The following is a 112,541-nucleotide window of genomic DNA, read 5'->3' as shown; positions in this document are numbered from 1 at the left end:
ATGGCCGAGACCGGCGTCCCGGGCGCGATGGTGCACGTGTCGGCACCCGGCAAGGGCACCTACGTCAAGACCTTCGGCGTCTCCGACAAGGAGACGAAGGCGCCCATGGACACCGGCATGTACTCGCGGATCGGCAGCGAGACGAAGACCTTCACCGTCACCGCCCTGCTCCAGCTCGTGGACGACAAGGAGGTCGCGCTCGACGACCCGATCTCCAAGTACATCGACGGGGTCCCGAACGGCGACACCATCACCCTCCGCAACCTCGCCGGAATGCGCAGCGGCCTCTACAACTACTCCCTGGACCCCGGCTTCCAGAAGGACTTCTTCTCCGACCCCGAGCGGAACTACGAACCGCAGGAGCTGCTGGACTTCGCCTTCAAGCACCCGGTGCAGTTCCAGCCCGGAGAGAAGTTCGACTACTCCAACACCAACCTGATCCTGCTGGGCCTGGTCATCGAGCAGGTCACCGGCCGCCCGCTCGACCAGGTCATCGAGGAGGACGTGGCCGGTGCCGCGGGCCTGACCAGCACCGTCTTCCCCACCGACGCCGCCTTCCCCTCCCCGCACGCGCAGGGCTACACGAACCAGACCGCGAGCGGGAAGGTCGAGGTCGCCACCGACTGGAACCCGTCCTGGGGCTGGGCCGCCGGCGCCATGATCTCCACCCTGGACGACCTGACCCGCTGGGCGAAGGTCCTCGCCACCGGCGAGCTCCTGACCCCCGCCACCCAGGCCCAGCGGCTGATCACCCCGCCCACCGGCATCCCCGGCGCGGGCTACGGCCTCGGCATCTTCAACGTGCAGGGCTGGATCGGCCACAACGGCTCCCTGCCCGGGTACGAGTCCCTGACCCTGTACCTGCCCCAGCACAAGGCCACCCTGGTCGTCCTCCTCAACACGGACATCACCCACGAGGGCCACGAGCCGACCACCCTCTTCGGACAGGCCATCACCGAGATCGTCAGCCCGGAGCACGTGTACTTCCTCTCCGCGGGCAACCGCCCGGCCTCCCCGAGCGGCAGCACCACGCCGAGCGGGAGCACCTCACCTTCGGGCAGGTGAGCGGGCCGACCTAATGATCCTTTTGCCTCACACGCCGCACATGGGGTAATGATGGCCGTTGCTTTACATTCTCTTTAGATGCGTCGAAGAAATACGGATGGGTGCGGTCGTGCGTGGGTTCAAGCGGGGGATCAGCGGTCTGGCGGTGGCCGGCCTGGCCGTAGCGCTGGTCGGCGGTTGCGGTGCGGGCGAAGAGGTCAAGGAGCTCAACGAGCAGACCAAGCAGCTCGAGGCCGAGACCAAGAAGATGGAGAAGGAGACCGACGAGCTGCTGAACGGCAAGCACGAGGTCGTTTACAAGATCACCGGCACCGGCAAGGTCTCCGAGATCACCTACTTCGAGGGCTCCGCGGGCTCGATGGCCACGAAGACCCTCAAGGACCAGACCGTCCCGTGGGAGCAGAAGCTCACCATGAAGGGCGTCGCCTCCGTCCCCGCCCTGACCGTCATGCTCGGCGAGAAGGGCGGCACCGCCGACTGCGTCATCGTGGTCGACGGCAAGGAACTGAAGCGCGCGACGGCCAAGGGCGAGTTCGGCGTGGCCAGCTGCATCGCGGAGCAGGGCCTGACGGCCACCGCGAAGAAGTAGCAGCGGACACGGAGAACGGCCGGCCGAGGGCACCCAAAAAGCCACCCCCGCCACCGCGGGCGCGGGCTTCGCCCTGCTACGCCCCCTCAGGCAGCGGCATGGGCGAGGAAGAGAGTCCAAGCAGCGGGCGAAAGCTCAAGCACCGGGCCCGCGGTGACCTTGGAGTCACGGACGTGGACGGTGCGGCAGGAGCAGGTGGCCACTTCTACGCAGTCGTCGCCCTGGCTGCCGCTGTAGGTGGACTTGTGCCAGGGGAGGGCGACCTCGACGCAGCTGTCGCCTTCGCTGCCGCTGTAAGTGGACTTCCGCCAGGACAGCGCGACCTCAACGCAGCTGTCTCCTTGGCTGCTGCTGTAGCTGCTCTTGAACCAGTGCAACTGAGAGTTGCTCATGGAGTTCCTCGCATTCGCTTCAACAGGCTCGCGGTCTCCGCGGTGTTGAGAGCCTGTGAGCGCAGTTTGGCATAGCGCTGCTGAAGCACACTGACCGCTTTCGGGTCCGCGATCAGCTGACCAGTCTTCTGGCCTTCGCTGTAGCCCAGCCACCGGTGGTCGTCTGTCTCAAGGAGCTGAAGAGGGCCATCGGTACCAGCGTGGTCGGGCTGGACGGTAGGCACGATCTGCAACTCCACGTTGGTCAGATCGATCACGTCCAACAGCCGGTCGAGCTGCCCGCGCGTGACCTCCGGCCCGCCGGTCTGCCGTTCTAGCACCGACTGCTCCACGATGAAGCTGAACGCCGTCAGTGGCGTCCGGTGCAGCAGCTTCTGCCTGTCCAGCCGTCCCGCCACCCGCGCTTCCACCTGCTCGGCCGTGGGCGGCGGAGGCACGTTGAGGATCAGCGCCCGGGCGTAGGACTCCGTCTGAAGCAGCCCCGGAACCACCCGGCACTCGTACGTGTTCAGCGCAACGGCCTGGTCCTCCAGCTTCGCCCACTTCTTGGACCACGAAGCGAACCCGCGCTGCCTGATCAGATGCCGGGACACGGCCTCCAAGGCACCGAACGCGTCCAGGACCATCTCGGCCCGCTGGACGAATTCGGCGCTCGGGAAGCGCCGGCCCTGCTCGATGGATCCGACGGACTGGACGGAGTAGCCGATCTCCTCGGCGAACGCCTCTTGGGTCAGCCGGGCGCGTTTCCGGAAGGTCTTCACCAGCTCTCCGAACCCGCGCAGGTCGCCGTTGGGGTCCACCTCGTCACCGTCACCGCTGCTCGCCATGCAGGTCACCTCCCGGCACACCATGCTCACGGAGCGTGACCCGTACTGTCCATAGAGGGGGCTCGTACAGCGAGCCTTGTACGAGTGGCGGTGCTACAGAAGTGGCCTCGAACAGCGGGAACTTGAGGCTATGAACCCCTCCGCGGCCCTCGCCGCCCCACCCGTACACACGTTCACTCAGCGTTTCTCCCCCACCCGCAGGGGCGCCCGGCTGGCCCGCCGGCTGGCGGTGCTGTACCTGCACGACGCGGGGGTGCCGCTGGACAGCGAGCGGTCGTTCGCGGCGGCCCTGGTGATCGGCGAGCTCGCGGCCAATGCCGCGCTGCACGGGCGGGTGGCGGGGCGGGACTTCGAGCTGCGCCTGCACTTCCCGGTGCCGGGGATCCTGCGGGTGGAGGTGGCCGACCCGCGTCGCGACCGGCGCCCCGAGGCGGGTGGCGGTGGCGGGTACGGGATCCAGCTCGTGGCCGCCGTTTCCGACGCGTGGGGCGTCACGGACCGCTGCATCGGCAAGACCGTATGGGCAGAACTCAAGCTGCACCACCGCCCCACGAGCCGCACCCCCTGCCCCGTTCCGGGCACCCCCTCCTCCCCCTAGCAAGGCCGGTCGGAATCCGGCAGACCCGAGCCCTGCCCCCAACGGTGTTGTGGAGGTGGCCGGTTGGGGGCACCCCGCCATGCGTGACGGTGTTTCCGGGCCGGGGCGCCCTGTCAAGGGCGCTCCCTGCGGTCGCGTCGCTGCGCGATTCCGCTCCGCTCCACCCTGGACAGACCACCCCGCCCCGGACGGCATGACTGCCTGTCGGGACGCCCCCCGAAAGGAAACGCCCAGGGGGACCGGGACCGTCCCCGGTCGGTGTCGGCCCAGCTGATCCCGTCCCCCTGCACCCCCGCCCTCCGGGCGGAAAGACCACAGGCCGCGACGGATCGCTACAGCCGCGGCCGTCTCAGCGACCTCCGGGCCGTCCGGGGCCGGGCATAGACCGCCACCGACCACTACGCGCTCCACCCGGCCCGGCGGCCTGCCGCCCGTCGGGGGCTGGGGCACGCGGGAGTTCGCTACGCGCTTCGGCCCGGCATCGGCCTGCGGCCCTGCCGCTTCGCGGCGGCGGCCGACCGGTCGTTCTCCACGTCGCGCCCGGCGGATCGCCGAGCCCGGGGGCGGCCTGCGGCCCTGCCGCTGCGCGGTCGTGGCTGGCCTGCCGTGCTGCGAGTACCGTCCAGCGGATCGCAGAGTCCGGGAGGCGGCCTTGGGGTCTGCGGCGGTGCGGGGGTGGGCGGGCTGCCGTGCTTTGAGTCCCGCTGGGCGGGTCGTGGGGCACAAGATGGCCCGGCTGCCGCCGGGACGGCCGGAGCGCGTAGCGAACTGCCGCGCGCCCAGCCCCGGGCGGTCCGCAGGCCGCTTGGCCGGGCGGAGCGCGTAGTGGTCGGTGGCGGCTTCTGCCCAGCCGCGGCCGGTCCGGCTGCCGCTGAGACGGCCGCGGCTGTGTAGCGATCCGTCGCGGCTTGTGTCGGTTGTCTTTCCGCCCGGAGGGCGGGGGTCCGGCGGGCTCCGGGCACCCTGGAGATTCCGACCGGCTGGGGTCCTGGTCCCCCTGCTGCTTTTTCTCCTGTGGCTGCTGGCAAGTCTGGGACTTGACGTCCCGTGGTGGCCTGTCAAGGGTGGCCCGCAGGGCCATCGCGCAGCGACGCGACCGCAGGGAGCGCCCTTGACAGGGTGCCGCGGGACGGCCGCACCCTCAGACATGCGAGCAGACACCGGAGAACCTCTCCGACCCGGGTAAGGGGCGACACGGTGGGCCGGGGGTAGGGGGCCGCTGCGCGGTGCTGGTTCCCCTACCCGCCCCTTCCCGAAACTGGGGCTCCGCCCCAGACCCCGCGCCTCAATCGCCGGCGAGGCTGGAGGGTCAGGGTCAGGTGGGACCCCCGCCGGGGTGGATAGCCGGGCTCGAGACGGGACTCGGAGTTGCGCCGACCCCGCACCGCGACAGCGCCCGCCCACCAACCCCGCACGACCTGAGCGCCGTACCCCGACCCGCCCCGGGGGCGGTGGGCAAAGACCGGCCCGCCGAGGCGTACAGGCGGGGGACGAGACCCCGCCCGACTGGAGCCCGTACCCCGACCCGCCCCGGGAACGTCGGGGGACGAGACCCCGCCCGGACTGGAGCCCGTACCCCGACCCGCCCCGGGAACGTCGGGGGACGAGACCCCGCCCGGACTGGAGCCCGTACCCCAACCCGCCCCGGGAACGTCGGGGGACGAGACCCCGCCCGGACTGGACCCCGTACCCCAACCCGCCCCGGGGACGCCGCGCGGGCCCTCCCCGGTGGGAGGAGACTGGGAGGAGAGGGAGGGTAGGGGGGCGGAGGGGACCAGGAGGGCTGCGTTTATCCACCTGGAGGAGCCATGACGGCAGCATCACGGGACCGGACCCCCGTGGCCTTCGCCACCGACGAGGCCGAAGTGCGCACCGCGGAGATCGGGGGCGGCTACACCGTCGCCTGGATCTCGTTCGCCAAGGGAACCGACATGACCCCGGCGTTCAAGGGCCTGCCCGGCGACCTGTGCCCCTGCCCGCACTGGGGCTGCGTGACCAAGGGGACCGTCCGCATGCACCTTGCGGACGGGCACGAGGACTACACCGCGGGTGAGGCCTTCTACTGGGCTCCCGGGCACGCCCCGGAGGCTCTGGAGGACTGCGAGTTCATCGACTTCTCGCCCACCGAGGAGTTCGAGAAGGTCGTGGCCCATCTGGCGGAGGCCACGGCCGCGGCCGGGAAGGAGTAGGGCCGACGGGGGGCGGGAGGGCGCGGCGGGTGGCGGGTTCGCCCGGGGCCGCCGCGCCCTTCCCTGTGTTCGCTTGCGTGAGGGGGCTGGGGCGGTCAGCCGTTGAGGGAGCCCGGGGCGGCGAGGCCGGCGGCTCCGCCGAGGGCGCCGAGGGGGCCGTTCACGGCGGGGGCCGGGCCGGCGAGGCCGGTGCCGAGGGCCTCGTCGGCGGCGACGGTGGCGGTCTCGGCCTGCTCCAGGCTCTCCTGCGGGTCCTGGGCCACGTCGAGGACCTGGGAGACGACGTCCTCGCCGGGGAGGGCGCCTCCCTTGCCCTCGTCGGCCTGGGCGGCTGCGGGGGCCAGGGCGAGGGCCGCGCCGGCGAGGGTGAGGGCGGCGAGGGCGCGCTTGACGTGCTGCTTGGGGGTGCTGGTCATGCCGGGATCAACGAGAGTGCGGGGATGCGGTCACCGCGGCGCGCGGGAAGAGGCTCGCGGGCCTGGACAGCCGGCCCCGTCGGCCACCCCGCCCCCGGCCCCGCCTCCGGCCCCGCCCCCGGCTGCGTACCCGCCCCCGCCCCGACTGCGTACCCGCCCGCGCCCCCACACGCCCCCGTACGCACCTGTGCCCGGTGCCGTCCGGAGGAACGGACGGCACCGGGCGCAGGGAGCCGGTGACGGTGACAGCTGGGGTTCGGGGGTCGGATTCCGCGGTGCGGGAGGGGTCCGGGGTCCGGTCAGTCCTCCACGATCAGGGACGGGGTCTCCTTCGTGAGGACCTCGCCGCGGAAGAAGGCCGGGCTGCGGCGCTCGGTGATGATCATGATGACCAGGCCGAGGAGGAGCAGGCCGACGCCGATGACGAAGACGCTGCCGACGCCGAGGACGGTGGAGCCGGAGCCGTAGGCCGGGTCCCACATGTCGTACAGGGTCTTGAAGAAGACGGCCGCGAGCAGGATGCCGCCGAGCACCGGGGCGATGCCCTTGAAGAGCAGGTCCCGGCCGGAGCGGGTGAGCTCCTTGCGGAAGTACCAGGCGCAGGCGAAGGCCGTCAGCGAGTAGTAGAAGCAGATCATCAGGCCGAGGGCGAAGATCGTGTCCGTGAGGACGTTCTCGCTGACCAGGGTCATGACCGTGTAGAACACGCCGGTGGCGACGCCCGCCATGACCGTGGCGCGGCCCGGGGTCTTGAACTTCGGGTGGACCTTGGCGTAGCTCGGCGGCAGGGCCTCGTACGTGGACATGGCCAGGACCGTGCGGGCCACCGGGATGAAGGTGGTCTGCAGGGAGGCGGAGGCGGAGGCGAGCACCGCGACGAAGAGGGCGACGCCGAGGACGGGGCCCATGACGGGGCCGGCGAGGGCGGCGAAGACGTTGTCGGAGGTGTCCGGGTTGGCGAGCCCGAGGCCCTTGTCTCCGGAGCCGACGGCCATCTGGGCGGCGACGCCGGTGGCGAGGTAGGAGCCGACCAGGACGACCATGGCGACGAGCGCGGCGCGGCCGGGGGTCTTCTCCGAGCCGGTGGTCTCCTCGTTGGTGGCCAGGCAGGCGTCCCAGCCCCAGTACATGAAGATCGAGAGGGAGAGGCCCGCGGTGAAGGCGGCCATCGACTCGACGGCGAAGGGGTTCATCCAGGACCAGGAGAAGTCCAGGCCGGTGTCGAAGGTGCCCGCGGAGGCCTTCTGGAAGGCCATGGCGACGAAGATGCCGAGGACGAGGAGCTGGAGGCCGACGAGGGCGTACTGGACGCCCTTGGTGGCGGTCATGCCGCGGTAGCTGATCGCGGTGGCCAGGGCGACGAGGGTGAGGCACGTGGCGATGTGCACGGCCTTGTTGTCGTCGAGGGCGGCGATCGAGGGGCTGTTCGTGATCTCGCCGGCGAGGAGCCAGAAGTACGAGGTGGCCACGCCCGCGAGGTTGGAGAGGACGATGATCGTGGCGATCACCAGGCCCCAGCCGCACATCCAGCCGACGCGGGGGCCGAAGGCCTTGACCGTCCAGGTGAAGGAGGTGCCGCAGTCCGGCATGGCCTTGTTGAGCTCGCGGTACGCGAAGGCGACCAGCAGCATCGGGATGAAGCCGGCGAGGAAGATCGCGGGCATCTGCAGGCCGACTTCGCCCGCGGTGGACCCGAGGGTCGAGGTGAGGCAGTACACGGGGGCGACGGTCGAGATGCCGATCACGGCACTCCCGAGGAGGCCCACGGATCCCTTGCCGAGGCCCTTGCCGCGGTAGTCGCCGCCCTCGGCGACGCCGCTTACCGTGTCTCCGGCCTGCTGCCGAACGTCCAGCTGTGTCATGGGAGAGGACGTTAGATCCTGCGGTTTCCTTATCCGGAAGAACTAGGTCCGGTTCCCGGCGGGCCAAGGCCCCTTGGAATCCCGAGATCGGAAGACTTCACACTCCCGCAATGAAAGGTTCACCGGCACATCCATCCAGCCATCGGCAGGATCCGGACACGGGGTTCCGGAATGCGGAAACCGCAGCCGTGCCCGTTTTGCCCCATTCAAAACTTTCCCGAGGCAATATTCCAAGGCCGACAAACAGGGACGCGGGCCGCCGGACCGCCCCCGCACGGGCGGCCCGACGGCCCGCGGGCGCGGATACCGTCAGCACGTCGGGCGTCCCCGCCGGCCGGCAGGGCGGCCGCCCTACGTCGTCCAGACGATCGACTGCACCTCGCTGTACGCGTGCAGCGCGTACGAGCCCACGTCCCGGCCCACGCCCGAGCGCTTGAACCCGCCGAACGGCGCCTCCATGTTCCGCCCGATCGTGTTCACGCCCACACCCCCCGACCGCAGCCGCCGCGCCACCCGGAACGCCCGCGAGACGTCCCCCGACCACACGTAGCTGATCAGCCCGTACTCGGAGTCGTTGGCCAGGGCCACCGCCTCCTCCTCCGTGTCGAAGGGCACCACGACCACCACCGGGCCGAAGATCTCCTCCCGCACCACCCGCATGTCGTTCGTGCAGTCCACCAGCAGCGTCGGCGCCACGTAGAAGCCCCGGCCCGCGGCCGCACCCTCCCCGACCACCGGGCGCTCCCCGCCGAAGGCGATCCGCGCCCCCTCCTTGCGCCCCAGCTCCACGTACGACTCCACCCGGTCCCGGTGCGCCGCCGAGATCACCGGCCCGACCACCGTGCCCCGCACGGCCGGGTCCCCCACCTTCATGAAGGCCAGGTAGCCCGTCAGCTTCTCCACCAGCGCGTCGTGCACCGCCCGCTGCACCAGCACCCGCGTCGGCGCCGTGCAGATCTGCCCGCTGTAGAAGGAGAAGGTGGTGCCGATGCCCATCACCGCCGCGTCCAGGTCGGCGTCCTCGAAGACCACCGCCGCGCCCTTGCCGCCCAGCTCCATCAGCTGCCGCTTCATCGACCGCCCGCACACCTCGGCGATCCGCTGGCCGACCGCCGTCGAACCGGTGAAGGACACCATGTCCACGTCCGGGGACTCGACCGCCGCCTCACCGACGCCGGTCTCCTGCCCGCCGACCACGTTCACGACCCCCGCCGGGACCCCCGCCTCGTGGAGCGCGTACGCCATCCTGAACACCGACAGCGGGTCCTGCGGGGCCGGCTTGACCACCACCGTGTTCCCCATCGCCAGCGCCGGGGCCACCTTGCCCGCCGGATTCGCCCACGGGTTGTTGTACGAGGTGATGCACGTGACCACCCCGACCGGCTGGCGCACCTCCAGCGCGCCCAGCACGCTCGCCCGCCCCATCGGGCCGGCCTCCGTCACCTGCGGCGGGAGCCCCCGCTCCACCGGCTCCAGGGCCCCCTTCGCGTACCGCCGGAACCGGCCCACGCCCACCCCGACCTGCATCCCCCGCGCGATCCCCGTCGGCGCCCCGGTCTCCGCCTGCGCCAGCCGCGACCACGGCTCGAACTCCCGCTGCATGACGTCCGCGGCCCGGTCCAGGATCGCCGCCCGCTCCTCCGGGGAGGTCCGCGACCAGCCCTCGAAGGCCTCCCGGGCCGCCCGCGCCGCCTCCAGCACCTGCCCGCGCGAGGCCTCCGGGGCCAGCCCGACCACCGACTCGTCGGCCGGGTTGACCACCTCGTAGTACCCGCCCTCCGGCTCCACCCAGTCCCCGCCGACGTACAGCCGCTGCGGGCCGCTCCCGGACGCGTCCGCCGTAGCACCACCGCTCATCGCGTGCTCACCGTCCTCGTGTCCCGCCCGGACCGGAGCACGATCCCCGGCACCGCGCCCGTCACCTCGTCGTCGCGGATGGTCTCCACGCCGTTGACCCGCACCGACACGATCCCGATGGCCCGCGAGTCCAGCCGCGGGCTGTCCCCCGGCAGGTCGTGCACCAGCGTCGCCGGACCCGCCTCGATCCGCTCCGGGTCGAAGAGCACCAGGTCCGCGTGCCAGCCCTCCGCGACCCGGCCGCGCTCCCGCAGCCCGAACAGCCGCGCCGGATCGTCCGTCAGCATCCGCACCGCCTGCTCCAGCGGCACCAGCTTCCGGCCCCGCAGGCAGTCCCCCAGGAAGCGGGTCGTGTACGGCGCCCCGCACATCCGGTCCAGGTGCGCGCCCGCGTCCGAGCCGCCCAGCAGCACGTCCTCGTGCTGCCAGGTCTCGGCGCGCAGCGCCCAGCTGCCGGGGTCGTTGTCGGTGGGCATCGGCCACAGGACGGTCCGCAGGTCGTCGTTGGCGCAGATCTCCACCAGGCACTGGAAGGCGTCCTGCCCCCGCTCGGCCGCGATGTCCTTCACGACCCGGCCCGACAGGCCCTCGTTCTCCCTGCTGTACGTGTCCCCGACGACGTACCGCCCGAAGTCGGCCAGTCGCCGGAACACCCCCGCCTCCCTGCTCTCGGCGCGCCGCAGCATCTCCGCCCGCACGTCCGGGTCGCGGAGCTTCGCGATCCGCTCGGCGAGGGGCAGGCCGAGGACCTCGCCCCAGCCGGGGATGAGGTTCAGGGCGCAGAAGGTCCCGAGGGACATGTTCATGGGGGTGAGGATCGGCATGGTGAGCGCGACGATCCGGCCCCCGGCCTTGCGGGCGCGCTCACTGGGTACCAGCTGGCGCGGCACCCGCTCGGGGACGGCGGCGTCGATGGTCAGGACGTTCCAGTTGAGGGGCCGGCCGGCGGCCGCGCTCATCTCCACGAAGAGGTCGATCTCCTCGTCGGAGAACTGGTCCAGGCAGCCGGCGACGATGGCCTCCAGCTGGGTGCCCTCGTGGTCGGCGACGGCGCGGGAGAGCGCGAGCAGCTCCTCGGGCTTGGCGTGCCGGGAGGCGACGGGGGCGCCGTCGCCGTCGGAGTGGGTCGCGGACTGGGTGGTGGACAGCCCCCAGGCGCCGGCCGCCATGGCCTCGTGGAGGAGGTCCAGCATCTGCTGGAGCTCCTCGGGGGTCGGGTCCCCGCCCACCGCCCGCTCCCCCATCACGTACCGGCGCAGGGCGCAGTGCCCGACCATGAAGCCGGCGTTGACGGCTATCCGGCCCTCCAGCGCGTCCAGGTACTCGCCGAAGGTCTGCCAGCTCCAGTCGACGCCCTCCTCCAGGGCCTTGAGGGCCATGCCCTCGACCTTGCTCATCATGCGGCGGGTGTAGTCGGCGTCCCCGGGGCGGGCGGGGTTGAGGGGGGCCAGGGTGAAACCGCAGTTGCCGCCGGCGACGGTGGTGACGCCGTGGTTCATGGAGGGGGTGGCGTACGGGTCCCAGAACAGCTGGGCGTCGTAGTGGGTGTGCGGGTCCACGAATCCGGGGCAGAGCACCAGCCCGGTCGCGTCCTCACTGGTCCGGGCCTCCTCGGTGACCGGTCCGTCCTCCGCGAGCACGGAGACCACGGCGATCCGGCCGTCCCGGATCCCGACATCCGCAACGAACGCGGCTGCGCCGGTGCCGTCCACGACGGTGGCGCCCTTGATGAGGTGCTCGAGCATGGCGTCCTTCCTGGGGGCTGGGGGGGTGCGGTGCGGCCTGTGCGGCCGGGTGTGCGGGGGGTGTGCGGGGGCCGGTGCGGCCGGGCGAGCGGGGTGGGTGCGGGGCCGGTGCGGCTGGGTGGCTGGGCAGCCGGGTGGCTGTGCGGCTGTGTGGCCGGGTCGCCTGGTGGCTGGGTGGCTGTGCGGCCGGGTGGCCGCGTCCGTGCGTGGCCGGTGCGGCTGGGTGGCCGGTACGTGCGTGGGCCCCGGCGGAGGGTGCCGGGCCGGCCGCGGCCTCGGTACCGCTCCGGCCGGGGCCGGTGGGGGACGGCGGTCCGGGAAGACGCCGGCCCCCAGCCCTTGGGGCGGACGGGGTGGCTGCTCCCTCCCCGGTCCGCTGCGCGGGGCCTGTTCCCCACCCCGCCCCTTCCCGTTCCTGGGGCTCCGCCCCAGACCCCGCGCCTCAAACTCCCCCAGACTTCGTCCGGGGGGACCCCCTGGCGAGGCTGGATTTGCTGCGGCGAGGCTGGAAATTGCCGCTGAGCGGGACATTGCAGCGAACCGCAGCACAATCCAGCCCGCGCGGCGATTGAGCGCACCGGGCGCGGAGCGCACGGTCCGGGGGTCCGGGGGCCTGCCCCCGGTTTCGGGAAGGGGCGGGGTGGGGAACAGGCCCCGCGCAGCGGAGGCAGGGGTCGGACGGGGCCCGGGTCAGGAGGGGGATGACTCGCGGAAGCGGGTGGTGCGGTGGACCGGGTCCGTGTCGATCTTCGGGATCACGTGCTCCCCGATCAGCCTGATCGTGTTCATCGTGTCCTCGTACGACACCCCCGTCGGCAGTCCGAAGGACAACTGGTCCGCCCCCGCCTGCTCCCACCTCTTGCACTGCGCCAGCACCTCAGACGGATCACCGCAGATCAACAGCTCCTCCTGGATGAGGAGTTCGATGATCTCCGCGTTGTACTCCGGCAGGATCTCCGGCCACTGCGGAATCGCCTCCGGCCGCGGAAACGTGTCGTGGTAGCGGAACACCAGCGACTGGAAGCGGTTCATGTTCGCGTTGACCGCGATCTCGACCGCCTTGTCGTGCGTCTCCGCACAGATCGCCGTGGACGTGACCATCACGTTGTCGTTCACGAAGGCACCGATCGCCTTCGCCTCCTGGATCGCCGTCTTGTACTGCTCCAGCACCCACTCCATGTCGGAGACCTTCTGGACGCTGAAGCCGAGCACGCCCAGCCCCTTCTTCGCGGCCATGGCGTACGAGGACGGGGACCCGGCCGCGTACCACATCGCCGGGTGCGCCTTCCCGTACGGCTTGGGGAAGATCTTCCGCGGCGGCAGCGACCAGTGCTTGCCCTGGAACCCCTCGTACTCCTCCTGGAGGAACATCTTGGGGAACTCCGCGATGGTCTCCTCCCAGATCTCCTTCGTGTGGTTCATGTCGGTGATGCCCGGCAGGAAGCCGAGGATCTCGTGGCTGCCGGCCCCGCGGCCGGTGCCGAACTCGAAGCGCCCCTTGGAGAGGTGGTCCAGCATGGTGACCTTCTCGGCCACCTTGACGGGGTGGTTGACCTGGGCGAGCGGGTTGAAGATGCCCGAGCCGAGGTGGATGCGCTCGGTGGCGTGGGCGAGGTAGGCGAGGAAGACCTCGTTCGCCGAGAGGTGCGAGTACTCCTCCAGGAAGTGGTGCTCGGAGGCCCAGGCGTACTTGAAGCCGGACTTGTCGGCCTGGATGACGTACTCGGTCTCCTCCAGCAGCGCCTTGTGCTCCGCCGCGGGGTCGACCTCGGAACGCGCCTGCGGCACGTATCCCTGCACGAAGAGCCCGAATTCCAAGGGGGTTCACCGTCCTTAGTTTTCTGACGTTCCGTCAGATTTGATGCGTCCGACTGTTCCACCGCGCGGCGGGGGCGTCAATACCTGACACCCCATCAGAAACCTCCCGGGCCGCCGCAGGCCGCCGCCCGCCCGGCTCAGAGCACGCTCACCCCCGCCATCCAGCCCCCGTCGATCACGAACGGCTGCCCGGTGATGTACGAGGAGTCCTCGCTGGTCAGGAAGAGCGCCAGCCGGGCCACCTCCGCCGGCAGCCCCGCCCGCCCCAGCGGCACCACCCGCCCGTACAGCTCCGCCATCGCCTGCGCCGCCTCAGGGGTGGGCCCCTCGGGGTCGAGGAGGGCCGGGTTCGCCATGGGGGTGTCCACCGCCCCGGGGCACATGGCGTTCACCCGGATGTTCTTCGCGGCCAGCTCCAGCGCCGCCACCCTGGTCAGCCCGACGATCGCCGCCTTCGTCGCCGCGTACGAGCCCACGAAGGCCATGCCGGTCAGGCCGGTGTACGAGGAGGTGTTGACGATCGTGCCGCCGCCGGCCGCGGCGATCTCCGGGGCCACCGCCTTGATCCCGAGGAAGGCACCGACCTGGTTCACCCGCACCAGCAGCTCGAACTCCTCCAGCGGGGTCGAGACCAGCTCGTTGAAGCGCAGGATCCCGGCGTTGTTGACCAGCCCGTCGATCCGGCCGCCGAAGGACTCCTTCGCGGCCGCCACCGCCGCCGCCCAGTCCGCCTCGCAGCCCACGTCGAGGTGGACGTACCGCACCCGGTCCCCGCCGGCCTCCTTCGCGATGTCCCGGGCCACCGCCTCGCCCTGCTCGTCCAGTACGTCGCCCAGCAGCACCTGCGCGCCCTCGGCGGCGAAAAGCCGGGCCTCCTGCTCCCCCTGCCCGCGCGCCGCACCGGTGATGACGATGACGCGGCCGTCCAGCTTGCCCACGGTTACCTCCGTTGTCGCACCGGGAACGAAAGGGGTCAGTCGTTCAGGAGCGGGCCGACCTCCGACCCGAACGCCGTTATCTGGTCGACCAGTTCGGCGCGGTCCCGGCTGCGGAAGCGGACCTGGATCTGGTCCACGCCGATCTCCGCGTACGCGCGCAGCGAGGCGGCGAGCGCCTCGGGCTTGCCGGTCAGGGTGCGGCGGCCGGTGTCCCAGGCGGGCTCGCCCACGTACAGGGCCTCGGTGATGGCCCCGATCTCCACCGGGTCCGCCACCCCCGCCTCGGCGCGCAGCTCCCGGATCCGGGCGATCTGGGCGGGCAGCCGGTCGCGCGGGTCGCCCTGCGGCAGCCAGCCGTCACCGCGCACGGCGGCCCGGCGGACCGCGGCGGGCGAGGACCCGCCGACCCAGACGGGGATCCGCTCCTGGGCGGGCCGCGGCAGCTGCCCGAGGTCCTTGAACGCGAACCGCGCGCCCTCGAACTCGGGGAACTCCTCCGGTCCGAGCGCGGCGCGCAGCGCGTCGAGGCACTCGTCGAGCACGGCCCCGCGGCGCTCGAAGTCCACGCCGAGCACCTCGAACTCCTCCTGCACATGACCCGCCCCGACCCCGAGGATCAGGCGGCCGGAGGAGAGGTGGTCGAGGGTCGCGTACTGCTTGGCGCTGATGAGGGGGTGGCGCAGGGCGACGATCGCGACGTGGCTGAGGAGGCGGACGCGGGTGGTGGCGGCGGCGAGGTAGGCGAGGGTGGCGACCGGGTCGTACCAGACCGTGCTCATCGCCTGGGCGAGGCGGCGGGGGATCGCCACGTGGTCGCACGTGGCGAGGTAGCCGAAGCCGGTGGCGTCGGCGGCCCCCGCGATGGCGAGGAGGTCGGCGGGGGTCGCCGTCGCCTCCCACTCCTCGGCGTAGATGGAGCTCTGCGACTGCACGGGCATCTGCATCCCGTACACGAGCCGGCCTTCCGGAAACACCCGCACCATGGCTGTGACCGCCTTTACCTGACGATTCGTCATACCGACCGGACGGACCCCATCGTGATACCTGACGACCCATCAGACAAGGCCCTTGCCGCCCCCGCGGACCGGACGGATCCCGCTGCGCGGGCCCTGTTCCCCTACCCGCCCCTTCCCGAACCGGGGCTCCGCCCCAGACCCCGCGCCTCAAACGCCGGCGGGGCTGGAATGTGGCTGATGCCGCCCCGCAGGGCTGATGATTTTGCGCAGCAAAATCCAGCCCGCGCGGCGATTGAGCGCACCGGGCGCGGAGCGCACGGAACCGGGGTCCGGGGCTTGCCCCGGTTTCGGGAAGGGGCGGGGTGGGGAACAGGCCCCGCGCAGCGGGGGCGGGGTCACGGTTGGAGGGGACGGTTCCGGACCGGAGGTCAGTGGTTGCGGGGGCCCATGACGATGACCGGCCGCCGCGCCGGGTCCAGGGTCTCCAGGAGCTCCCTCATCGCCGCCTTCGGAATCCCCACGCACCCCTGCGAAGGCCCGTCGTGGTCCACGTGCAGCCAGATGTTGCCCCCCTTCGCCTCGCCCTCCGGCTTCGTGGGGTCCAGCGGCGAGGTCCCGGCCAGCCGGTTGTAGTTGATCGCCACGACGTAGTCGAAGGACCCGGCCAGCGACTCCCCGTCCACCCCCCGCCCGGTCGCCGTGAACGCCCCCTCCTGGTGGTCGTACGGCAGCCGCACCCCCGCCGGCTCCGGCAGCATCCCGCCCGCGTCGGTCAGCGAGAACACCCCGATGGGCGACTGGAGTCCCCCGTACGAGCGGTCCGCGGACCAGCCCTTCGCCCCGTTGCGCGCCGGCCAGCTCGCCCCAGGCACCCAGTCCTGGGAGCCCTCCTCGCGGGAGTAGAGCGTGACGGTGGAGTACGAGGACTCCGCGGACCGGCCGGTCACGAGCACGACCTGCCGCGAGTCGGCGGGGATCCGCTTGCGGGTGGCCTCGCTGATATCGGGCAGGGCCCGGGGCCGGTGCGCACCCCGCCCGCTGCGGCCGGCCGCCGACAGCCCGTCAGGACCGGTGGCGGAGTGCGTCCGCGGACCCGCCTTCCCGTCCCGGCCGTCCCACCCGTCCCGCCCGCCGGAACCCCCGGCCCCGCCGCCCAGCTGCGCGGACAGCTCCGGTCTGCCGTCCGTCTCGTAGGCGTCGTAGGCCTCGTGGGCCACGAAGGCCAGGGAGCCCGCGACCACGAGGGCCGCACCCGCGGCGGCCGTGCAGACGAGGCGTCCGCGGCGGGCGAGGGACGTGCGCATCCGGTGCTGGGCGTGCTTGCTCATCGAGACAAACCGTACACACACGACCATCTCGTCGATTTACCGTTGAACCACCCCGGCACTCCTGCCTAAGCTTCCCCATGAGGACTCCACGAGCAGCAGCGCGCATCGTCATCGTCTCTCCCGACGACTCCGTCTTCCTCTTCCGCTCGTACAACGTCGAGGTCGGCCTGCACTGGCTGCCGCCGGGCGGCGGACTCGACCCCGGCGAGAGCCCCGAGCAGGGCGTCCTGCGCGAGCTCCGCGAGGAGACAGGCTGGACCGACCTCGTACCCGAACGGCTCCTGTGCACCTGGGAGCACGACTTCACCCACCAGGGCGTCCCGGTGCGCCAGCGCGAGCACGTCTTCGTCACCTCCGGCCCGCACCGCGAGCCGGTGCCGGAGTCCGAGGACACCCACTGGCGCTGGTGGCCCAGGCACCGCCTCGCCCGTACGAGCCAGCCCCTGTGGCCCCCGCAGCTGCCGGCCCTCCTCGCCGCCGAGGTCCGGGCCCCGGTCCACCTGGGCCTGGTGAGCTGACCTCCGGGGCGCGTCCGGGCAGCCCCCGGACGCGCAGGCCCCGCAGACCCTGCCGGTCAGGCCCCCGGCGCCGGCCCTCCGGTCAGGCTCCCGGCCCCGCCCACAGCCCGTCCTCCGTGAGGCCGAGCAGTTCGATGGCGTTGCGGCGCACGATCCGGTCCACGACGTCGGGGGCGAGGTGGCCCATCTGGGCCTCCCCGACCTCCCGGGACTTGGGCCAGGTCGAGTCCGAGTGCGGGTAGTCGGTCTCGTACAGGACGTTGCCGACGCCGATCGAGTCGAGGTTCTTCAGGCCGAAGGCGTCGTCGAAGAAGCAGCCGTAGACGTGCTCGGCGAAGAGTTCGGAGGGCGGGCGCAGCACCTTGTCCGCGACCCCGCCCCAGCCGCGGTTCTCCTCCCAGACCACGTCGGCGCGTTCGAGGATGTACGGGATCCAGCCGATCTGGCCCTCCGCGTACATGATCTTCAGGTGGGGGAACCGCTCGAACTTGCCGCTCATGAGCCAGTCGGTCATGGAGAAGCAGCAGTTGGCGAAGGTGATGGTGGAGCCGACGGCCGGCGGGGCGTCCGCGGAGGTGGACGGCATCTTCGAGGAGGAGCCGATGTGCATGGCGATGACCGTGCCGGTCTCGTTGCACGCCTCCAGGAAGGGATCCCACTCGTCGGTGTGGATCGAGGGCAGCCCCAGGTGCGGCGGGATCTCCGAGAAGGCCACGGCGCGCACCCCGCGGGCGGCGTTGCGGCGGACCTCGGCGGCGGCGAGGCGGGCGTCCCAGAGGGGGACGAGGGTGAGCGGGATGAGGCGGCCGCGCGCGTCGGGGCCGCACCACTCCTCCACCATCCAGTCGTTGTACGCCCGGACGCCGAGGAGCCCGAGCTCGCGGTCCCTGGCCTCGGTGAAGGTCTGGCCGCAGAAGCGGGGGAAGGTCGGGAAGCACAGGGCGGACTGGACGTGGTTGACGTCCATGTCGGCGAGGCGCTCGGGAACCGAGAAGGAGCCGGGGCGCATCTGGTCGTACGTGATGACTTCCAGCTTGATCTCGTCGCGGTCGTACCCGACGGCCGTGTCGAGGCGGGTGAGCGGCCGGTGCAGGTCCTCGTACACCCACCAGTCGCCGATCGGCCCCTCGTCGCCCTGCGCGCCCATGACGGGAGCGAACTTCCCGCCCAGGAAGGTCATTTCCTTCAGGGGTGCGCGCACGATGCGCGGGGCGACGTCCGCGTACTTGGACGGGAGCCGGTCCCGCCAGACGTGGGGAGGCTCAACCGTGTGGTCGTCCACCGAGATTATCTTCGGGAAGGTCTCCATGGGCCCCACGGTAGCGCTGATCTGACGAACCGTCAGCTACTCTGCGCGTCCCGGAACGGCCGCCGGTACGGCCCCAGCACACGGGCGGGCGTCCCGTGCGCCCGTACGCCCCGCCGTTACCGGGCTGACGCGCCCGCCCAAGACAAGGCAGACTGACCGTGCGCAAGCCGTAACGGAAGGCAAGGGGGGATTCGGATGGACGGCGTCCCGCCCATTCCGCGACAGCGGAAAAACCCCGCGACCCGAGCGGGGACAGCAGGAGCGGCAGCAGCCGCAAACCCGGCCGGCCCGTATCCGGAAGCCGCCGGGACGCTCCCGGACGGGGGGACGGGGACGGGGTCCCCTGCGGGGACGGGTGCGGGTACGAGTACGGGTACGGGTACGGGTGTGGATACGTGCACGGACACCCATGCCGCTGCCGGGCCCCAGGCCGCCGCGCCCCACCCCACCCGCTTCGCCGTCCTCGGCCCCGTCCGCGCCTGGCACGGCGACGCCCTCCTGCCCTCCGGCTCGCCCCAGCAGCGCGCCCTGCTCGCCGCGCTGCTGCTGCGCGACGGCCGGACCGCCACCGCACCCGAGCTGATCGACGCCATCTGGGGCGAGGACCCGCCCTCCCAGGCGCTCGCCGCCATCCGCACGTACGCCTCCCGCCTGCGCAAGGTGCTCGCGCCCGGGGTCCTGGTCAGCGAGTCCGGCGGGTACGCCATCCGCACCGCGCCCGCCGCCCTCGACCTCGGCACCGCCCGCCGCCTGGCCGCGGAGGCCGAGGCCGCCCGCACCGGCGGGGACCGCACCCGCGCCCGTACGCTCCTCAACCGCGCCCTCGACCTGTGGGACGGCGAACCCCTCGCCGGGGTGCCCGGCCCCTACGCCGAGACCGAGCGGACCCGGCTGTCCGAATGGCAGCTCCAGCTCCGCGAGACCCGCCTCGACCTGGACCTGGAAGCCGGCAGCCACGCCGAGGCCGTCTCCGAGCTGACCGCCCTCACGGCCGCCCACCCGCTGCGCGAACGCCTCCGCGAGCTCCAGATGCTCGCCCTCTACCGCAGCGGGCGGCAGGCCGAGGCCCTCGCCGTGTACGCCGACACCCGCCGGCTGCTGTCCGAGGAGCTCGGCGTGGACCCCCGCCCCGAGCTCGCCGAACTCCAGCAGCGGATCCTGCGCGCAGACGCCGAACTCGCCCGGGCCGCCGACCCGGCCCCCGCGGCCGCCACGGGCGGACACGTCCGGCCCGCCCAACTCCCCGCCACCGTGCCCGACTTCACTGGCAGGTCCGCCTTCGTCGACGAGCTCGGCAAGGTGCTGTCCGCGGCCAGCGAGGGCGGCACCGTCATGGCCGTATCCGCCCTCGCCGGCATCGGCGGGGTGGGCAAGACCACCCTGGCCGTCCACGTCGCCCACGCGGCCCGCCCCCACTTCCCCGACGGGCAGCTGTACGTCGACCTCCAGGGCACCGACGACCGCGCCGCCGAACCCGAGGCCGTACTCGGCTCCTTCCTGCGCGCCCTCGGCACCCCCGACACCGCCATCCCCGACTCGCCCGCCGAGCGCGCCGCCCTCTACCGCTCCACCCTCGACGGCCGCCGCGTCCTCGTCCTCCTCGACAACGCCCGTGACGCCGCCCAGGTCAGGCCCCTGCTGCCCGGTACGGCCGGATGCGCCGCCCTGGTCACCAGCCGGGTCCGGATGGCCGGCCTCGCCGGTGCGCACCTCGTGGACCTCGACGTCATGAGCCCCGAGGAAGCCCTCCAGCTCTTCACCCGCATCGTCGGCGAGGAGCGCGTGCGCGCCGAGCGGCAGGCCGCCCTCGACGTGGTCGGCGCCTGCGGGTTCCTGCCCCTCGCCATCCGCATCGCCGCCTCCCGGCTCGCCGCCCGGCGCACCTGGACCGTCTCCGTACTCGCCGCCAAACTCGGCGACGAGCGGCGGCGGCTGGACGAGCTCCAGGCCGGAGACCTGGCCGTCAAGGCCACCTTCGAGCTCGGGTACGGGCAGCTCGAACCCGCCCAGGCCCGCACCTTCCGGCTGCTCGGCCTCGCCGACGGCCCCGATATCTCCCTCGCCGCCGCGGCCGCCGTGCTCGACCTCCCCGAGCACACCACCGAGGACCTCCTCGAAGCCCTCGTCGACTGCTCCCTGCTCGAATCCGCCGCACCCGGCCGCTACCGCTTCCACGACCTCGTACGGCTCTACGCGCGTGCCTGCGCCGAACGCGACGAGCAGCCCCCCGCCGAACGGGACGCGGCCCTCTCCCGCCTCCTCGACTTCTACCTCGCCACCGCCGCCCAGGTGTACGCCCTGGAACGCCCCGGCGACCGCCTCGTCGCCCACCTCTCCCCCACCCGCTACCCCGGCCTGCGCTTCGCCGACCGCAACACCGCCCTCGACTGGCTGCACGCCGAGTCGAACGCCCTGCTGGCGTGCGTCCAGCAGGTCGCGGTCTGCGGGGGCGGGGGCAGCGGCAGGGGCGCGGAGGGTGAAGGGAACGGGCACGGGCACGGGGACCTCCGCCGGGCCGTGGACCTCCTCTGGGCCGCGAAGGACCTCGCCGAATCCGGTGCGAACAGCAAGCAGTACGAATCCGCAGCCCGCGCCGTCCGCGACTCCGCCCAGTCCGCGGGCGACCCCTGGGCCGAAGGCCGCGCCCGCACCACCCTCACCAACGTCCTGCTCATCACCGGCCGTTCGAACGAGGCCGACGAAGAGGCCCGCCGCGCCATGGACCTCGCCAAGGCCGCCGGAGACCCCCTGCCCAGCTGCTGGGCCCCCAACGACCGCGGGATCATCGCCCTCTACCAGGCCCGCTACACCGACGGCGAGCGCTACCTGCGCGAAGCCATCGACAACTTCCGCGCCGACGGCAACCACGTCGGCGAGGCCAGCGCCCTGTGCAACCTCTCCCGCATCCACGTGGAACTCGGCCGACTCCCCAGCGCCGTGGAACTGGCCCGCCAGGGCATAGCCATCTACGACCGCATGGGCCTCACCCTGCGCCTCGCCAACGGCCGCTACGCCCTCGGCATCGCCCTCACCCAGGCCGGCCGCCACCCGCAGGCGCTGGAGGAACTCACCACCGCACTCTCCCTCTTCCGCGACAACCGCCAGCCCCTCTGGGAGGGCACCACCCACTACCGGCTCGCCGAGGTCCACCTCGCCGCGGACCGCCCCGCCGAAGCCGCCGCCCACTCCGAACAGGCCATCGCCCGCGGCGGCATCGGCGGCGACTGGCGCCGCGCCCTGATGCTGACCGTCCTCGGCCGCGCCCTCAGCCGCCTCGGCCAGACCGACCGCGCCATGGCCTGCTGGCGCGAGGCCGAAGCGATCCACCTGCGGCTGGGCACCCCCGAACTGGCCGTCGTACAGGCCCTGTTGTGCGTCGGCTGATCCGGGCGACACCGCACTGCCGGGAGGCCTGAACAAGCGCGTTCATCGTTCGTTTATCGCCCTGCGCCACCATGAGGTCATCGACTCGTCGCACCGGGGGGCAAGACGGGTCGCGGTGAGGCCGTGCCGCTAGGGTGTACGGCCCTGGGGCGCCTGTTCGGCGGTCCTCGGGGGAATCGCCGAACAGGCCCAACCCTCAACGGGTGCACCGACGATCACGGGAGTAGCGATGAGCGAGAACACCACCACCGAAGGCGACATCACCCCCATGGACAACCACGCGGCCGGCGGTGTCGAGATCAAGCCGCTCGACAACCACGCCGCGGGCGGCAAGGCCGACCTGAACGCCGACGAGCTGGAGCCCAAGGCGGACGACGCCAAGGAGAAGATCCAGACCCTCGACAACCACGCCGGCAGCCTCCCGAAGTAGCCCCTCCACAACCGCCGGAACACCGGTACGGGGGTACGGGGGTACGGAAGACCGGCCACCGGCGGTACGGAGGCCCCGCGGGCACGGGGGGACGAGCCCGCGGCAGCACGACCCGGGGGGACCGGGGGGGGACCCGGGGGGAACACGGGGGATCGGAGAATCCAGGGGCACCCGGGGGGGGACCCAGGGTGACCCGGGGGGGACCCCGGCTTCTCCGGCAGGGGGGACGAAGGCCGCGGTGGCCCGGAGGGGGGACCACCGCGGCTTTCGGGCTGCGGGCTTCGGGCTGCGGCTCTTCGCCCTGCCGCCTTCGGGTGCGGCCTTCGGGGTGCGGCCCTTCACCCTGCCCCGGCTTCGATCCGGGCTCGGCCTCGGTCCGGGCCCGTCTCCATCCCGGCCCGCCTTCCGCCCCGGCACGCCTTCCGCCTGGGCACGCCCGCCCGGACGGCCTCCCGGACGGCCTCCCGGCGTAGGCTGAGGCCGTGTTCACCTCCGAGGGGCCCACCGTCCGCGAGCTCGCCGTCCAGGCGCTCTCCTCCGTCGAGCACGGCTACGACCTGCTGGCCCCCAAGTTCGACCACACCCCCTTCCGCACCCCCGACCGCTTCCTCGAGGCCACGGCCACGGCCCTGCGCGCGTACGGCCCCTTCTCCTCCGGCCTCGACGTCTGCTGCGGTACGGGCGCCGGGATCGGCGTCCTGCGGGAGCTGTGCACCGGGCCGGTCACCGGCGTCGACCTCAGCCAGGGCATGCTGGACCAGGCCCGCCTCGCCCATCCCGACGCCCGCTTCCTCCGGGCAGACGCCCTCGACCTGCCCTTCGGGCGGGACGGCGGCGGGGACGGCACCGAACCGACCGACCGCTTCGACCTGGCGGTCTCCTTCGGGGCCTTCGGCCACTTCCTCCCGCGCGAACGCCCGCGCCTCTTCGCCGAGGTCTACCGCGCCCTGCGCCCGGGCGGCTTGTTCGCCTTCCCCATCGGCGCACCGCTGCCGGTGGCCTCCCGTACGTACTGGATGGCCCTGGGCTTCGACACGGCGATGCGGGTACGGAACGCCGTATGGCGGCCGCCGTTCGTCATGTACTACCGCACGTTCCCACTGAGCGGCGTCCGGTCCGACCTGGAAGCCTGCGGCTTCCAGGTCTCCCTGCCCCCCCTCCCCACCCTCGGCCACCGCCCCGACGGCACCCCCGCCTGGCGCCTGGCCCTGGCCCACCGCCCCTAACCCCTTCCGCTCGCGGGGGGTACGGGGGTCTACCCCGGGCCGGGGTCTCTCTCCCCCAAGGTGGGCCCGGGGTACGGCACCCACTCCGGACCCGGGTCTCCTCCCCCGCCTGTACGCCCCTGCCGACCGGTCTTTGCCCACCGCCCCCGGGGCGGGTCGGGGTACGGCGCTCAGGTCGTGCGGGGTTGGTGGGCGGGCGCTGTCGCGGTGCGGGGTCGGCGCAACTCCGAGTCCCGTCTCGAGCCCGGCTATCCACCCCGGCAGGGGTCCCACCCGACCCCGAGCCTCCAGCCTCGCCGGCGATTGAGGCGCAGGGTCTGGGGCGGAGCCCCAGTTTCGGGAAGGGGCGGGTAGGGGAACCTCGCTCCGCGCAGCGGCCCCCGCTACCCCCGGCCCACCTCGCTAGGCCCCGGCCCGGGTCGGGGGGGGAGAGAGGCGGCCCGACCCCGTCGAGCCGACAGCGCGGGTCAGCGGCTGACCCCGAGGGCCAGTCCCGTCAGCATGGCCAGGGTGATCAGGGCGTAGAGGAGTTGGTGCAGCCACTTCGGTGGGCGGCGGGCGGTCATTGCGGCGGGCTGCCGGCGCCGAGCGCGGTGAAGGGAAAGCGGGGGGCCGAGGGGGGTTCCTCCGGACCCCGGACCCGTAGCCCCGTACCTTCCGCGTGCGGCCCAGCCGCCCCCGCCGAATCCCCCGCCGATTCCCCCGCCACTGCCTGGAGGGCGCGGACCGCGCGGGCCAGGGCTCGGGCGTGGGTCCAGTTGCCGAGGGGGACGTCCGCCGGAACCGCCTGTGCCAGGTCGTGCCAGGAGCGGAGGGCGCCCGCGGTGCGGCGGTCGCGGGGGCCGAGGTGTTCGGCCTCGGCGACGAGGGCCGTGCCGTGCGTGAACAGGCCGTCCGTGAGGCGGGCGATCTCCACCGCCGTGGGCATCTGCTCGAGGTGATGGGGCACCGGCTCCGCCAGTACGGACGGGTACGGGCGGTGCGCGAGTTGCAGGAGCGGGCCCGGGTCGTCGGTTCGCTGAAGGGGTGAGGGGGAGGGGAGGCGGCCGCCCCCGCCCCCTCAGTCCGAAGGTGACGCCTGGGTGCGGTGGCGGAGGTCGGTTTTGAGGACCTTGCCGCTGGCGTTGCGGGGGAGTTCCGGGAGGAATTCCACGGCTCTCGGGACCTTGTAGTTGGCCATTTCGCGGCGGGACCAGGCGATCAGGTCGTCGGCGGTGAGGGTGGATCCGGGGCGGCGGACGGCGTAGGCCTTGCCCACCTCGCCGAGGCGGGGGTCGGGGATGCCGATGACGGCGACGTCCGCGATGTCGGGGTGCAGGCCCAGGAGTTGTTCGATCTCGGCGGGGTAGGCGTTGAAGCCGCCGACGATGAACATGTCCTTGATGCGGTCCGTGATGCGGAGGTTGCCGGCCGCGTCGAGGGTGCCGACGTCGCCGGTGCGCAGCCAGCCGTCCGGGGTGAGGGTGCGGGCGGTCTCCTCGGGGTCTTCGAAGTAGCCGCTCATGACGTTGTGCCCGCGCACCCACACTTCGCCGTCCACCAGGCGGACTTCGGTGCCGGGGATGGCCCGGCCGCTGGTGGCGGCGATGGTTTCGGCGGGGTCGCCGCGGCGGCACATGGTGACGATGCCGCCGGCTTCGGAGAGTCCGTAGGCGGTGAGGACGGTGGCGATGCGCAGTTCGCTGCGGAGGCGTTCGACGAGCTGGAGGGGGACGACGGCGGCGCCGGTGACGACCAGGCGCAGGGCGGAGAGGTCGTGGTGGTCGCGGGCGGGGTGGTCGAGGAGGGACTGGTGGAGGGTGGGGGGTCCGGGGAGTACGGAGATCCGTTCGGCGGCGATGTTGGCGAGGACGGTGTCCACGTTGAAGACGGGCTGGGGGACCATCGTGGCGCCGCGCATGAGGCAGGCGATGATGCCGGCCTTGTAGCCGAAGGTGTGGAAGAAGGGGTTCACGATCAGGTAGCGGTCGCCGGCGCGCAGTCCGGCGAGGGCGCTCCAGATGGCGTAGCAGCGCAGGGTCTGGGCGTGGGTGATGACCGCGCCCTTCGGTCTGCCGGTGGTGCCGGAGGTGTAGATGATGTCGGACGGGGTGTCCGGGGCGATGCCGGCTTCGCGCGCGCGGACGGCGGAGGCGGGTACCGCTTCCCCGTCGGCGAGGAAGTCCTTCCAGGTGGTGAAGGACTCGGGTGCGTCGTCGGCGAGTACGACGGCCCGTTCGAGGTCGGGGAGGCCGGGGAGGGGTCCGGTGCCGGGGCCCTCGGCTGCGGCCCGGCGCAGTGAGGCGACGTACGAGGTGCCGAGGAAGGTGCCGGTGACGAAGAGCAGCCGGGCGCGGCTGCGGGCGAGGACGTAGGCGGCTTCGGCGCCTTTGAAGCGGGTGTTGAGGGGGACGAGTACGGCGCCGGCGCTGACGGCTCCGAGGGCGGAGACGATCCATTCGGGGGTGTTGGGGGCCCAGACGGCGACGCGGTCGCCGGGGCGGATGCCGTGGGCGATGCAGGCGGCGGCGGCGCGCTCGATGCGTTCGCCCAGTTCGGCGTAGGTGATGCGGGTGCGGCCGTCGGCGACGGCTTCGCGGGGGCCGTGTGCGCGGGCTGCGGCGCGGACGAGGCCGGGGATGCTGCCCCAGCGCAGGTCTCCGCGCTCGTCCTCCTCGTCCGCACCCCCGGAGGGAGCGTGCCGGTCGGGGTGCTCGGAGTTCTGCACGGCCATGGGTCGGTCCCTCCCGCAACACGGTAGCTGACTATCCGTCAGATTAGCTGTACCCTTCCCGGCTGTCAGTACCGGTGCACCCTCGGAGGCGGCGATGGCGGCAACGCTCAAGGACGCGACGGCAATAGTCGGCATCGGCCAGACCGCCTTCGCCAAACGGCTACCGGAGAGCGAGCGGACCCTCGCCTGCCGGGCCATCCTCGCGGCACTCGACGACGCGGGCATCGCGCCCTCCGAGGTCGACGCCTTCGCCTCCTACACGATGGAGGAGACCGACGAGGTCGAGGTGGCCAAGGCCATCGGCGCCGGAGACGTCACCTTCTTCTCCAAGGTCGGCTACGGGGGCGGCGGTTCCTGCGCGACGGTCGGGCACCTGGCGGCCGCGGTCGCCACCGGACAGGCCACCGTCGGGGTCGCCTGGCGCTCCCGCAAGCGCGGTTCGGGACCGCGGCCGTGGAAGAACACCGCCGTCCAGCTGCCCACCCCCGGCCAGTGGACCCGCCCCTTCGGACTGCTGCGGCCCGCCGACGAGATCGGCATGCTCGCCCGCCGCTACATGCACGAGTACGGGGCCACCCGCGACCACCTCTTCAACGTGGCCCTGGCCTGCCGCAACCGCGCCAACCAGAACCCCGCCGCGATGATGTACGAGCGCCCCCTCACCCGCGAGATGTACATGACCGCCCGCTGGATCAGCGAGCCGCTGTGCCTCTTCGACAACTGCCTGGAGACGGACGGCGCCCTCGCCTGCGTGATCGTCAGCGCCGAACGCGCCCGCGACTGCCGCCAGAAGCCCGTGTACGTGCACTCCGTGGCCCAGGGCCTGCCCGCCCAGCACCACGGCATGGTCAACTACTGGAACGACGACCCGCTTTCGGGACCCGCCTGGACCGCCGCCCGACACCTGTGGAAGCAGGCTGACTTCGGGCCGCAGGACGTGGACGTGGCGCAGATCTACGACGCCTTCACCCCCCTCATCCCGCTCTCCCTGGAGGGCTACGGCTTCTGCGGCCGCGGCGAGGGCGCCGCCTTCACCGAGGGCGGCGCCCTCGAAATCGGCGGCCGCCTGCCCCTCAACACCGGCGGCGGCGGGCTGAGCGAGGCGTACGTCCACGGCTTCAACCTCATCAACGAGGGGGTCAAGCAGCTGCGCGGGACCTCCACCGCGCAGGTACCGGACGCGGCGACCTGCCTGGTCACGGCCGGGGAGGGCGTACCGACCTCCGCGTTCCTGCTGCGGACTTAGGCCGTCGCACGGCAGCAAGAGCCCGGCCGCGCACCCGCCGCACAGCCAACAGCCCGCAGCCCGCGCCCCGCCCAGCCAGAGGAGCCGCCCCGTGACCACCGCACCCACCCCCTCCGCAAGCGCCGAAGGGCTGCTGCTGCCCGTACCCGACGAGGACGGCGCCCCCTTCTGGGAGTACGCCGCCCGCGGCGAGCTGCGCGTCCAGGCCTGCGCCGCCAAGGGCTGCGGGCGGCTGCGCTTCCCGCCGCGCCCCTGCTGCCCGCACTGCCAGTCCTTCGAGAGCGAGTGGCGCAGGATGAGCGGGCGCGGGCGGATCTGGTCGTACGTGCGGCCGCACCCGCCGCTGCTGCCCGCGTACGCCGCCCAGGCCCCGTACAACGTGATCCTCGTGGAGCTCGCCGACGCCCCGCAGATCCGGCTGGCCGGGAACCTCGTCTCCGCCGCCGGCGCCCCGCTGAACTCCGTCGACCCGGCGCGGCTGCGGATCGGGGCGAGGGTGCAGGCGGTGTTCGCGGAGGTCGGCGGGACGGTCGTACCGCAGTGGCTGCTGGAGCGGGCGTGAGCGCGGGCGCGGGCGCCGGGGCGGGCGGGCTGCGGGTCGAGCGGAACAAGGCGGCCGGGGTCGCCGTCGTCACCCTGGACCGGCCCGCCCGGCACAATGCCGTGGACCTGGCGATGGCGGCCGAACTAAGCGCCGCATGGCGGGAGTTCCGGTACGAGGACTCGGTACGGGCGATCGTCCTGACCGGGGCCGGCAGCCGGGCCTTCTGCACCGGGATCGACCGCTCGGTGGAGGTCCCGCAGCCCTCCTCCCCGTACACGATCGACGATCCGCTGATCGCCATCGGCCCCAAGGCCAACGACCTGTGGAAGCCGGTCGTCGCCGCCGTCAACGGGATGGCCTGCGGCGGGGCCTTCTACCTCCTCGGCGAGTCGGAGTTCCTGGTGGCCTCGACCACGGCCACCTTCTTCGACCCGCACACCACCTACGGGATGGTCAGCGCGTACGAGGCCATCTCCATGGCCCAGCGGATGCCCTTCGGGGAGGTGGCCCGGATGTCCCTGATGGGGACCGCCGAACGGCTCTCCGCGCAGCGCGCGTACGAGATCGGACTCGTCTCCGAGCTCGCCGAACCGGGCGCGGAGCTCGCCGCCGCGCTCCGGTCCGCCGAAACCCTCGCCGGGCTGCCGACGGAGGCCGTCCAGGGGACCGTACGGGCCGTCTGGTCCGCGAAGGAGGCCGCCCGCAGCCAGGCCCTGGCCCACGCCCCCCACCTGATCAGACTGGGCAACCTGGCGCCGGAGCAGCAGGCCGGGCTGTTCGAGGGGCGGCGCGGCGGGGGCGACGGCTTCCGTACGCGCTAGGACGGCCTAGCGCCGGGACTTCTTCTTCTTGGGGCTGCCGGTGGAACCGGAATCAGAGCCGGTACCGGTACCGGAGCCGGAACCGGAGGTCGCCCGGGAGGTCGGGGCGGCCGACCGGGTCGCGGCGGGCCCGGCCTTCGCCTTCGGCTTGCTCACCGAGGCCTTCGTACGGTCCTCGATGCCGTCCCCGCCGTCGAGCTCACAGCGCTCGACCTGCGCGGCGAGGGCGGCGTGCGCGGCGGTCAGCGGGACCTTGAGCTCGCCGGAGGCGCCGGCGGCCAGGGTGATCGGGGCGGTGTTCTCGTCGATCTCGTCGGCGTCCGCCGGGCCGTCGAAGGACTCGACCTCCACCCGGAACGTGCTCTCCTGCTGCGCGAGCGAGGTCACCCGGACGGTCGCGGCGGGGTCCGCGGCGGTGGCGCAGCGCAGGATCTCGGCCTGGGCGAGGGGGCCGGACGAGGACCCCGCCCCGGAGCCGGTGCCGGAGCCGGTGCCGGTGCCGCTCGTGCGGGTGCTGCTCTTCGCCGTACCGGTGGACTTGCTGCCCTGCTTGCCGCTCTTGCTGCCCGAGCAGCCGGTGAGCGCGAGCGCGACGGCGGCCGTGACGGCGGTGGCGGTGATTGCGATGTGGCGCGCGGACATGGCGCGACCCCTTCCCCCTGGAACTGCGGGCCCCGGGGCCGGGTGCGGGCCCGGAGCAGTGCGGGCGCACGCTACCAGGCCCGAAGTGCGGGGGCACCCGGTGCGGCGTAGCGTCGTTCCCGAGAGCCCGACCCGGGAGGCCGCATGGTCCGCAACGCACTCGGCTCCTTGATGGGCCTCATCGGAGCGACGGCCGCCGTCTGGAGCCCCTTCCGTGCCTGGTACGACGGCCGTCCCGGGCGGGACTACGGGGTGGACGAGGTATTCGGCGGCTCCGGTATCGCAGCCGCCGACGCCGCCGATCCGAACCTGGCGGCCTCCCTGCTGCTCCCCTTCCTCTTCGCCGCGGCACTGGTGGTGGTGGCCGTGCTGCGGAGGTCGCGGTTCCTGATGGGGTTCGCGGGGGTGCTGGTGCTGGGGTGCACGGTGGTGTGGATGGTGCGGCAGGGGCAGGCGGCCGGGGAGCTGACGGTGGGCGGTGACGGGCGGGGGCTCGGCCCCGGCGTGGGCGTCGCCTTCGGCGGGGGCGTGCTGATGCTGCTCGGGGCGGTGGTCATGTCCGGGCGGCCGGGGGCCGGGGTACGGCGGGCGCCTGTGGAGCCGGAGCCGGTGCCGTATGCGTACGCCGACGGGGGTGACAGGGCGGATGCGCCCACGCAGACGTGGCAGCGGCCGGGGTACGGGCACGGGCCGGAGCTGGGGGCTCCGCTGGACGGGCCCGATCCCCACACTCCGCCGCCGCCGCACGGGCCACCCCTGGGCCCACCCCTGGACAAGGGCTGACCGCCCCGCACCCCGGTCCGCTGCGCGGGCCTTTCCCCGACCCTCCCCCAGACTCCGTCCGGGGGGACCCCCTCCTTCCCGAACTGGGGCTCCGCCCCAGACCCCGCGCCTCAAACGCCGGCGAGGCTGGATATTGCCCGGCGGGGCTGGATGTTGCCCGGCGAGGCTGGAAATTGCCGCCGAGCGGCACATTCCAGCGAACCGCAGCACAATCCAGCCCGCGCGGCGATTGAGCGCACCGGGCGCGGAGCGCACCGGGCGCGGAGCGCACGGAACGGGGTCCGGGGCGGAGCCCCGAAAACCAGCCCCGCCAGGGGGTCCCCCCGGACGAAGTCTGGGGGAGCTTGAGGCGCGGGGTGCGGAGCGGAGCCCTGAAACCCCCCACCCACCCGCACTCGCCCCGCCCACCCCGGCAAAATCGAGCCCCGCCGGCGTTTGAGGCGCGGGGGTGTGGGGGCGGAGCCCCCGCTTCGGGAAGGGGCGGGGTGGGGAACAGGACCCGCGCCAGCGGGAGCCCGCCCGCCCAGCCCCCTTACGACGTGCGCGTCCCCGTCCCCTTCGCCGCGTCCAGCGCGTACACGCAGCGGTCCTTGCTGCAGGCGTAGACGACGCCCGCCTTCGCCACCGGCGAGCCCGCGATCTCCCCGCCGGTCTTGAGCTTCCAGCGCAGCTGGCCGCCCGCCGCGTCGAGGGTGTACAGGCAGTGGTCGGCGGAGCCGAAGTGGACCCGGCCCTCCGCGACGGCCGGTGCACCGGTGATCTCGCCGCCGGCGGCGAACCGCCACTTCGGCGTGCCGGTCACCGCGTCCAGCGTGTACAGCGCGCTCCCCGCCCCCAGGTGCACGCTGCCGTCCGCGACGAGCACCGGGTCCACGGACTGCCGCGGCTCGGTGGCGATGCGCCACCGGTCGCGGCCGGTCGCCGCGTCGAGGGCGTAGACCGTGCCGAGGTAGTCGACCAGGTAGACCCCGCCGCCGGTGACGGCGGCGCCCGGCGCGAAGGCCGGCGGGGCGAGGAAGACGGCGGGGGCCTCGAAGTGCCAGCGGACCCGCCCGGAGGCCCGGTCGACGGCCAGCACCCGGGTCCCGGCGGCGACGTAGACGTGCCCGTCGGGGGCGGGGAGGACCCGTACGGGTACGTTCCCGCAGGACGCGGCGTCGCCGACCGGGTACGACCACTGCTCCAGCCCGGTACGGGCGTCCAGCGCGCGCAGCCGCGCGTCCTGCCACACGTACACCGAGCCGTCCTTGATGACGGGCGCGGCCTCGGGGGTCTCGAAGTCGGTCTGGGCTCCGGTCAGCTCCCACAGCTTCTGGCCGTTCGCCGCCTCCCAGGCCTGGACGCCGCCGCCGCGGGTGGCGGTGACGACGGTCCCCCGGTCGGCCTTGAGCGCGTACACCCAGGCATCCGTCTGGAGCCGCCACCGCTCGCCGCCGTCGGTGGCGTCGAGGGCGTACAGGGAGGGGCCGTCGGAGGCGTGGATGCGGCCGTCGGCCACGGCCATCGACCAGGCGACGTCGCGGGTCTTGAACTGGCGGCGGCCGGTGGCCACGTCCAGGGCGTGCACCTCGAAGGAGGTGACGTACAGCAGCTCGCCGTCGACGGTGGGCGTGCCCCACACCTCGTTGGACATGCGGAAGCGCCACGGGCGCCAGCGCCCGCTGTCGGGGGCGGGCCCGGGATGCGGCACCCCGGCCGTGCCGGTCGCCCCGGGGCCGTGCGCGGTGCCGGTGCCCGGACCGGCGAGGGGCGCGACCGCAGAGGCGCCCGAGCCGCCGCCGGGCGGCCGGATCCAGCCCGTGGCGGCGCCCGCGTCGGCCGCGGCGGGCGCGGACGCGAGCGCGGCGCCCGCGCGGGGCCCCGGCCCGATGGGTACGGAGACCCCGGCCAGCCGGACCGGCTCGCCCCCGCCGGAAGCAGGACCGGAAGCGGAGGCGGAACCGAGTGCCGGACCGGAAGCGGAGGACATCGCGGGCACCCGGCCCGGCGGGTGCTGCGGCATCGGCGGGGCCGCCTGCCCGGTGCGGGGATCGGCCCAGCCGCCCCCGGCGCCCGGCCGGTCGCGGCGGTGCGTGGCGGGCCCGGACATCGGCCCCCGGGGTCCGGCGGGGCCGCCGGGGCCCGCGGGTGCGCCCCCGCCGGCCAGCTGGGACGTCGTACGGGACCCGCCCGCCCGGCGCTGCTCGATCATCGCGACCGCGCGCCCCGGCAGCCAGGCCGAGGCCGTGCCGCTGTCGTCGCCCGCGGCGAACAGGTGCGGGGCCAACTGGGCCTGCAGGTCGGCGGGGGTGGGCCGCTTCGTCGCGTCCATCTGCATGCAGGAGTCGATCAGCGGGCGCAGCTCGTCGGGCAGGCCCTCCAGGTTCGGGCCCTCGCGCAGGAGCATGAACACCGTCTCGACCGGGTTCGCGCCGTGGAACGGCGGGTGCCCGGTGGCGGCGAAGACGAGGGTGGAGCCGAGGGAGAACACGTCGCTGGCGCCCTTGACGCTGCGCGAGTCCTTCGCCTGCTCGGGGGACATGTACGCGGGGGTGCCGACGGCCACGTTCGTCATGGTCAGCCGGGTGTTCGAGACCCCGCTCGCGATCCCGAAGTCGATCACGCGCGGTCCGTCCTCGACCACGAGGACGTTGGACGGCTTCAGGTCGCGGTGGACCAGCCCGGCCCCGTGGATGGACTGGAGCGCCTCGGCGATACCGGCGGCCAGCCACCGCACGGCCTGCGCGGGCATCGGCCCGCACTCGTTGACGATCTCCTCCAGGGAGGGCGCCGGTACGTACGCGGTGGCCAGCCACGGCACCGCGGCCCGCGGGTCCGCGTCCACGACCGCCGCCGTGTAGAAACCGCTCACGGCGCGCGCGGCCTCGACCTCGCGCGTGAACCGCACCCGGAACAGCTGGTCCTCGGCGAGCTCGGTGCGCACGGTCTTGATCGCCACCCGGCGGCCCGAAGCCGACCGGGCGAGATAGACCAGCCCCATGCCGCCGGCGCCCAGCCGGCCGAGCACCTCGAACGGGCCGATCCGTCTCGGATCGTGCTGCGTCAGCTGCTCCACCACTCGCCTGCCACCTCCCCGTACGGGCTGTTGAAGGGCCCCGTCCTCGACAGCCCCGCGCAGCGTCTCACCTGGTCTCACCACTGGGCACCGCATTCGCGGTGCGCCCCCTGATTCTGTCTGTCCGGGGCTCCCCGGTCGAACCCGGGGGCGGATCGGGGTGTCCTACCGCGACTCACCGCGATCCGGATGCCCCGCAGCAAGGACGGACAACCCGGACAGCTCCCGGGCGGGCCCCGCCCTCCCCTCCCCCCCCACCTTCCTGCTCGCTCCGGCGCCCGCCTATTCCGGTTCGGACAGGACGGCGAAGGCCGCGCCCTGGTTGTCGGCGACGACGGCGATCCGGCCGTACGGGGTGTCGAAGGGGTCCGCCGTCACCCGTCCGCCGAGCCTGCGCACGGTCGCGACCGTCGTATCGCAGTCCGGGACGGCGAAGTACACGAGGAAGTGGGCCGGCATCTCGGCGGGGAAGGCGGCGGTGAGCACGGTGCGGCCCGCGATGGCCGTGTCGGGGCCGGGGCGGCTGCCCGGCGGGGACCAGGTGCGGTACTCGACCCCGGCGTCCTCGCGGTCCTCGGCCATGTAGCCGAAGACGCGGGCGTAGAAGGTGTCGACGTCGTCGCGGGCGGCGGCGCGCGTGTAGACCTCGGTCCAGCAGTAGGAGTACGGCTCGTTGAGCCGCTCGAAGCCGTGGTGGCTGCCCGGCTGCCAGAGCCCGAAGACGGCGCCTCCGGGGTCGGCGGCCATGGCGACCGAGCCGAAGGGCCCCACGGGCATCGGGTCCATGATCACCTGCCCGCCGGCCTCCCGGATCCGCACGGCGGTGGCGCGGGCGTCGCGGGCGGCGAGGTAGACGTTCCAGACGGTGGGCATCCGGCCGTCGGGCTTGGGGGCGAGGGCGGCGACGTTGCGGCCGCCGCTGTACGCCTGGGTGTACTGCCCGTACTCGGCGCCCGCGCCGTCGCCGAAGCTCCACTCGAAGAGCTCGCCGTAGAACCGCTTGCCCGCCTCGACGTCGGGGAGCGAGGCGTCCACCCAGCAGGGCGTGCCTTCTGCGAATGCGGCCATGGGCTGGTCCTTCCCTTGCGCGTGCCCGTGGTGGGGGGCCTGGTGCCAAAGTAGATCCACTACGGCCGTCCCGCCCGTTACGCAGCGCGGTGCGGCGGCCCCGGGGCGTGGCACTCCCCGTACGCACCCGCACCGGTACGGGCCCCCGCACCCGGCGGTTCGGGCCCCCGCACCCGGGCAGGTGCCCGCCCGCCCGGGTTGTCCACAGCCTGTTGACAACCCTCCTGCACTCCCCCGCCCCACCCCCCTGCCACACCCCCGAGCCGCACCCCCTGCCGGGCCCGCACCCCCGCGCACGGAGCCCCTAACCCCATTTGCAGGCGGTCGAATCGCGCGCCGATCACCCCTCGGTAAGCTGACGGCATGACAGGACAAGTACGCACCGTCGACGGCCGCGTGGCCGGTCGGCGCGGTCAGGCGACGCGGCAGAAGCTGCTCGACTGCCTCAGCGAGATGCTCAGCTCCTCGCCGTACCGCGACGTCAAGGTCATCGACGTCGCCCGTAAGGCAGGTACCTCGCCCGCGACCTTCTACCAGTACTTCCCCGACGTCGAAGGGGCCGTACTGGAGATCGCCGAGCAAATGGCCACCGAAGGCGCGCAGTTGACGGCGCTCGTCGAGGGCCGCTCCTGGGTCGGGAAGGCCGGCTGGTCCGCCGCCGAGGAACTGGTCGAGGGATTCCTGGACTTCTGGCGGCGCAACGACGCGATCCTCCGCGTCGTGGACCTGGGCGCGGCAGAGGGCGACAAGCGGTTCTACAAGATCCGCATGAAGATCCTGAACTCCGTGACGAACTCCCTCACGGAGTCCGCGAAGGAGCTCCAGGCCAAGGGCAAGCTCGACAAGGACATCAGCCCGGCCGCGATGGCCGGCTCCCTCGTCGCGATGCTCGCCGCCGTCGCCTCGCACCAGAAGGGCTTCCAGACCTGGGGCGTCAAGCAGGCCGAGCTGAAGCCGAACCTGGCCCTGCTCGTCCACCTGGGCATGACGGGCAAGAAGCCGACGAAGTAGCCGCCGGCCGGCACACCCTGTCTGCGCGGCGGCGGACCCCCGAGCGGCCCGCCGCCGCGGTGCGCCCCACATCCGGACGCACCTCAGCGCACCCCGGGACGAACAGCCCCCGGCAGCCCCGCTACCCGCCGCGCCGCTCCAGCCGGAACAGCCGGATCTCGCGGTCGATCCGCGCCTGGTAGGTCGCGTACGGCGGCCAGAACTCGAGCACCTCCCGCCACACCGCCGCCCTCTCCTCCCCCGCGAGCAGCCGCGCCGTCACCGGGATGTCCCTCCCCTTCCAACTCACCTCGGCATCGGGGTGCTTCAGCAGGTTGCCGGTCCAGGCCGGATGGCCGGGGCGTCCGAAGTTCGAGCCGATCAGGATCCAGGTACCGGCGGCCTCCTCCGGCATGCAGGCCAGGGGGGTGGTGCGCGGCACCCCGCTCCTGGCCCCCTTCGCGGTCAGGATCACCCCGGGGAGCATCTGCGCGCTCAGGATGACCTTCCCCCGGGTGAGCTTGTGGACCGTCCGGTCCAGAGCCGGAATGAAGTGCGGCGCGACCTTGGCGAACAGCCTGGTCGAGGACACCTTCTGCATGATGCGGACCCCGGGAGCCATCAGACACCCACCCTTTCCCCTGCCTCTGCCCTGACACCTGTCCCTGCACCTGCGCTTGCCCCTGCACCTGCCCCGACCGCCCCGGCACCCCGCCCACCCGGCGCCCGCTCCGCGAACAGCCCGGCCCGGCCCGCCGCATGGGCCCGCAGCCGGTGCACGGGCCCGAAGAGCAGCTCGTCGGCCGCGGCCCGCTTGAAGTACAGGTGGGCCTCGTGCTCCCAGGTGAAGCCGATCCCGCCGTGCAGCTGGATGGACTCGCCCGCGACGGCCCGCAGGGCCTCCAGCGCCTGCGCGAGCGCCAGGCCGCCCTGGTCCGGGTCCCAGGCCGCGTAGTAGGCGGCCGAGCGGGCCGCCTGGAGCTGTACGTACAGGTCCGCCAGCCGGTGCTTCACGGCCTGGAAGGACCCGACCGCCCGCCCGAACTGCTCGCGCGTGCGCACGTACTCGACGGTCCGGGACAGCGAGCGGTCGGCCGCGCCCACCGCCTCCGCGGCGAGCGCCGCAGCCGCGGTGCGCCCGGTCGCCGCCAGCGCCTCGTACACCCGCGCACCTCCGGCGCCCCCCTCCTCCCCGAGCAGCTCGGCGGGTACGTCGCGCAGCTGCACGCGGGCCTGCGAGCGGGTCTCGTCGAGCGTGGGCTGCCGGGTGCGGACCAGCCCGGGGGCGTCCGCGCGTACGAGGAAGAGCAGCACGCGGCTGCGGGCGAAGCCGCCCGCGTGCGCGGCGACCACCAGCAGCCCCGCACTGTGCCCGTCGAGCACCTGGTCGGCCTCCCCGTACAGCCGCCAGCCGCCGGCGCCCTCACCGGCCACCCGGGCCTGGATCCCGCCCGCCCGGCCGTCGCCGGCCCATCCTCCGGGTTCGTTCCCGCAGGTCAGGGCGAGGGCGGTGGAGAGTGCCGCACCGGGTACGGCGAGGGCGGCGGTCAGGCTGCCGGCGGCGATCGGGGGCAGCAGGGCCGAGCGCTGCGCCTCGGTGCCGAGGGCCGCGAGCAGCGGCGCCGCGAGTACGGAGGTGGCCAGCAGCGGCGAGGGCAGCAGGGCCCGCCCGGTCTCCTCGCAGGCGAGCGCGAGATCGGCGGCGGCGCACCCGACGCCCCCGTAGGCCTCGGGGACGGCGAGGCCGGGCAGTCCGAGCCGGGCGGCGAGCTGGTGCCAGAGGTCGCGGTCGTAGCCGGGCTCGGTCCGGACGGCGGCCTTGACCTCGTCGGGGCCGCAGCGTTTGCCGAGCAGTTCGTTGAGCGTGCGTCGGATCTCGTCCTGCTCCGCGGTGAAGGCGGCGTCCATCATCGGGCTCCTCCCCGTATCTGACGGGCCGTCATGCTAGGGGGGACCCGACGCAATGCCCAGAGCCAACACCCCCCGGATTACCGCCCCACCCCCACGCCCTCCCCCACCCCCGCACCCTCCCCCCACCCCCCAAATCTGATGTACCGTCAGATTTATGCCCACGCCTTCAGCTCACCTCACCGACGAGGGCGGCCGACGCAGGGTCGCGATCGCCGGCATCTCCCTCTCGGACTGCGGACGGGTCGACGAAGCGACCCCGTACGCCCTGCACGCCCAGGCGGCCCGCCGCGCCCTCGCCGACTCCGGCCTGGACCGCGGCCTCATCGACGGCTTCGCCTCGGCAGGACTCGGCACCCTGGCCCCCGTCGAGGTGGCGGAGTACCTGGGCCTGCGACCCACCTGGGTGGACTCCACCACGGTCGGCGGCGCCACCTGGGAGGTCATGGCCGCCCACGCAGCGGACGCCATCGCCGCAGGCCAGGCGAACGCCGTCCTGCTCGTCTACGGCTCCACGGCCCGCGCCGACATCAAGGCCCGCCGCCGCACCGCCAACCTGTCCTTCGGCGCCCGCGGCCCCCTCCAGTTCGAGGTCCCGTACGGGCACACGCTGGTGGCCAAGTACGCGATGGCGGCCCGCCGCCACATGCACGAGTACGGCACCACGCTCGAACAGCTCGCGGAGGTGGCCGTCCAGGCCCGCGCGAACGCCGCGGCCAACCCCGACGCCATGTTCCGCGAACCGATCACCGTCGACGAGGTCCTGTCCGGCGACATGATCGCGGACCCCTTCACCAAACTGCACTGCTGCATCCGCTCGGACGGCGGCTGCGCCGTCCTCCTCGTCGCCGAGGAGTACGCCGCCGACCTGGCCAAACCCCCCGTCTGGATCCTGGGCTCCGGCACCTCCGTCTCCCACACCACCATGTCCGCATGGGAGGACTTCACCGTCTCCCCCGCAGCCGTCTCCGGGCGCCTCGCCTTCGCCCGCGCGGGCCTGACCCCCGCCGACGTGGACATCGCCCAGATCTACGACGCCTTCACGTACATGACCCTGGTGACCCTGGAGGACCTGGGCTTCTGCGCAAAGGGAGAGGGCGGCGCCTTCGTCGAGAAGGGCCGGCTGCTGCGCGACGGCGACCTCCCCGTGAACACCGACGGCGGGGGCCTGTCCGCCTGCCACCCCGGGATGCGGGGCCTGTTCCTCCTGGTGGAGGCCGTCCGCCAGCTCCGCGGCGAGGCAGGCGCCCGCCAGGTCCACACACGCGACGGCCGCCTCCCGGAAGTAGCGGTCGCCTCGGCCACGGGCGGCTGGTTCTGCTCCTCGTCCACCCTGCTCCTGGGCCGCCACTGAGCCCACGGTGCGGGCCCTCGGCTGACGGTGGCTTTGGTGCCGGAAGTACCGCCCAGCGGATCGCAGGGCACGGGACGGGACGGCTGCCGCCGAGATCGGTGGCGGCCCATGCCCGGCCCCAGACGGCCCGGAGGCCGCTTGGCCGGCCGCGGCTGTGTAGCGATCCGCTGCGGCTTGTGGTCTTTCCGCCCGGGGGAACGGGGTGCGCCTGGCGATGCTGACCGCCCGTGTCCCTGGTCCCCTGCTGCTTTTCTCCTGTGGCTGCTGGCAGGTCTGGGACGTGGCGTCCCGTGGTGCCCTGTCAAGGGTGGCCCGCAGGGCCATCGCGCAGCGACGCGCAGCGCCCTTGACAGGGCGCCGCGGGACGGCCGCACCCTCAGACATGCCAGCAGCCACAGGAGAACCTCTCCGACCCGGGCCGGGGGCTAGAGAGGTGGGCCGGGGGTAGCGGGGCCGCTGCGCGGTGCTGGTCCCCTACCCGCCCCTTCCCGAAACTGGGGCTCCGCCCCAGACCCCGCGCCTCAAACTCCCCCAGACTTCGTCCGGGGGGACCCCCTGGCGAGGCTGGAGGGTCAGGGTCGGGTGGGACCCCCGCCGGGGCTGGACAGCCGGGGTCGAGACGAGCCGCGGCCCCGCCCCGCCCCCTCGCCGTGACACCGCCCGCCCACCAACCCCACACGACCTGAGCGCCGTACCCCGACGCGCCCCGGGGGCGGCGGGCAAAAGCCGGCCAGCCGAGGCGTACAGGCGGGGGAGGAGACCCCGGCCCGGGGTACGCGCCGTACCCCGGGCCCGTCCCGGGGGCGGCGGGCAAGCACCGGCCAGCCGAGGCGCACGGGCGGGGGAGGAGACGGCGGCGCGCGGGAGCTCGTAAGCGGAGACGGGAACGCGGAGAGACAGCCGCGCGCTGGGGCCCGTACCCCGACCCGCCCCACCCCCGTACCCCGCCCAACCCCCCTCCCGCCCCCCGCCGCCGTAGGCTGGCCCCGTGGTCAGTGACGAGGAGTTCGGGGCTGCGCTGCGGGCGCAGCGGGTGTGGGACGTGGAGCTGCCCGGGTTCGAGCCGGAGAAGGCTCCGGAGGAGCCCGAGCCGCTGTTCCGGGAGTGGTTCGTGGCAGCGGTGGCGGCCGGGCAGGCCGAACCCCACACGATGGCGCTGGCGACCGCGGACCCGGACGGCCGCCCCGACGTACGGACCCTGATGCTGCACGGCGTGGACGACCGCGGCTGGCTGTTCGCCTCACACGCGGGCAGCGCCAAGGGCCGGCAGCTGGCCGCCCGCCCGGACGCGGCCCTCGCCTTCTACTGGCCCGCCCTGGGCCGCGCCGTACGCATCCGCGGCCGCGTCGCACCCGGCCCCGCGGACGAGGCGCGGGCCGACCTGGCCGCCCGTACCCGCGGGGCCCTGGCAGCCGCACTCACCGGCCGCCAGAGCGAGCCCCTGACCAGCGCCGACGAGCTCGCGCAGGCCGCGGACGCCGCCTGGGAGCGGGCGGGCGCCGAACCCGACGCGCCGGTCCCGGGCTGGACGAGGTACGTGCTGGAGCCGCACGAGGTGGAGTTCTTCCAGGGCGACGCCCAGCGCCGGCACGTACGGCTGCTGTACCGCCGCCGCCCGGCCACGGACGGCACGGCGCCCGCAGCCGGAACCGCCCGGACCTGGGAGCGGCACCTGCTCTGGCCATGACGGGCGGGGCGGCTACGGACACGGCGGCGAACCGGCCCACCCAGCCCGCACCGCCCACACGGCTGGCCCCGCCCACACGGCTGGCCCCGCCCACACGGCTGGCCCCGCCCACACGGCTGGCCCCGCCCACACGGCTGGCCCCGCCCACACGGCTGGCCCCGCTCACACGGCGCGAAAGACGGGAATGGCGAGCTCCTCCACATCCGAACCGGCTCCCGTACCTTCACCCGAGCCGGAACCGGAACCGGCACCACCCCCACCCCCACCCTCCCGCCGAAAGGTGACCTCGACCGCCATGCCCGCCCGGGGCTCCGGGCAGTCGACGAGTTCGGTCATCATCCGCGGCCCCTCGGCGAGGTCGACCACGGCGGCCGTGTACGGCACGCGCGCGCCGAAGGGCGGCAGGTCGTTGCGGTGGACGACGGACCAGGTGTAGAGCGTGGCCCGTCCGCTCGCCTCCTCCCACTCCACGTCCTCGCTCCAGCAGTACGGGCAGAACTCCCGCGGGTAGTGGTGGGCCCGCCCGCACGCCCCGCACCGGCGCAGCAGCAGCCGCCCGGCGGCCGCCGCCTCCCAGAAGGGCCGGGTGAACGCGTCCGCCTCGGGGAGGTCGTAGCGCGCGCTCACAGGAACAGCCCGATCGCACTGTCGAGGGACCAGGCCTGCCAGCTCATCGCGAAGAGGGCGACGAGCGAGATGAGCGCCATCATCGCGTTCTGCCCCTGCTCGGCCCAGTCGTGGATCATCAGCACGAGGTAGAGGAGATTGAGCAGCAGCCCCCCGACCAGCGCGATCGGGGTCAGGAACCCCGATACGAGCCCGAGCCCGAGGGCGAGTTCCGCGTACACGACGACGTACGCCATGAGCTTCGGGCGCGGCTGCACGACCGCGGTGAACCCGCTCCGCACGAACCCCCACCGGTGCTTGCCGGCCACGTCGGCCGCCCACGCGATGCCGGTCCCGCGCTCGAACCAGCCCTTGCGGTCCTTGTGGCGCCAGCTCTCCAGCCACCACAGCCCGAGTCCGATCCGAAGTACGGCGAGCCATTCGGCCCCCGTGAGCCAGACGGTCTGCATGAGAAACCCCTCCCACCCGCGCCGTGCGCCCACGACGATCTGACGGTACGTCAGTTCAGCCGATCCGCGCCGCCCGCGCAAGGGGCGGGACCCCGCACACCCGCCACCACAGCCCACCACCACACCCCCACCCCCCATCCGTGATCCATTCGCAACCGGATCCCCTCTTGACCGAGACCCATCAACCCAGCGTGCCGATACGCTCACACTCCATGGCCGACAGCACCCCCCACATCCGCGAAGCCGACGGCTCCACCGCGCCACCCGTGTACGTGATCGGCGCCGGCCCCGCCGGTCTCGCCGCGGCCGCCGCACTCCGCGCCCGCGGGGTACGGGCCGTAGTGGTCGAGAAGTCCCCCGACGTGGCCGCCTCCTGGCGCGCCCACTACGACCGCCTGCGCCTGCACACCACCCGCCGCCTGTCCGGCCTCCCCGGCCTCCCCATGCCGCGCCGCTTCGGCCGCTGGGTCACCCGGGACAACGTCGTGCGCTACCTGGAGAAGTACGCCGAGCACCACGAGCTGGAACTCGTCACGGGCGTGGAGGTCCACCGCATAGAACGCGCGGACGAAACCCCTGCTGAACCAACCGAAGCCCCCACACCCCCCACCCCCCGCTGGCTCCTCCACGCCACCGGCGGCCGCGTCCTCGCCGCCCGCGCCGTCATCGTCGCCACCGGCTTCAACCACACCCCCCGCCTCCCCGACTGGCCCGGCGCGGACACGTACGCCGGACAGCTCGTGCACGCGGGTACGTACCGCAACCCCACCCCCTACGAGGGCCTCGACGTGCTCGTCGTCGGCGTCGGCAACACCGGCGCCGAGATAGCCGTGGACCTCGCCGAGGGCGGCGCCGCCCGGGTCCGCCTGGCCGTGCGCACCGCCCCGCACATCGTCCGCCGCTCCACGGCCGGCTGGCCCGCCCAGCGCTCCGGGATCCTGATCCGCCGCCTGCCCGTACCGCTCGCCGACCGGCTCGGCCGGATCGTCGGACGGCTGTCGGTCCCGGACCTGTCCGCGTACGGGCTGCCCCGCCCGGAGACCGGCCTCTACAGCCGGGTCCTGGAGGGCGCCATCCCCGTCCAGGACATGGGCCTGATCGAGGCGGTGCGCAGCCGCAGGGTCGAACCGGTGGCAGCGGTCGAGTCCTTCGACGGCCCGGAGGTCGTCCTCGCGGACGGCAGCCGGATCACCCCGGACGCGGTGGTCGCGGCCACCGGCTACCGACGGGCCCTGGAGGGCCTGGTCGGGCACCTCGGCGTACTGGACGAGCGGGGCCGCCCACGCACCGACGGCCCCCACGACCTCCCCGAGGCCCCGGGGCTCTACTTCACGGGGTTCACCAACCCGATCAGCGGCATGTTCCGCGAGATGGCGATGGACGCACAACGCCTCGCGAGGACCCTGGCCCGCACGAAGCCGTAAACCGCCCACCCAGCCCCCACCTCAGCCCCCACGTCAGCCCCACCCCAACCCCCACCCAGCCGCATACCAAACCCCCGCCCCCCACACCCCCCGAACACCGGAATCTGGCTGAGATTCCGGCCGATCCGTTGCGAACGTGTCCGTCCCGATCACCACCCCCGACCCCCCGCACCCGCCCTGACCTGCCCAAACGCGCCCTCCACCGGGACCGCCCCGTCCGCCGCCCCGGACACAACCGAGCGGACGCTCTTGTCCGCGCGCGACCCCGCTTCCTAACCTCCGATCATGAGCATCCCCACCGAGCCCATCGGCAGCATTCCGCGCCCCGCCTCCCTCCTCCAGGCCCTGTCCCGGCACGCGGAAGGAGCCCTGTCCGCAGGCGAGTTGACCGCTCTGCAGGAGCAGGCCGCCGCCGAGACCCTGGCGCAGCTGGAGAAGCTGGGCTGTCCCGTCGTGGTGGACGGCGAGCAGTCCAAGCCCAGCTTCGCGACGTACCCCGTCGCCGGCCTCGAAACCCTCGCCCCCGAGGGCGCGGTGATCCCCTTCGCCGACGGCCACACCCGGCAGCTGCCGGCGCTGACCGGGGGCCCCTTCCGGTACGCCACGCAGGCCGTGACCTACCTCCGCCAGGCCCAGCAGTACACCCAACTCCCCCTCAAGCAGGCGGTGATCGCCCCCTCCGCCCTGAGCCTCCTCTACCCGGCCGGCGGGATCGAGGGGTACCCGCGCGAGACCTTCCTCGCCGACCTGGCCAACGAGGCGGAGGCGGACATCCGCACCTGCCTCGACGCGGGTGCGCACGTCGTGCAGCTCGACTTCACGGAGGCCCGGCTGTCCCTGAAGCTGGACCCCAGCGGCAGCCTGCTCAGCGATTTCATCGACCTCAACAACGAGGTCCTGGGCCGCTTCACGGAGGCCGAGCGGGCCCGCATCGGGGTGCACACCTGCCCCGGCGGCGACCAGGACTCCACCCACAGCGCGGACGTGGACTACGCCGAGCTGCTGCCGAAGCTGTTCACGCTGCGGGCGGGCAACTTCTACGTACAGCTGGCGAGCGAGTCGGACCCGGACCGCGTGCTGCGCGTCATCGCCGACAACCTTCCCGCCTCCGCACGGGTGTTCATCGGCGTGACGGACCCGATCAACCCGGTGGTGGAGACCCCGGAGCTGGTACGGGACCGGGTGCTGACCGCGGCGCAGTACATCCCGCCGCAGCAGCTGGGCACCTGTGACGACTGCGGGTTCTCCCCCTTCGCCGACGATATGTCCACTTCCCGCGAGGTGGCCTTCGCGAAGATCGACGCCCGCGTCCGCGGCACGGCCCTGGCCTCCCGGGAGCTGGGCCTCTGACGGTCCACCCGCCCGCACCCCCGCTTCACAGGAAGCCGTTCCGTCCGCCCTGTTCCTGACATGGCGTCAGTTCAGTAATCTGACTAAGCGTCAGCTTTCGAACTGAGGCCACCCCATCGAGTCATCGAGCAGGAGCGGGCGGAACGATGCTTGGATCTACTCACGGCACCCTCACCACCGACTTCCGCGCGCGCGTCGAGGCCTGCGGCGAACACCCCCGCAGCGCCGTCCACTCCACCGCCCCAGCCGACGGGGGCGACTCCGCGGAGCTGGACGTCAGCGGACGCCCCCTGCGCGCCGACGTACCCGACCTCGACCGCTTCTTCCGCCCCGAGTCGGTCGCCGTCATCGGCGCCTCCGACGCCGAAGGCAGACCCAACACCGGGATCACCCGCCAGCTCATCGCCTGGTCCGAACGGGTCGGCGCCCGGCTGCACCCCGTACACCCCACCCGCGAGACGGTGTTCGGGCGGCCCTGCTTCCCCTCCGTGGCCGAGCTCCCCGAGGAGGTGGACCTCGCCGTCGTCCTGGTCGGCAACCCGCTGCCCGTGATCGAGGAACTCGCCGAGACCAAGACCAAGTTCGCCGTGGCCTTCGCCTCCGGCTTCGCCGAGACGGGCGAGGAGGGGGCCGCCGCCCAGGCCCGTCTCAGCGCCGCCGTACAGCGCTCCGGCCGGGGCTCGGGGCTGCGGCTCCTCGGCCCCAACACCAACCTCAACGCCTTCGAGGAGTTCCGCACCGACCTCGAAGGCCCCGCCATCGCCCTGATCACCCAGTCCGGCCACCAGGGACGCCCCGTCTACGCCCTCCAGGAACTCGGCATCAGGCTCTCCCACTGGGCCCCCACCGGCAACGAGGCCGACCTCGAAACGGCCGACTTCATCTCGTACTTCGCCGAGCAGCCCGAGGTCGGGGCCATCGCCTGCTACGTCGAAGGCCTCAAGGACGGCCGGTCCTTCCTCCTCGCCGCCGACCACGCCGCCCGCAACAAGGTCCCCGTCGTCGCCGTCAAGGTCGGCCGCACCGAGACCGGCGCCCGCATGGCCGCCTCCCACACCGGCAAGCTCACCGGCGCCGACACCGTGGTCGACGCGGCCATGCGCCAGTACGGGGTCATCCGCGTCGACGGCCTCGACGAACTCCAGGACACCGCCGCCCTCCTGGCCCGCGCCCGGCCCCCGCAGGCCGAGGGCGTGGTCGTGTACTCCATCTCCGGCGGCACCGGCGCCCACTTCTCCGACCTCGCCACCGAGGCCGGACTCAGCCTGCCCGCCCTCTCCGAGGCCAAGCAGCAGGAACTGCACCAGTGGATCCCCGAGTACCTCAACGTCGCCAACCCGGTGGACAACGGCGGCCACCCCGTGGGCGACTGGCGCGGCCGGAAGATCATCGACGCGATCCTCGCCGACCCCTCCGTCGGCGTGCTGATCTGCCCGATCACCGGCCCCTTCCCCCCGATGAGCGACAAGCTCGCCCAGGACCTCGCCGAGGCCGCCGAGGCCACCGACAAGCTGATCTGCGTGGTCTGGGGCTCGCCCGTCGGCACCGAGGACGCGTACCGCACCACCCTCCTCGGCTCCTCCCGCGTGGCCACCTTCCGCACCTTCGCCAACTGCATCACCGCCGTCCGCGCCTACCTCGACCACCACCGCTTCACCTCCCACTACCGCTCCCCCTTCGACGAGGCCCCCCGCACCCCCTCCCCGTCCTTCCGCAAGGCCCAGGCCCTCATGCGGCCCGGCCAGCAGCTCAGCGAGCACGCCGCCAAACAGCTGCTGCGCGCGTACGGCATCCGCGTCCCGCGCGAGCAGCTCGTCACCAGCGCCGCCGCGGCCGTCCGGGCCGCCGGCCAGGTCGGCTACCCGGTGGTGATGAAGGCCTCCGGGCCCCAGCTCGGCCACAAGACGGAACTGGGCCTGGTCAAAATCGGCCTCACCTCCGCCAGCCAGATCCGCGACGCGTACCGGGAGCTCACCGACATCGCCCAGTACGAGGACGTGCCCCTCGACGGGATCCTCGTCTGCCAGATGGTCGAACGCGGAGTGGAGATGGTCGTCGGCGTCACCCAGGACAGCCTCTTCGGCCCCACCGTCACCGTCGGCCTGGGCGGCGTACTCGTGGAGGTCCTCCACGACACCGCCGTACGCGTCCCGCCCTTCGGCGAGGACCACGCCCGCACCATGCTCAGGGAACTCCGCGGCCACGCCCTCCTCGAAGGCGTACGCGGAGCCCCGCCGGCCGACGTCGACGCCCTGGTCGAGGTCGTCCTGCGCATCCAGCGCATGGCCCTGGAACTCGGCGACGCCCTCTCCGAACTGGACATCAACCCCCTGATGGTCCTCCCCCGCGGCCAAGGCGCGGTAGCCCTGGACGCCCTGGCCATCTGCCGCTGACGGAGCCCACGATGCCTACGGAACCCACCGAACCCACGGAAGCCCCCCTCCCTCCCTCCCCCACCCCTCCCTCCCCCCTCCTCCACCACACCTCGAACTCCGTCTCGTGGATCACCCTCAACCGCCCCGAGGCGATGAACGCCGTCACCTGGGAGCAGCGGGAGCAGATCATCGCCCTCCTCCACGAGGCCTCCGCGGACCCCGCCGTCCGCGCCGTCGTCATCACCGCGACCGGCAAGGGCTTCTGCGCGGGCGCGGACCTCCGCGGGGGCGGACCCGCCGCCACCGGCGAACGGCTGGTCGGCGACGTGTCCCGCATGATCCGGCAGGGCGCCCAGCGGCTCGTCACCGCGGTCCTCGACTGCGAGAAGCCGGTCATCGCCGCGGTCAACGGCACCGCGGCCGGCATCGGAGCCCACCTGGCCCTTGCCTGCGACCTCGTCCTGGCCGCCGAGTCGGCCCGCTTCATCGAGGTCTTCGTCCGCCGCGGGCTGGTCCCGGACGGCGGGGGCGCGTACCTCCTCCCGCGGCTCATCGGCCCCCAGAAGGCCAAGGAGCTCATGTTCTTCGGCGACGCCCTGCCGGCCGCGGAGGCCCACACCCTGGGCCTGGTCAACCGCGTCGTCCCCGACGAAGCCCTCACCGACACGGCCCGCGCCTGGGCGGAACGCCTGGCCGAAGGCCCCACCCGCGCCCTGGCCCTCACCAAAGCCCTGGTCAACGCCTCCCTGGACACCGACCGCACCACAGCCCTCACCGCCGAGGCCACCGCCCAGGAACTCAACATGACCACCGCAGACGCCCAAGAAGGCGTAACCAGCTTCCTAGCCCGCCGCCCCCCGAAATACCGCGGCACGTAACGGCCCACCACGCGCGCGGTACGAGCCCCCGGTCCACCGAGCCTCCAGAGGACGGACCGGAGGTACGGGATCCACCCCGACCGGGTACCCCTCCCCCACCCCAGCGCCCCGCCCGACCGGTGTCTCCCCACCGCCCCCGGGGCGGGCCCGGGGTACGTCGTCCAGCTCCGGGCCCGGGTCTCCTCCCCCGCCCCGGCACTCCACCCACCCGGCGTTGGCCCACCACCCCCAGGGCGGGGCCGGGGTACGGGGATCAGCACGTACGGGGTTTGGTTAGCGGCCGGTGCTGTGGTGAGGGGTCGGGCCACCCCGAGTCCCTTCGCGCTCCGGCTATCCACCCCGGCGGGGGTCCCACCCGACCCCGACCCTCCAGCCTCGCCAGGGGGTCCCCCCGGACGAAGTCTGGGGGAGTTTGAGGCGCGGGGTCGGGGCCACGCCGAAGCCCTATGTGACCCCGTCTATCCAGCCCCGCCGGCGTTTGAGGCGCGGGGTCTGGGGCGGAGCCCCAGTTTCGGGAAGGGGCGGGTAGGGGAACCAGCACCGCGCAGCGGCCCCCCGACCCCGGCCCACCGCGTCGCCCCCTACCCGGGTCGGGATGGCTCTCCGGTGTCTGCTCGCATGTCTGAGGGTGCGGCCGTCCCGCGGCACCCTGTCAAGGGCGCTCCCTCCGGTCGCGTCGCTGCGCGATGGCCCTGCGGGCCACCCTTGACAGGCCACCACGGGACGTCAAGTCCCAGACTTGCCAGCAGCCACAGGAGAAAAAGCAGCAGGGGGACCAGGACCCCAGGCTGGCCAGAGCACCGGCTGACCCCCGCCCTCCGGGCGGAAAGACCACAAGCCGCGACGGATCGCTACACAGCCACGGCCGACTCAGCGGCCTCCGGACCGGCCGGGGCCGGGCATAGGCCGCCAGCGACCGCTACGCGCTCCGGCCGCCAAGCGGCAGCCGGACCGCACGGGGCTGGGCAGAAGCCGCCACCGACCACTACCCGCACCAGCCGTCTCGGCGGCCTGCGATCCACTGGGGGCGGGCTGGGCAAGACCAGGTCCCAACGAGAGGCCCACTCACTCATCGGAGCGAGTGCACTACACAACGTGTCGGAATTTACGTAAGATGCAAGATACTCTTCAAGATATGCAAACTCCTCCGCCAGCTCTGCTCCCTCTCCTCCGCACCCCATTCCAAGGTGAGCTGCTGGCCTGGCTCTACCTGCACCCTCAAGAAGAGACCTCCCTCTCCGCCATGGCCGCGCGCTTCGGCGTCTCGTCAGCGACGGCGAGTCGGGAAGCCGACCGGCTCATCACAGCAGAGCTGATCGTCGCGCGACGCCAGGGGAATCTACGGCTGCTGCGAGCCAACACCGAGGGCCGGCTGGCAGGACCGCTGACAGACCTGTTCGCCTTGACGTACGGCCCCGTTGCCGTCCTCGGTGAGCTGGTCCTGCCGCTGGCAGGTGTAGAGGAGGCCCATATCTACGGATCATGGGCAGCCCGCTATGCCGGCGAACCCGGCGGAGTGCCCAACGATGTCGATGTCCTTGTCATCGGCACACCCGATGAAGATGCCCTGTACGAGGCCGCGCGAGAGGCCGAGAGGATTCTCGGACGAGAGGTAAACGTTCACCGCGTCTCACCGGGCCGCTGGAGAACCCCCGGCGCAGACCCCTTCCTCACCTCCGTCCAGAGCCGACCGATGGTCCGGCTCGCCGCCGCTGAAAGGAACGCCGGACAGTGAAATGGCAGCAAGGCCGCACCGAACTCGAAGGCATGATCACCCGCCGGGAGCTCGAACGGGTGCCCGCGAGTCGCGAACAGGCCGACAACCTCCTCCTGCAGGCGGCGAACCACCTCGCCTCGGCTCAGTCGATCGCTTCAGTTGACGCAATCGGCGCCTACCAACTGCTGTACGACGCAGCCCGCAAGGCCTTGGTGGCGGTACTAGAGAACCAGGGGCTACGGCCGACCAGCCGCGGTGGCCACATCGCAGTCCTCGAAGCGGTGAGAGCACAGCTCGACCCACCGCTCGGGGCCGTTCTGAGGCCCTTCGACCGAATGCGTCGACGCCGGAATCAGGCTGAGTACGCCGATCTGGACTCGCCCGCGATCCAAGCCGAGGACGTGGCCGTGGACGCACCGAAGGTCAAGGCGATCATTGACCTCGCGGAACGAGTCCTCGACGAGATGAGCCCCTTCTGACCGAGCCAGGTCGACGCCTCCGAGCCGCAACCCGGCCGCCTCCCGTGCTCTGCGACCCGCTGGACGGAAGTGGGAGCACAGCAGTAGGCGCCTGTCGCCGAGACGGCCGGAGCGGGTAGTGGTCGGTGGCGGCTTCTGCCCAGCCGCGGGCGGTCCGGCTGCCGCTGAGACAGCCTCGGCTGTGTAGCGATCCGCCGCGGCTTGTCGCTTGTGTCGGTTGTCTTTCCGCCCGGAGGGCGGGGGTCGGCTGCGGCTCTGGCCCGCCTGGCGATGCTGACCGGCTGGGGCCCTGGTCCCCCTGCTGCTTTTTCTCCTGTGGCTGCTGGCAAGTCTGGGACTTGACGTCCCGTGGTGCCCTGTCAAGGGCGGAGCGCCAGCGGAGTCGCGCAGCGACGCGACCGCAGGGAGCGCCCTTGACAGGGCGCCGCGGGACGGCCGCACAGTCAGACATGCGAGCAGACACCGGAGAGCCATCCCGACCCGGGTAAGGGGTGACACGGTGGGCCGGGGTCGGGGGGCCGCTGCGCGGAGCGAGATCCCCTACCCGCCCCTTCCCGAAACTGGGGCTCCGCCCCAGACCCCGCGCCTCAAACGCCGGCGAGGCTGGATAGACGGGGTTGTATAGGGACTCGGCGTGGCCCGACCCCGCGCCTCGAACTCCCCCAGACTTCGTCCGGGGGGACCCCCTGGCGAGGCTGGAGGGTCAGGGTCCGGGGAAGGGCCAGCCCCTGGCAGGCCGGATAGACGGGGTCGAGACGGGACCCGGGGTCGCCCCGGCCCCTCCACGACACCGTTCGCCCACCCATCCCGTACGACCTGAGCGCCGTACGCCGGGCCCGCCCCGGGGGCGGCGGGCAAAGACCGGCCCGCCGGGGCGTACAGGCGGGGGAGGAGACCCCGGCCCGGAGTAGGCCCCGTACCCGGGGCAGGGGACGAGACCCCGCCAGGGCTGGAGCCCGTACCCCGGCCCCGGCCCACCACGGGGGCGTCGGGCACGCACCCGGCAGGCCGACGGCCCGGGCGCGGGAACAGACCCCGGCGTGAGGGGTCGTAGCGCTGCCGTCTCGGGTCACGGTGTGGGCGCCCGGTGCAGGATGTGGAGGCCTCCGGCGTCGGGATCGCCCGCGACCAGGAAGAGCTTCAGGTCGGCGGCGGTACCAGTGGCGTACAGGTGTCGGTTGTCACCCGGCCCGCAGGCCTGCACGTCGAGGTCGGCCCCGGCCCGCCTGCGGTTTTGGGCCGGGCGGTGGGTCCACGTGCCTTCGCCCGTACAGCGCTCGCCGTTCCCGTCCGGAAGTCCGGTCACCGCAGCGGTGCCGTCCGCTCTCAGCAGGACGGTGGCACCGCTCCCCTCCCAGTTGCCCGCGAGCGCGGCGGCCGCCGGTCTCGGGGGCTCGTACGGTGCCAGGAAGCGGTCCGACGCATCGCACGCGGACAGGGCGAGCAGCAGGGTGAGGGCCCCTCCCGTACCCAGTGCCGTCGCCTTGACCTGTGCCGCCGTACCCGTCCCGCGCCTGCGGAACCACCGGCTCACGACGAGCGGCAACACTCCGCTCCCTGCGAGGGCAGCCCAGCCGGCCGGATAGGGTGCGCGGGCCAGTGCCCAGCCGACTGCCGCGATTCCGGCCGACACGGCGAGCAGCCAGCCCGCTTCGCCCAGGCGTACCGGCAGGCCGGTCCTGCGGCGGGTGACCCCGGCCATGACCGCCACCGGCTTGACGAAGAGCAGGGCGTGCCCGCAGCCGAATACCAGCGCCACCCCGGGCAGGAGGCAGACGACGAACAGCACCCCCAGGGGTGGGCCGTACCCGAGACCGTAGTCGTCCCTGGTCGGGAAGGTGAGCAGCCAGACGGCCAGGGCCAGGGCCGCCTGCCCAGCCGCTACGAACTCCGCGCCGGGTGCCTCGCTCCACCACGACGTCGCGGGAGCAGCCCCGCGATCCGCCTCCTCCGCCCCAACGGACATGGTTCACCCCTCCAGGCACCGACAGCATATAACTGAACATGTTCAATTGAACATGTTCAGTCAGAGGTGGGCGCAACCACCCCCACCGCACCTCCGCGAGGGTTCCTATCTGATGCATCGTCAGGTTCAATGCCCGTGTGATGGGACACGCAGGGATGGCGGCAACCGTCGTCCGATACCTCAGGTCCGTCGGCTCCCCGGTCACCGCGGAGCCCCTCGGCGCACAGGCTGTACCGCCCGCGCTCCCCCGCCCGCACCTGCGGGCCGTCGGGGAGGACGAGCGGGCGCCGGTCGCCCCCGCGGACTTCCGGGCCGTGCTCGGGAACTTCGCGAGCGGGGTCACCGTCATCACGGCCCCGGCGGACGGCGGGGAGGAGGCCGGTCCGGCCGGCTTCGCCTGCCAGTCCTTCGCCTCGCTGTCGCTCGATCCGCCCCTGGTGACCTTCATGGTCGCCCGCACCTCGACCACCTGGCCGCGGATCGCCCGCGCCGGGGTCTTCTGCGTGAACATCCTCGGCGCGGAACAGGGCGAGCTGTGCCGGGGGTTCGCGGTGAGCGGTGCGGACAAGTTCGCGGGGGTGGCGTACGCGCCGGCGCCCGTGACCGGCTCCCCGCAGCTGGCCGACGTACCGGCCTGGATCGACTGCCGGATCCACGCCGTGCACACCGGCGGCGACCACCTGATCGTGGTCGGGCGGGTGGAGGCGATGGGGGCTACGGGGGAGGGCGATCCGCTGCTCTTCCACCGGGGCAAGTTCGGGCGTTTTCAGGTGGGTTAGGGGAGGGGTGGGAGAGGGGCACCCACCCCCCACCCCCCTCAGAAGGTCAGCACCCCCCGTGCCACCCGCCCCTGGTGGGCGTCGTCCGCGGCCTTCGCGAAGTCCTCCACCGGGTAGGTCTTCGTGACCAGTTCGTCCAGCAGCAGGCGTCCCTCGCGGTACAGCTCGGCGTAGAGGGCGATATCGCGCTGCGGGCGGGAGGAGCCGTAGCGGCAGCCGAGGATGGACTTGTCCAGGTACATGGACGAGACCAGGAAGCTCGCCTCCTCCGTGAAGCCGGGTACGCCGAGCAGGACGGCCTGCCCGTGCCGGTCGAGCAGGTCGACGGCCTGGCGGATGAGCTTGACGTTGCCCACGCACTCGAAGGCGTGGTCGGCGCCGGTCGGCAGGATCTCCTTGACCGCCGCGCCCGTGTCCTCGACCGCCGACGCGTCCACGAAGTGCGTGGCACCGAACTGCCGGGCCACGGCCTCCTTCGCCGGGTTGGCGTCCACCGCGACGATGCGGCTGGCGCCCGCGATGCGCGCGCCCTGGAGGACGTTGAGGCCGATGCCGCCGGTGCCGATGACGACCACGGACTCGCCGCGGTCGACCTTCGCCCGGTTGAGTACGGCGCCGACGCCCGTCAGCACCCCGCAGCCGATGAGGGCGGCGGAGGTGAGGGGGATGTCCTCCGGGATCTTGACCGCCTGGACGGCCTTGACCAGGGTCTTCTCGGCGAAGGCCGAGTTCGAGGCGAACTGGTACAGCGGCTGCCCGCCCCGCGAGAAGGGCCGGGCCGGCATCCCGATGGCCTTGCGGCACATCGTGGGCCGGCCGCGGTCGCATTCGGCGCAGGCTCCGCAGTTGGCGAGAGTGGACAGGGCCACATGGTCACCGGGCGCCACGTGCGTCACTCCGGCCCCTACGGCCTCCACGACCCCCGCGCCCTCGTGGCCGAGCACCACGGGCGGCGGGAAGGGGATGGTGCCGTCGATGACCGACAGGTCGCTGTGGCACAGGCCGGCCGCGGCCACCGCCACCAGCACCTCCCCCGGCCCCGGCCCGCGGATCTCCAGGTCGTCGACCACCTGGGCCTGCTTGCCGTCGAAGACGACACCTCTCACCGCACTCACCGTCGCTCTCTCGGTAGGCCGAGCACGCGCTCGGCGATGATGTTGCGCTGGATCTCGTCCGAACCGCCGTAGATCGTGTCCGCCCGGGTGAAGAGGAAGAGCCGCTGCTCCTCGCGCAGGCCGTCCTCGTAGGCGAGCCCCGGCGACCAGTGCGCACGCCCGCCGCCCGCCGCCGCGGCGCCCCGTACGGCCACGGCGAGCTCGCCGAGGCGCCGGTGCCAGCCGCCCCACAGCAGCTTGGCCACGCTGGGCGCACCGGCCGCGTCCCCGGCGGCCGCGCCGCCCTGCCACGACCGCCCGCCGCCCGGGGCCGCGCCGCCCCCCAGCGTCCGCAGCGCGTTCCACCGCATCACCCGCAGCTCGGACCACTGCCGTACGAGCCGGTCCCGCAGGACGGGGTCCTCGGCGGCCCCCGTCTCCAGGGCGCTGCGCACGACCGACTCCAGCTCGGCCGCGAAGCCGATCTGCTGGACGAGGGTGGAGACGCCGCGTTCGAGGGCGAGGAGGGCGGTGGCGACGGTCCAGCCGTCGCCCTCCCCGCCGACGAGCTCCGCGGCGACGGCCCCCTCGAAGAAGACCTCGTTGAACTCGCTGGTCCCGGACAGCTGGCGGATCGGCCGGACCTCGATGCGCCCGCCGGGCTGGTCCATGGGGACGAGGAGGAAGGAGAGCCCGGTGTGGCGGCGCGAGCCCGGTTCGGTGCGGGCGAGGACGAAGCACCAGTCGGCCTCGGCGGCCAGGGAGGTCCAGATCTTCTGGCCGGTGACCCGGTACCTGCCGTCGGCGGGGTCCCGGACGGCCGTGGTGCGGACCGCGGCGAGGTCGGAGCCCGCGCCCGGTTCGCTGTAGCCCTGGCACCAGAGCTCCTCGCCGCGGGCGATGGCGGGCAGGAAGCGGTCGCGCTGGGCGGGGGTGCCGTGGGCGAGGAGGGTGGGGGCGAGGAGGTTCTCGCCGATGTGGCCGACGCGGGCGGGGGCGCGCAGGCGGGCGTACTCCTCGGCCCAGACGACCTGCTGGGTGAGGCTGGCGCGCCGGCGCCCGTACGCCCCGTCGGGGGCCTCCCAGCCGAGGCCGATCCAGCCTCCGCGGCCCAGTTCGCGCTCCCAGGCGCGGCGTTCGGCCACGCCCTCGTGCTCGCTGCCGGGTCCGCCGAGGCCGGCGGCGGCCGCGTACGGGCCGACGAGGTGTCCGGTGAGCCAGTCGCGCGCCCCGGCCCTGAACTCCTCGTCCTGTGCCCCGAATCCGAAGTCCACGCCTCGTCCACTCCCCTCCCGGTCGGTCCGAAGTCCCCGTCTGTGCTCAGGCGTTGGGGCGGTCCTTGGCCGCGGCGGCCTTCGCCATGGCCTCCAGCTGGGCGATCATCGGCATCGGGTCGGTGCCGACGGTGCCGGGGAGGAAGTCGGCGATCTTCTCGGGGGTCCAGGCCCCTTCGGCGTACCCGGCGCGCAGTTCGCGGGGCTGGGCCCAGACGGCGATCTTGGGTCCGGCGATCGTGTAGACCTGCCCGGTGATGCCCTCGCCCCGGGCCCGGTCGCTGAGCAGGTAGGTGACCAGGGCTGCGACGTCCTCGGGCTCGCCGATCTCCTTGAGCTCCATGGGGACGTTGGCGGACATGCGGGTACGGGCGACGGGTGCGACGGCGTTGGCGGTGACCCCGTACTTGTGCAGGCCGAGGGCAGCGCTGCGGACGAGGGAGATGATCCCGCCCTTGGCGGCGGAGTAGTTGGCCTGGGCCACCGAGCCCTGGTGGTTGCCGCTGGTGAAGCCGATGAGGGTGCCGGTGCCCTGGCGGCGCATGACGGCGGAGGCGGCGCGGAAGACGGTGAAGGTGCCCTTGAGGTGGGTGGCGACGACGGGGTCCCACTCCTCCTCGGACATGTTGAAGAGCATCCGCTCGCGGAGGATGCCGGCCACGCAGACGACCCCGTCGATGCGCCCGTACTCGGCGAGGGCGGTGTCGACGATGCGCTGGCCGCCGGCCATGGTGGAGATGTCGTCGGCGACGGCGACGGCCTGCCCGCCCGCGGCCTGGATCTCCTTGACGACGGAGTCGGCCACCTCGCTGCTGGGCTCGCCGCCCCCGATGGACACGCCGTAGTCGTTGACGACGACCCTGGCGCCCTCGGCGGCGGCGGCGAGGGCGACGGCGCGGCCGATGCCGCGGCCCGCGCCGGTGACGGCGACGACCTTCCCCGCCAAGAAACTACCCGTGTTCCCCACGTTCGGCACGTCCGGCCCCTTCCCGCGTTTTCTGACGGACCGTTAGATTCTATGGGTCATCAGGTCCGCGAACACAAGACCTCAGGAGGCCCCATGTCACTGCCGGCCGAGTTCCACGAGATCGCCAAGAGGGTCAACAACTGGGGGCGCTGGGGAGCCGATGACGAGATAGGAACGCTCAACCTCATCACCGCGGAGGCGGTACGGGCGGCAGCCGGCGAGGTCCGCTCCGGCCGCCGGATCCCGCTGGCCCTCCCCCTGAAGGAGGACGGGGTCCAGGCGGGCCTGATCCCCGGCCGCATCAACCCGCTGCACACGATGGTGCAGATCAACCAGGAGTTGTTCGGGCCGGGCACGGTGGCGTGCAGCGACGACGCGGTGACCATGGGCCTCCAGTGCGCCACCCACTGGGACGCCCTGACCCACGTCTCCCACTCCGGCCGCATCTACAACGGCCGCCCCGCGGACTCCATCACCCCGCACACCCGCGCCCAGTTCAGCGGCATCGACAAGGCCGCCCCGATCCTGAGCCGCGGCGTACTCCTCGACGTGGCCCGCGCCAAGGGCCTGGACCGGCTCCCGGGGGACCACGCCGTCACCCCCGAAGACCTGTCCGAAGCCGAGGAGTTCGGCCGCGTGACGGTCCGCCCCGGCGACGTGGTCCTGGTCCGAACCGGCCAGATCCGGACCTACCTGGCGGGCGACCGCCACGGCTACGGCTTCCCCTCACCGGGCCTCTCGGTCCGCACCCCGGAGTGGTTCCACGCCCGCGACGTGGCGGCCGTCGCGAACGACACCCTCACCTTCGAGATCTTCCCCCCGGAGATCGAGAACCTCTGGCTCCCGGTCCACGCCCTCCACCTGGTGGAAATGGGCATGCACCAGGGCCAGAACTGGAACCTGGAAAACTTGTCCACAGCCTGTGCAGAAGAATCCCGCCACTCCTTCCTCCTCTCAGCCATGCCGGAACCCTTCGTAGGCGGCACGGGCACCCCGGTGGCCCCGGTGGCGGTGCTGTAGGGGGAGGCGGGCGCAGGAGGGGGAAGAGCAGCAGCAGCCCGGGCAGGCGGGGAGCCGGGCGGACCTGCGGGTGGCGGCGTACGGTCGTGCGCGCCCCGAGCGCGGCACGGTAGCCGCCACCCCGCGACCCGCACTCGTCAAGGTCGGACCTTGGCGTCCCCTCGCGACGAATCGCTCCACTCCAGGGTGATCAACATATGACGAACCGTCAACACCCTCTTTAGAGGTACATGCGGCGATGCGGGGCGGGTTCGGGGGCGGCGGGGGGTTTCTCCTCGCGGTCCACCTCGCACCAGATCCGCTTGCCGGTGCCCTCCCGGGCCCAGCCCCAGCGGTCCGCGAGACCGTCGACGAGTTCCAGGCCGCGGCCGTTGGTGTCCTCGCCGTCCGCGTGCCGGGGGGCGGGCGGGCAGGCGCTGGTGTCCATGACCTCGACCCGGACCCCGGGGCCGCCGAAGAGCATTCTCAGGACGGCGGGGCAGCCCGTGTGCACGACCGCGTTGGTGACCAGTTCGGAGATCAGCAGGACGAGCGTGTCGGCGAGGGGTTCGTCGACCCCTATGCCGCAGCCGGCGAGCCGGGAGCGCGCCCATCTGCGCGCCCGGCCGACCTCCGCGGGATCCGCGCCGACCTCCAGCTGAACCTGAAGCACCTGCACCGCTCACACCATCCGAACCGGCGGACACTTCGCCTCGCGACAGGACGGGATCACGGTCCGTGACCCCCTTGCCGAGCAGCATGGTTGACATACAGTCACCACAACAAGCGCTTCGGGCATATTCCAGCGCGAAGGAGTAGGCGTGGTGCATACTGTGCGACGCCCTCGCCGCTCTACCGCTCGCATTCGTCGGAGCGTACCGGAGCGCGCCCCCGGCTCCGGTACGTAACGAGTAGGGCGAAGGACACAAAGCGATATCAACTCTCCGTAATCGGACATGCGTCCCGGCCCGTCCCACCAGTTACTCCTGTGGCGCAAGGTGCGAGGCCAGGTGCGAGGCGAGGAGTTCCTCCGCCTCCGCCGCCGTACACCACTGCTCGGCCCGCACCCAGGCCCGCTTCAGGTGCAGGTGCACGTCCGCCTCCCAGGTGAAGCCCATCCCGCCGTGCACCTGGAGGCAGTCCCGGGCGTTGCGGACGGCCGCCTCGTCGGCGAGCAGCTTGGCCCCGGCGATCTCCACCGGATCCCCCGTGACCGCCGCCGCGTAGACCGCCGTACGGGCCAGCTCGGCCCGCACCAGCATCTGCGCGCACAGGTGCTTGACCGCCTGGAAGGCCCCGATGGGCTGCCCGAACTGCTCCCGGTCCCGGGCGTAGCCGACCGCCGTATCGCAGGTGGCGAGGGCGCTGCCGGCCTGGAGGGCGGCGGTCAGGAGGGCGCCTTCGGGCAGCCGTGCGCGCGGGAGCGCGGTGCGGTGCAGGGGGGTCAGCGGGTCGGCGGAGGGTACGGGCTCGCCCGCGACGGGTCCGGGGGCGCCGAGTACGGCGTCCGCGTCGGCGAGGTGGGCGACCAGGCCGTCGAGGTCGGGGGCGGTGACCACCGCCGTGCCCTCCGCCGCGCCGGGGACGGTCCCGGCGGCGAGGTGGGTGGCGACCAGGGGGCCGGGCAGCAGGGCCCGGCCCGCCTCCTCGAAGACGAGGACGGCCTCGGGGAGGCCGAGGCCGACCCCGCCCTCGGATTCGGGGAGGCGGAGGGCGAAGAAGCCGGCTTCGCCGAGCTCCCGCCACAGGGTCCGGTCCAGCGCCCCGGCCCCCGCTACCCCCGCGTCCGCCGCGTCCACCGCCGCCCGCAGCTCCTCGCGTCCGAAGCGGCCCGCGAGCAGTTCCCGTACCCCCGCCCGCAGGGCCCGCTGGTCCTCCGTCGGCTGGAAGTCCACCTGCGCTCACCGGCCCTTCGGGAGGCCGAGTATCCGCTCGGCGACGATGTTCTGCTGGATCTGGGAGGTGCCGGCGGCGATCGTGTACGAGAGGGAGGACAGCCGGTCCGGGATCCAGTCCCCGTCGAGGACGAGGGACTGGGCGCCGAGCAGCTCCGCCGCCGTGTCGTAGAGCTCCTGGCGGGCGTGCGAGTAGCGCAGTTTGAAGACGGAGCCGCCGGTGCCGGGGACCCCGCCGGTGCGCGCGGACTCGCTGACGTTCCACTGGATGAGCCGCCACAGGGCGCCGAACTCGGCGGAGAGCCGGCCGAGCCGGCGGCGCAGCACGGGGTCGTCCCAGCGGCCGGTGTGCCGGGCGCGGGCGGCGAGTTCGCCCAGGACACGGCGGCAGGCGACGACCTCGCCGACGAAGGCGGTGCCGCGTTCGAAGGAGAGGGTGACCATGGTGACGCGCCAGCCGTCGTCCTCGGCGCCCACGCGGTGGTCTGCGGGGATGCGGACGCCGTCGAGGAACATCTCCGCGAACTCGGTGGTCCCGGCGAGGGTGCGCAGCGGCCGTACGGTGATCCCGGGGGCGTCCATGGGCATGGCGAGCCAGGTGATGCCGCGGTGTTTGGGGCTGCCGGGGCCGGGCGCCGGGCCGGTGCGGACGAGGAGTTCGCACCAGTCGGCGACCTCGGCGTGGGAGGTCCAGATCTTGGAGCCGGTGACGACGTACTCGTCGCCCTCGCGGACGGCGCGGGTGCGCAGGGAGGCGAGGTCGGAGCCGGCGCCCGGTTCGGAGAAGCCCTGGCACCAGATCTCGTCTCCGCGCAGGATCGGCGGGAGCCAGCGGGCGCGCTGTTCGGGGGTGCCCTCGGCGGCGATGGTGGGGCCGGCGTGGAGGAGTCCGACGAAGTTGGCGCCGACGTAGGGGGCTCCGGCGCGCTCGGTCTCCTCCAGGAAGATCAGCCGGAGGGCGGGGGCGGCGTCCCAGTGCACGTCGGCGTACCCGGCGTCGTGGAGGGTGCGCTGCCAGCCGGCGTCGTAGGCGCGGCGGCCGGGCCAGTCGGCGGGCGAGGGCCGGGGCGGGAGCTTGGGCAGGGTGTCGGCGAGCCAGGCGCGCAGCCGGGCGCGGAACTCCTCTTCCTCCTCGGTGTGGGAGAGGTCCATCAGCGGTTCCGGGCGGGCCGGCCGGGCTGGTCCGACCGGCCGGGCTGCCGGTCCGGGCTGCCGCCGGGCTGCCGGTCCCGGTCGAGCGGGAGGCCGAGCATGCGGATGGCGTTGCCCCGCATCAGCTTGTAGACGGTTTCCTCGTCGAGTCCGCCGACGTGGTCGAGGGCGACCTCCTTGGTGTGCGGGAAGGTGGAGTCGACGTGCGGGTAGTCGGTCTCGAAGGTGGCGTTGTCGCGGCCGACGGTGTCGATGGCGGCGATGCCGTGCTTGTCGCGGAAGAAGCAGCAGAAGATCTGCCGGTAGTAGTACGTGGAGGGGGGTTCGGGGATGAGGCCGCGGACCCCGCCCCAGGCGCGGTGCTCCCGCCAGACGTCGTCGGCGCGTTCGAGGGCGTACGGGATCCAGCCCATCTGGCCCTCGCTGTAGGCCAGTTTGAGCTGCGGGAACTTCACGAGGACCCCGCTGAAGAGGAAGTCCATCATCGAGGCCATGGCGTTGTTGAAGCTCAGGGAGGCCTGGACGGCGGGCGGGGCGTCGGGGGAGGCGGCGGGCATCTGGGAGCTGGACCCGATGTGCATGTTGACGACGGTGCCGGTCTCCTGGCAGACGGCGAAGAAGGGGTCCCAGTAGCCGGAGTGGATGGACGGCAGGCCCAGGTGGGTGGGGATCTCGGAGAAGGTGACGGCGCGGACCCCGCGGGCGGCGTTGCGGCGGATCTCGGCGACGGCCAGGCCGATGTCCCAGAGCGGGATGATGCACAGCGGGATGAGGCGGCCGCCGCTGTCGCCGCACCACTCCTCGACCATCCAGTCGTTGTAGGCGCGGACGCAGGCGAGGGCGACCTCCTTGTCCTTGGCCTCGGCGAAGGTCTGGCCGCAGAAGCGGGGGAAGGTCGGGAAGCAGAGGCTGGCCTCGACGTGGTTGAGGTCCATGTCGGCGAGCCGGGCCCCGGGGTCCCAGCAGCCGCGGCGCATCTCCTCGCGGGTGATGCCCTCCAGGGTCATGTCGTCGCGGTCGAAGCCGACGGCGGCGATGTTGCGCTTGTACGGGAACTTGAGGTCCTCGTAGATCCACCAGTCGGTGGGGGGTCCGTCGGGGTCCATCGAGATGACGTACTTGCCGCCGGTGTAGACGAGCTCGCCGATGCCCGCCGTGAGGGGCTGGGGTCCCCGGTCGCGGTACTTCGCGGGCAGCCACCGGTCGAACAGGTGGGCGGGCTCGATCACGTGGTCGTCCACGCTGATGATCCGGGGCAGTTCCATGGGGTTCCCCTCACCGTTTCTGATGGATCGTCAGAAACAAGCTAGCCCCGGGACCCCTGGACCGACAAGCGCCCGCGCCCTACCCTCTGCACTCGATCTGACAATCCGTCAGAGACCTGTCAGACGCTCAGCCCGGGAGGCCGCCATGACGGACACCGCGACGGAACTGGGACGGTCCGCGACCCTCTGGGAGCTGGTCGCGCGGCGCGCCGTACTCACCCCCGACGCCCCGGCCCTCATCGAGGCGGGCGAGGCCCCCGACGGCGCCGGAGCCCCCGACGGCACCGGCGCCGGCCCCGGCGGGAGCACGGCCGCAGCAGCCGACCGCCGCATCACCTTCGGCGGACTCCACGACCGTGCCGAGCGCACCGCCGCCGGCTTGTACGCCCGCGGCATCGGCCCCGGCTCCGTCGTGGCCTGGCAGCTGCCCACCCGCATCGAGACCGTGCTGCTCTCGCTGGCCCTGGCCCGGCTGGGCGCCGTACAGACCCCCGTGATCCCCTTCTACCGCGACCGGGAGGTCGGCTTCGCGCTGCGGGAGTCGAAGGCCGGCCACTTCGCCGTACCCGGCACCTGGCGGGGCTTCGACCACACCGCCATGGCCGACCGGCTCGGCGCCCGCGGGACCTTCGAGGCGTACGGGGAGCTGCCGGAGGGGGACCCCGCCGAGCTGCCGCCCCCGCCCTCCTCCGGGACGGACGTCCGCTGGATCTACTGGACCTCCGGCACCACGTCCGACCCCAAGGGCGTCCTGCACACCGACCGCTCGCTCATCGCCGGCGGCTCCTGCCTCGCCCACGCCCTGCGGCTGGGCCCGGACGACGTCGGCTCGATCGCCTTCCCGTACGCGCACATAGGCGGCCCGGACTACCTGGTCATGCTGCTGCTGTACGGGTTCCCGGCCGTCCTCTTCGAGAAGTTCGCCCTCCCGGGGGCGCTGGACGGCTACCGGCGCCACGGGGTCACGGTCGCGGGCGGCTCCACCGCCTTCTACTCGATGTTCCTCGCCGAACAGCGCAAGCAGCCCGGCCGCAAGCTCATCCCCACCCTGCGGCTGCTGGCCGGCGGGGGCGCCCCCAAGCCGCCGGAGATCTACCACGCGGTGGTCCGCGAACTGGGCTGCCAGCTCACCCACGGCTACGGCATGACGGAGGTCCCCATGATCACCATGGGCTCCCCGGCGGACACCCCCGAGAACCTCGCCACCACCGAGGGCCGCCCGCCCGCCGGGATGTCCGTACGCATCACCGGACCGGACGGCGCCCCGCTGCCCGCCGGGACCGACGGAGAGGTCCGGCTGCGCGGCGAGGCCGTCTGCCGGGGCTACCTGGACCCGTCCCAGAACGCCGGGCTCTTCGACGCCGACGGCTACCTCGTCACCGGCGACCTGGGGCACCTGACCGCCGGGGGACACCTCGTGCTCACCGGGCGCAGCAAGGACGTCATCATCCGCAAGGGCGAGAACATCTCGGCCAAGGAGATCGAGGACCTGCTGCACGCACTGCCCGAGGTCGGTGACGTCGCCGTCATCGGCCTGCCCGACCCGGAGCGCGGCGAGCGGGTCTGCGCCGTGGTCGAACAGCCCCCGGGCGCCGGGCCCCTGACCCTGGAGGCCGTCACCGCGCACCTGCGCGCCGAGGGCCTCGCCACCCACAAGCTGCCGGAGCAGCTGGAGCTGGTCGAGGCCCTCCCCCGCAACGACGCCCTGCGCAAGGTGCTCAAGTACAAGCTGCGCGAGCGCTATGCCTGAGGTGCGCGTACGGCGTACACGGCCCGTACGGCCTTCGCGGCCTACTCGTCGGGGGCCTCGACCCCGCAGTAGCCCGCGAAGGCCGCCAGGACCTCCTCTTCCGTGATGCGCCCGTCCCCGTCGGAGTCCAGGGCGGCCGACACCGCGGCCGCCACCTCCTCCGGCGTGCCCAGGACCCGCAGCACGCGCGCGGCGGCCTGCGGGGCGATCCCGGAGCCGGCGCCGTCGGCCACCGCGAGTACGGCGTGCAGGAACGGGCGGGCGATCTCGGCGAACCGGACCGGGTTGTCGCGCAGCCGCTTCGCGGCGCCCGTGACGAACTCCTCGCGGGTGACCCGCTGGTCGCCGTCCACGTCCGCGATGCCGGCCATGCCCTGCCAGAAGGCCTCCGCGCCGATGAACACGGCCTGGCCCTTGTCGGAGCGCGCGGTGGTACCGAATTCGGCCAGCACGGCGCGGGCCGCGGCGCTGAAGTCCTCCCGGTCGATATAGCCGTTGCCGTCCTGGTCGAAGGTGGCGAATCGGGCGGCGATCTTGCGCTCGTACTGTGCGCTGTCCATATTCGGCGTTCCGCCTTCACATGTGCGGTGGGGTGCAGTTCAAGACAGGCGGCAGCGTAAGCCCTTGATGGCGTGTGCGTTAAGCGAGGAGGAAGGGGAAGTGGCCGCACCCGACCCGCGCACGGGGAGCGCACCGGGGCGCTCGCCCGCTCTAGCACGGAGTGTTCGATTCCGCAGCGGGTTCGCCCAAACAGAGCGCACAGAGGTCATTGGCGATTACATTCGTTCCGTCGACACACGGCTGGGGGCAGCGATGGCGAAGGACGCACCACCTCGCTGGGACCGCCGCATGCAGCAGCGGCTGGCCCGAGGGGAGGCCGCAGCGCTGGGCGAGCTGTACGACCGCTTCGCCTCCCTCGTGCACGGACTGGCCCACCGCGTCCTGGGCGACGAGCAGGACGCCGACCGGATCACCCGCGAGGTGTTCGGCTACATCTGGGAGAACCCGGACGCGTACGACCCCAAGCAGGGCTCCATGCGCTCCTGGGTGGCCCGGATCACCCAGGGCCAGGCGGTGGCCCGGCTGCGCCAGGCCGAGCTGGGGCGGGGCTCGCGCGAGGAGCTGGAGCAGAAGGTGCGCCGCGCCTCGGCGGCGGCCCGCGCCGACTACATCGTGACCTCGATGCCGGCCCCGCTGCGCGCCGCGCTCGAACTGGCGTACTTCCAGCGACGGGACTACCGGCAGGCCGCCGCGGACCTCGGGGTCACCCCGGACGAGGCCCGGCGCCGGCTGCGCCTGGGCCTCCAGCTGCTGTCCACGGCCCACGCGGCGGCACGCGAGGACTCCGCCCCGCCGGGCCGCGGAGGCGCGCGGTGAACGGCCCCGCGAAGAACCACCGGGGCGGCGGGGACCGGGAGCCCCTCCCGGGCCCCGTGGCCGTACCCGCCCCGCGCACCGCCGCCGACGACCTGGACGAGCTCCCGGAAGCGGTACGGACCCTCGGACCGGAGCCGGAGCCGGAACCGGTACGGGAGGCGGCCCCGGAGCCGGAGCCGGTACGGGCCGGCGCCCCCGACCCGGACCAGGACTCCGCTCCCGATCCCGCTCCCGCCCCCGGGCGCGCCCAGGCCCCCGCACCGTCCGCCCACGCCCTGCTGAAGTCCCTGCTCGGCGCCTGGGCCCTGGCGGCCTGCTCGGCGGAGGAGACCCAGGCCGTCGAGGACCACCTCACCGAGTGCGCGCCCTGTGCGGAGGAGGCGCTGCGGCTGCGGGACGCGGTCGCCTTACTGCACCCGGACGAGAGCCTCGACCTGGACCCCCTGCTGCGCTCCCGGGTGCTGGAGGGCTGTCTCGTACGCCGGCCCGCCCGGATCCCCGTACCCCCGTGGGCGGCCCCGTACGACGCGGAGACCGCGCGCCTGGACGCCCTGCTGCGGGACATCGGGGACTCCGAGTGGCACGCCCCGGTCCGGCTGCGGTGGTTCGGGCCGGACGGCGGGTCCGCGGCCGGACCCGAGCGGACGCAGAGCCGCCGCACCACCGTCGCCGGGGTGATCGGCCACCTGCTGGCCGTGGACGGCATGGTCGCCGCGGCCCTCGGCCTGGACGATCCGCTGGGCCCGGACACCCCGGCGGGCGACGGCCCCGGCGAGCGGACCGAGCGGTTCTGGACGGCCTCCCCGCACCCGGTCACCCGGCGGGTGCGCGGCCCGTGGCGGGAGCAGGGCCACACCCTGGTGCGCACGGTGTCCTTCGCGGGCCGCGGCGCCGACGGGCTGACCGTCCCGTACGGGGACTTCGCGCTGCCGCTGTCGGACGCGTTCCTCGAGCGGGCCTTCGAGTGCTGGGTGCACGCGGCGGACATCGCGGAGGCGGTGGACTACCCGTACGACCCGCCCTCGGGCGCGCACCTGCACCGGATGGTCGACCTGGCGGCCCGGCTGCTGCCGGGGGTGCTGGCGCGGCGCCGCCGGGCGGGGCTCGCGGCCCCGGCCCGCGGGCTGGTGGCGGCGGGGGCGCCGGGGCGCACCCTGCACCTGGAGGTGGAGGGTGCGGGCGGAGGCAGCTGGGACATCGCGCTGGACTCCCCCGCGGCGGCCACGTCGGCGGAGCACACGGTCGCGGAGATCGCGCTGGAGGGTACGGAGTTCTGCCAGCTCGCGGCCGGGCACATCGCTCCGGAGGACGCGGCCGCGGGGCACCACGGCGACCGCGAGGCCATCCGCGACGTGCTGTTCGCGGCGGCCTCGCTCAGCCGGCTGTAGGCCCGGAGGAACAGCCGGGCGGAACGGCCGGGCGCCCGGCCGCTGCGCGGCCGTCAGGCGAAGACGACGGTGCGGGCGCCGTCGAGCAGCACCCGGTGCTCGCTGTGCCACTTCACCGCGCGGGCCAGTGCCTGGCACTCCACGTCCCGGCCGATGGCGACGAGCTGGTCGGGGGTGACCCCGTGGCCGACGCGCTCGACCTCCTGCTCGATGATCGGGCCCTCGTCGAGGTCGGCGGTGACGTAGTGGGCGGTGGCGCCGATCAGCTTCACACCGCGGGCGTGGGCCTGGTGGTACGGCTTGGCGCCCTTGAAGCTCGGCAGGAAGGAGTGGTGGATGTTGATGATCCGGCCGCTGAGCTGCTTGCACAGGTCGTCGGAGAGCACCTGCATGTAGCGGGCCAGGACGACGAGCTCCACGTTCTCGGAGCGGACCAGCTCCAGCAGCTGGGCCTCGGCCTGCGGCTTGTTGTCCCTCGTCACCGGGATGTGGTGGAAGGGGATGTCGTACGAGGCGACGAGCTCGGCGAAGTCCGTGTGGTTGGAGACCACGGCGGCGACCTCGACGGGCAGGGCGCCGATGCTGGAGCGGAAGAGGAGGTCGTTCAGGCAGTGCCCGAACTTCGAGACCATGAGGACGATCCGCATCCGCTCGTCGGAGCGGTGGATCTGCCAGTCCATCCGGAAGGAGTCGCCGATCGCGGCGAAGCTGGCCCGGAGCTTGTCCACCGTCACCGGCGCCTCCGCCGAGAAGTGCACCCTCATGAAGAAGAGGCCCGTGTCGCGGTCTCCGAACTGCTGGCTGTCCTCGATGTTGCAGCCGGTCATGAAGAGGTAGCTCGACACGGCGTGCACGATGCCCTGCTTGTCGGGGCAGGACAGCGTGAGGACGTACTGCTCGGGCACGGGTGCGGGGTGCGGGTCGCTCATGACCCCAGAGACTTTCACACTTTGCGCACCGCCCGTCAGCCGTCTCAGCAACGGGGTCCCGGCTCCCTCCCGGGGCGGGGCCCGTCAGGCGGCGCGGGTGAGCGTCCTCAGGCGTTCCAGGGAGCTGGGCGCCGAGTCGGGGTCCTCGCCGTCGGCCGTGGAGAGCCGGACGTGCGCCTCGCGGGCGGCGCGCACGGCCTCGGGCCAGCCGTGGTGCTCCAGGTAGACGGAGACGGGGGCGTCGGGCCCGACCTGGTGCAGGATCCGCAGGACCCGCAGGACGGCCACGTCGACGAGCGCGGCCTCCTGCGCGTCGCGGAATATCGTGCCGACGTACTTCTCGGCGGACCAGTTGTCGAGCCAGGTGTCCTCGACGAGGCGGTACACCGCGTCGGTGACGTCGCCGTAGCCTTCGCGGCCGGCGAGCCAGGTCTCCTCCTGGAAGACCGGGTCGGAAAGCATGTGCAGCGCCGAGCGCACGTTGCTGCGCCAGCGCCACCACGGCAGGTCGTTGAGCGGCATGCCGCCCATGGTGGAGGAGCGGCGGCCGGGACGGGAAGGGTTCTTCGAAGCTTGGACGAATGTCACGCTGCCCGATCGTACGTTCCCCCGAAAGAGATCTTGACACCCCCGTAGTTCACCTTGATGTCACCGAACGTTGAGTGGACATCACCGGCCCGTTACGCGGACCGCGGCAGTGTGCATGCACATGACCGGTAGGCGACACACCCGTACCTCTCGCTCCACTGCGGCCCGCGCGGCCATGGCCCTGTGTACGGCGATCGGTGTGTCCCTCACCGCCGCATGCGGGGGGCTCCCCGGGAGACCGGGGGGATCCGGGGCGCCCCTCACCGTCATGACCTGGGCGCCCGAGGGCACCGCGGCCACCAACATGCCCGGGATGCCCGCCCTGGCGAAGGCCTACGAGCGCTGGGTGAACTCCCGCGGCGGCATCAACGGCAAGCAGCTGCGCGTCCTGACCTGCAACGAGCGCCACACCCCGAGCGGCGCCGCCGAGTGCGCCCGCAAGGCCGTCGCGGAGGACGCCGTCGCCGTCGTCGGCTCGTACAGCCAGCACGCCCGGGCCTTCCTGCCGCCGCTGGAGACCGCGGGCATCCCCTTCATCGGCGGGTACGGGGCCTCCCCCGAGGAGTTCCAGAGCAGCCTGTCCTACCCCGTCAACGGCGGGCAGCCCGTGCTGCTCGCAGGCGCCGGCCGGCAGCTCGCCCGGGTCTGCGACCGGGTCGCCCTGGTCCGCCCCGACACCCTCCCCGGCGACACCATGCCGCTGCTGCTGAACGCCGGGCTGAAGTCCGCGAAGGACGGCGAGCAGGTCGCCGACGTACGGGCCGCCGAGGACGCCACCGACTACAGCGCCCCGGCCCGCGCCGCCCTGGAGGGGGCGGGGGCGGGCGCGGGACTGCCCGGCCGGATCGGGGCGGCCGCGGCCCGGGAGCGGGCCGCCAAGGGCTGTGTGACCGCCGCCCTGGGCGACCGCACGGAGACCTTCTTCGACTCCTTCCGCCGGATCGAGGGCGAGGGCCAGAAGGTCCAGCTGTCCTCGGTGCTCGGCAGCGTCAGCCAGGGCCTGGTCAACCGCACGGGCGGCAAGGACAGCCCCTTCGAGGGCGCCTACGTCACCGGCTGGTACCCGGTCGCCACCGATCCGCTGTGGGAGCCGATGCGGAAGGTGATCAGCGAGCAGGCGTTCGGGGACGACCGGATCGACGCCGCGGACACCGGGGCGCAGACGACCTGGATCGCGTACACCGTGTTCTCGGAGATCGTCCGCGGCCTCGGCGGCGAGGAGGTCACCGCCCGCCGGGTGGCCCGCGCCCTGGACAAGGCCGAGGGGGTCCGCACCGGCGGCCTGACCCCGCCCCTGAACTGGCACTACGGGAACATGCGGGCCATCGGGGGCTTCCCCCGGATCGTCAACGGCCGGGTGACCTTCCAACGGGTGGAGAACGGCGTCCTGGTGCCCCAGGGCGAGGGCGCGATGGACATGACGGCGACCCTGGAGTCGGCGCCGTCCACCTGACGGGGCCGGTCCGGCGGGCCTGCGCGGCTGCGCGGGCCCGCCTGCCGGCGCGGACCGGCGGAGGCCGTCAGAGGTCGGTGCGGCTGCGCTTGGTGAGGTCGTACTTGCCGGCGATCCGGTTCCACAGCACCGCCGCGGACTGCTTGGCGCGGGTCGCGTCCCCGCTGGCCTTGTTGCCCGCGGCGGTGTGGGCGGTGGTGCGGACCTTGCCGCCCTTGCAGGCCTTCTTCTTGTTGTCCTCGACCTGGTCCGCCCACTCCGCGTAGTGGATGTCGGCCGAAGCCGAGGACTTCCAGGCCCGCTTCAGGTAGGCGGCCAGCCGCTCGTGGTCCTGGAGCTTGTCGATCTGGAGGTCCTCCAGGCGCGTGACCAGCTCCTCGCGCTGCCGGGCGGCGTCGCGCAGGTCCTCGTTCGCCTGCTCCAGGTTCTGGCAGGCCTTGATGTCCTCGACCGAGCGGATCACCGCGGCCCGGCTGTCGTTGCTGTCCGCGAGCAGCTTGTCCAGCTGGACGGCCTGGGCCTTCGCCGGGTCCACCGGCTGCTCGGCCGCGGGGGCGCTGCTGCCCGCCTTCGGGGTGGCGGCCTCCGAGACCCGCGAGGACTCGGTCGGGCTGTTGGAGCCCTTCTCCCCTCCGATCAGCGCGCCGACCCCGAGTCCGACCACGGACAGGCCGACGACCCCGGCCAGGACCAGGGCGGCCGAGGTGCGGCGGGGGGCGGGGGCGTCCTCGTAGGACTGCGGGGGCGGGGGCGTCACGGGGTGCTGGTGCTGGCCGTGCGGCGGGGGCGGGTGGGGCAGGCGCTGCTGCGGGTGCGGGGGCTGCGGGTAGCCGTAGCCGGGCTGCGGGCGGGGGCCCGGGACGGCCGCCTGCCGCGGCGGCTCCTCGATGCGGGGCAGCTGGGCGGTGGAGCCGGCCGCGTCGTCGTTGCGGAACAGCCCGTCGAAGTCGCTGGGCGGGCCCGGTCTCCCGTGCCGCGCCGCGCCGGGGGCGTCGGGTGCGCCGCCGGGGCCCGGGCCCGCGGGCACCGGGGGGATGTACTGGGTCGCGGCCTCCCCGGCGGCCGATGCCTCGCGGTAGGGCGGGATCAGCGCGGTGGCCTCGGCGTCGGCTCCGCCCCCCGGGCCCGGGAAGGGCGGGATGAGGGCCGTCGCCTCCGCGTCGGGACCGGTCTGCGGGCCGGGGAAGGGCGGGATCAGCGCCGTGGCCTCGGCATCGGGACGGGTCTGCGGGCCCGGGAAGGGCGGGATGAAGGCCGTGGCCTCCGCGTCGGCGGCCGCGGGCACCCCCGCGGGCGGGAACTGCGCCGCGTACGGGTCCTCGTAGCCCTGCGCCTGCCCCTGCGCCTGACCCCGGCCGTACGACTGCTGTCCGCCCTGCGCGTGCTGCTGCGGGAAGGGGTCGGGCTGGCCGTACGGCTCGGGCTGGGCGTACGGCTCGGGCTGGTGCTGCCGGAGGTCCTGCCCGTACGGGTCCTGCTGCTGCCCGTAGGCGCCCTGGTACCCGCCCTGCGGGTCCGGGTACGCGGCCTGCTGCTCCGGGTACCCGGCCTGCCCGTACGGGTCGAAGGGCGCGGCCTGCGGCTCGTACGCCGCGGCCTGCTGGCCGTACTCCGGCTGCGGGTAGCCGTACCCGGGCTGCGCGGGCACGCCGGGCTCCGGCTGCGGGTAGCCGTACCCCGGCTGCGCGGGCACGCCGGGTATCGGCGGGGTCTGCGGGGGCTGTCCCGGCCCCCACTGGCCGTCCCACGGCAGGCCGCCCGGCGGGGCCGCGGCCTGCGCCCCGGGGGCGGCCGGGTCCCAGGGGCCGGAACCGTCGGGGGGCAGCACGATGCCCTCGCGCGGAGGCTCCGCCGCCGGGTACGGCGGTTCGCCCCCCTGACCGCTCTGCGTCACCGTGACTCCCTTTCCCAACCTACGGAATCGTCGGTTTACGCTACCGGGTCGACCTGACGGACTGCCACGCACCCATGATCGAATTCAAGGAGGCTCGCCGGGGGACCCCCGGTGGCGCGCAGGCGAACCGCGCATGGACCGGGGCGGACGGCGGACCGCCCGCCCCCGGCCCCGGGCCCCCGCACCCGCCGGCCCCCGGCCCCCCGGCCGCCTCAGACCGTCTGCAGCTCCGTCCTCGCCGCGAACTCGCGGACCGCCGCCTCGTCCCGGAAGGGCTCCAGCCGCTGCCGCAGGTCCTCCAGGTACTCCGCCCCGCGGCTGGTGCGCAGGGTGCCGAGCAGCTCCACCGCCCGCGTCCCGGTGTGGCAGGCCTGCTCCACCTCGCGCTGCTGCACCTGCGAGGCCGCGAGCAGCAGCAGACCGATGGCCCGTCTGCGGGCCTTGGTCCCGGGCAGGGCCCGCAGGGCCTCCTCCGCCCGCCGCCCGGCGGCCTCCGCCTGGCCGAGGTCGCGGTGGCAGTGGGCGAGCTCGTCGGCGAGGTAGGCCTCGTTGAAGTGGCGGATCCAGACGGGGTCGTCGCCGGACTCCGGCTCCGCCCGCTCCAGGGCGGACAGGGCCCGGCCGGCCAGGACCTGGGTGGCGCGGGAGTCCCCGAGCAGCGCGTGCCCGCGGGCCTCGGCGGCGAAGAACATGGCCTGGACCCGCGGGGTGACCTGGCCGCGGGCGCCCTCCTGGGCGGCGCGGGCGAGCTGGGCGATCTCGCGCGGATTCCCCAGCTCGGCGGCGAGGTGGCTCATCGAGGCGGCGAGCACGTACCCGCCGTACGCGCGGTCGCCGGCCGCCTGGGCCAGCCGCAGGGCCTGGATGTAGTAGCGCTGGGCGAGGCCGGGCTGCCCGGTGTCCACGGCCATGTACCCGGCGAGTTCGGTGAGCCGGGCGACGGCGGCGAACAGGGAGCGGCCGACGGGTTCGCGGTAGGAGCCGCCGAGGAGCCCGGAGACCACGCTGTTGAGGTAGTGGACGACGACGGGCCGGACGTGTCCGCTGCCGAAGCGGTGGTCGAGTTCGACGAGGGCGTCGGTGGTGGCCCGTACGGCCTCGACGTCGGAGGCGCCGACGCGGGCCCCGGCGCTGCGGGCGACCTGGGCGTCGGCCTGGGTGATCAGCCAGTCGCGGCTGGGCTCGACCAGGGCGGAGGCGGCGACGCTGGACCCGGAGAGGAAGTCGCGGCGGCCCACGTCGCTGCGCCACAGCTCGCAGACCTGCTCGATGGCGCCGACGACGGTCGGGGAGAACTGGAGGCCGACCCCCGAGGCGAGGTTCTTGCCGTTGGCCATGCCGATCTCGTCGATGGTGACCGTACGGCCGAGTTTGCGGCCCAGGGCCTCGGCGATGATCCCCGGGGCCCGGCCGCGCGGCTGCTGGCCGCGGAGCCAGCGGGCCACGGAGGTCTTGTCGTACCGGAGATCCAGGCCGTGTTCGGCGCCGCACATGTTGACGCGGCGGGCCAGTCCGGCGTTGGAGCACCCGGCTTCCTGGATGAGCGCCTGCAGCCGTTCGTTCGGCTGGCGGGCGACGAGAGGCCTGGCTGCCATGGAAAACCCCCTGAGGCCACGGGTGATCGTTCGACTGATCACTGCCCGGCTGAAAGGCGGAGAATGCGGAAGTTGCCCGGAACGTGGCGCTCTTGCTGATACCTGCCGCTTGCCGGGGGTTGTCGGGATTCAGCCGTGCGTTCACGTGAGTCGTTACCCACCACCCGCTCCCCGGCCCCATGCGCGCCCCCGCCCGTGCACCTGTGCGCCCCGCGTGCAGGATCGATGCTGCGCCGGTCGGCCGTGCCGCCCCCGAGGGCGCCCGTAACCCCAGGTGGCGGGGGGAGTTGTGAAGGGCGTGGAAGAGACCATGGGAGTCACGGAAGCCGCACCCATCCCCAAGCAGCGCGGCGAGCAGCTGCTGGACCATGCCGTGCGGTACGCGGAAGAGCGGCACTGGGACGTGTTCCCCGGTACCTGGCTGGAAACCGAGGAGGGGCGGGAGCTGTGCTCCTGCGGGGTCGCGGACTGCCCGCTCCCCGGCGCGCACCCGGTGCGCGACGACTGGGCGGCGCAGGCCACGGGCAGCGCGGTGCAGGTCCGGCGCACCTGGCAGCGGCAGCCGGGCGCCTCGATCCTGCTGCCCACGGGCCGCACCTTCGACGCGATCGACGTACCGGAGACGGCCGGCTTCCTGGCCCTGGCACGGATGGAGCGGATGGAGCTCACGCTGGGGCCGGTGACGCTCACCCCGGACCGGCGGATGCTGTTCTTCGTGCTCCCCGGGGCCGGGGCGAAGGTGCCGGACCTGGTGCGCAAGCTCGGCTGGGCCCCTTCCTCGATCGACCTGAAGGCACGGGGCGAGGGCGACTGGGTGGCGGCTCCCCCGACCCGGTACGGCGGCCGGGGCGCGGTGCAGTGGGCGCGGCGGCCCACCCCGGCGAACCGCTGGCTCCCGGACGCCGAGGAACTGATCAACCCGCTCGCGTACGCCTCCGGCCGGGAGGCCGCCGCGGCCCGCGCCCGCCGCGGCTGAACTGCCTCCCGCTCACCCCGTTTCTCGTTCGTACCGGTCCGCCGGCGGTTCGTAGGGTGTTCCCGACCAGCGGGGAACGGGGAACGAGGAGAGGTGCGACGCATGCCCGACCAGGCAGATGCGCTTGCAGGACCGGACGGCACGGGCGCTACGGGCGACACGGGTGGGGCGGCCGGTACGGGCGGCGGGGGGCCGCGGCCGGGACCGCCCGCCGTGCGGATAGCGGGGCTGTGGAAGCGGTTCGGCGAACAGATCGCCGTCGGGGGGATCGACCTGGAGCTGCCCTCGGGCCGGTTCGTCGGCCTGGTGGGCCCGAACGGCGCCGGGAAGACCACCACCCTGTCGATGGTGACGGGGCTGCTGCGCCCGGACCAGGGGCGGATCGAGGTCGCGGGCCACGACGTGTGGCAGGACCCGGTGCAGGTGAAGGCCCGGATCGGGGTGCTGCCGGAGGGGCTGCGACTGTTCGAGCGGCTGTCGGGCCGCGAACTGCTCGGCTACACGGGCCGGTTGCGCGGGCTGCCGGGGGACGAGGTCGACAAGCGGGCCACGCAGCTGCTCGACGTACTGGACCTCGCGGGCGCGCAGCACAAGCTGGTCGTGGACTACTCGACGGGCATGCGGAAGAAGATCGGGCTGGCCGCGGCGCTGCTGCACAATCCCGAAGTGCTCTTCCTGGACGAGCCGTTCGAGGGGGTGGACCCGGTGTCCGCGCAGACGATCCGCAGGGTGCTGGAACGTTACACCTCCTCCGGCGCCACCGTGGTCTTCTCCTCCCACGTCATGGAGCTCGTGGAATCGCTGTGCGACTGGGTCGCGGTGATGGCCGCGGGCCGGATCCGGGCCGCCGGCCCGCTGGCCGAGGTCCGCGGTGGGGCCGCCTCCCTCCAGGAGGCCTTCCTCGAACTCGTCGGCGCCCAGGGCCGCGACACCGGCGAGGGCCTGGACTGGCTGGGCGGCGGGGCGGCCCGGTGAACTCCGCCGAACTGGTCCCGGTATTCGTCCGGCTGAAGCTGTCCCTGCTGCGCAACGGGCTGCGCCAGTCCGCCAAGCGCCGGGCCGCGTACGTGCTCTCGCTGCTGTTCACGCTGTTCTTCGCGCTGTCGCTGCTGCTCTCGCTGGTGCTGATGCGCGGCAGCGACGGGGCCGCGACGGTGGCGGTGCTGCTGGCCGGCGTACTGGCCCTGGGCTGGGCGGTGATGCCGCTGTTCTTCCCGGGCGGGGACGAGACCCTCGACCCCTCGCGGCTGGTGATGCTGCCGCTGCGGCCGCGGCCGCTGGTGGCGGCGCTGCTCGCCGCCTCCCTGATCGGCATCGGGCCGTTCTTCACCCTGTGCCTGGGCCTCGGGGCGGCGGTGGCCGTGGCCGAGGGCCCGGCGGGGGCGGCGGCCGCGGTGGCGGCCGTACCGCTGCTGCTGCTCGGCTGCACGGCCCTGGCGCGGGCCGTGGCCACCGCGAACGTCCGGCTGCTGTCCAGCCGCAAGGGCCGCGACCTCGCGATCCTGAGCGGCCTGCTGATCGCCGTCGGCGCGCAGGTGGTGAACTTCGGCGGGCAGCGGCTCTTCCAGGCGGGCGGGCTGACGGCGCTGGAGCCGGTGGCGGAGGTCGTACGGTGGCTGCCGCCCGCGACCGCGCTCGGCATGGTCGCCTCCGCCGGCGAGGGCGCGTACGGCACGGCCGCGGCGCAGCTGCTGCTCACCCTGGCGGGGCTCGCGGGCCTGCTGTGGGCCTGGCAGCGCTCCCTGTACGGGCTGATGGTGGAGCCGGACGGCTCCACGGTCGCGGCGGCCGAGTCCGCACGCAAGGCGGGCGGCGCCGGGGGCTCCCGGGCGGCCCGGCTGCTGCCCGGGGGCCGGACGGGCGCGGTGATGCTGCGGACGCTGCGCTACGCCTGGCGGGACCCGAAGACGAAGGCGGCGTGGGTGACGGCGCTGGCGGTCGGGGCGATCGTGCCGGTGTTCAACGCGCTCCAGGGGACCGGGTCGGTGTACCTGGCCTGCCTGGGCGCGGGGATGCTCGGCGTGCAGATGTACAACCAGTTCGGGCAGGACACCTCGGCGTTCTGGATGGTCGCGCAGACGATCGCCGGACCGCGCGACGCGTACGCGGAGCTGCGGGCGCGCGCCTTTGCGCTGGGGCTGATCACCGTGCCGTACGCGGTGCTCGTGACCGTCGTGACGGCGGGGCTGCTGGGCGACTGGGGGGCGCTGCCCGAGGCGCTGGGGCTGTCGCTGGCGCTGCTGGGCGGGATGCTCTTCACCGGGGCGGTGGGGTCCGCGCTGTTCCCGTACTCGATCCCGCAGGACGGGGCCTTCAAGAGCGTGGCGCCCGGGCAGGCGGGGCTGGCGTGGCTGAGCGTCGGGGGCGGGATGGTGGTGTCGGGGGTGCTGTGCGGGCCGCTGATCGCGCTGACGGTGTACCTGCATGTGGCGGGGCACCATGCGCTGCTGTGGCTCCTGCTGCCGCTGGGGGCGGCGTGGGGCGTCCTCACCGCATGGGCGGGCCTGCGCGCGGCGGCCCCCCGCGTGGCCCACCGCCTCCCGGAAATCCTGACGGCGGTCAGCAGGGGCTGACCCCGCCCGAACCGGGTCTCCGCCCCGGACCCGGGTCCGCTGCGCGGGGCCTGTTCCCCCACCCCGCCCCTTCCCGAAACCGGGGGCAAGCCCCCGGACCCCCGGACCGTGCGCTGCGCGCCCGGTGCGCTCAAACGCCGCGCGGGCTGGATTTTGCTGCGGTTCGCTGGAATGTGCCGCCAGCGGCAAAATCCAGCCTCGCCGGCGCTTGAGGCGCGGGGTCTGGGGCGGAGCCCCAGTTCGGGAAGGAGCGGGTCGGGGAACAGGACCCGTCTACCGGGACCCGGGGTCACGGCGCGTGGACGCCCTCCAGGAAGGGTTCCAGGGCGGCGCGCCAGGCCGCCGGCTGGTCGTAGTGGAGATAGTGACCCGCGTCAGCGACCTCGGCGTACTCGCCCCGCGCCAGCACCCGCACCATCTCCTGCGCCTCCGCCCGCCCCAACTCCCCGTCCAGCCCCCGCACGACCAGCGCCGGGCACCGGACCTGCGCGAGCGATTCCCAGTGCGCGTCGTACACCCACGTCTCGCGGGCCTTGAGCATCTGCCGCCGGGAGAACACCGGCCGCCAGCCGTCCGGCCCCTCGGCCATCACCTCGGCGAAGAACTCCCCGCGGGCGGCGTCCGGCCGCTCGACCCAGGGGTCGTCCTGGCCGAACCAGCGCCGCACCTCCGCCGGACCGGCGAACGGGAGCGGCCAGGTCCGGAACCAGTCCTCCCAGCGCCGCTGGGAGGCCGCGCCGAGCGCGGAGGCCCGCATGTCGCAGATGACGAGGGCCTCGACCAGGTCGGGGCGGCGCGCGGCGAGCTGCCAGGCCGTGAGCGCGCCCATGGAGTGGCCGATCAGGGTGACGGGGCCGAGGCCGAGCTGCTCGACGGCGGCCTCGGCGTCGGAGACGAAGGCCTCACGGGTGAGGGCCGCGTGGGGCGGGCAGACGCTGTCCCCGTGCCCCCGCTGGTCGAGGGCGACCGTGCGCCGGTGCTCGGAGAGCCAGCGGGCGGTGCCGGCCCAGTGCGCGGCGCGGCCCATCAGCCCGTGGAGTAAGAGGACGGCCGGGGCGGACTCCCGCTCGGCCTTCCGGGCTTCGCCCCCGGGCCGGTCGGAGAAGTCCCACGCGGCGAGCCGCACACCGTCGGAACCCGTCACATCGAAGCGCCGTACCAAGGTCGATGCACCCCCTTCGCTCCGGCCCAGAGTATCGAACCTGCATTCGAAAACTGGCTTCTCGCCCGCAACATCGCTCTTTCGAGTGACCTTGCTCAAGGATTGGCGGCCGCTGCCGAGGGGAGATCTTCATCGGGAGGCGGGCCGCTCGGGGAAGACGGTCCGGCGGGATTGACCCTGGGAGCTCGGGGCTCCGGGTCAGCCAAGGGGAGGACGGGTCCCGGCGCCGCAAGGCGCCGGGACCTTCCCGTAAGAACAGCGAGGCCCGCTGGACGCGTACGAAAGCCATTCCGCCCAGCCTTGCACGCACGACGCGCCGCAGCCCCGCATTCCGCCAGATTCACCGGGGACTTGCGGGGCTGCGGGACGGCCCGAGCACTCGGCCGTGCGGGGCTCAGCGCTTGGCGACGAAGACGTGCGCCGCGATGTCGGCCTCCAGCTCGGCGGCCTCGCCGCCGCTGCCGACCAGCACCCCGCCCGGGGACTCCGTCACGCTCACCACGGAGCCGGGCTGCACGCCCGCCCTCCGCAGCGTGTACATCAGCTGCGCGTCCGTCTGGATCGGCTCGCCGATCCGCCGCACGACCACGGTCTTGCCCTCCGCGCCCGGGTCCAGCTCCGACAGGGCGACCATGCTGTCGTCCAGGAAGGACTCCGCCTCGGCCTTCTCGCCCAGCTCCTCCAGACCCGGGATCGGGTTGCCGTACGGGGACTCCGTCGGGTGGCGCAGCAGCTCCAGCACGCGCCGCTCGACGGCCTCGCTCATCACGTGCTCCCAGCGGCAGGCCTCCGCGTGCACCTGCTCCCACTCCAGGCCGATCACGTCGACCAGCAGGCATTCCGCCAGGCGGTGCTTGCGCATGACGCGGGTCGCGAGCTTGCGGCCCTCGTCGGTCAGCTCCAGGTGCCGGTCGCTGGCTACGGCCACCAGGCCGTCGCGCTCCATGCGGGCCACCGTCTGGCTGACCGTCGGACCACTCTGGTCCAACCGCTCAGCGATCCGGGCGCGCATGGGGACCACACCTTCCTCTTCCAGTTCGAGGATGGTGCGGAGGTACATCTCCGTGGTGTCGATCAGTCCGGACATACGTGCCCCTCAGTAGCGTGCGCTGGCCCTGGCACCAATTCTGACGCATACCGCCGGGAACCGTCCCGCGCCAGGGGCAGCCCGGCTGCCTCCTCCCGGGGAGCCCGGCGCCGGACGGGGCCCGGTCCACCGGTTGACCCGCGTATTGACAGGCAGATGGTCCAGACCGCACCGTGATCGGCGACACGGACGCACCCCACCCCGGAAGGGTCCTCGGCGCATGAGCGAGAGCAAGCTGGCCGGTCAGTTCTTCGACGCGGCGATCGGGCTGCTGCAGCGGGTCCGCGACGAGGAGGCCGCGCAGATCGCGGCCGCCGGGGAGGCGATGGCGCAGGCCGTGGCGGCCGGCAACCGGCTCTTCGCCTTCGGCGCCGGACACTCCTCGCTGCCCGCGCAGGACGTGGTCTACCGGGCCGGCGGCCTGGCCCTGATGAACTTCCTCGCCGTCCCCGGCACCGCCGGCGTCGACGTCATGCCCGCCACCCTCGGCAGCGCGCTGGAGCGCGTCGGCGGCCTCGCCGGGGCGGTCCTCGACACCAGCCCCGCCCGCGCGGGCGACGTGCTCGTGATCATCTCCCTGTCCGGGCGCAACGCCCTGCCCGTGGAGATGGCCGTGAACGCCCGCGCCCTCGGCCTGAAGGTCATCGGCCTCACCTCGGTCGCCTACACCACCGGCACCCGGTCCCGGCACTCCTCCGGCAGCTTCCTCAAGGACCACTGCGACATCGTCCTCGACAGCAAGATCGCGGTCGGGGACGCGGAACTGACCCTGGACGGGATCGACGCCCCCTTCGCCCCCGCCTCCACCGTCGTGACCAGCGCGATCATGCAGTCCGTGCTGGCCGCCGCCGCGGAGGGGCTCGTCGCCCGCGGGATCGAGCCGCCGATGCTGCGCTCGGGCAACGTGGACGGCGGCCACGAGTGGAACGACCGGGTCATGACCGAGTACCGGGACCGCATCTTCTACCGGCACTGACGCCCAACCGGTACCGCCACCGGTACGGGTACTGGTACCGAGGGCTGTCACGCGCCCGGCGGGAACGCGCTCACGGGCCCCCTGCCGGGTCCGCCACGGCCGCGAGGGCGGCCATGTCCAGGTCCGCCGCCACCCGGGCCGCGACCTGCTCGGCGTACACCGCGTCCGGGCGCTCGAAGGCGGGCCGGGCGGCCGAGCGCAGGAAGGTCAGCGTGCCCAGGCTGCGGCCGCGGCTGCGCAGCACGGCGCACAGCCCGTGCGCCACGCCCTCCGGCCAGCCGTCCGGCAGCCTGGCCGGACTGCTGATCCGGACCGGGCCCACCCGGTCGAGGGCCCGGAGCGCCGGATGCCCCGGCTCGGGCCGCACCGGGACCAGCCCGGCCGGGGCCGACTGCGGCGGCGAGGCGCACACCCGCGCCAGCCGGCCCTCGCCCGCCGCCCGGTCCACCAGGGCGTGGTCCGCGAACCCGGCGAGGGCGAAGTCGAGCCGTACGAGCACGGCCTCCGCGGGGTCCTCGCACTCGGCGGCGGCCCGGTCGGCGCGGTGCAGCTGGTTGGTGCGGAACTTCAGCTGGGCGGTGTCCAGCTCGGCCCGGCGGGACTCCGTCACGTCCTGGAAGAGCAGGCCCACCCCGAGCGGTACGGGCTCCTCCGCGAGCGGTGACGCCAGCCGCAGGAACCCGCAGCGCCAGCAGCGGCGGCGCAGCCCCTCGGGGGTGCGGACGGACACCCACAGCTCCACGGGGGCGGGCGGGGCGCCCTCGGCGAGCACGTGGTGGAGGGCGCCCTCCAGCTCCTCCGCCCCCTGGTCCAGCAGGTCGCCGAGGGGGCGGCCGAGGAGCGCGGTCCGGCCGGTGCCGAAGGCGCGGGCCGCGTGCGCGTTGACGACGGCGGGGCGCAGGTCCACGTCGACCAGGACCACACCCCAGGAGGCGTCGTCGAGGAGCGCCTCGCTCAGGGCGATGGAGCGCTCCAGGTCGATCTGGGTGTGCACCTCGCTGAAGGCGCAGTAGACCCCGGCGGGCTTGCCGGGCGCGCCGGGGACGCGGGCGGACTGGGTGCGGACCAGGACGCGGCCGCCGCCCTTGGTGACCAGGGCGAACTCGTGGACCTGGCGGCCGGGGACCTCCTGGGCGGCCATCAGGCGGCGGGCCACGTCCTCCGCGTCGGCGGGTCTGGCGGCCCAGCCGGCGAAGCCGCGGCGGCCGACGGCTTCGGCGGCGGACCAGCCGAGGATGCGTTCGGCTTCGCGGTTCCAGTGCGTGACGACGCCGTCGGCGTCGAAGGCGCACAGGGCGGCGTCCATGCCGTCCAGCAGGGCGGCCAGTAGGTCGTCGGTGGTCTCGCTGCGCCCGGAAGCACTCACCCGGCACCCCCCGCAGGTGTTCGCGTGTGCGGCACGTCAGATCATTCAACTCCAACGTGACCCAGCACACACCGTGTTCCGCGAAGTTCCGCGAAGTTCCGCGAAATCCCCCCGGTCCGACCAATCCCCTCCCGCTGCGCGGGGCTGTTCCCCACCCCGCCCCTTCCCGAAACCGGGGGCAGGCCCCCGGACCCCCGTTCCGTGCGCTGCGCGCCCGGTGCGCTCAAACTCCCCCAGACTTCGTCCGGGGGGACCCCCTGCGCGGGCTGGAGTTGCCGCCGCAGGCGGCACATTCCAGCCCCGCCGGCGTTTGAGGCGCGGGGTCTGGGGCGGAGCCCCAGTTCGGGAAGGGGCGGGTAGGGGAAAGACCCCGCGCAGCGGTGGCCGGGCGCGGTCACCCGGGGCCGGGGTCAGGCGGCCCGGAGTCGCGGGCCGCGGCCCGCCGGCCCGGCTCGGTGGGCGGCGGGATTAATTCGGTTGCCCGGGGTTGTGGGGCGGATTTAGCGTGGGGGTACACGAGAAGGGAGGTGGTTCCGGAAATGTACGGCAACCGGACGCGTGAGGTGACTGCGGGCTGACGCCCGTTGTCGCACGCACCCAGTGCGGTGCCGGCGGATCGCCGGCCCAGTTCCAAGCAGTCACCCGACCCGCGGGCTCGCCGGTACGTCCGGCCGGCTCCTCTCACTGCAGGAGAGGAACCCGAGCCCGCGGGTCGTCTGCGTGTGCGCCCCCGCCCGCAGGGTCAGGGGCAGAGCCGGTCGACGCGCCACTCCTCGCCGTCGCGGACGTAGTACAGCCGGTCGTGGAGCCGGTTCTCGTGGCCCTGCCAGAACTCCACCGCCTCGGGGACGACCCGGTAGCCGCCCCACTCCGTGGGCACCGGCACCTGCTCCCCCTCGGGATAGCGGGCCGCGAGCTCGGCGTACCGCCGGTCCAGGTCGGCCCGCGAGGCGATCACGGTGGACTGCTCGCTGGCCCACGCGCCCAGCTGCGAGCCGTGCGGCCGGGAGCGGAAGTACGCGGCGGTCTCGTCGCGGCCGATGCGGGAGGCGGTGCCCGTGACGATCACCTGCCGGGCGATGGGGTGCCAGGGGAAGAGCAGCGCGACGTGCGGGTTCTCCGCGATCTCGCGCCCCTTGCGGGAGCCGTAGTTGGTGAAGAAGACGAAGCCGCGGGCGTCGAACTGCTTCAGCAGCACGGTGCGGGAGCTGGGGCGGCCGTCGGCGGTGGCCGTGGAGACGACCACGGCGTTGGGTTCGAAGAGGTTCGCTTCCGCGGCCTGCCGGAACCACCGGGCGAACTGGTCCATCGGGTCGGCGGCGAGGCTGTCCTCGGCCACGAGCTCCGAGCGGTACTGCCGGCGCATGGCGGCGGGGTCAAGGTCCTTGTTCGGCACACGGCCATCCTGCCGCAGCAGGCCCGTTCTACCCCGCCCGGGGGCTGCCGAAGCCTTCGGGGGGCGGTCGGGTGCGTGTGCCGGATGTCACGCTTCCGCGGGCCCGCCGGAGCGGACAAAATTCTGAGGCCGGTCCGCGGTGGCCGCCGTATTTCACGTCCGCGCGGGGCATGACGGGAGTGATTCCGCACGGCCGGGCCGAACCGCGTAGTGCGCGGATCCGTACAAAGATGTACGCAACCGCCCATCCTGACCCATGGTCATAGCCGTACCTCGCACGAGATAGAGGAGCCGCCTGATGTCCGACTTCGTACCCGGGCTCGAGGGAGTCGTCGCGTTCGAGACGGAGATCGCCGAGCCGGACAAGGAGGGCGGGGCGCTGCGGTACCGGGGCGTAGACATCGAAGACCTGGTCGGCCACGTGTCCTTCGGGAACGTGTGGGGCCTGCTGGTCGACGGTGCCTTCAACCCCGGCCTGCCGCCCGCCGAGCCCTTCCCGATCCCGGTCCACTCCGGTGACATCCGGGTGGACGTGCAGTCCGCAATGGCGATGCTCGCCCCGGTGTGGGGTCTGAAACCGCTGCTCGACATCGACGAGCAGACCGCCCGCGACGACCTGGCACGCGCCGCGGTCATGGCGCTGTCGTACGTGGCCCAGTCCGCGCGGGGCCAGGGCCTGCCGATGGTCCCGCAGAAGGAGATCGACAAGGCCGAGTCCGTGGTCGAGCGGTTCATGATCCGCTGGCGCGGCGAGCCGGACCCCAAGCACGTCAAGGCCGTGGACGCGTACTGGACCTCCGCCGCCGAGCACGGCATGAACGCCTCCACCTTCACCGCCCGGGTGATCGCCTCCACCGGCGCCGACGTGGCCGCGGCCCTGTCGGGCGCGGTCGGCGCCATGTCCGGCCCGCTGCACGGCGGCGCCCCGTCCCGCGTCCTCGGCATGATCGAGGAGATCGAGCGCACCGGCGACGCGGTGGCGTACGTGAAGAAGGCCCTGGACAAGGGCGAGCGGCTGATGGGCTTCGGACACCGCGTGTACCGCGCCGAGGACCCGCGGGCCCGCGTCCTGCGCCGTACGGCCAAGGAGCTGGGCGCGCCCCGCTTCGAGGTGGCGGAGGCGCTGGAGAAGGCCGCCCTGGAGGAGCTGCACGCCCGCCGTCCCGACCGGGTGCTGGCCACGAACGTGGAGTTCTGGGCGGCGATCACGCTGGACTTCGCGGAGGTCCCGGCGCACATGTTCACCTCGATGTTCACCTGCGCCCGCACCGCCGGCTGGTCGGCGCACATCCTGGAGCAGAAGCGCACGGGCCGCCTGGTGCGCCCCTCGGCCCGGTACATCGGCCCGGGCACCCGGGACCCGCGCGAGATCGAGGGCTACGCGGACATCGCCAGCACCGCCTGAGCCCCCAGCACCGCCTGCGCCGCCTGGACGGCCGGCGCTAGTGCCGGATACCGGCCCCTTCCGCGCTGCGGAGGGGGCCGGTGCCGTCCCCGGCCAGGGCGGCGTCGAGGATCCGGGCCCACTGGGCGACCACGCGGGCGCGGCGGGCGGTGTCGTCGGTGAGGATGTTGGCGAGGCCCAGGCCGCGGGCCATGTCGAGCAGGCCCTGCACGCTCTCGCGGACCCCGGGGCGGGACTCGTCGGCGCCGAGGAGCTCCACGGCTATCCGGTGGCTCTCGCGGCCGACGCGGGCCTCCAGCTCGGTGACCCGGGCGCGCAGCTGCTCCTCGTGGGAGGCGGCCACCCACAGCTGGAGCGCGGCCCGGAAGAGCGTGCCCGTGTACAGGTCGACGAGGGCGGCGACCACGGCGGTCCGGGCGGCGGGGGCGCCGCCGAACAGGCCGCGCAGGGCCGCGGAGCGCTCCTCGGCCACGTACTCGACGGCGCCGGTGAACAGGTCCTCGCGGGTGGGGAAGTGGTGCTGGGCGGCCCCGCGGGAGACCCCGGCGCGTTCGGCGACCACGGACACGGTGGAGCCCGCCCAGCCGTGCTCGGCCAGGCAGGTCACGGCGGCTTCGAGGAGCCGCTGCCGGGTGGCGCGGCTGCGGTCCTGCTTGGGTGCGGTCACCGTGCCCACGAGGGCTCCCGGCGCTCCAGGAGGGCGGTGATGCCCTCGCGGGCCTCGTCGGAGGCGAACAGCCGGGCCGACAGGGCGGTCAGCCGCTCCCCGTCCCGGGCCAGGGCGGCCCGTACGGCGGCGGTGACGAGCCGCTTGGACTCGGCGAGGCCCTGCGGGGAGGCGGCCCGCAGTCCGGCGAGTACGGGGGCCAGGGCCTCGTCGACGCCGGTGCCCGCGGCCGCGTGGAGGGTGAGCAGGCCGATCCGGACGGCCTCGGCGGGGCCGAAGCGCTCCGCGGTGAGGAAGTAGCGGGCGGCCGCGCGCGGGTCGAGACGCGGCAGCAGCGGGATGGAGATCACCGCGGGGGCCAGGCCGAGGCGGGATTCGGTGAAGGCGTAGGTGGACTCGGGGCCGGCGGCGGCGATATCGCAGACCCCGAGCAGGCCCAGTCCGCCCGCGCGGACGTGGCCGTCCACACGGGCCACGACGGGCTTGGGCAGCTCCGCGATCTCGTTGAGCAGGGCGAGGAACTCCTCGGGGTGGCACGGGGACTTCAGGTCGGCGCCCGCGCAGAAGGTGCCCCCGGTGTGGGTCAGGACCACCGCGCGCACGTCCGGGTCCGCACCGGCGGCGGCCAGGGCCGTGCGCAGGGCCTCGACCAGGGCCGCGGAGAGGGCGTTGCGGTTGGCTGGCGAGTCGAGCGTGAGGGTGGTGATGCCGTCCGCGTGCGCGGTGGCCACCAGGGGGGCGTCGGGGTCCACGGCCGCTCTCTTTCCTCTGGTTCCTTCGGTTCCGGTCGGGTGTTCTCGGGGCTCGTCGGGCGGCTGCCGGGCGGGCGGCGGTCCGCCCGCCCGGCGGCTCGTCCCGTCTGCCGGGCGGGCGGCCTAGTACGACTTCGGCAGTCCCAGGGTCTGGTGCGAGACGAAGTTGAGGATCATCTCGCGGCTGACCGGGGCGATCCGGGCCACCCGGGAGGCCGTGATCAGGGAGGCCAGGCCGTACTCCCGGGTGAGGCCGTTGCCGCCGAGGGTGTGGACGGACTGGTCCACGGCCCTGACGCAGGCCTCCGCGGCAGCGTACTTGGCCATGTTGGCGGCCTCTCCGGCGCCCGCGTCGTCCCCGGCGTCGTAGAGGTGGGCGGCCTTCTGCATCATCAGCCGGGCCAGTTCGAGTTCGATGTGGGCCTGCGCGAGGGGGTGGGCGACGGCCTGGTGGGCGCCGATGGGCTCCTTCCACACCTGGCGGGTACGGGCGTACTCGACGGCCCGGGAGAGGGCGTAGCGGCCCATGCCGATCGCGAAGGCGGCGGTCATGATCCGCTCGGGGTTGAGGCCGGCGAAGAGCTGGAGGAGTCCGGCGTCCTCGCCCTCTCCCCCGCCGACCAGGGCCCCCGCGGGCAGCCGGACCTCGTCGAGGACGAGTTCGAACTGCTTCTCCGCGGCATGGAGTTCCATGTCTATCTGCGAGCGGGTGAAGCCGGGGGCGTCCCGGGGGACGATGAACAGGCAGGGCTTGAGGCGGCCGGTGCGGGCGTCCTCGGTGCGGCCGACGATGAGGGTGGCGTCGGCGATGTCCACCCCGGAGATGAACACCTTGCGGCCGGTGAGCACCCACTCCCCGCCCTCGCGGCGGGCGGTGGTGGTGATGCGGTGGGAGTTGGACCCGGCGTCGGGTTCGGTGATGCCGAAGGCCATGGTCCTGGTGCCGTCGGAGAGTCCGGGGAGCCAGGCCCGCTTCTGCTCCTCCGTGCCGAAGCGGGCGATGACCGTGCCGCAGATGGCGGGCGAGACCACCATCATGAGCAGCGGGGACCCCGCCGCCCCCAGCTCTTCGAGGACGAGGGACAGTTCGGCGATCCCGCCGCCCCCGCCGCCGTACTCCTCGGGCAGGTTGACCCCGAGGTAGCCGAGTTTGGCGGCCTCGGACCACAGCTCCTCGGGGTGGCGGCCCTCGCGGGCGGCCTTGGCCAGGTACTCGCGGCCGTAGCGCCGGCCCAGCGCGGCCACGGCCGCCCGCAGGGAGCGGTGCTCTTCGGATTCGACGGGGGTGCCGGTGACGGCCGGGGTGGGGCTCATGGCTGCGTTTCCTCCTGGACTACGGCGAGCAGGGCGCCTACCTCGACCTGGCGGCCGGGGGCGGCGTGGAGCGCGGTGAGCGTGCCGGAGGCGGGCGAGAGGATGCGGTGCTCCATCTTCATGGCCTCCAGCCAGAGCAGGGGCTGGCCGGCGGTGACGGCGCTGCCGGGGGCGAGCCCCTCGGCCACGCGGACGACGGTGCCGGGCATGGGGGCGAGCAGCGAGCCCGGTTCGGTGCGCTCGCGGGGATCGGTGAACCGGGGGACCCGGGTGAGGGTGTGGGAGCCGAGGGGCGAGTCCACGTACACCTCGGGGCTGTTCGAATTGTGTTTCACGTGGAACATCCGCCGGACACCGCCGACTTCGAGCGCGACGCGGTCGGCGGCCACGGACAGCACCCGCAGCTCCGGGTAGGTCCCGGGCTCGGGTTCGGGGCCGCTGCGGGTGGTCCGGTAACGGACCTCGTACTGCTCCTCCCCCGCGAGGTAGGCGCGGACCTGCGGCCCGGAGGGCAGGTTGCGCCAGCCGCCGAGCCGGGCGGCGAGCGGGGCCCCGGGGGCCGGGACGGACTCCGCGAGGGCGGCCGCCAGGGCCGACAGGGCCGGGGGCGCCGCGCCCCCGCCGCCGGGGTCCTGCACGGTCAGCTCCGCGAGGTGGCGGTCGTAGAAGCCGGTGTCGAGCCGGGCCGCGGCGAACTCCGGGTGGCGCAGGGAGCGGACGAGCAGCTCGCGGTTGGTGGCCGGGCCGTGGATCCGGGCCCGGGACAGGGCCCCGGCCAGGATGCGGACGGCCTCGGCGCGGGTCGGGGCGTGGGAGACGACCTTGGCGAGCATCGGGTCGTAGTGGACCTCGATCCGGTCCCCGCCCTCGTACCCGGTGTCCACCCGGACCCCCTCGGGGAACTCCAGGGCGTGCAGGGTGCCGGTCTGCGGGCGCCAGTCGCGGGCCGGGTCCTCCGCGTACAGCCGGGCCTCCACGGAGTGCCCGGCGGGGGCCGGGGGCTCGGCGGGCAGGGCCGCGCCCTCGGCGATCCGCAGCTGGAGGGCCACCAGGTCGATGCCGAAGACGGCCTCGGTGACGGGGTGTTCCACCTGGAGGCGGGTGTTCATCTCCAGGAAGTACGGGCGGCCGGCGGCGGTGACGAGGAACTCGACCGTGCCCGCGCCCCGGTAGCCGACGGCCCGCGCCGCGGCGGTGGCGGCCTCGTGGAGGGCGGTGCGCAGCTCCCCGTCCAGGCCGGGGGCGGGGGCCTCCTCGATGACCTTCTGGTGGCGGCGCTGGAGGGAGCAGTCGCGGGTGCCGAGGGCCCAGACGGTGCCGTGGCCGTCGGCGAGGACCTGTACTTCCACGTGCCGCCCGCGCTCCACGTACGGCTCGGCGAAGACCTCGCCGTCGCCGAAGGCGGAGCGGGCCTCCGCGGCCGCGGCGTCGAGTTCGGTCTTCAGCAGGCCCAGTTCGCGGACCACGCGCATCCCGCGCCCGCCGCCGCCCGCGGCGGCCTTGAGGAGCAGGGGGAGGTCCCCGGCGGTGGCCGTACCGGGGTCGACGGGGTCGAGGAGGGGCACTCCGGCGGCCCGCATGATCTCCTTGGCCCGGGTCTTGGAGGCCATGGCCTCGATGGCGCCGGGGGGCGGGCCGATCCAGTTCAGCCCGGCGTCGAGGACGGCGCGGGCGAAGCCGGCGTTCTCGGAGAGGAACCCGTAGCCGGGGTGCACGGCGTCGGCCCCGGCGGCGAGGGCGGCGGCGACGATCAGGTCGGCGCGCAGGTAGGTGTCGGCGGGGGCGGCGCCGGGGAGCCGTACGGCGGCGTCGGCCTCGCGGACGTGGAGGGCGTCGGCGTCGGCGTCGGAGTACACGGCGACGGTGGTGAGGCCGAGAGCGCGGGCCGTGCGGAACACGCGGACCGCGATCTCGCCCCGGTTGGCCACCAGCAGGGAGGTGACCGGGGACTGGTCGGGGGAGGAGGTCATGGGGCTCACATCCGGAAGACGCCGAAGCCGCCGCGGGCGCCCTCGACGGGGGCGTTGTGGACGGCGGACAGGCACAGGCCGAGGACGGTTCGGGTGTCGCGCGGGTCGATGATCCCGTCGTCGTAGAGGCGCCCCGACAGGAAGACGGGCAGGGACTCGGACTCGATCTGCTGCTCCACGAGGGCGCGCAGCCCGGCGTCCGCCTCCTCGTCGTACGGCAGGCCCTTCGCGGCCGCGGACTGGCGGGCGACGATCGACAGCACCCCGGCGAGCTGCTGCGGGCCCATGACCGCGGACTTCGCGCTGGGCCAGGCGAAGAGGAACCGCGGGTCGTAGGCCCGGCCGCACATGCCGTAGTGCCCGGCGCCGTAGGAGGCGCCGATGAGCACGGACAGGTGCGGGACCTTCGAGTTCGAGACGGCGTTGATCATCATCGAGCCGTGTTTGACGATGCCGCCCTGCTCGTACTCCCGGCCGACCATGTAGCCGGTGGTGTTGTGGAGGAAGAGCAGCGGTACGTCGCGCTGGTTGGCGAGCTGGATGAACTGGGCGGCCTTCTGCGACTCCTCGCTGAACAGCACGCCCTGGGAGTTGGCGAGGATGCCGACCGGGTAGCCGTGCAGGGAGGCCCAGCCGGTGGCCAGGCTGCTGCCGTACAGGGGCTTGAACTCGTCGAAGTCCGAGCCGTCGACGATCCGGGCGATGACCTCGCGCGGGTCGAAGGGGGTCTTCAGGTCCCCGGGGACGATGCCGAGCAGCTCCTCCGGGTCGTAGAGGGGCTCCTCGGCCGGGCCGGGCTCGGGGTGGGCGCGGCGGTGGTTGAGGCGGGCGACGACCCGGCGGGCCTGGCGCAGGGCGTCCTGCTCGTCCAGGGCGAGCTGGTCGGCGAGCCCGGAGGTGCGGGCGTGCATATCGGCCCCGCCGAGGGACTCGTCGTCGCTCTCCTCGCCGGTGGCCATCTTGACCAGGGGCGGGCCGCCGAGGAAGACCTTCGCCCGCTCCTTGACCATGATCACGTGGTCGGACATCCCGGGGACGTACGCGCCGCCCGCGGTGGAGTTGCCGAAGACGACGGCGAGGGTGGGGATACCGGCGGCGGACAGCCGGGTGAGGTCCCGGAAGATCGCCCCGCCGGGGATGAAGATCTCCTTCTGGGAGGGCAGGTCGGCCCCGCCGGACTCGACCAGGCTGATGCAGGGGAGCCGGTTGGCGCGGGCGATCTCGTTGGCCCGCAGGGCCTTCTTGAGGGTCCACGGGTTGGAGGCCCCGCCGCGGACGGTCGGGTCGTTGGCGGTGATCAGGCAGGAGGTGCCCTCGACCGTCCCGATGCCGGTGACCATCGAGGCGCCGACGGGGTAGTCGCTGCCCCACGCGGCCAGCGGGGACAGCTCCAGGAACGGGGTGTCCGGGTCGAGGAGCAGCTCGATGCGCTCGCGGGCGAGCAGTTTGCCGCGTCCGCGGTGCCGCTCGGTGTACTTGGGGCCGCCGCCGGCGAGGGCCTTGGCGTGCTCCGCGGCCAGGGCGGCGAGCCGCTCCAGGGCGGTGGCCCGGTGGGCCGCGTACTCGGGGTCGCGGGGGTCGATGCGGGTGCCGAGCCGGGTCACCGGCTCACCTCCGGGGGCAGTAGGTGGACGGGGATCTCGGCGTACCGGGAGCGGAACCACTCGCCGAGGGCCTTGGCCTGCGGGTCGAACCGGTGCTGGGCGGCCACGCCCTCGCCGAGCAGGCCGCGGATCTCGAAGTTGAGGGCGCGCAGGCCGGGGAGGCGGTGCCGGACGATCTCCAGGGGGGCGGTCTCGGGGAGCAGCTCCCGCAGGGCGGCGGTGGTGAGGGCGGAGTCCAGCCACTCCCAGGCGGGCCCGCTCTCGGCCCACACGCCGAGGTTGGCGTCCCCGCCCTTGTCCCCACTGCGGGCCCCGAGCAGCGTCCCGAGCGGCACCCTCCGGGTCCCCCCGGGGTGCGCCGCGGGGGGCCGGTCCGGGTCCCCGCCGGGCGGGGGCGGCAGCGCGGGGGCACCGGGGGGTACGGCCTTCCCGGGTGGTACGGCGCCTGCGGGCGGTACGGCCTTCCCGGGTGGTACGGCGCCTGCGGTCGGTACGGCGTTCCCGGGCGGTACGGCACCCCCGGCCGGTCCCGCCCCCGACCCCGACCCCGGAGGCACCGCCCCCGGAACCGGCACCGCGAGGCGCTCTCCCGAGGCGAGGACCGCGGTGTGCGGCACCCCGGCCGCCGGCACGTACGCGGCGGTGAACACCCCGTACGGCTGGGCGGGTCCGGGCGGGGCGGTCACGTGGAAGCCGGGGTAGCTGCCGAGGGCCAGCTCCACCGCGGCCGAGGACAGCGCCCGGCCCACCCGCTCCGCGGACGGGTCCCGGACCGCCAGCCGCAGCAGCGCGCTCGCCTCCTCCTCGCTGCCGGCGTCGGCGCGGTCGGTGCGGGCCAGGGTCCAGCGGGCCTCCGCGACCCCGGCCAGCGCGCCGGACAGCTGCTCCCGGACCAGGGCGGCCTTCTCCTCCACGTCCAGGCCGGTCAGGACGAACACGGTCTCGTTGCGCCAGCCGCCGATCCGGGTGGTCCCCACCTTCAGGGTGTCCGGCGGGGCCTCCCCGCGGGTCCCGGAGAGCCGCACCCGGTCCGGCCCGACCTGCGCCAGCCGTACGGTGTCCAGGCGGGCGGTGACGTCCGGGCCCGCGTACCGCGCGCCCTGCGTCTCGTACAGCAGCTGGGCGGTGACGGTCCCGACGGTGACCGCGCCGCCCGTGCCGGGGTGCTTGGTGACCACCGCGGAGCCGTCGGCGGAGATCTCGGCGAGCGGGAAGCCGGGGCGGCGCACGTCGTGGCGGCCGAAGAAGGCGTAGTTCCCGCCGGTGGCCTGGGTGCCGCACTCCAGCACGTGCCCCGCGGCCACCGCGCCGGCCAGGGCGTCGTACTCCCCGGGCTCCCAGCCGAACCACCAGGCCGCCGGTCCGCTGACCAGGGCCGCGTCCGTGACCCGGCCGGTCACCACCACGTCCGCACCGGCCCGCAGGCAGGCGGTGATCCCGCCGCCGCCGAGGTAGGCGTTGGCCGTCAGGGCGTCCCCGGACGGCAGCAGGGCCCTGCGCCCCAGCAGGTCGTCGCCCTCGACGTGCGCGACGGAGACCGGTACGCCGGTCTTCGCGGCCAGCTCCCGGACGGCCGCCGCGAGCCCGGCGGGGTTGAGGCCGCCCGCGTTGGCGACGATCCGCACCCCGCGCTCGTGCGCGAGCCCGAGGCCCTCCTCCAGTTGCCGCAGGAAGGTCTTGGCGTAGCCGAGGCCGGGGTCCTTCAGCCGGTCGCGGCCCAGGATGAGCATGGTCAGCTCGGCGAGGTAGTCCCCGGTCAGGACGTGGAGCGGGCCGCCCTCCAGCATCTCGCGCAGGGCGGCGGCGCGGTCCCCGTAGAACCCGGAGGCGTTCCCGATCCGCAGCGGGGTCCCGTCCGCGCCGGGCGGCGGGCCGTACGGGCCCGGAGCCGCCCCGGCCCCGCCCGCCGTCACCGCTGCCCCCCGCCCGCGCGGGGTTCCCGCCCGGGGCCCGCGGGGCCGGCGAAGGCCTGGGCGATGTCCAGCCAGCGGTCCGCTTCGGCGCCCTCGGCCCGCAGGGCGAGGTCGGCGCGGTGGGCCCGCTGGGTGGCCAGCAGACAGAAGTCGAGCGCGGGGCCGGTGATCCGCTGGGCCGCGTCCGCGGGCCCGTACGCCCACACCCCGGGCGCGGCACCCGGCGCCGACCCGGGGTCCGCCGGGGCGGTGAGCTCCACGCGGAACTCCTCGCGGGGCGCGGCCAGTCCGCGGACCAGGTACGCGTAGTCCCGGGCCCGGACCCCGATCCGGGCCACGTGTCGCAGCCGCGCGGTCGGGGTCCGCCGCAGGCCGAGGGCGTCGGCGACGTCCTGGCCGTGCGCCCAGGTCTCCATCAGCCGGGCACTGGCCATGGACGCGGCCTTCATCGGGGGCCCGTACCAGGGGAAGCGGGCGCCGCGGGGGGCGGCCGCGAGGGCCGCGTCCAGGGCGGCCCGGCCCGCCCGCCAGCGGGCGAGGAGCTCGGCGGGCGGCAGTGCGGCCCCTTCGGCGGCGCCCTCGTCCACGAAGGAGTCGGGGGCGGCGAGGGCCTCCTCCGTCATCCGGCCGAATCCGGCCGGATCGGTGACGGCGAGCAGGGCGGCCCGGTCGGTCCAGGCGAGGTGGGCGATCTGGTGGGCGATGCTCCAGCCGGGCGCGGGGGTCGCCGCCGCCCACTGTCCGGCGGTCAACCCGCCTACCACCAGGTCGAGTTCACCGCTCTCCGCCCGGAGGGCCGCGTACACGGCCTGGGTCGGGTCTTCGGGCGGCGCTGCGGACTGATCGGACACGCGGACTCCCTCGGGCGATCGGTGAGGGAAGGGTGGCAGCGGGCAGAAAAACAATCAAGCACGCTTGCATGATTTGACGGAAACAGCAGGGAAGCGAGAGGCAACGTTCCGCCTCACCGCATCGATTTGGCCATGGCCCCAACTCGGCCAGGAGGGAGAGAAGTTCTGGTCAGGCCACGCCGCCTTGGCATATGCCGCTGCATCATCGATTCACCAGAAGGGGCAATTCCGGTCAGATACCTGAAACTTGCGAAACCGCACCCGATGTCCAGCCCCATACTGAAGCCCGCTCAGGGCCCGCGAGCGCGTCCATGCCACCCGCTCCACTCGACGGACTACGCGATGACGAGGGATGAACTGCCTTGACAGAAGCCGCACCCCCTCCGCAGCCTCCGGTGTCCCTCTACCCCGATCCGGACGGGCCGGACCCCCTCTTCTCCGCCGCCCACGGATACCACGTACCCGCGTGCACCCGCGGCCCCTTCCACGGGACGGCGCACCCGCTGCCCCGCGGGGCGCTGACGCCCGCCCCGCCCGCCGGGGGCCCGGCCCTCCCGGGGCCGCCCCGCGGCTGAGGGCCGGCCCGCCCGGCCCTCCCCCCGACCGCGGGTCCGGCGGACCCCCGTACCGCCGGACCCGCACCCGCCGCCGCACCGGCACCCGCACGGCACCGCACCGGCACCCCCGCTCAGACCACCCGGCTGAACTCCATGGTCCAGTTGGTCAGCCAGGTCCGGCCCTCGTCCTGGGAGAAGGCCTGCTCCCAGCGCGCGGACCCGGGGGTGATGTCCGACCAGGTGAACCGCACGCGCACGGCCCGCCCGTCATGGGTGTCGTCCCCGAAGAACTCCCCGCGGAGCACCCCGTCCTCCTCGGTGAACCCGCCGGTGACGGGCGGGAAGAGCTGCCCGGTCCGCTTGCTCGCCCAGTGCAGCGACCACTCCGCGCGCGCGGGGTCGTACAGCCCGAGGGTCAGCCCGGCGAAGCCCTTGGTCGGGAAGTCCATCTCGTCGAGGCAGGCGGCACCGCCGAGGTGGTCCGTCACCTTCGACAGGGCGGGGAACTCCTCCCAGGCGCTCGTCCCGTCGAGGAAGTCGGTCAGCCAGCGGTTGGCGACCGTCCAGTCGCCGGTGAGGAAGTCGAAATCGTTCATGGCGGGACCGTAGGACGGCTTCACTGACATCTTCTGTCAGTGAAGATGCACGAACCGCACCACCCCGGCACCACCCCCGGAACGCACCCCGGCACCACCCCAGCAGCACTTCAGGAAGCACCACCGGAGCAGGAGGAATCCCCACCGCCATGAAGTCGAGCCGCCTTCTGTCCATCCTCCTGCTGCTCCAGACCCGGGGCCGCATGACCGCCGCCGAGCTGGCCCGCGAGCTGGAGGTGTCGGTACGCACGATCTACCGCGACGTCGAGGCCCTGGCCGCCTCCGGGGTCCCGCTCTACGGGGACTCGGGCCACAGCGGCGGCTACCAGCTGATGGACGGCTACCGGACCCGGCTGACCGGCCTCAGCTCCGGCGAGGCCGAAGCCCTCTTCCTCACCGGGATGCCCGGCCCCGCCGCCGAACTCGGCCTCGGCCAGGCCCTGTCCGCCGCCCAGCTCAAACTGCGGGCCGCACTCCCGCCCGCCCTGCGCGTCCAGGCCGACAAGATGCGGCTGCGCTTCCACCTCGACGCCCCCGGCTGGTACGCCGAGCACGAGGAGGTCCCCCACCTGCCGCAGGTCGCCGACGCCGTCTGGCGCGGCCGGGTCCTGGAGGTCCGCTACCGGCGCTGGCAGGAGCCCCGCGAGGTGGACCGGCGCATCGAACCGTACGGGCTGGTCCTCAAGGCGGGCCGCTGGTACCTGGTCGCCGGGCCCGGACCGCGCACCTACCGCGTGGACCAGATCCTCTCCCTCGCCGAGACCGGGGAGGAGACCTGCCTCCCCGAGGACTTCGACCTGGCCGCGCACTGGCAGCGCACCCAGGCCGAGTTCCACGCCGGCCTGTACCGCGAGGAGGCCCGCGTACGCATCTCCCCGCGCGGCGCCGAACGCCTCACCGGGGCCCAGGCCCGCGCCGTCGCCGACTCGGCGGCGGCCGCCCCCGCGGGCTCCGGGGACTGGATCGAGGCGGTCGTCCCCGTGGAGTCCCTCGACCACGCCGAGCGCGAGTTCCTCGCCCTGGGCACGGACATCGAGGTGCTGGCCCCGGCCGAGCTCCGCTCCCGCCTCGCCGCCACCACCACCGCCCTGGCCGCCCGCTACTCCTGACCGCAGCCCGCCCGCACACCCGTGAACGCGCGCATGGAATACGCCTCCGCACGCCCCGCCCGCCACCTTGACGCGCCCTTCGGGGCGGCGGGATGGTCGGGAGCCGAGACGCAGCGGCTCGGCAGCGGAGGCAGCCATGGCACTACGGTTCGTCGGGAAGGACCCTGAGTCCGGAGACCACGGCTCGCCGGCCGTATGGGTGGACGAGGACTCCAAGGACCTGCTGGTGCAGGGGTGGACGGCCGACGCGTCGACCACGGCGGAGAGCTCCAAGGACGTGTCGATCCCCAGCCACGAGTCGGTCGTACGGGTCCCGAAGCGGATGATCCCGTTGCTGAGGGAGGCGCTGCGTGTCGCAGAGTTTGACTGAGTTCGCCGCTCTGATCAGAGCCGCCGGGAGCTCGGCGGTGCACCTGGAGATGCGCGACAGCTACGGCGTCGCGGGCGAGGCCCCCGGCTACTGCGCCTGGCGCCGCGGGCACCGGCTCGACCCGGCCGACCCCGGCTCCTGGTGGCGGCCCTGGCTGGACCTCGTCCAGGAGGTCACACAGCGCGGGGTCGCGGTCCGGCGGGCGCGCATAGTGTCCGAACCGGTCAGCGACTACATCCGCTACGAGCACTCCGTGAGCTTCACCAACCAGCACGCGGGCGAGCAGATCCGCTGGCTGCCGCGCCGCGCGGCCTCCGGACTGGCCCTGCCCGGCAACGACTTCTGGCTCTTCGACGGGCAGCGGGTGCAGTTCAACGTGTTCGACGGGGAGGGCCGGTGGGTGCACACCGACCACACGGACGACGGGCGGGTGGCCGCCCTGTGCGCCGCCGCCTTCGAGTCCGTCTGGGAGCGGGCCGTACCCCACGAGACCTATGCGCCCTGAGCCCCCCGCCTCCCCGCTGTCCAGCGCCCAGGCCGCCCGCAGCGCGGTCGCCCAGCGGCTGCTGGGCCTGATGAAGGACGCCGGCCTGACCGGGCACGAGCTGGCGGCCCGCTGCGGCTGGCACAAGTCCAAGTCCTCGCGCATCGCCCGCGGCAGGACCCCGCCCTCCGACGCCGACATCCGGGCCTGGTGCGCGGCCTGCGGGGCGGAGGAGCAGGCCCCCGACCTGGTGGCGGCCTCCCGGAACGCCGAGTCGATGTACGTGGAGTGGCGGCAGATCCACCGCGACGGGATGCGCCGCGTCCACGAGCAGACCAAACCGCTCTACCAGCGCACCCGGCAGTTCCGCGTGTACGCCTCCAACGTCGTGCCCGGGATGCTCCAGACCGCGGGGTACGCGGGCGGGCTGCTGCGCTCCATCACCGAGTTCCAGGGCACCCCCGACGACGTGGCGGAGGCCGTGCAGGCCCGGCTGGAGCGCTCGCGGGTGCTGCGCGAGGGCGACCACCGCTTCGCGCTGCTCCTGGAGGAGGCGGTGCTGTACTACCGGGTCTGCGACGGGGTCGCGATGGCGGACCAGCTGGCGCACCTGCTGGCGGTGATGTCCCAGCCGAACGTGTCCCTCGGGATCGTCCCGCGCGCGGTGCGCCGTACGGTCTGGCCGCTGGAGGCCTTCTACGTGTTCGACGGCTCGCTGGTGGCCGTCGAGACCCTGACCGCGGAGATCAACGTGACCGCGCCCGGGGAGATCGCCACCTACCTGCGGGCCTTCTCCCGGCTCTCCGAGCTGGCAGTACGGGGCCCGGGCGCCCGCGCCCTGATCCTGGCGGCCCTCGCCGCCGCGGGCGAAGCGGGCGGGGGAGAGCAGGCCGGCGGGTGAAGCGGTCGGGGTGCATCCGCTCCCCGGTCGGGGTGCATCCGCCGGGGACCTCCGCCCGCGGGTGAATCCGTGCAACCGCGTGCAACAACCTGGCCCGGCCGGTACGCCCTTCCCTACGGTCCTCAGCATCGATCCGCGGACCAGCCGGAGGCGCCCGATGGCCCACTACGCAGCGAACGATCCCATCGACCTGTCGCTGCCCTCGAAACCCCCGGCCCCCGCCCCCGGCTGCGTACCCTGCGCCGTCCTGGCCCGGGAGCGGGCCGAGGCCTGGCAGCGCGGGGACGGCTCGAAGGTCTCGGACTGCAACGTGGGCATCGCCGCCCACGCCCGCCTCCACGGCGGCCCCCCGGGACCCGCGGCCTGAGCCCGGGCCCGGCCGGGCCTACTCGACCGCGCGCGTCTGGGCCCGCACCGCGCCCATGCTCGCCGCCACGACCAGGGCGATGGCGAGGGCGTCCGTCCACGCCATGGCCTGGTGGAGCACCAGGAAGCCCGCCACGGCCGCGATGGCCGGCTCCAGGCTCATCAGCACGGCGAAGGTGGGCGCGGGCAGCCGGCGCAGCGCGAGCAGCTCCAGGGTGTACGGCAGGACGGAGGACAGCAGGGCCACGCCCAGCCCCAGCAGCAGGGTGCTCGGCACGAGCAGCGCGGACCCGGCCTGCGCGATGCCCAGCGGCAGGCTGAGGACGGCCGCCACCGCCATGGCCAGCGCGAGCCCGTCGGCCTGCGGGAAGCGGCGCCCGGTGCGGGCGCTGAAGACGATGTACGCGGCCCACATCGCGCCCGCGCCCAGCGCGTAGGCCGCGCCCACGGGGTCGAGGGAGCCGAAGCCGCCGTCGCCGCCGTGCCCGCTCAGCAGGACCACCCCGCCGAGGGCCAGCCCGGCCCACAGCAGGCTGGACAGCCGGCGGGAGACGATCACCGACAGGGCCAGCGGGCCGAGCACCTCCAGGGTGACGGCCGGGCCGAGCGGGATGCGGTCCACGGCCTGGTAGAACATGCCGTTCATACCGGCCATGGCGATACCGAAGGCGAGGACGGTGCCCCAGTCGGCGCGGCTGTACCCGCGCACCTTCGGACGGCAGACCAGCAGCAGGACCAGGGCGGCGGCGGCCAGCCTCAGGGCGACCACCCCGGCGGCCCCGGCCCGCGGCATCAGCATGACCGCGACCGCGGCCCCGAACTGCACGGAGATCCCCGCCGTGATCACCAGCGCCACCGGACCGAGCCGCGAGGGTCCGCGCTCACGGCCCGCCTTCAGGGAGGCGGGCTGGGCGGCGGAGGGCGCGGCGGACACGGCGTTACCTGGGGAGGTGGTGGCGGAACGGGTCATTCCCCCAGCCTACGGCCCCGTAAGGGGCATGTCCTCGTGTTTCACCTTACAGACGGCGGAACGGCAGGGGTCGGGCCCGCACACCGGTCGGATCGTCTCACCGGGTGGACGCCCGTGAACGGCCCGCTCCCCGAACCGATACGCTCCGCTCGTGGCTGAGATCCAGATTCCCGCTGACATCAAGCCCGCCGACGGCCGTTTCGGCGCGGGCCCCTCCAAGGTGCGGACGGAGGCCCTCGAAGCCCTGGCCGCCACCGGCACCTCCCTCCTCGGAACCTCCCACCGCCAGGCCCCGGTCAAGAACCTGGTCGGATCGGTGCGGCAGAACCTCCGCGACCTCTTCTCCCTCCCCGAGGGCTACGAGGTGATCCTGGGCAACGGCGGCTCCACCGCCTTCTGGGACATCGCGACCCACGGGCTGATCGAGCAGAAGTCCCAGCACCTCACCTTCGGCGAGTTCTCCTCCAAGTTCGCCAAGGCCGCGAAGCTCGCGCCCTGGCTGGACGAGCCGAGCGTCATCTCCTCCGAGCCGGGCACGCACCCCGAGCCGGCCGCCGAGGCGGGCGTGGACGTGTACGCGTACACGCACAACGAGACCTCCACCGGTGTCGCCGCCCCGATCAAGCGGGTCGCCGGCGCCGACGAGGGCGCGCTCGTGCTCGTGGACGCGACCTCGGGCGCGGGCGGCCTGCCCGTGGACATCACCGAGACCGACGTCTACTACTTCGCCCCGCAGAAGTGCTTCGCGGCGGACGGCGGCCTGTGGCTGGCGGCCTTCTCCCCGGCCGCACTGGAGCGCGCCCAGCGCATCCACGCCTCCGGCCGGCACATCCCGGAGTTCTTCTCCCTGCCGACGGCGATCGACAACTCGCTGAAGAACCAGACGTACAACACCCCGGCGCTCTCCACCCTCTTCCTGCTCGACGAGCAGCTGAAGTGGATCAACGGCCAGGGCGGCCTGGACTGGGCCACCGCCCGGACCGCGGCCTCCGCCGCCGCCCTGTACGGCTGGGCCGAGGAGTCGAAGTACGCGACCCCGTTCGTGACCGACCCCGCCAAGCGCTCCTCCGTGATCGGCACCATCGACTTCTCGGACGAGATCGACGCCGCCGCCGTGGCCAAGGCCCTGCGGGCCAACGGCATCGTGGACACCGAGCCGTACCGCAAGCTCGGCCGCAACCAGCTGCGCGTGGCCATGTTCCCGGCGATCGACCCGGCGGACGTGCAGGCGCTGACCGCGTGCATCGACCACGTGATCGGGCAGCTCTGACCCCGTAGCGGCAACCGGCCCGAGGGCCCCCGGTGACCCTCCGTCACCGGGGGCCCTCGGCGTGTCCGGGCCCGCGGCGGTTCCGTTCCCGGGCGCCCGCGGCCGTTCCGGGCGGCCGGCCCCGGGACCTTGGTCCCAAAAATCGCGGCAAAGCCCCCGTAAACGGCCCTTCCCGAGCACCCCCGCCACCTGCGGATTCCCCCGCCGGGACCTTCGCCGGGCCCGCACAGCCCCCGCACAGCCGCCTGCAACCAGGCGCCCAGGATGTCCCTCATGTCAGGTGTGCCGGGAAGATTCCCCGGCCCGTCAAGAGGAGCACCCATGCGCAAGGCACTCACCGTCTCGGCGATCGCACTGGCCTCGTCGATGGCCCTCGCCGTCCCCGCGACCGCGTTCGCCGCCGACGCCTCGACCCACCCGGCCCCGGCCGCCACCACCGCCACCGTCTCGGACGGCACGGCGAACGGGACCAACGGCGACAACGGCACCACCACCGACGGCACCACCGGCAACGACAAGTCCCAGGACGGCAGCAGGGACGACGCCCCGGACGCCACCACCCAGGCGAGCCTGTCCCTCTCCGCCTCCTCCGCGGAGCCCGGCGCCACCCTCTACGTCACCGCCCGGGTCCCGGCCGGCTCCACCGCCGTCTCCGTCAGCTCCGCCGCCCTCGGCGAGGTCACCATGACCGAGGGCAAGGCCGCCGGCGTCTGGACCGGCACCGCGACCGTCTCGAAGGACGCGGCCGACGGCGGCTACGGCGTCTCCCTGACCGGCTCCGGCCCCCAGGGCGAGCAGCTCCAGGCCACCGCGCAGCTCACCGTGAAGGCCGACAAGCCCACCCCGCCGAAGCCCACCCCCGTCGAGAACGCCCTCTCCCTGTCCGCCGACTCCGGCAAGCCCGGCGACCACGTCAAGGTCACCGTCACCACCGGCGAGAAGAGCGCGTACGTCGACTCCCTCGCCTTCGGCGGCCGGGTCTCCCTGAACAAGACCGGCAAGGACACCTGGACCGGCACCGCCACCGTCGCCAAGGGCGTCAAGACCGGCTACTACGGCGTGGACGCCTACGCGGGCGGCAAGAAGTTCGACACGGTCAAGTTCACCACCGACGCCACGGGCGGCGGCGGCCACCACGACGGCCACCACCAGCACGTCACCCCGCTCAAGCCCTCCGAGCACAAGACCCCGAAGGGCTCCGTCAACACCGGCACGGCCCCCGCCGCCACCGGCTCCGACTCCGGCCCGGGCCGCGACGGGCTGCTCGCGGTCGGCGGCGCCTCCGCCGCCTCCGCCTTCGCCCTCGCCGGGGCCGGGCTGCTGCGCCGCCGGGGCTCCCGTGGCTGAGTACGGACAGCGGGTACGGCACACCCGCCGCGCGGCCGTCCTCGCCGCCGCCGCACTCACCGGGGCGGCCCTGCTCTCCGGCTGCGGTACGGCGAAGCAGGCGGACGCGGCGACGGGCGGCGCGGGTACGGCCGCCGGTGCGGTCCGCCCGGTGAAGGCCTCGGCGGCCTCCTCCCTCGCCCCGTCCGTACCGGACCGGATCGAGATCCCGTCCCTGCACGTGGACGCCGGGCTCGACACCGTCGGGCTGGACCCGCAGGGCGTCATGCAGGAGCCCTCGTACGACAAGCCGATGGACGCGGCCTGGTACGAGCAGGGCCCCACCCCCGGGGAGAAGGGGGCGGCGGCGATCGTCGGCCACATGGACACGCCCAGCACCGAGGAGGCGGTGTTCTACAACCTGAAGGAGCTGAAGAAGGGGCAGCAGATCGAGGTCCACCGCACGGACGGCAGCACGGCGGTGTTCGCCGTGGACGACGTGGAGACCTTCAAGAAGGACGCGTTCCCCACGCAGAAGGTCTACGGGGACACGGGCGGCAGGGCCGAGCTGCGCGTGATCACCTGCGGGGGGAACCTCACCCCGGACCGCCACGACCACCTGTGGCTATGACTGCTGCGGCCGTGCCCTTCGCCCTGCCGCTGTCGCGGCTGCCGCTGCTGCCGCTGCTCATGCGACCGGCAGCCCGGGGACCGGCACGGGCGCGGGCAGCGGCGGCAGGCCGTCGACGGGGAGCTTGGGCAGCTCGGGGAGGCCGGGCAGGTTCGGCACCGGCAGGCCCGAGCCGAGGACCAGCGCCACGACCAGGTTGACCAGGCCGGTGACCACGTCGGTGGCCTTGCCCCCGGCGTCGGCGGCGCAGCCGCACGGGCCGGCGGACTTGGCGAGGCCGTCGACGGACTTCTTCAGGTTGTCCACCGCCGCCGTGATCAGGTCGAGGGGCGCGGCGGCCTTCGCGGACTGCGCGGCGGACTGGGCGGCAACGGCGACGGGCAGCTTGGGCGCGGCCACCGGGAGCTTCGGGGCCTCCACGGGGAGCTTGGGGGCCTCGACCGGGAGCTTGGGCGCGTCCACGGGCAGCGGCGGCGCGTCCACCGGCAGCTTCGGCGGCTCCACGGGCAGGTCCACCGGGGGCTTGGGCAGCTCCACCGGGGGCTTCGGCAGGTCCACGGGCGGCTTCGGCAGGCCCGCCTTCAGCCCGTCGAGGGCCGAGGTGACCGCCGCCAGGTGCTTGTCCAGCTCGGCCTGCGGCACCTTGCCCTCGTCGGCCTTCAGCACGGCCTCCAGCAGGTCGGTCACCGGCTTGAGCACCCCGGCCGTCGACCCGAGGGTCTTCACCTGCCCGAGCAGCGCGTCGGCGCCCGGGACGGGAGCGGCCTGCGCCGCTGCGGACACGGGGCGCTCGGGTGCGGCAGCCGCGGCGGCCAGGCCCGGCGAGGTGCCGAGCAGGGCCAGCGAGAGGGCGGCGGGGACGATGAAGCGGGTCGTGGGACGCAACTGCTTCTCCTTCGCGTGCAGGGACGGTACGGGCGCTACGGCGGTACCGCGGACGCCGCCGCGGGGACAGCGGACGGCGCGGCCACGGGGACCACCCCACCCACTACTGATCACCCGTCAGCAGCCCGCAACCCGGGGCGTGCCCCGCTACTGCACCCGTGATGAACCGTCACCCGCCTCGCCGTACCAGCCGCTTCAGCCCGAGCACCACCGCGGTGGCCACCGCCAGGGCGATCGCCCCGACGGCGAAGCTGCCCTCCTCCGCCGGATCGGCCGCGGCCTGCTGCCCGCCCGTACCCGTCTTCCCGGTACCGCCCGCACCCCCGGAGGCGGCGGGCCCGCCCCCGCCCCCGGGCCGCTCCACCGGGACCGCCACCACCCGGCTGCCCGACCCCTCCGAGCCGAACATCAGCGCCGACCCGTCCGGCGCGTACGCCACCGACTCGGCCTGCGCCTGGAAGGGGGCCGCGACCCGCTGCGCCTCCCCCGCGGGCCGGCCGTCCTGCCACGCGTAGGTCTCGGCGAAGAAGTAGCCGCGGACCGCGAGCTGCTTCCCGTCCGGGGAGAAGGCCGCGTCCGTCACCCAGGGCATCGGGGCCACCCGGCGGAACACGTTGGAACGGGAGGCGCTCAGCCGGGCCGGGCCCTCGTACAGCCCGCCCGTGCTCTCGTGCTTGCTCGCGATGTAGACCCGGCCGGTCACCGGATGCACCATCACCGCCTCGGCGTTGCGCGGCCCATCGGCGTAACGGACCGTGAACTGGGTCGCCTTGACGGTCGAGTTCCCCAACTCGGCCGGTTCCGGGAGCCGGTAGATCCACACGTGCTCCCAGGTGCCGTCGCGGTTGTCCCCGATGTCGCCGACGTACAGGTTCCCGTCGGGGCCCAGGGAGATCCCCTCCACGTCACGCGGGCTGCCGACGCCCGTCATGGTCACCCGGGCCACCGTCTCGCCCGTCGCGGAGTCCACCCCGTACAGGTACGCGCCGTCGGCGCTGTCGTTGTGGGTCCAGTACACGCCGGGGTGGCGGCGGCTCGCGACGAGCCCGCTGGACTCCGTGATCCTCGGGTCCACGATCCGGAAGGAGGAGTCCCCCGGCCCGGCGGCGGCCGCCGCGGGCACCCCCCAGACACCGGACAGGGCGAGGAGGCTCAGGACGGCGGCACTCGACACGAAACGCAGGCGCATCCCCCCAGCCTGCCACCCCGGCCCGCCGCAGAACCCCGCCGGCCGCCGCCGCGGGCCCTCCCGGGGCCCCGCGTGTCCCGTCTCACAGCCGCGCCCCTGCACCGGAACCCGGCCATCCACGATGATGACCGGATGCGTTTCATGTTCGTCGGGGACTCCATGACCATCGGGCGCGCCGGCGACTACACCTGGCGCTACCGCATGTGGCAGCACCTCAACGCCTCCTTCGGCGGCCCGTACAAGATCGTCGGCCCGCGCACCGAGCTGTACGACGTCCACGCCGACGCCCCGGTCTCCCTCGACTACGCCGACCCCGCCTTCCCCGAGGCCGCCCGCCGCCACCTCGCGGGCTGGGGCGAGGGCTGGCAGCACATGGCCCCGCTGATCGGGGAGACCGTACGCACCCACAAACCGGACGTGCTGCTGATCTCCCTCGGCCTGATCGACCTCGGCTTCTACACCGACGCCGAGCAGACCGACGCGAACGCCCGCGCCTTCATCGCCGCGGCCCGCGCCGCCCGCCCGGGGATCCGCATGGTGCTGCTCCCGGTGATCCCGAACGTGCGCGCCACCGCCGACGCCCCCTTCGCCGCCCAGTGCGAGCGCTTCAACGAACTGCTGGCCAAGACGGTCGCGGACCTCTCCACGGACGCCTCCCCACTGCTCCTCGCGGACCGCCCGCGGGACTACGACCTCCACCGCGACACCTACGACGGCACCCACCCCAGCGCCTCCGGCGAATGCCGCTTGGCGGGCGAGTTCGCGAACGCCCTCCACCAGGCCTGGGACATCGGCGGCCCGTACACCTTCCCGTCCTGACCGGGGGCACCGGAGACCGCGGGTGGCGCGGGGTGGGACCCGGCGGGGGGCCGGAAGGCTGTACCGTCCGGTCCGCGGACCGGAACCCCCTTGCCCCGGGCGGGCTCCAGGCAGTTGGCTAGTGGCCCATGGAGTACACGCAGCTCGGACGCACCGGACTCAAGGTCAGCCGACTCGTCCTCGGCACCATGAACTTCGGCCCCCAGACGGACGAACCGACCAGCCACGCCATCATGGACAGCGCCCTCGGAGCGGGGGTGAACTTCTTCGACACCGCCAACGTGTACGGGTGGGGCGAGAACAAGGGCCGCACCGAGGAGATCATCGGCTCCTGGTTCGCGCAGGGCGGCGGCCGCCGCGAGAAGACCGTACTGGCCACCAAGGTCTACGGCTCGATGTTCCGCGACGGCGAGACCTGGCCCAACCACGACAAGCTCTCCGCCCTCAACATCCGCCGGGCCGTCGAGGCCAGCCTCAAGCGGCTCGGCACCGACTACGTGGACGTCTACCAGTTCCACCACATCGACCGCACCACCCCCTTCGAGGAGGTCTGGCAGGCCGTCGAGGTCCTGATCCAGCAGGGCAAGGTGCTGTACGCGGGCTCCTCCAACTTCCCCGGCTACAAGATCGCCCAGGCCAACGAGACCGCGGCGCGGCGGGGGCTCGTCGGGCTCGTCAGCGAGCAGTGCCTGTACAACCTGTACGAGCGGCGCGCCGAGATGGAGGTCATCCCGGCCGCGCAGGAGTACGGCCTCGGGGTGATCCCCTGGTCCCCGCTGCACGGCGGGCTGCTCGGCGGGGTCATCCGCAAGGAGGTCGAGGGCGGGCGGCGCGCGTCCGGGCGCACCGCGGAGGCGCTGGCCGATCCGAAGGTGCGGGGGCAGGTGCAGGCGTACGAGGACCTGCTCGACAAGCACGGGCTGGAGCCGGGGGAGGTCGCGCTGGCGTGGCTGCTGGGGCGGCCGGGGGTGACGGGGCCGATCGTCGGGCCGCGGACGGTCGAACAGCTGGAGGGGGCGCTGCGGGCGCTCTCCCTCGACCTCTCCCCGGAGCTCGTCGCCGCCCTCGACGAAGTCTTCCCGGGCCCGGGCCCGTCCCCGGAGGCCTTCGCCTGGTAACCCCTGACCCCGGGTCCCGCTGCGCGGGGCCTGTTCCCCACCCCGCCCCTTCCCGAAACCGGGGGCAAGCCCCCGGACCCCCATACCGTGCGCTCCGCGCCCGGTGCGCTCAAACTCCCCCAGACTTCGTCCGGGGGGACCCCCTGCGCGGGCTGGATTGTGCTGCGCACATCCATCGGCCCTGCCGGCGGCATCAGCGAACTCCAGCCCCGCCGGCGTTTGAGGCGCGGGGTCTGGGGCGGAGCCCCAGTTCGGGAAGGGGAGGGTAGGGGAAAGGCCCCGCGCAGCGGACCCCCGCGCCGGCGGGGTCCGGGTCAGCGGGGCCCGGGGCGGGTTACTGGCCGAGCGCGGAGGCGACCGCCACGACGACGAACATCAGTACGAGCACACCCGCCATCACGCGGTTTCTGGTCTTCGGATCCACACGTCGAGCCTAACCGCCGCCGCGCCTCACTCCTGCCCCACCCCGTGCAGCCCCCACTCCCGGACCACCTCGTACCGCGGCCCCTCCCCCGCCACCCCGTCCACCGGCAGCCGACTCCGCACCAGGCTCACCACGCTGACCTGCCACGACGCCCCCTCGAAGCCCGCGAGCGCCGCCACGTACGGCCCCAGGTCCGCATCGGCGCCGCCCCGGCTGCGCGCCAGCGTGAGGTGCGGCACGTACCGCCGGTGCTGCTCCATCGGGATCCCGGAGCGGCGCGCGGCCGCATCGGCCCGGTCGGCGAGCAGCCGCAGTGCGTCCAGGCCGCCCGCCGCCCCGGCCCACAGCGCCCGGGAGCCGAAGTGCCCGGAGCCGTGGACGCGCAGGGTGAAGGGGTCAGTGCGGTGGGCTCCGCGGGCGAGCCGGGTGTGGAGCTCGTCGAGGCGGGCCGGGTCCACCTCGCCCATGAAGGCGAGGGTGAAGTGCCAGCCCTCCTCGGCGGTCCAGCGCAGCCGGTCCTGCCCGGGGAGCTCCTGCCGCCGCACGGCGGCCACGGCCTCCCGCAGCTCGGCGACGGCCGCCGGGGGCGGCAGGACGGCGGCGAAGAGTCTCATGCGGGCGAGGCTAGCGCCCGTACCCCCCGCCCGCGCCCCCGCGGCCCCGCGCCCCCTGCGCCGGACTTCCGCCGGACCTCCGCCGGGCCTGCGCTACGAGGCCGGCACCAGGGACTCCCGGGCCGGCTGCCGCGGGACGAGCGCCACGTGCGTGCGCCCGCGCCGCAGGTCCACGGCCAGCTTCAGCCCGCCGATGCGCGCGAGGACCGCGCCCACGGCCAGCGCCGCGAGCAGCGAGACCAGCCCGCCGGCGGCCATGCCCATGCGGGCCCCGTACGTGTCGGTGATCCAGCCGACCAGCGGCGCCCCGAACGGGGTCCCGCCGGTGAAGACCATCATGAACAGAGCCATGACCCGGCCCCGCATCTCGGGGTCGGTGGCCGTCTGCACCCCGGAGTTCGCGGTGACGTTCACCGTGAGCCCGAACATGCCGATCGGCACCAGCAGGAGCGCGAACAGCCAGAAGTACGGGGCGAACGGCGTCAGCGTCAGCAGCAGTCCGAAGGCCACCGCCGCCGCGACCAGCACCCGCAGCCGGGGCGTGCCCCGGCGGGCGGCCAGCAGCGCTCCGGCCAGGGAGCCGGCGGCGAGCAGGGTGTTCAGCAGGCCGTAGGTGCCGGGCCCGCTGTGGAAGACCTCGTCCGAGAAGGCCGACAGCCAGACGGGGAAGTTGAAGCCGAAGGTGCCGATGAACCCGACCAGGACGATCGGCCAGATCAGCTCCGGGCGCCGGGACACGTACCGCAGGCCCTCCCTGAGCTGCCCCTTCGCCCGCCGCACCGGCTCGACCGGGTGCAGTTCGGAGGTCCGCATCAGCAGCAGGCCGACGATGGGCGCGAGGAAGGACAGGCCGTTGGCGAGGAAGGCGTAGCCGCTGCCGACGGCGGCGATCATGACACCGGCGACGGCGGGGCCGACCAGCCGGGCGGACTGGAAGTTCGCGGAGTTCAGCGAGACGGCGTTGGCGAGCTGCTCGCGGCCGACCATCTCGTGGACGAAGGACTGCCGGGCCGGGTTGTCGACGACGGTGACCAGTCCGGCGAGGAGGGCCGTCAGGTAGACGTGCCAGACCTCCACGTGCCCGGAGAGGGTGAGCACCGCCAGTGCGAGGCCGATGAGGCCCATCGCGGACTGGGTGGCGATCAGCAGGGGCCGCTTGGGCAGCCGGTCCGCGAGGACGCCTCCGTAGAGGCCGAACAGCAGCATCGGCAGGAACTGCAGGGCGATCGTGATGCCGACGGCGGAGGCGGATCCGGTCAGCGAGAGCACGAGCCAGTCCTGGGCGATGCGCTGCATCCAGGTGCCGGTGTTCGAGACGACCTGGCCGGTGGCGAAGAGCCGGTAGTTCCGGATCCTCAGCGAGCTGAACATCGAGTTCTTGCGGGTGCCGCTGCTCTGTCGGGTACTGCTCTGTGGGGTACTGCTCTGTCGGGCGCTGCTATGTCGGGTGCTGCTGGTGCTGCGGGTGCGGCCGCTGGTGCGGCCGGTAGGGGTGGAATGCGGTCCGGGGGCGGAGTCTGCTCCGGTTCCCGTACTCAAGGGCGTTCGCCTCCTTGTGCGGTGCTTACAGGTGGGCGAGCTTCTCCAGGACGGGTGCGGCGGCACGGAGCTTGGCCCATTCGTCCTCGTCGAGCTCGGCCGCGAGACCTGCCAGGAAGGCGTTGCGCTTGCGACGGCTCTCTTCGAGCATCGCCTCGGCCTCCTCCGTCTGGCTGACCACCTTCTGCCGGCGGTCGTCCGGGTGCGGCTCCAGCCTGACCAGTCCCTTGGCCTCCAGCAGCGCGACGATGCGGGTCATCGAGGGCGGCTGTACGTGCTCCTTGCGGGCCAGCTCACCGGGGGTGGCCGAACCGCAGCGGGCGAGGGTGCCGAGCACCGACATCTCGGTCGGGCTCAGCGATTCGTCGACGCGCTGGTGCTTCAGGCGCCGGCCCAGCCGCATGACGGCCGAGCGGAGATCGTTCACGGCGGCTGCGTCGTCGCCATGGGAAAGGTCACGCATGTTCTTAGCCTAACTCATTACCCAGTCTAAATACCAGGCGGTTTTCGGCGGCGTCTGAAACGTGTCACCCATACGGGTGAGACGGCACCGGAAAGTGACACGCCGTACGCCTGTCTGCCCCGACCCTGTCGGCATGGGGACACACGTGCTCAGCATGCGGATAGACGGGGAGCTGCTGGACAGGCTCCGGCACCACGCCGCAAAACGCGGAATGAGCGTCCAGGACTACGTGGTCCGGACGCTCATCCGCGATGACTTCGACGAGCGCTTCAAGGCGGCCGTCGACGAGACCGAGAAGTTCTACGGGCTCACCTGAGCCCGTAGGACACGGGCTGCCTTACGTGAGGCCCAGGGCGGGCATCGCGTAGTAGAAGACGAACACCGCCGAGACGACGTACATGGCCGCCGGGACCTCCCGGCCCCGGCCGGTCGCCAGGCGCAGGACGGCGAAGCTGATGAAGCCGATCCCGATGCCGTTGGTGATCGAGTAGGTGAACGGCATCATCACCATGGCCAGGAAGGCCGGCACGGCGATGGTGAAGTCGCTCCAGTCGATCTCCTTGACGGACCCGGCCAGGATCAGGAAGCCGACTGCGACCAGTGCGGGGGTGGCGGCCTGGGACGGGACCATCGTGGCGAGCGGGGTGAGGAAGAGCGCGACGGCGAAGAGGGCGCCGGTGACCACGCTCGCGAGGCCCGTGCGGGCGCCCTCGCCGACTCCGGCGGTGGACTCGACGAAGCAGGTGTTGGCGGAGGAGGAGGTGGCTCCGCCGGCCGCGACGGCGATGCCGTCCACGATCAGGACCTTGTTGATGCCGGGCAGGTTGCCGTCCGCGTCCATCAGCTTGGCCTCGTCGGCGACGCCGAGGATCGTGCCCATGGCGTCGAAGAAGCAGGACAGCAGGACGGTGAAGACGAACAGCAGGCCGGTCAGCACGCCGACCTTCGCGAACCCGCCGAACAGGCTGACCTGCCCGACCAGCCCGAAGTCGGGGGCCGCGACCGGGTTGCCCGGCCACTCGGGCACGGTCAGGCCCCAGGCCTGACCCGGCAGGTCCGCGATCGCCTGGATGGCCACGGCGGCCACCGTCATGACCACGATCGAGATCAGGATCGCGCCCGGCACCTTGCGGATCAGCAGGGCGAGGGTGAGCAGCACGCCGAGGACGAAGACCAGCACGGGCCAGCCCAGCAGGTGGCCGCTGCCGCCCAGCTGGAGCGGGACGGTGGTGTGGGCGGCGTCCGGGATCCGGGAGACGAAGCCCGAGTCGACCAGGCCGATCAGCATGATGAAGAGGCCGATGCCGATCGCGATGCCCTTGCGCAGGCCGAGCGGTACGGCGTTCATGACCCGCTCGCGCAGGCCCGTGGCCACCAGCAGCATGACGACGAGGCCCGCGAGGACCACCATGCCCATCGCGTCCGGCCAGCTCATCCGGGGGGCGAGCTGGAGGGCGACGACGGTGTTCACACCGAGGCCGGCGGCCAGGGCGATGGGGACGTTGCCGATCACACCCATGAGGAGGGTGGTGAGGGCCGCGGTCAGCACGGTGGCGGTCACCAGCTGGCCGCCGTCGAGCTGGTGGCCGTACATGTCCTTCGCGCTGCCCAGGATGATCGGGTTCAGCACGAGGATGTAGGCCATCGCGAAGAAGGTGGCGAAACCGCCGCGGACCTCGCGGGCGACCGTGGAGCCGCGCTCGGAGATCTTGAAGTAGCGGTCCAGGGCCGTGGTCCCCTGCGGGGACTGGGGCTCGGGCGCAGCCGCCGGGGCGACAGGGGCCGAGGTGCTCATGCGGTCCTCAAAATTGGTTCGTTTTAGGGGTTTCGTACGAAAGAAACCCGTCACAGGCAAACCGTTTCAGTATGAACACATGAACGAGAGGCCGTCCATCTCCGCGCGTAGATGCCCACGGCGGCCGCCTAGACTGACCGCATGGCGAAGTGGACCCCCCAGCACGAGGCACCCGAGCCCCTCGAAGGGCCGGTGGTCGCGACCGTCACCGGCGGCACGATCCTCTCCTTCGCCCTGTTCCTCGTACAGCTGCCCTTCTACGGCTGGTACGCCGACCACGAACGCCTCTGGCTGCTGTGGACCTTCGCCGCCGGCGGCGCGCTCGGCCTCATCGGCATCTGGTACGTCCGGGCCCGCGACGCGGCCCTCAAGCGGCACGCGGCGCAGCAGGACGCCGCGGACGCGGTCGACGGCAGCGGTACGGGCACGGCCACCGGCACCGGCACCGACCCGCGGACCCCGTAGCCGACCGGACGGGGCGACTCCGGGAGGATTCCCGTCATCCCCAGGTCTGATCTTCGTACCGCTCGACGGGTAAAGCGTTCGAACCGCCCTTACCGTCGAAAGCATGACCCAGCGGGCGAAGATCGACATTGACGGACCCGAGCCGGGCGGCGGCCAGGGCGCGGGCGGCAGCGGGGCGGGCAGCGCCCCGGCGGCCGGGGCGCTCATCGACGCGGGCGCCGAACTCGACCCGGTACACCCGGTCGACCCGCCCGCCCCCCTCTTCCGCGCCGGCGGGCTCGCCACCCCCGAAGTGGCCGAACGGGTCGCGCGCGGCGAGGTCAACGACGTACCCGTCCGCAGCAGCCGCTCCACCGCCGACATCGTCCGCGGCAACGTCTTCACCCGCTTCAACGCCATCATCGGCGTCCTCTGGGTGATCATGCTGATCGTCGCGCCCATCCAGGACAGCCTCTTCGGGTTCGTGATCATCGCGAACACCGGCATCGGCATCATCCAGGAGCTCCGCGCCAAGAAGACCCTCGACGGACTCGCCGTCATCGGCGAGGCCAAACCCACCGTCCGCCGCGACGGCCGCCCCGTCGAGATCTCCACCTCCGAGATCGTCCTCGACGACGTCATCGAGCTCGGCCCCGGGGACAAGGTCGTCGTCGACGGGGTCGTCGGCGAGGCCGAGGGACTGGAGATCGACGAGTCCCTGCTCACCGGCGAGGCCGACCCCGTCCTGAAGAAGCCCGGCGACCAGGTCATGTCCGGGTCCTTCGTCGTCGCCGGCGGCGGCGCCTTCACCGCCACCAAGGTCGGCCGCGAGGCCTACGCCGCCCAGCTCGCCGAGGAGGCCAGCCGCTTCACGCTGGTCCACTCCGAACTGCGCAGCGGCATCTCCACCATCCTCAAGTACGTCACCTGGATGATGGTCCCGACCTCCATCGGCCTGATCATCAGCCAGCTCGTCGTCAAGGACAACAACCTCAAGGACTCCATCGCCCGCACCGTCGGCGGCATCGTCCCGATGATCCCCGAGGGCCTGGTCCTCCTCACCTCCGTCGCCTTCGCCATCGGCGTGATCCGCCTCGGCCGCAAGCAGTGCCTCGTCCAGGAGCTCCCCGCCATCGAGGGCCTCGCCCGCGTCGACGTGGTCTGCCTCGACAAGACCGGCACCCTCACCGAGGGCGGCATGGACGTCACCGAGCTCCGCCCCCTGGGCGGCGCCGACCCCGCCTACGTGAAGAAGGTCCTCGGCGCCCTCGGCGAATCCGACCCCCGGCCCAACGCCAGCCTCCAGGCCGTCATCGACGCCTACCCCGACAGCGAGGACTGGCGCTGCACCGAGTCCCTGCCCTTCTCCTCCGCCCGCAAGTACAGCGGCGCCAGCTTCAGCGAGGGCGACGGCGAGAACTCCACCTGGCTGCTCGGCGCCCCCGACGTCCTGCTGCCCGCCGGCGACCCCGCCCTCGACGAGATCGACCAGCTCAACCGGCAGGGCCTGCGCGTCCTGCTGCTGGCCCGCGCCTCCCGCGAACTCGACGACGAACAGGTCGCCACCGGCGTCCGGCCCACCGCACTGATCGTCCTCGAACAGCGGCTGCGCCCCGACGCCGCCGACACCCTGCGCTACTTCGACGAGCAGAACGTCCACGCGAAGGTCATCTCCGGGGACAACGCCGTCTCCGTCTCCGCGGTCGCCGGAAAACTCGGCCTGCCCGGCGCGGAGAACACCGTCGACGCCCGCAGCCTCCCCACCGACCAGGCCGCCATGGCCGAGGAGCTCGACCGCAACGCCGTCTTCGGCCGGGTCACCCCGCAGCAGAAGCGCGACATGGTCGGCGCCCTCCAGTCCCGCGGCCACACCGTGGCCATGACCGGGGACGGCGTGAACGACGTCCTCGCCCTCAAGGACGCCGACATCGGCGTCTCCATGGGCTCCGGCTCCGAGGCCACCCGCGCCGTCGCCCAGATCGTCCTGCTGAACAACTCCTTCGCCACCCTCCCCTCCGTGGTGGCCGAGGGCCGCCGCGTCATCGGCAACATCACCCGGGTCGCGACCCTCTTCCTCACCAAGACGGTCTACTCCGTCCTGCTGGCCGTCCTCGTGGTCTGCTCACAGGTCGAGTACCCCTTCCTGCCCCGCCACCTCACCCTGCTGTCCACGCTCACCATCGGCGTACCGGCCTTCTTCCTGGCCCTCGCGCCGAACAAGGAGCGCGCCAAGCCGCACTTCGTCAAACGCGTCATGCGGTACGCCATCCCCGGTGGGGTCATCGCCGCCACCGCCACCTTCCTCACGTACCTGGTGGCCCGGCACCACTACCGCGGCGAGGGCGCCCTCGAAGCCGAGACCAGCGCGGCGACCCTCACCCTGTTCCTCGTGTCGATGTGGGTCCTGGCGATCATCGCCCGCCCGTACACCTGGTGGCGGGTCGGGCTGGTCGGCACGATGGGCGCGGCCTTCCTGCTCGTGCTGGTCGTGCCCTGGCTCCAGGAGTTCTTCCAGCTCAAGCTGGTCGGCGCCACCATGCCGTGGACGGCCGTGGCCATCGCGGCGGCCGCGGCGGCCCTGCTGGAACTGTCCTTCCGCTGGGTGGACCGCAAGTTCCCGGCATGACGGCGGCGTGAGGACGGCGGCGGGGGGGCCAAGGGAAGCCGGGGGGGGGGGCGACCCCGCTCTGGGAGAAGGAGGGGGGGGGCCGACCTCACCCGCCGGGTCGCGTGCGCC

At 73.5% G+C, this 112,541-nt stretch carries 97 protein-coding genes (1 of these 97 running past the window's edge); 45 read left to right on the top strand and 52 right to left on the bottom strand.

All coding sequences use genetic code 11. The annotated features are described in order from the left end of the window. Together ACZ7JZ_RS06100 and ACZ7JZ_RS06095 are read left to right on the top strand one after the other, a co-directional pair. Positions 1-1,065, top strand: the 3' portion of a protein-coding gene (locus ACZ7JZ_RS06100) for a serine hydrolase domain-containing protein (protein WP_470933706.1). 267 nt of this gene lie to the left of the window's left edge; 1,065 of the gene's 1,332 nt are visible here — the last part of the coding sequence; its start codon lies off the left edge, out of view; the stop codon is at positions 1,063-1,065. 97 nt (positions 1,066-1,162) lie between these two features. Then, positions 1,163-1,654 carry a hypothetical protein gene (locus ACZ7JZ_RS06095; RefSeq protein ID WP_470933704.1) on the top strand — a complete coding sequence of 164 codons (492 nt, stop codon included), beginning with the start codon at positions 1,163-1,165 and terminating at the stop codon, positions 1,652-1,654. Positions 1,655-1,740: 86 nt separating this feature from the next. Here the strand turns inward: ACZ7JZ_RS06095 and ACZ7JZ_RS06090 are convergent, their stop codons facing one another. Together ACZ7JZ_RS06090 and ACZ7JZ_RS06085 are read right to left on the bottom strand one after the other, a co-directional pair. Then, positions 1,741-2,046, bottom strand: a complete 306-nt coding sequence (locus ACZ7JZ_RS06090) for a DUF397 domain-containing protein (protein ID WP_470933702.1) — start codon at positions 2,044-2,046, stop codon at positions 1,741-1,743. Continuing rightward, positions 2,043-2,873 (bottom strand): helix-turn-helix domain-containing protein, encoded by an 831-nt coding sequence (locus ACZ7JZ_RS06085; RefSeq protein WP_470933700.1) that lies wholly within the window; start codon positions 2,871-2,873, stop codon positions 2,043-2,045. Before ACZ7JZ_RS06085 ends, ACZ7JZ_RS06090 begins: the two co-directional genes overlap by 4 nt. A 130-nt stretch (positions 2,874-3,003) precedes the next feature. On the opposite strand from ACZ7JZ_RS06085, the gene ACZ7JZ_RS06080 reads away from it, so the two are divergent. Both ACZ7JZ_RS06080 and ACZ7JZ_RS06075 read left to right on the top strand, forming a co-directional pair. Continuing rightward, positions 3,004-3,471, top strand: coding sequence for an ATP-binding protein (locus ACZ7JZ_RS06080; RefSeq protein ID WP_470933698.1), 468 nt, complete (start codon positions 3,004-3,006; stop codon positions 3,469-3,471). 1,808 nt (positions 3,472-5,279) lie between these two features. Further along, a complete protein-coding gene (locus ACZ7JZ_RS06075; RefSeq protein WP_470933696.1) occupies positions 5,280-5,660 on the top strand; it encodes a cupin domain-containing protein in 381 nt (126 codons plus the stop codon). Between the two features lie 95 nt (positions 5,661-5,755). Here ACZ7JZ_RS06075 and ACZ7JZ_RS06070 read toward each other — a convergent pair whose 3' ends face one another. The 8 genes from ACZ7JZ_RS06070 to ACZ7JZ_RS06035 all read right to left on the bottom strand — a co-directional run bounded on the left by ACZ7JZ_RS06070 (position 5,756) and on the right by ACZ7JZ_RS06035 (position 16,580). Beyond that, on the bottom strand, positions 5,756-6,076 hold the full coding sequence (locus ACZ7JZ_RS06070) for a hypothetical protein (RefSeq protein ID WP_470933694.1): 321 nt from the start codon (positions 6,074-6,076) through the stop codon (positions 5,756-5,758). Between the two features lie 299 nt (positions 6,077-6,375). Next, the gene (locus ACZ7JZ_RS06065; protein ID WP_470933692.1) at positions 6,376-7,938 is read right to left on the bottom strand and encodes an APC family permease; all 1,563 of its coding nucleotides are present in this window, start codon (positions 7,936-7,938) and stop codon (positions 6,376-6,378) included. A 351-nt stretch (positions 7,939-8,289) separates the two neighbouring features. Further along, complete coding sequence (locus ACZ7JZ_RS06060; protein ID WP_470933690.1) at positions 8,290-9,795, bottom strand: aldehyde dehydrogenase family protein; 1,506 nt, start codon at positions 9,793-9,795, stop codon at positions 8,290-8,292. Further along, positions 9,792-11,540, bottom strand: coding sequence for an N-acyl-D-amino-acid deacylase family protein (locus ACZ7JZ_RS06055; RefSeq protein ID WP_470933688.1), 1,749 nt, complete (start codon positions 11,538-11,540; stop codon positions 9,792-9,794). Before ACZ7JZ_RS06055 ends, ACZ7JZ_RS06060 begins: the two co-directional genes overlap by 4 nt. Positions 11,541-12,230: 690 nt before the next feature. Next, positions 12,231-13,358 (bottom strand): LLM class flavin-dependent oxidoreductase, encoded by a 1,128-nt coding sequence (locus ACZ7JZ_RS06050; RefSeq protein ID WP_470933686.1) that lies wholly within the window; start codon positions 13,356-13,358, stop codon positions 12,231-12,233. A 137-nt stretch (positions 13,359-13,495) separates the two neighbouring features. Beyond that, complete coding sequence (locus tag ACZ7JZ_RS06045) at positions 13,496-14,296, bottom strand: SDR family NAD(P)-dependent oxidoreductase (protein ID WP_470933684.1); 801 nt, start codon at positions 14,294-14,296, stop codon at positions 13,496-13,498. A gap of 35 nt (positions 14,297-14,331) precedes the next feature. Further along, on the bottom strand, positions 14,332-15,279 hold the full coding sequence (locus ACZ7JZ_RS06040; RefSeq protein ID WP_470933682.1) for a TIGR03619 family F420-dependent LLM class oxidoreductase: 948 nt from the start codon (positions 15,277-15,279) through the stop codon (positions 14,332-14,334). A 401-nt stretch (positions 15,280-15,680) separates the two neighbouring features. After that, positions 15,681-16,580, bottom strand: coding sequence for a L,D-transpeptidase family protein (locus tag ACZ7JZ_RS06035; protein WP_470933680.1), 900 nt, complete (start codon positions 16,578-16,580; stop codon positions 15,681-15,683). 77 nt (positions 16,581-16,657) lie between these two features. Between ACZ7JZ_RS06035 and ACZ7JZ_RS06030 the strand changes: the two genes are divergently transcribed. Beyond that, positions 16,658-17,098 (top strand): NUDIX hydrolase, encoded by a 441-nt coding sequence (locus tag ACZ7JZ_RS06030; RefSeq protein ID WP_470933678.1) that lies wholly within the window; start codon positions 16,658-16,660, stop codon positions 17,096-17,098. 82 nt (positions 17,099-17,180) lie between these two features. On the opposite strand, the gene ACZ7JZ_RS06025 is transcribed toward ACZ7JZ_RS06030, so the two are convergent. After that, positions 17,181-18,407, bottom strand: coding sequence for an amidohydrolase family protein (locus ACZ7JZ_RS06025; RefSeq protein WP_470933676.1), 1,227 nt, complete (start codon positions 18,405-18,407; stop codon positions 17,181-17,183). 195 nt (positions 18,408-18,602) lie between these two features. Here ACZ7JZ_RS06025 and afsR point away from each other — a divergent pair, with 195 nt between their 5' ends. The 3 genes from afsR (at position 18,603) to ACZ7JZ_RS06010 (ending at position 23,447) form a co-directional block, all read left to right on the top strand. After that, positions 18,603-21,791 (top strand): SARP-family global regulator AfsR, encoded by a 3,189-nt coding sequence (gene afsR / locus ACZ7JZ_RS06020; protein ID WP_470933674.1) that lies wholly within the window; start codon positions 18,603-18,605, stop codon positions 21,789-21,791. Positions 21,792-22,020: 229 nt separating this feature from the next. After that, positions 22,021-22,221 carry a hypothetical protein gene (locus ACZ7JZ_RS06015; RefSeq protein WP_470933672.1) on the top strand — a complete coding sequence of 67 codons (201 nt, stop codon included), beginning with the start codon at positions 22,021-22,023 and terminating at the stop codon, positions 22,219-22,221. A 482-nt stretch (positions 22,222-22,703) separates the two neighbouring features. Further along, the gene (locus tag ACZ7JZ_RS06010) at positions 22,704-23,447 is read left to right on the top strand and encodes a class I SAM-dependent methyltransferase (protein WP_470933670.1); all 744 of its coding nucleotides are present in this window, start codon (positions 22,704-22,706) and stop codon (positions 23,445-23,447) included. A gap of 562 nt (positions 23,448-24,009) precedes the next feature. Here the strand turns inward: ACZ7JZ_RS06010 and ACZ7JZ_RS06005 are convergent. Together ACZ7JZ_RS06005 and ACZ7JZ_RS06000 are read right to left on the bottom strand one after the other, a co-directional pair. Beyond that, complete coding sequence (locus ACZ7JZ_RS06005) at positions 24,010-24,396, bottom strand: DUF6415 family natural product biosynthesis protein (RefSeq protein ID WP_470933668.1); 387 nt, start codon at positions 24,394-24,396, stop codon at positions 24,010-24,012. 111 nt (positions 24,397-24,507) lie between these two features. Further along, positions 24,508-26,160: a FadD3 family acyl-CoA ligase gene (locus ACZ7JZ_RS06000; RefSeq protein ID WP_470933666.1), complete on the bottom strand. Its 1,653-nt coding sequence runs from the start codon at positions 26,158-26,160 to the stop codon at positions 24,508-24,510. Positions 26,161-26,254: 94 nt separating this feature from the next. Between ACZ7JZ_RS06000 and ACZ7JZ_RS05995 the strand changes: the two genes are divergently transcribed. The 3 genes from ACZ7JZ_RS05995 (at position 26,255) to ACZ7JZ_RS05985 (ending at position 28,771) form a co-directional block, all read left to right on the top strand. Next, entirely contained in the window at positions 26,255-27,406 is a 1,152-nt protein-coding gene (locus ACZ7JZ_RS05995) for a lipid-transfer protein (protein ID WP_470933664.1), read from the top strand. A 91-nt stretch (positions 27,407-27,497) separates the two neighbouring features. After that, positions 27,498-27,968, top strand: coding sequence for a Zn-ribbon domain-containing OB-fold protein (locus ACZ7JZ_RS05990; RefSeq protein WP_470933662.1), 471 nt, complete (start codon positions 27,498-27,500; stop codon positions 27,966-27,968). After that, entirely contained in the window at positions 27,965-28,771 is an 807-nt protein-coding gene (locus ACZ7JZ_RS05985; protein WP_470933660.1) for an enoyl-CoA hydratase/isomerase family protein, read from the top strand. Before ACZ7JZ_RS05990 ends, ACZ7JZ_RS05985 begins: the two co-directional genes overlap by 4 nt. Before the next feature lie 6 nt (positions 28,772-28,777). Here ACZ7JZ_RS05985 and ACZ7JZ_RS05980 read toward each other — a convergent pair whose 3' ends face one another. Beyond that, positions 28,778-29,413 (bottom strand): hypothetical protein, encoded by a 636-nt coding sequence (locus ACZ7JZ_RS05980; protein ID WP_470933658.1) that lies wholly within the window; start codon positions 29,411-29,413, stop codon positions 28,778-28,780. A gap of 144 nt (positions 29,414-29,557) precedes the next feature. Here ACZ7JZ_RS05980 and ACZ7JZ_RS05975 point away from each other — a divergent pair, with 144 nt between their 5' ends. Further along, positions 29,558-30,196, top strand: coding sequence for a hypothetical protein (locus ACZ7JZ_RS05975; protein ID WP_470933656.1), 639 nt, complete (start codon positions 29,558-29,560; stop codon positions 30,194-30,196). Positions 30,197-30,728: 532 nt separating this feature from the next. Here the strand turns inward: ACZ7JZ_RS05975 and afsK are convergent. Beyond that, positions 30,729-33,254 carry a protein serine/threonine kinase AfsK gene (afsK, locus tag ACZ7JZ_RS05970; RefSeq protein WP_470933654.1) on the bottom strand — a complete coding sequence of 842 codons (2,526 nt, stop codon included), beginning with the start codon at positions 33,252-33,254 and terminating at the stop codon, positions 30,729-30,731. A 279-nt stretch (positions 33,255-33,533) separates the two neighbouring features. After that, entirely contained in the window at positions 33,534-34,319 is a 786-nt protein-coding gene (kbpA, locus tag ACZ7JZ_RS05965; RefSeq protein WP_470933652.1) for an AfsK-binding protein KbpA, read from the bottom strand. A gap of 363 nt (positions 34,320-34,682) precedes the next feature. Here kbpA and ACZ7JZ_RS05960 point away from each other — a divergent pair, with 363 nt between their 5' ends. Further along, positions 34,683-35,330, top strand: a complete 648-nt coding sequence (locus tag ACZ7JZ_RS05960) for a TetR family transcriptional regulator (RefSeq protein WP_470933650.1) — start codon at positions 34,683-34,685, stop codon at positions 35,328-35,330. A gap of 121 nt (positions 35,331-35,451) precedes the next feature. Here the strand turns inward: ACZ7JZ_RS05960 and ACZ7JZ_RS05955 are convergent, their stop codons facing one another. Beyond that, complete coding sequence (locus ACZ7JZ_RS05955; RefSeq protein ID WP_470933648.1) at positions 35,452-35,931, bottom strand: nitroreductase family deazaflavin-dependent oxidoreductase; 480 nt, start codon at positions 35,929-35,931, stop codon at positions 35,452-35,454. Continuing rightward, positions 35,931-37,217 (bottom strand): acyl-CoA dehydrogenase family protein, encoded by a 1,287-nt coding sequence (locus ACZ7JZ_RS05950; protein WP_470934180.1) that lies wholly within the window; start codon positions 37,215-37,217, stop codon positions 35,931-35,933. Before ACZ7JZ_RS05950 ends, ACZ7JZ_RS05955 begins: the two co-directional genes overlap by 1 nt. Before the next feature lie 157 nt (positions 37,218-37,374). Between ACZ7JZ_RS05950 and ACZ7JZ_RS05945 the strand changes: the two genes are divergently transcribed. Both ACZ7JZ_RS05945 and ACZ7JZ_RS05940 read left to right on the top strand, forming a co-directional pair. After that, the gene (locus tag ACZ7JZ_RS05945; RefSeq protein WP_470933646.1) at positions 37,375-38,571 is read left to right on the top strand and encodes a thiolase C-terminal domain-containing protein; all 1,197 of its coding nucleotides are present in this window, start codon (positions 37,375-37,377) and stop codon (positions 38,569-38,571) included. Between the two features lie 988 nt (positions 38,572-39,559). Further along, complete coding sequence (locus tag ACZ7JZ_RS05940) at positions 39,560-40,258, top strand: pyridoxine/pyridoxamine 5'-phosphate oxidase (RefSeq protein WP_470933644.1); 699 nt, start codon at positions 39,560-39,562, stop codon at positions 40,256-40,258. 162 nt (positions 40,259-40,420) lie between these two features. Here the strand turns inward: ACZ7JZ_RS05940 and ACZ7JZ_RS05935 are convergent, their stop codons facing one another. Together ACZ7JZ_RS05935 and ACZ7JZ_RS05930 are read right to left on the bottom strand one after the other, a co-directional pair. Next, a complete protein-coding gene (locus ACZ7JZ_RS05935) occupies positions 40,421-40,885 on the bottom strand; it encodes a Zn-ribbon domain-containing OB-fold protein (protein WP_470933642.1) in 465 nt (154 codons plus the stop codon). Then, positions 40,882-41,334 carry a DoxX family protein gene (locus ACZ7JZ_RS05930; protein ID WP_470933640.1) on the bottom strand — a complete coding sequence of 151 codons (453 nt, stop codon included), beginning with the start codon at positions 41,332-41,334 and terminating at the stop codon, positions 40,882-40,884. The genes ACZ7JZ_RS05935 and ACZ7JZ_RS05930 overlap by 4 nt, the downstream gene beginning before the upstream one ends. A 212-nt stretch (positions 41,335-41,546) precedes the next feature. On the opposite strand from ACZ7JZ_RS05930, the gene ACZ7JZ_RS05925 reads away from it, so the two are divergent. The 6 genes from ACZ7JZ_RS05925 to ACZ7JZ_RS05900 all read left to right on the top strand — a co-directional run bounded on the left by ACZ7JZ_RS05925 (position 41,547) and on the right by ACZ7JZ_RS05900 (position 49,557). Beyond that, positions 41,547-42,758: a flavin-containing monooxygenase gene (locus ACZ7JZ_RS05925; RefSeq protein ID WP_470933638.1), complete on the top strand. Its 1,212-nt coding sequence runs from the start codon at positions 41,547-41,549 to the stop codon at positions 42,756-42,758. A gap of 285 nt (positions 42,759-43,043) precedes the next feature. Beyond that, positions 43,044-44,108 carry a cobalamin-independent methionine synthase II family protein gene (locus ACZ7JZ_RS05920; protein WP_470933636.1) on the top strand — a complete coding sequence of 355 codons (1,065 nt, stop codon included), beginning with the start codon at positions 43,044-43,046 and terminating at the stop codon, positions 44,106-44,108. 146 nt (positions 44,109-44,254) lie between these two features. Further along, positions 44,255-46,501, top strand: coding sequence for an acetate--CoA ligase family protein (locus tag ACZ7JZ_RS05915; RefSeq protein ID WP_470933634.1), 2,247 nt, complete (start codon positions 44,255-44,257; stop codon positions 46,499-46,501). Between the two features lie 11 nt (positions 46,502-46,512). Then, complete coding sequence (locus ACZ7JZ_RS05910; RefSeq protein WP_470933632.1) at positions 46,513-47,361, top strand: enoyl-CoA hydratase/isomerase family protein; 849 nt, start codon at positions 46,513-46,515, stop codon at positions 47,359-47,361. 1,135 nt (positions 47,362-48,496) lie between these two features. Beyond that, positions 48,497-49,096, top strand: coding sequence for an ArsR family transcriptional regulator (locus tag ACZ7JZ_RS05905; protein ID WP_470933630.1), 600 nt, complete (start codon positions 48,497-48,499; stop codon positions 49,094-49,096). After that, a complete protein-coding gene (locus ACZ7JZ_RS05900; RefSeq protein WP_470933628.1) occupies positions 49,093-49,557 on the top strand; it encodes a hypothetical protein in 465 nt (154 codons plus the stop codon). Before ACZ7JZ_RS05905 ends, ACZ7JZ_RS05900 begins: the two co-directional genes overlap by 4 nt. 1,069 nt (positions 49,558-50,626) lie before the next feature. Here ACZ7JZ_RS05900 and ACZ7JZ_RS05895 read toward each other — a convergent pair. Beyond that, positions 50,627-51,523: a hypothetical protein gene (locus ACZ7JZ_RS05895; protein ID WP_470933626.1), complete on the bottom strand. Its 897-nt coding sequence runs from the start codon at positions 51,521-51,523 to the stop codon at positions 50,627-50,629. Positions 51,524-51,678: 155 nt separating this feature from the next. On the opposite strand from ACZ7JZ_RS05895, the gene ACZ7JZ_RS05890 reads away from it, so the two are divergent. Beyond that, entirely contained in the window at positions 51,679-52,302 is a 624-nt protein-coding gene (locus tag ACZ7JZ_RS05890; RefSeq protein WP_470934178.1) for a flavin reductase family protein, read from the top strand. A 38-nt stretch (positions 52,303-52,340) separates the two neighbouring features. On the opposite strand, the gene ACZ7JZ_RS05885 is transcribed toward ACZ7JZ_RS05890, so the two are convergent. The 3 genes from ACZ7JZ_RS05885 to ACZ7JZ_RS05875 are packed head-to-tail and all read right to left on the bottom strand — an operon-like array spanning position 52,341 to position 55,637. Beyond that, a complete protein-coding gene (locus ACZ7JZ_RS05885) occupies positions 52,341-53,408 on the bottom strand; it encodes a Zn-dependent alcohol dehydrogenase (protein ID WP_470934176.1) in 1,068 nt (355 codons plus the stop codon). A 5-nt stretch (positions 53,409-53,413) separates the two neighbouring features. Continuing rightward, positions 53,414-54,670: an acyl-CoA dehydrogenase family protein gene (locus tag ACZ7JZ_RS05880; protein ID WP_470933624.1), complete on the bottom strand. Its 1,257-nt coding sequence runs from the start codon at positions 54,668-54,670 to the stop codon at positions 53,414-53,416. A 46-nt stretch (positions 54,671-54,716) separates the two neighbouring features. Then, positions 54,717-55,637 (bottom strand): SDR family NAD(P)-dependent oxidoreductase, encoded by a 921-nt coding sequence (locus ACZ7JZ_RS05875; protein ID WP_470934174.1) that lies wholly within the window; start codon positions 55,635-55,637, stop codon positions 54,717-54,719. Between the two features lie 93 nt (positions 55,638-55,730). On the opposite strand from ACZ7JZ_RS05875, the gene ACZ7JZ_RS05870 reads away from it, so the two are divergent. Beyond that, positions 55,731-56,657 (top strand): cyclase family protein, encoded by a 927-nt coding sequence (locus ACZ7JZ_RS05870; RefSeq protein WP_470933622.1) that lies wholly within the window; start codon positions 55,731-55,733, stop codon positions 56,655-56,657. Between the two features lie 220 nt (positions 56,658-56,877). Here ACZ7JZ_RS05870 and ACZ7JZ_RS05865 read toward each other — a convergent pair whose 3' ends face one another. The 4 genes from ACZ7JZ_RS05865 to ACZ7JZ_RS05850 form a co-directional block, all read right to left on the bottom strand. Continuing rightward, complete coding sequence (locus tag ACZ7JZ_RS05865) at positions 56,878-57,315, bottom strand: ATP-binding protein (protein WP_470933620.1); 438 nt, start codon at positions 57,313-57,315, stop codon at positions 56,878-56,880. A gap of 301 nt (positions 57,316-57,616) precedes the next feature. After that, complete coding sequence (locus tag ACZ7JZ_RS05860; protein ID WP_470933618.1) at positions 57,617-58,531, bottom strand: acyl-CoA dehydrogenase family protein; 915 nt, start codon at positions 58,529-58,531, stop codon at positions 57,617-57,619. 6 nt (positions 58,532-58,537) lie between these two features. Beyond that, the gene (locus tag ACZ7JZ_RS05855; RefSeq protein ID WP_470933616.1) at positions 58,538-59,683 is read right to left on the bottom strand and encodes an acyl-CoA dehydrogenase family protein; all 1,146 of its coding nucleotides are present in this window, start codon (positions 59,681-59,683) and stop codon (positions 58,538-58,540) included. Continuing rightward, positions 59,683-60,948, bottom strand: a complete 1,266-nt coding sequence (locus ACZ7JZ_RS05850) for an amidohydrolase family protein (protein ID WP_470933614.1) — start codon at positions 60,946-60,948, stop codon at positions 59,683-59,685. The genes ACZ7JZ_RS05855 and ACZ7JZ_RS05850 overlap by 1 nt, the downstream gene beginning before the upstream one ends. Before the next feature lie 145 nt (positions 60,949-61,093). On the opposite strand from ACZ7JZ_RS05850, the gene ACZ7JZ_RS05845 reads away from it, so the two are divergent. Beyond that, positions 61,094-62,698: a class I adenylate-forming enzyme family protein gene (locus tag ACZ7JZ_RS05845; protein ID WP_470933612.1), complete on the top strand. Its 1,605-nt coding sequence runs from the start codon at positions 61,094-61,096 to the stop codon at positions 62,696-62,698. Between the two features lie 41 nt (positions 62,699-62,739). Here the strand turns inward: ACZ7JZ_RS05845 and ACZ7JZ_RS05840 are convergent, their stop codons facing one another. Beyond that, the gene (locus ACZ7JZ_RS05840; RefSeq protein ID WP_470933610.1) at positions 62,740-63,258 is read right to left on the bottom strand and encodes an EF-hand domain-containing protein; all 519 of its coding nucleotides are present in this window, start codon (positions 63,256-63,258) and stop codon (positions 62,740-62,742) included. A gap of 253 nt (positions 63,259-63,511) precedes the next feature. Here ACZ7JZ_RS05840 and ACZ7JZ_RS05835 point away from each other — a divergent pair, with 253 nt between their 5' ends. Both ACZ7JZ_RS05835 and ACZ7JZ_RS05830 read left to right on the top strand, forming a co-directional pair. After that, positions 63,512-64,075: a sigma-70 family RNA polymerase sigma factor gene (locus ACZ7JZ_RS05835; protein WP_470933609.1), complete on the top strand. Its 564-nt coding sequence runs from the start codon at positions 63,512-63,514 to the stop codon at positions 64,073-64,075. After that, entirely contained in the window at positions 64,072-65,463 is a 1,392-nt protein-coding gene (locus ACZ7JZ_RS05830; protein ID WP_470933607.1) for a zf-HC2 domain-containing protein, read from the top strand. Before ACZ7JZ_RS05835 ends, ACZ7JZ_RS05830 begins: the two co-directional genes overlap by 4 nt. A 53-nt stretch (positions 65,464-65,516) precedes the next feature. On the opposite strand, the gene purU is transcribed toward ACZ7JZ_RS05830, so the two are convergent. Further along, complete coding sequence (gene purU / locus ACZ7JZ_RS05825) at positions 65,517-66,392, bottom strand: formyltetrahydrofolate deformylase (protein ID WP_470933605.1); 876 nt, start codon at positions 66,390-66,392, stop codon at positions 65,517-65,519. Positions 66,393-66,476: 84 nt separating this feature from the next. Then, on the bottom strand, positions 66,477-66,923 hold the full coding sequence (locus tag ACZ7JZ_RS05820) for an SCO4402 family protein (protein WP_470934172.1): 447 nt from the start codon (positions 66,921-66,923) through the stop codon (positions 66,477-66,479). A 178-nt stretch (positions 66,924-67,101) separates the two neighbouring features. Here ACZ7JZ_RS05820 and ACZ7JZ_RS05815 point away from each other — a divergent pair, with 178 nt between their 5' ends. Continuing rightward, the gene (locus ACZ7JZ_RS05815; RefSeq protein WP_470933603.1) at positions 67,102-68,433 is read left to right on the top strand and encodes an ABC transporter substrate-binding protein; all 1,332 of its coding nucleotides are present in this window, start codon (positions 67,102-67,104) and stop codon (positions 68,431-68,433) included. Positions 68,434-68,500: 67 nt separating this feature from the next. On the opposite strand, the gene ACZ7JZ_RS05810 is transcribed toward ACZ7JZ_RS05815, so the two are convergent. Both ACZ7JZ_RS05810 and ACZ7JZ_RS05805 read right to left on the bottom strand, forming a co-directional pair. Next, complete coding sequence (locus ACZ7JZ_RS05810) at positions 68,501-70,327, bottom strand: hypothetical protein (protein WP_470933602.1); 1,827 nt, start codon at positions 70,325-70,327, stop codon at positions 68,501-68,503. 212 nt (positions 70,328-70,539) lie between these two features. Beyond that, positions 70,540-71,922 carry a transcriptional regulator gene (locus tag ACZ7JZ_RS05805; protein ID WP_470933600.1) on the bottom strand — a complete coding sequence of 461 codons (1,383 nt, stop codon included), beginning with the start codon at positions 71,920-71,922 and terminating at the stop codon, positions 70,540-70,542. A 310-nt stretch (positions 71,923-72,232) separates the two neighbouring features. Between ACZ7JZ_RS05805 and ACZ7JZ_RS05800 the strand changes: the two genes are divergently transcribed. From ACZ7JZ_RS05800 to ACZ7JZ_RS05790, 3 genes are all read left to right on the top strand, one after another. Beyond that, the gene (locus tag ACZ7JZ_RS05800) at positions 72,233-72,898 is read left to right on the top strand and encodes a bifunctional DNA primase/polymerase (protein WP_470933599.1); all 666 of its coding nucleotides are present in this window, start codon (positions 72,233-72,235) and stop codon (positions 72,896-72,898) included. Between the two features lie 102 nt (positions 72,899-73,000). Beyond that, entirely contained in the window at positions 73,001-73,873 is an 873-nt protein-coding gene (locus ACZ7JZ_RS05795) for an ABC transporter ATP-binding protein (protein ID WP_470933597.1), read from the top strand. Continuing rightward, positions 73,870-75,471, top strand: a complete 1,602-nt coding sequence (locus ACZ7JZ_RS05790; RefSeq protein WP_470933595.1) for a transporter — start codon at positions 73,870-73,872, stop codon at positions 75,469-75,471. The genes ACZ7JZ_RS05795 and ACZ7JZ_RS05790 overlap by 4 nt, the downstream gene beginning before the upstream one ends. A gap of 289 nt (positions 75,472-75,760) precedes the next feature. Here the strand turns inward: ACZ7JZ_RS05790 and ACZ7JZ_RS05785 are convergent, their stop codons facing one another. Together ACZ7JZ_RS05785 and ACZ7JZ_RS05780 are read right to left on the bottom strand one after the other, a co-directional pair. Further along, positions 75,761-76,633: an alpha/beta fold hydrolase gene (locus ACZ7JZ_RS05785; RefSeq protein ID WP_470933593.1), complete on the bottom strand. Its 873-nt coding sequence runs from the start codon at positions 76,631-76,633 to the stop codon at positions 75,761-75,763. A gap of 394 nt (positions 76,634-77,027) precedes the next feature. Further along, on the bottom strand, positions 77,028-77,720 hold the full coding sequence (locus ACZ7JZ_RS05780; RefSeq protein WP_470933591.1) for a metal-dependent transcriptional regulator: 693 nt from the start codon (positions 77,718-77,720) through the stop codon (positions 77,028-77,030). 220 nt (positions 77,721-77,940) lie between these two features. Between ACZ7JZ_RS05780 and ACZ7JZ_RS05775 the strand changes: the two genes are divergently transcribed. Further along, positions 77,941-78,696 (top strand): SIS domain-containing protein, encoded by a 756-nt coding sequence (locus tag ACZ7JZ_RS05775; RefSeq protein ID WP_470933589.1) that lies wholly within the window; start codon positions 77,941-77,943, stop codon positions 78,694-78,696. Positions 78,697-78,766: 70 nt separating this feature from the next. Here ACZ7JZ_RS05775 and ACZ7JZ_RS05770 read toward each other — a convergent pair whose 3' ends face one another. Further along, positions 78,767-80,062: a PAS domain-containing protein gene (locus ACZ7JZ_RS05770; RefSeq protein ID WP_470933587.1), complete on the bottom strand. Its 1,296-nt coding sequence runs from the start codon at positions 80,060-80,062 to the stop codon at positions 78,767-78,769. A gap of 742 nt (positions 80,063-80,804) precedes the next feature. Next, a complete protein-coding gene (pdxH, locus tag ACZ7JZ_RS05765) occupies positions 80,805-81,428 on the bottom strand; it encodes a pyridoxamine 5'-phosphate oxidase (protein ID WP_470934170.1) in 624 nt (207 codons plus the stop codon). Positions 81,429-81,756: 328 nt separating this feature from the next. On the opposite strand from pdxH, the gene ACZ7JZ_RS05760 reads away from it, so the two are divergent. Further along, positions 81,757-82,863: a citrate synthase 2 gene (locus ACZ7JZ_RS05760; protein WP_470933585.1), complete on the top strand. Its 1,107-nt coding sequence runs from the start codon at positions 81,757-81,759 to the stop codon at positions 82,861-82,863. Between the two features lie 37 nt (positions 82,864-82,900). Here the strand turns inward: ACZ7JZ_RS05760 and ACZ7JZ_RS05755 are convergent, their stop codons facing one another. The 8 genes from ACZ7JZ_RS05755 to ACZ7JZ_RS05720 form a co-directional block, all read right to left on the bottom strand. Next, the gene (locus tag ACZ7JZ_RS05755; RefSeq protein WP_470933583.1) at positions 82,901-83,539 is read right to left on the bottom strand and encodes a TetR/AcrR family transcriptional regulator; all 639 of its coding nucleotides are present in this window, start codon (positions 83,537-83,539) and stop codon (positions 82,901-82,903) included. Then, positions 83,527-84,282 carry an enoyl-CoA hydratase family protein gene (locus ACZ7JZ_RS05750; protein WP_470933581.1) on the bottom strand — a complete coding sequence of 252 codons (756 nt, stop codon included), beginning with the start codon at positions 84,280-84,282 and terminating at the stop codon, positions 83,527-83,529. Before ACZ7JZ_RS05750 ends, ACZ7JZ_RS05755 begins: the two co-directional genes overlap by 13 nt. 123 nt (positions 84,283-84,405) lie before the next feature. Next, complete coding sequence (locus ACZ7JZ_RS05745) at positions 84,406-85,596, bottom strand: acyl-CoA dehydrogenase family protein (RefSeq protein ID WP_470933579.1); 1,191 nt, start codon at positions 85,594-85,596, stop codon at positions 84,406-84,408. Beyond that, positions 85,593-87,566 (bottom strand): acetyl/propionyl/methylcrotonyl-CoA carboxylase subunit alpha, encoded by a 1,974-nt coding sequence (locus tag ACZ7JZ_RS05740; RefSeq protein WP_470933577.1) that lies wholly within the window; start codon positions 87,564-87,566, stop codon positions 85,593-85,595. The genes ACZ7JZ_RS05745 and ACZ7JZ_RS05740 overlap by 4 nt, the downstream gene beginning before the upstream one ends. Positions 87,567-87,571: 5 nt before the next feature. Further along, positions 87,572-89,170, bottom strand: a complete 1,599-nt coding sequence (locus ACZ7JZ_RS05735) for an acyl-CoA carboxylase subunit beta (RefSeq protein ID WP_470933575.1) — start codon at positions 89,168-89,170, stop codon at positions 87,572-87,574. Further along, complete coding sequence (locus ACZ7JZ_RS05730) at positions 89,167-90,957, bottom strand: acyclic terpene utilization AtuA family protein (RefSeq protein ID WP_470934168.1); 1,791 nt, start codon at positions 90,955-90,957, stop codon at positions 89,167-89,169. Before ACZ7JZ_RS05730 ends, ACZ7JZ_RS05735 begins: the two co-directional genes overlap by 4 nt. A 122-nt stretch (positions 90,958-91,079) precedes the next feature. Further along, entirely contained in the window at positions 91,080-91,934 is an 855-nt protein-coding gene (locus tag ACZ7JZ_RS05725) for a TIGR03084 family metal-binding protein (RefSeq protein ID WP_470933573.1), read from the bottom strand. A 688-nt stretch (positions 91,935-92,622) separates the two neighbouring features. Then, complete coding sequence (locus tag ACZ7JZ_RS05720; protein ID WP_470933571.1) at positions 92,623-93,087, bottom strand: hypothetical protein; 465 nt, start codon at positions 93,085-93,087, stop codon at positions 92,623-92,625. Between the two features lie 149 nt (positions 93,088-93,236). On the opposite strand from ACZ7JZ_RS05720, the gene ACZ7JZ_RS05715 reads away from it, so the two are divergent. From ACZ7JZ_RS05715 to ACZ7JZ_RS05695, 5 genes are all read left to right on the top strand, one after another. After that, positions 93,237-94,196 carry a helix-turn-helix transcriptional regulator gene (locus tag ACZ7JZ_RS05715; protein WP_470933569.1) on the top strand — a complete coding sequence of 320 codons (960 nt, stop codon included), beginning with the start codon at positions 93,237-93,239 and terminating at the stop codon, positions 94,194-94,196. Positions 94,197-94,332: 136 nt separating this feature from the next. Next, complete coding sequence (locus tag ACZ7JZ_RS05710) at positions 94,333-94,566, top strand: hypothetical protein (RefSeq protein WP_470933567.1); 234 nt, start codon at positions 94,333-94,335, stop codon at positions 94,564-94,566. Beyond that, the gene (locus ACZ7JZ_RS05705; RefSeq protein ID WP_470933565.1) at positions 94,547-95,071 is read left to right on the top strand and encodes a DUF6879 family protein; all 525 of its coding nucleotides are present in this window, start codon (positions 94,547-94,549) and stop codon (positions 95,069-95,071) included. The genes ACZ7JZ_RS05710 and ACZ7JZ_RS05705 overlap by 20 nt, the downstream gene beginning before the upstream one ends. Next, complete coding sequence (locus ACZ7JZ_RS05700) at positions 95,061-95,951, top strand: helix-turn-helix domain-containing protein (protein WP_470933563.1); 891 nt, start codon at positions 95,061-95,063, stop codon at positions 95,949-95,951. Before ACZ7JZ_RS05705 ends, ACZ7JZ_RS05700 begins: the two co-directional genes overlap by 11 nt. A 157-nt stretch (positions 95,952-96,108) precedes the next feature. Further along, positions 96,109-96,318, top strand: coding sequence for a hypothetical protein (locus ACZ7JZ_RS05695; protein WP_470933561.1), 210 nt, complete (start codon positions 96,109-96,111; stop codon positions 96,316-96,318). Between the two features lie 18 nt (positions 96,319-96,336). Here the strand turns inward: ACZ7JZ_RS05695 and ACZ7JZ_RS05690 are convergent, their stop codons facing one another. Further along, positions 96,337-97,287 (bottom strand): EamA family transporter, encoded by a 951-nt coding sequence (locus ACZ7JZ_RS05690; RefSeq protein WP_470933559.1) that lies wholly within the window; start codon positions 97,285-97,287, stop codon positions 96,337-96,339. 151 nt (positions 97,288-97,438) lie between these two features. Here ACZ7JZ_RS05690 and serC point away from each other — a divergent pair, with 151 nt between their 5' ends. The 3 genes from serC to ACZ7JZ_RS05675 all read left to right on the top strand — a co-directional run bounded on the left by serC (position 97,439) and on the right by ACZ7JZ_RS05675 (position 100,514). Next, positions 97,439-98,557: a phosphoserine transaminase gene (gene serC / locus ACZ7JZ_RS05685; RefSeq protein ID WP_470933557.1), complete on the top strand. Its 1,119-nt coding sequence runs from the start codon at positions 97,439-97,441 to the stop codon at positions 98,555-98,557. A gap of 321 nt (positions 98,558-98,878) precedes the next feature. Then, positions 98,879-99,904 (top strand): hypothetical protein, encoded by a 1,026-nt coding sequence (locus ACZ7JZ_RS05680; protein WP_470933555.1) that lies wholly within the window; start codon positions 98,879-98,881, stop codon positions 99,902-99,904. Then, positions 99,897-100,514 (top strand): class F sortase, encoded by a 618-nt coding sequence (locus tag ACZ7JZ_RS05675; RefSeq protein WP_470933553.1) that lies wholly within the window; start codon positions 99,897-99,899, stop codon positions 100,512-100,514. Before ACZ7JZ_RS05680 ends, ACZ7JZ_RS05675 begins: the two co-directional genes overlap by 8 nt. 57 nt (positions 100,515-100,571) lie before the next feature. Here the strand turns inward: ACZ7JZ_RS05675 and ACZ7JZ_RS05670 are convergent, their stop codons facing one another. Together ACZ7JZ_RS05670 and ACZ7JZ_RS05665 are read right to left on the bottom strand one after the other, a co-directional pair. After that, positions 100,572-101,399, bottom strand: a complete 828-nt coding sequence (locus ACZ7JZ_RS05670; protein WP_470933551.1) for a hypothetical protein — start codon at positions 101,397-101,399, stop codon at positions 100,572-100,574. Positions 101,400-101,568: 169 nt separating this feature from the next. Further along, positions 101,569-102,588 (bottom strand): WD40 repeat domain-containing protein, encoded by a 1,020-nt coding sequence (locus ACZ7JZ_RS05665; protein ID WP_470933549.1) that lies wholly within the window; start codon positions 102,586-102,588, stop codon positions 101,569-101,571. 132 nt (positions 102,589-102,720) lie between these two features. Here ACZ7JZ_RS05665 and ACZ7JZ_RS05660 point away from each other — a divergent pair, with 132 nt between their 5' ends. Both ACZ7JZ_RS05660 and ACZ7JZ_RS05655 read left to right on the top strand, forming a co-directional pair. Beyond that, entirely contained in the window at positions 102,721-103,407 is a 687-nt protein-coding gene (locus ACZ7JZ_RS05660) for a GDSL-type esterase/lipase family protein (RefSeq protein ID WP_470933547.1), read from the top strand. Between the two features lie 128 nt (positions 103,408-103,535). After that, positions 103,536-104,525 carry an aldo/keto reductase gene (locus ACZ7JZ_RS05655; protein ID WP_470933545.1) on the top strand — a complete coding sequence of 330 codons (990 nt, stop codon included), beginning with the start codon at positions 103,536-103,538 and terminating at the stop codon, positions 104,523-104,525. Positions 104,526-104,975: 450 nt separating this feature from the next. On the opposite strand, the gene thpR is transcribed toward ACZ7JZ_RS05655, so the two are convergent. The 3 genes from thpR to ACZ7JZ_RS05640 form a co-directional block, all read right to left on the bottom strand. After that, the gene (thpR, locus tag ACZ7JZ_RS05650; RefSeq protein WP_470933543.1) at positions 104,976-105,563 is read right to left on the bottom strand and encodes an RNA 2',3'-cyclic phosphodiesterase; all 588 of its coding nucleotides are present in this window, start codon (positions 105,561-105,563) and stop codon (positions 104,976-104,978) included. Between the two features lie 93 nt (positions 105,564-105,656). After that, positions 105,657-106,934 (bottom strand): MFS transporter, encoded by a 1,278-nt coding sequence (locus ACZ7JZ_RS05645; protein ID WP_470933541.1) that lies wholly within the window; start codon positions 106,932-106,934, stop codon positions 105,657-105,659. 193 nt (positions 106,935-107,127) lie between these two features. Next, positions 107,128-107,565, bottom strand: coding sequence for a MarR family winged helix-turn-helix transcriptional regulator (locus ACZ7JZ_RS05640; RefSeq protein WP_470933539.1), 438 nt, complete (start codon positions 107,563-107,565; stop codon positions 107,128-107,130). Positions 107,566-107,698: 133 nt separating this feature from the next. Between ACZ7JZ_RS05640 and ACZ7JZ_RS05635 the strand changes: the two genes are divergently transcribed. Continuing rightward, positions 107,699-107,881, top strand: coding sequence for a BrnA antitoxin family protein (locus ACZ7JZ_RS05635; RefSeq protein WP_249767154.1), 183 nt, complete (start codon positions 107,699-107,701; stop codon positions 107,879-107,881). Between the two features lie 21 nt (positions 107,882-107,902). Here ACZ7JZ_RS05635 and ACZ7JZ_RS05630 read toward each other — a convergent pair whose 3' ends face one another. Beyond that, positions 107,903-109,360, bottom strand: a complete 1,458-nt coding sequence (locus tag ACZ7JZ_RS05630) for an NCS2 family permease (protein ID WP_470933537.1) — start codon at positions 109,358-109,360, stop codon at positions 107,903-107,905. 141 nt (positions 109,361-109,501) lie between these two features. Between ACZ7JZ_RS05630 and ACZ7JZ_RS05625 the strand changes: the two genes are divergently transcribed. Both ACZ7JZ_RS05625 and ACZ7JZ_RS05620 read left to right on the top strand, forming a co-directional pair. Beyond that, complete coding sequence (locus ACZ7JZ_RS05625) at positions 109,502-109,825, top strand: DUF2530 domain-containing protein (RefSeq protein ID WP_470933535.1); 324 nt, start codon at positions 109,502-109,504, stop codon at positions 109,823-109,825. 103 nt (positions 109,826-109,928) lie between these two features. After that, positions 109,929-112,430: an HAD-IC family P-type ATPase gene (locus ACZ7JZ_RS05620; RefSeq protein ID WP_470933533.1), complete on the top strand. Its 2,502-nt coding sequence runs from the start codon at positions 109,929-109,931 to the stop codon at positions 112,428-112,430. The last annotated feature ends 111 nt before the right edge of the window (positions 112,431-112,541 follow it).

It is taken from the genome of Streptomyces sp. NPDC038213 (genome assembly GCF_055600495.1).
The sequence above is the reverse complement of the archived record's forward strand: the minus strand, read 5'-3'. Positions and strand labels throughout refer to the sequence as shown.

Excerpts from the sequence above, each read along its gene's own strand:
- ACZ7JZ_RS06095 (WP_470933704.1), top strand. The coding sequence starts at position 1,163 with ATGGGTGCGGTCGTGCGTGGGTTCAAGCGGGGGATCAGCGGTCTGGCG.
- ACZ7JZ_RS06090 (WP_470933702.1), bottom strand. The coding sequence starts at position 2,046 with ATGAGCAACTCTCAGTTGCACTGGTTCAAGAGCAGCTACAGCAGCAGC.
- ACZ7JZ_RS06085 (WP_470933700.1), bottom strand. The coding sequence starts at position 2,873 with ATGGCGAGCAGCGGTGACGGTGACGAGGTGGACCCCAACGGCGACCTG.
- ACZ7JZ_RS06080 (WP_470933698.1), top strand. The coding sequence starts at position 3,004 with ATGAACCCCTCCGCGGCCCTCGCCGCCCCACCCGTACACACGTTCACT.
- ACZ7JZ_RS06075 (WP_470933696.1), top strand. The coding sequence starts at position 5,280 with ATGACGGCAGCATCACGGGACCGGACCCCCGTGGCCTTCGCCACCGAC.
- ACZ7JZ_RS06070 (WP_470933694.1), bottom strand. The coding sequence starts at position 6,076 with ATGACCAGCACCCCCAAGCAGCACGTCAAGCGCGCCCTCGCCGCCCTC.
- ACZ7JZ_RS06065 (WP_470933692.1), bottom strand. The coding sequence starts at position 7,938 with ATGACACAGCTGGACGTTCGGCAGCAGGCCGGAGACACGGTAAGCGGC.
- ACZ7JZ_RS06060 (WP_470933690.1), bottom strand. The coding sequence starts at position 9,795 with ATGAGCGGTGGTGCTACGGCGGACGCGTCCGGGAGCGGCCCGCAGCGG.
- ACZ7JZ_RS06055 (WP_470933688.1), bottom strand. The coding sequence starts at position 11,540 with ATGCTCGAGCACCTCATCAAGGGCGCCACCGTCGTGGACGGCACCGGC.
- ACZ7JZ_RS06040 (WP_470933682.1), bottom strand. The coding sequence starts at position 15,279 with ATGGTGCGGGTGTTTCCGGAAGGCCGGCTCGTGTACGGGATGCAGATG.
- ACZ7JZ_RS06035 (WP_470933680.1), bottom strand. The coding sequence starts at position 16,580 with ATGAGCAAGCACGCCCAGCACCGGATGCGCACGTCCCTCGCCCGCCGC.
- ACZ7JZ_RS06030 (WP_470933678.1), top strand. The coding sequence starts at position 16,658 with ATGAGGACTCCACGAGCAGCAGCGCGCATCGTCATCGTCTCTCCCGAC.
- ACZ7JZ_RS06025 (WP_470933676.1), bottom strand. The coding sequence starts at position 18,407 with ATGGAGACCTTCCCGAAGATAATCTCGGTGGACGACCACACGGTTGAG.
- afsR (WP_470933674.1), top strand. The coding sequence starts at position 18,603 with ATGGACGGCGTCCCGCCCATTCCGCGACAGCGGAAAAACCCCGCGACC.
- ACZ7JZ_RS06015 (WP_470933672.1), top strand. The coding sequence starts at position 22,021 with ATGAGCGAGAACACCACCACCGAAGGCGACATCACCCCCATGGACAAC.
- ACZ7JZ_RS06000 (WP_470933666.1), bottom strand. The coding sequence starts at position 26,160 with ATGGCCGTGCAGAACTCCGAGCACCCCGACCGGCACGCTCCCTCCGGG.
- ACZ7JZ_RS05995 (WP_470933664.1), top strand. The coding sequence starts at position 26,255 with ATGGCGGCAACGCTCAAGGACGCGACGGCAATAGTCGGCATCGGCCAG.
- ACZ7JZ_RS05980 (WP_470933658.1), bottom strand. The coding sequence starts at position 29,413 with ATGTCCGCGCGCCACATCGCAATCACCGCCACCGCCGTCACGGCCGCC.
- ACZ7JZ_RS05975 (WP_470933656.1), top strand. The coding sequence starts at position 29,558 with ATGGTCCGCAACGCACTCGGCTCCTTGATGGGCCTCATCGGAGCGACG.
- kbpA (WP_470933652.1), bottom strand. The coding sequence starts at position 34,319 with ATGGCCGCATTCGCAGAAGGCACGCCCTGCTGGGTGGACGCCTCGCTC.
- ACZ7JZ_RS05960 (WP_470933650.1), top strand. The coding sequence starts at position 34,683 with ATGACAGGACAAGTACGCACCGTCGACGGCCGCGTGGCCGGTCGGCGC.
- ACZ7JZ_RS05955 (WP_470933648.1), bottom strand. The coding sequence starts at position 35,931 with ATGGCTCCCGGGGTCCGCATCATGCAGAAGGTGTCCTCGACCAGGCTG.
- ACZ7JZ_RS05950 (WP_470934180.1), bottom strand. The coding sequence starts at position 37,217 with ATGGACGCCGCCTTCACCGCGGAGCAGGACGAGATCCGACGCACGCTC.
- ACZ7JZ_RS05945 (WP_470933646.1), top strand. The coding sequence starts at position 37,375 with ATGCCCACGCCTTCAGCTCACCTCACCGACGAGGGCGGCCGACGCAGG.
- ACZ7JZ_RS05930 (WP_470933640.1), bottom strand. The coding sequence starts at position 41,334 with ATGCAGACCGTCTGGCTCACGGGGGCCGAATGGCTCGCCGTACTTCGG.
- ACZ7JZ_RS05925 (WP_470933638.1), top strand. The coding sequence starts at position 41,547 with ATGGCCGACAGCACCCCCCACATCCGCGAAGCCGACGGCTCCACCGCG.
- ACZ7JZ_RS05920 (WP_470933636.1), top strand. The coding sequence starts at position 43,044 with ATGAGCATCCCCACCGAGCCCATCGGCAGCATTCCGCGCCCCGCCTCC.
- ACZ7JZ_RS05915 (WP_470933634.1), top strand. The coding sequence starts at position 44,255 with ATGCTTGGATCTACTCACGGCACCCTCACCACCGACTTCCGCGCGCGC.
- ACZ7JZ_RS05910 (WP_470933632.1), top strand. The coding sequence starts at position 46,513 with ATGCCTACGGAACCCACCGAACCCACGGAAGCCCCCCTCCCTCCCTCC.
- ACZ7JZ_RS05905 (WP_470933630.1), top strand. The coding sequence starts at position 48,497 with ATGCAAACTCCTCCGCCAGCTCTGCTCCCTCTCCTCCGCACCCCATTC.
- ACZ7JZ_RS05895 (WP_470933626.1), bottom strand. The coding sequence starts at position 51,523 with ATGTCCGTTGGGGCGGAGGAGGCGGATCGCGGGGCTGCTCCCGCGACG.
- ACZ7JZ_RS05890 (WP_470934178.1), top strand. The coding sequence starts at position 51,679 with ATGGCGGCAACCGTCGTCCGATACCTCAGGTCCGTCGGCTCCCCGGTC.
- ACZ7JZ_RS05870 (WP_470933622.1), top strand. The coding sequence starts at position 55,731 with ATGTCACTGCCGGCCGAGTTCCACGAGATCGCCAAGAGGGTCAACAAC.
- ACZ7JZ_RS05855 (WP_470933616.1), bottom strand. The coding sequence starts at position 59,683 with ATGGACCTCTCCCACACCGAGGAGGAAGAGGAGTTCCGCGCCCGGCTG.
- ACZ7JZ_RS05850 (WP_470933614.1), bottom strand. The coding sequence starts at position 60,948 with ATGGAACTGCCCCGGATCATCAGCGTGGACGACCACGTGATCGAGCCC.
- ACZ7JZ_RS05845 (WP_470933612.1), top strand. The coding sequence starts at position 61,094 with ATGACGGACACCGCGACGGAACTGGGACGGTCCGCGACCCTCTGGGAG.
- ACZ7JZ_RS05840 (WP_470933610.1), bottom strand. The coding sequence starts at position 63,258 with ATGGACAGCGCACAGTACGAGCGCAAGATCGCCGCCCGATTCGCCACC.
- ACZ7JZ_RS05835 (WP_470933609.1), top strand. The coding sequence starts at position 63,512 with ATGGCGAAGGACGCACCACCTCGCTGGGACCGCCGCATGCAGCAGCGG.
- purU (WP_470933605.1), bottom strand. The coding sequence starts at position 66,392 with ATGAGCGACCCGCACCCCGCACCCGTGCCCGAGCAGTACGTCCTCACG.
- ACZ7JZ_RS05820 (WP_470934172.1), bottom strand. The coding sequence starts at position 66,923 with ATGGGCGGCATGCCGCTCAACGACCTGCCGTGGTGGCGCTGGCGCAGC.
- ACZ7JZ_RS05815 (WP_470933603.1), top strand. The coding sequence starts at position 67,102 with ATGACCGGTAGGCGACACACCCGTACCTCTCGCTCCACTGCGGCCCGC.
- ACZ7JZ_RS05805 (WP_470933600.1), bottom strand. The coding sequence starts at position 71,922 with ATGGCAGCCAGGCCTCTCGTCGCCCGCCAGCCGAACGAACGGCTGCAG.
- ACZ7JZ_RS05800 (WP_470933599.1), top strand. The coding sequence starts at position 72,233 with ATGGGAGTCACGGAAGCCGCACCCATCCCCAAGCAGCGCGGCGAGCAG.
- ACZ7JZ_RS05795 (WP_470933597.1), top strand. The coding sequence starts at position 73,001 with ATGCCCGACCAGGCAGATGCGCTTGCAGGACCGGACGGCACGGGCGCT.
- ACZ7JZ_RS05780 (WP_470933591.1), bottom strand. The coding sequence starts at position 77,720 with ATGTCCGGACTGATCGACACCACGGAGATGTACCTCCGCACCATCCTC.
- ACZ7JZ_RS05775 (WP_470933589.1), top strand. The coding sequence starts at position 77,941 with ATGAGCGAGAGCAAGCTGGCCGGTCAGTTCTTCGACGCGGCGATCGGG.
- pdxH (WP_470934170.1), bottom strand. The coding sequence starts at position 81,428 with ATGCGCCGGCAGTACCGCTCGGAGCTCGTGGCCGAGGACAGCCTCGCC.
- ACZ7JZ_RS05760 (WP_470933585.1), top strand. The coding sequence starts at position 81,757 with ATGTCCGACTTCGTACCCGGGCTCGAGGGAGTCGTCGCGTTCGAGACG.
- ACZ7JZ_RS05745 (WP_470933579.1), bottom strand. The coding sequence starts at position 85,596 with ATGAGCCCCACCCCGGCCGTCACCGGCACCCCCGTCGAATCCGAAGAG.
- ACZ7JZ_RS05740 (WP_470933577.1), bottom strand. The coding sequence starts at position 87,566 with ATGACCTCCTCCCCCGACCAGTCCCCGGTCACCTCCCTGCTGGTGGCC.
- ACZ7JZ_RS05730 (WP_470934168.1), bottom strand. The coding sequence starts at position 90,957 with ATGCTGGAGGGCGGCCCGCTCCACGTCCTGACCGGGGACTACCTCGCC.
- ACZ7JZ_RS05720 (WP_470933571.1), bottom strand. The coding sequence starts at position 93,087 with ATGAACGATTTCGACTTCCTCACCGGCGACTGGACGGTCGCCAACCGC.
- ACZ7JZ_RS05715 (WP_470933569.1), top strand. The coding sequence starts at position 93,237 with ATGAAGTCGAGCCGCCTTCTGTCCATCCTCCTGCTGCTCCAGACCCGG.
- ACZ7JZ_RS05710 (WP_470933567.1), top strand. The coding sequence starts at position 94,333 with ATGGCACTACGGTTCGTCGGGAAGGACCCTGAGTCCGGAGACCACGGC.
- ACZ7JZ_RS05700 (WP_470933563.1), top strand. The coding sequence starts at position 95,061 with ATGCGCCCTGAGCCCCCCGCCTCCCCGCTGTCCAGCGCCCAGGCCGCC.
- ACZ7JZ_RS05695 (WP_470933561.1), top strand. The coding sequence starts at position 96,109 with ATGGCCCACTACGCAGCGAACGATCCCATCGACCTGTCGCTGCCCTCG.
- ACZ7JZ_RS05690 (WP_470933559.1), bottom strand. The coding sequence starts at position 97,287 with ATGACCCGTTCCGCCACCACCTCCCCAGGTAACGCCGTGTCCGCCGCG.
- ACZ7JZ_RS05680 (WP_470933555.1), top strand. The coding sequence starts at position 98,879 with ATGCGCAAGGCACTCACCGTCTCGGCGATCGCACTGGCCTCGTCGATG.
- ACZ7JZ_RS05665 (WP_470933549.1), bottom strand. The coding sequence starts at position 102,588 with ATGCGCCTGCGTTTCGTGTCGAGTGCCGCCGTCCTGAGCCTCCTCGCC.
- ACZ7JZ_RS05660 (WP_470933547.1), top strand. The coding sequence starts at position 102,721 with ATGCGTTTCATGTTCGTCGGGGACTCCATGACCATCGGGCGCGCCGGC.
- ACZ7JZ_RS05655 (WP_470933545.1), top strand. The coding sequence starts at position 103,536 with ATGGAGTACACGCAGCTCGGACGCACCGGACTCAAGGTCAGCCGACTC.
- thpR (WP_470933543.1), bottom strand. The coding sequence starts at position 105,563 with ATGAGACTCTTCGCCGCCGTCCTGCCGCCCCCGGCGGCCGTCGCCGAG.
- ACZ7JZ_RS05645 (WP_470933541.1), bottom strand. The coding sequence starts at position 106,934 with ATGTTCAGCTCGCTGAGGATCCGGAACTACCGGCTCTTCGCCACCGGC.
- ACZ7JZ_RS05640 (WP_470933539.1), bottom strand. The coding sequence starts at position 107,565 with ATGCGTGACCTTTCCCATGGCGACGACGCAGCCGCCGTGAACGATCTC.
- ACZ7JZ_RS05635 (WP_249767154.1), top strand. The coding sequence starts at position 107,699 with ATGGGGACACACGTGCTCAGCATGCGGATAGACGGGGAGCTGCTGGAC.
- ACZ7JZ_RS05630 (WP_470933537.1), bottom strand. The coding sequence starts at position 109,360 with ATGAGCACCTCGGCCCCTGTCGCCCCGGCGGCTGCGCCCGAGCCCCAG.
- ACZ7JZ_RS05625 (WP_470933535.1), top strand. The coding sequence starts at position 109,502 with ATGGCGAAGTGGACCCCCCAGCACGAGGCACCCGAGCCCCTCGAAGGG.
- ACZ7JZ_RS05620 (WP_470933533.1), top strand. The coding sequence starts at position 109,929 with ATGACCCAGCGGGCGAAGATCGACATTGACGGACCCGAGCCGGGCGGC.